We start from the raw sequence: 115,343 nt of genomic DNA on the forward strand, positions 1-115,343 counted from the left end.
GTATGTACGTATTATTATTCCTATATTTATAGTACATCTTATAATTTGATTTGTCAATGCTATTTTTTTTGAAAAGTGGGGAAAGGAGATATTCGAGGGGAGATAAGACTTATACGATTATATTTGTTTTCTCATTTTAACGGACAGAGGAGAGGTTGAATGAATTCACTGGTTCTCGATTTTCAAGAAATAGATCACACTCAGCTTTGGCTGGTTGGTGGAAAAGGGCTGCACTTAGGGTTACTATCCAAATTGGAAGGGATTCATGTGCCTGAAGGATTTTGTGTCACAACGGTCGGATACCAAACAGCGATCAAACAGAATAAAATGGTTCATGCTTTGTTGGATCAGCTGTCTGAGCTTAAGGTAGAGGATCGAGAACGTGTTAATGAAATCCGTAAGGAGATTCAACAGGTCATCTTGGAAGCAGCCATTCCTTCCGATGTTGTGAAAGCAGTCGACCAATCTCTCTCTCGCTTTGGTGAGGATCAAGCCTATGCGGTGCGCTCAAGTGCAACTGCTGAAGACTTACCCCATGCTTCTTTTGCTGGTCAACAGGACACGTATTTAAATATTATCGGCACTGAAGCCATCTTGGAGCATATTCGTAAATGCTGGGCTTCTCTATTTACAGAACGCGCGGTAATTTACCGGATGCAGAATGGATTTGACCACAGGCAGGTATATTTATCTGTTGTGGTTCAAAAAATGGTGTTCCCACAGGCATCAGGGATATTATTTACTGCGGATCCGATCACTTGCAATCGGAAATTGATCTCAATCGATGCGAGTTTCGGCCTTGGAGAGGCGCTTGTTTCCGGCCTCGTGTCTGCTGATGGTTACCAAGTTAAGGATGGGGAAATCGTCAGCAAGCGAATTGAAACCAAAAAAGTAGCGATTTATGGGCGGAAGGAAGGCGGAACAGAGACCAAGCAGCTCCAGCTTGAGCAGCAAAAGATGCAAACACTTACGGATCAACAGATTTTACAACTCGCACGTTTGGGTAGACAGCTCGAAGAACATTTCGGATGCCCCCAAGACATCGAATGGTGTATGGACGATGATACATTTTACATGGTTCAGAGCCGGCCCATCACCACTTTGTTTCCGATTCCTGAAGCACAAGATGAGGAAAATCACGTGTATGTATCTGTTGGTCATCAGCAAATGATGACAGATCCAATCAAACCATTGGGAATGTCCATCTGGAAGTTAACGGGCAACCCCTTCATGTTTAAAATGGGGGGTGGAAGGCTGTTTGTCGATATTACAAAGGGTCTGTCTACCTCGGCGGGCAGGCAGAATTTGCTGGGTGTCTTGGGACACTCCGACCCGCTCATAAAAGATGCACTAATGACCATTATAGAGCGGGGAGATTTTATTCCATTGGACCCGACTGACAAAAGCGAACAGGGACCTATAAAAAGCCATCAGGGCATGTCTCCTGCGGATATATTAGAAGAGGCAGGAAGCGATCCAGCCATTGTTGCTGCTTTGATACGGAGTAGCGCGACATCGGTATCTGCGTTGAAACATACGATGCAAACGAAAGCAGGATTGGACGTATTTGATTGCATTCTGGAAGATATGCAGCAGCGGAAGAAGCGTTCTTCTGACTCGAAAAATTTGAGTGTGATCATGGCCGCTTTTCACGCATCCGCATGGATCAATGAAAAGATGGATGACTGGTTAGGTGAGAAAAACGCAGCAGACACACTGTCCTTGTCTGTACCTCATAACATTACTTCAGAGATGGGTATGCAGCTGCTGGATGTTGCCGATGTGATTCGTCCCTATCCGGTAATCATTGAGTACTTACAACAAGTAAGAGATGATCATTTTATGGATAAACTGGTTCAATTCGAAGGCGGCCAGCAAGCATATGAAGCTATTTCTGCTTTTCTCGATAAATATGGAATGCGATGTGCCGGGGAGATTGATATTACACGGACTCGATGGAGTGAAAAACCGAGTATTCTGATACCTATGATCCTCAGTAATATCAAGAACCTTGAGCCTGGAGCCAGTAAACGGAAGTTTGAACAAGGACGACAGGAAGCTTTGTCAAAAGAACAGGACATATTAGCTCGTTTGAAGCTATTACCTGACGGCAAACAGAAAGCTAGAGAAACAAAACAAATGATCGACCTGATCCGTAATTTCATCGGTTATCGTGAATATCCGAAATACGACATTGTTAGTCGTTACTTCGTTTATAAGCAGGCTTTGCTAAAGGAAGCGGACCAACTCGTCCAAGCCGATGTTCTTCGTGATAAGGAGGATATATACTATCTTACTTTTGAAGAACTGCAGGAAGCCGTACGCACGATGAAATTGGATTACCAGGTCATTGACAGACGGAAAAATGATTACAAATTGTATGAAAAACTAACTCCGCCACGCGTGATCACGTCTGATGGCGAAATTATTACAGGCAAGTACAGACGCGGGAACGTCCCTGCTGAAGCTGTTGTCGGTCTGGCTGTATCTTCAGGCGTGATCGAAGGGCGGGCGCGTGTCATTCTGAATATGGAGGACGCGGATCTGGAAGATGGAGATATACTTGTGACCACTTTTACCGATCCCAGCTGGACTCCATTGTTTTTATCCATAAAAGGCTTGGTTACGGAGGTTGGTGGACTGATGACTCATGGGGCTGTTATCGCACGTGAATATGGCTTGCCTGCCATTGTTGGAGTGGAGAATGCGACCAAATTGATAAAAGATGGGCAGCGAATTCGTCTACACGGAACTGAAGGATATATCGAATTGCTGACGTAATGGATAAACCCGCGGCATTAGCTGCCATACAGATGCAGCATTGTTGACCAAGAGGCAAGAATACAATCCTGATGAAAGTCGCTATTTTAGCGGCTTTTTTTATTTTATCGAGACAATTTCTAGTCAAGCTCCGTGGGATTACACATTAACAAATATGAATTTAGCTGCTGGAACAGCGAGGGGAAGGTGCAGAGTGCGTTCCTTATTATCTTTTTTTAGCTAGGTATTCGCTATAATACATATCATGATTGTGTTAGGTATTAACTTATATAGGGCGTATAAATGAAGGGACAGGAATATCGTTCGGTTTTATTGTGCATTTTTCCGAAATAAGGTTACATATATTGACGTTCAATAGGACTAAAACTATCATAATATTCAATTAAGAATTCATTCATTCTTAATTTAGTAGGTATCCCTAAGAAGAGATGGAGTGGTGACGTATATGACTAAAGGAAAGGAGAGGGAAATCTACCGGGACATCAAACTGGCGATCACACAGCACAAGCTACTGCCGAACTCCCAACTGGTGGAGGATGCACTGGCCGAAGCTTTTGAGGTCAGCCGCACACCAATCCGAAACGTGCTGAGAAGGCTCGAAATGGAGAAGTTGGTCACGGTTATACCTTATCGGGGAGCTTTTGTCTCTTGTCCTAGTGTTGATGAAGCGAGAGAAGTTTTTGAAATGCGTAGGGTTATCGAAACCTCCATGGTCCGAAAGTTATGTGCAACCGTGAAGCCGGAGCAGTTAGTCCCTATCGAGACGCTGATCCGGGAGGAGCATCAGGCTAGCCATGAAGGCGATATTGTTGGGGCATTGGATGTCACGGTTGATATACATCTTAAGCTCGCAGAACTATCGGATAACTATTACTACTATCATTTTCTCGAGGAGTTGATCTCCCTCACCTCTGTCATCATTGCCTTATATGGGACGGATCAGAGCTTCTGCCATGATCATGTAGACTTGCTAGCAGCGATTCAGCAGCAAGATGGTGAGCAGTCAGCTCGCATTATGACAGAGCATCTCTGGCAAATCGAACGATCGTTAAATTTCACAGAAACGGCGCCCAATGTCCTGAATTTTAAAGAGATCTTTCAGAAGTGATTTTTTTTGGATAGGATTGTATCCAATTTTGGATTCTATATTACCCGAAAATGCATCCAAAGGAGTGGGGAGATTTGAACAAACGGTCATTCATGCTGGGGTTAATGGTGGTGGCATCGTCTGTGCTTAGTGCTTGTGGCAGTGGAGAGAACGAGGAATCAGCAGCTGAAAGTGGCAATACCATTACGATATCGCTCATGCACAGGTATCAGGAATCCAATATCGGCAAAAGTCCGGAAGATACCGCAGTACTTGATGGACTGAAGCGGTTCAGGGAGGATTATCCGGATATCGAGATCATAGAGGAGCAGCTTCAGAACGAGGATTATTCCATTAAGGCTCAGGCACTGGCAGCGGCTGACGATATGCCTGACGTATTCATCGTACCCGGCTCATGGATGACCAATTTTGTGGACAACGAAATCGTACTCCCGTTGGACAAGGAATTGGACAAGCGCCCTGAATGGCGAGACGGTTACCGTGCTGGAACACTGGATGCCGGAACGCGTGAAGGTCAAATTTACGGGATACCCATTGCAGCGGGGCCTACACATCTGATCTATTATAATGCTGATCTGTTCGCAAGCATTGGCTACGACCAGTTTCCAGAGAGCTGGCCTGATCTGATGGATGCCGGAGACAAACTGGCCGAAAAAGGCATTAACCTGTTCTCATACGGAGACAAGTCCAAAGGATACGCCATGTCCAGCTGGATCAGTGCATTGACTGATCGGATCAACGGCCCGGAATGGACGGAGTCCATTTTGAACGGCGATGGTGCCAAATTTACCGATGAAGGTTTCATACAGGGAATTAGCATCATGAGTGAGCTGGCGAAAGCCGGTTATCTGAATAAGGACCTGAATTCTGTCGACAACGACACCATGGTTAACTATTACTTTGAAGGACGATCGGCTGCCTTTGTCAGCGGAATCTGGTCAGCAATGAATATCGTGAACAATGCTCCGGATGAGATTAAGGCGAGTACACGAGTTGCCGTCTTTCCGGGCGTCGAGAACGGACTTGGCAATCCACTCAGTTCTTCTGGAGGCGCCGGTGTCTATTATAGCGTTAACTCTGGGGTAGAAGCCGGAGAAAAGTTAGACGCCATCATGACGATGCTAGAATATATGACCGGTTCGGATAGCGCCAAGCTTATGGCAGAAGTCGGAGGATTCCCGGCCTATGATCCCGGAGACTTCGATACTGGTAAACTGCATCCGGTAGCCCTGGCTGCTTACGAGGCCAGCGCGGCAGCTGACGCAACTAAAATCTTTGACCTCTGGTTTGATGCTTCGATCGTAGAAGTGCTAAATACGGGCATTCAAGGTGTAATGGCTGGTTCCAGAACACCCGAGCAGCTGGCTGAGGAAACTCAACAAGCCTATGAGACTTTTTTAAATCAACCCTAACTTATTATTGAAGGAGTGAGAACATGGGCAAGGCGCTGCGACCGAAAGGCTGGGTGCTTGTGGCATATCTGCTTCCGGGTCTTCTTATCTATTCATTTGTCGTGCTGGTTCCCATACTTGCTGCTCTTCGAGACAGCTTCTACTCCTGGACAGGAGGTCCCAAAAAAACGTATATCGGCACGGGAAACTACAAGGAAATTCTTCAGGATGATGTGTTCTGGCATTCATTTCTGAACAATGTACTGATGACAGCTTATGGCTTGATTGGACAAGTAGGTTTCGGTTTTGTTTTTGCTCTGCTGCTGATGTCCAAGATGGTAAAACTAAAAGGGCTGCATCGGACAATGAGCTATTTCCCCTCTACACTTGCCCCCGTAATTATCGCTTTTCTATGGATGCTGGTCTACAACTATAACTACGGTTTACTCAATGCCGGACTAACCAAACTTGGCTTGGGAGCATTGGTGCAATCCTGGCTGGATCTGACAGGCCCAATCGTTCTGCTGGCCTCCATACCTCTGTCTTGGCAAAACATCGGGTTCTTCACACTTCTGATGCTCGCAGGGCTATCGACAATCAATAAAGAAGTTCTTGAGGTTGCAGAACTGGATGGAGCAACAGGAGTTCGCAAAGCCTGGTATATCATCATTCCTTTGGCCAAACCTACCCTTGTCGTTGCTTCACTGCTCTGTATTGCCAACAATATGCGCGGATTCGAGCATATCTACGCACTGACCGGGGGCGGTCCGGGCAACTCTTCCTCGGTGATGGCGTTATATGCGTATGAAACGTCTTTCCTGCGTTTCCGGTATGGATACGGTTCTGCGCTCGCCATTGCCATCATTACGCTAACCATGCTTATGATCCTGCTCTCCACACTTATACTCCAGCGCCGCAATCACTCCAAGGGAGGTGCGTAAAAATGGAGTTACAACTGGAACTACAATCGCAGCGCAGTCCCCGTCGGTTCCTTCCCAATCCAGCCAAGCTCGCAGTGAACGCCTTGTTGCTGCTCTTTACCGCGAGCTGTATCATACCGCTGCTCTGGATCGGTTATTCATCATTGAAAACACAAGCAGAATTTGCCAACAATATTCTTAGTCTGCCAAGTGCACCGCAGTTTAGTAATTATTGGGAAGCGATTAAGCTGACGAATATGCTGCAGCTATCGTGGAACAGTGCGAGGGTCACCTTCCTGTCCGTCATTGGCATTACGGCAATTGCATATGTAACAGGCTATATTACGGCCCGGCTGGACTTCAAGGGGAAGAGAGCAATGATCTTTTATTACCTTTTCGGTATGCTGGTACCCATTCACGCTCTACTTGTTCCCATCTACCTTTTATTTAAAAATTGGGGGCTGGCAGATCAATGGTATACGCTCATCATCCCGTATATTGCCTTTAATCTGTCTTTACCCATCATGTTGGTCAGCAGCTATGTGATGGGCATTCCAAGAGAAATTGAGGAAGCAGCAGCAATCGATGGTCTTAGCTTCAGTGGAACCATGTACCGTATTATCCTGCCGATAGCCATACCTGTACTGACAACGGTCGCAATTCTACAATTTTTCTCCTGTTGGAATGAGTTTTCATTTGCTCTTGTCCTGCTGAATGATGAGTCGCTGCGTACGGTTCCACTCGGGATGTCCTATTTTAAGTCCCAGCATAGCACCAACTATCCACAGCTTATGGCCGGAATGATATTATCGATGCTGCCTGTTACGATTATATATTTTGTATTCAGTTCACGGATTATTGCCGGCGTTATGGCGGGAGCTATTAAGGGATAATCGCTAAAAATTCATCGTTCACGGAGGGATTACTATGCTTACTTTTGATTCCAATCAAGAACAACCACAGAAGCGGACACCAGATCGTACGAAATGGAATGAATCCTTTTATCGGAGGTCAATGGAACTGCCAGATGAGCTTCTGATTGGTGCCATCGATAGTCATGTACATGCAGGGCCAGTGTTGAACTCTAACCCTGGGCATCTGGACCCGATTCAGGTAGCACAAGAAGCCGCAGCTGCAGGCATGAGGAGTATAGTGTACTATGATGTATTCGGCTGGGCTTCAGGGATGGCCTGGGTAGTGAACCGTCATGTACCGGGCATTCACACGTATGGGGGTTATTTGATGAATTCCTGCCATGGCGGTATGAATCCGCGTTCCGTAAAAACCGCACTGCATATGGAAGAGGGCTGCCGCTTCATCAGCTTCGGATCACATTGTACACGCCATTCAGCTGAGCGTGAGTCCACACTGATCGATGGGAAGCTTGTTCCGTTTAAGGATGCCTATCCGAAATTCGTGGAGAAAGAGCTGTCTGTGGCGACGTCAATACCGCTGGAAGGTCCTGTTCCAGAAGCGCTGGATGAGATCTTAAGCATGGTGGCAGAACATCCGGAGGTCTATCTGAATACGGGTCATGTATCTGTGCCGGAAGCGCTCCGTCTGCTGGACCTTGCAGAACAATACGGCATAGCGAAGGTGTTAATCGCTCATCCCGTCCGCGGACAAATGACAATCGAAGAGCAAAAATCTGCTGCCGCCAGGGGTGCTTTTCTAGAGGCATGCCTTGTGGATTGGCTGTATCCTGATGTCCCCCGAACCCATTACTATGTGGAACGAGAATACATGGATATGGGAGCTGAGCTCGGCAGATTCTCGAATGCGACGAAATGGATGAATACCATCCGTGAAGTGGGAATCGATCAGTTCGTTCTTGGGACGGACTATGGGATTCGTGCGGCCTCAACGCCTGTGCAAGGGATGAGAACAATGATTGCCAGCATGCTCGATTATCAATTCGCTCCGGATGATATTTACCGGATGGTAGCGACAAATCCGGCAAGGCTAATCGGCATGAACACATAGAAGATTGCTGATGTGCTGTTACAACCTTACGTATGGATAAGGAGGAGCAAGCATGAAATCCGCAACATCGTATGATTTGGTCATTACAGGCGGAACAATCGTTACGGAAGTAGCCGTTGAGCGAAAGGATATCGGCATTAGGAATGGATTGATTGCTGAAATCGCAAATAACATTGATCCTTCGGGGGCTCAAATCATTGATGCACATGGATTAACCGTGATGCCTGGCGTTATTGACACTCATGTACATTTTAATGAGCCGGGTCTGGAATCCTGGGAAGGATTCCAGACGGGTTCCGCTGCTCTTGCTGCCGGAGGAGGAACGTGCTTTCTGGATATGCCGCTCAATGCTGTTCCTCCTACAATTACAGTTCGTGCACTTCAGCAAAAAAGAGACCGCGCGGCAGGTAAAACGTATGCGGACTATGGATTTTGGGGTGGACTTATGCCCGGTTACCTTCAAGAGCTGCCGCTGTTGGCTGACGCCGGTGTCATCGGTTTCAAAGCCTTCATGTCTTCTCCGGGGGACAAGGACAAGGACGGATTTCGTCGGTCGGACGACGAAACCCTCAGAGAAGGGATGCGAATGATTGCGGAGACAGGCAAACTGCTGGCACTCCATGCTGAACATGAGCCTACTATTGCAAGACTCACTAATGCGGCCCGCAGTTTGGGGCGGTTCGACCCCGCGAGCTATACAGCTTCACGTCCGATAGAGGCAGAGGTGGAAGCAGTGGAAACAGCGCTGCGTTATGCATCCGAGAGCGGATGCCGATTGCATTTTGTCCACATTAGCAGTGAATCTGCTGCAAAACGAATCCGTGAAGCCCGGCTAGCGGGAGTTGATGTAACCCTGGAGACTTGTCCGCACTATCTATGTCTGACTGACAATGATTTTGCAGTCATGGGTGCTGTAGCGAAGTGTGCACCTCCTTTGCGTGATGCGGAAGAACAGGGGAAGCTATGGGACAGGTTACAGGAAGGCTGGATTGACTTTTTAACTTCGGATCATTCACCCTGCCCAGCAGGCATGAAGACAGGGGATGATATGTTTGAAACGTGGGGCGGCATTGCCGGTGTACAGAGCACGCTCGAATTGATGCTGGATGAAGGATATCTGAAAAGGGGGGTTCCCCTTCCAATGCTGGCGCGTCTGTTGTCTGGTGCCCCAGCCGAACGATTCGGATTAGATCAGGCTAAGGGACGGATTGCAGTGAACTGCGATGCCGACCTTGCCCTGGTTGACCTAAATGATCCCTACACACTTAAAGCATCAGACCTCTATCAGAAGCATCGTCATTCCCCTTACATTGGCCGCAGCTTTGGCTGTAAAGTTAAGATGACACTGCTGCGAGGCCGGATCGCGTATAGTGAAGCATCGCCATTGCTTAACCAAGGTACCGGCAGGGAATTCAGTATCGTCTGCCCGGGAGCAGTGAAATAAGTAGCTAGTCATGCTTGATCTTGAAAAGAGTACGTTCCATTTCAAGGAGGGAAAGCAATGACCGCAAAAGCTGGTAGATTGTCTGCCGTTCAGGAAGATCTTCACCGATTGGTTCAAGATATTCCGCGAGAGCAAATGCAACAATATGTCGACCGGTATATTGGCAGCCTGCTTACAGTAGAAGGCTATGACCCTGAGCTTCTACAGACACTGGAAACGTACGCAATTTGTAATGGCCACATCAATGAAATGTCCTCCAGGTTGTACATTCACCGCAATACAGCAGCTTACCGACTGGAGAAGTTGGAACGGCTCATAGGTATTCCGCTTAAAGAAACCGAAAACCTGTTGCTGCTAAATCTGGTGTTCATGTTCCGCCGTCTGCTTGATGCAGAAAAGGCCAATGCGTCTGCTGATAGCCTTCTTACTTTGGACTATTCAAGCCGTTATCGCACATCATAGTTTTCAACAAAATGAAAGAAATAGAAAGAGAAAAGGGCGACTCTAACCGTTTTGAACAGCGGAGATCAGAGTCGTCTTTTTTGGCATTCATTGAATTGAATCCCTGGATTTCAAATTCAGAATATGATTATTCATCAATAATTCTTAAGGATATGTCATTGTATCAAGCACGAAGAAACCTTACTTTTAAATAACGATGGAAACGCTAACAAGGCAGAAAGAGTGGTGTTTTAGTATGCGCTAACTGTAATTTTACCTTGCAATGTAATGACAAATTCAGGTTTGGAAGGTTGTAGATCCTTGGCGTTACATGAGGATAGATTAGTATTTCCTTTTTATTCGATTGCCACTTGAGAATCTAAATTCATTCTTCGGGTTACGACACCAGTCGCTCGCCTAAGTATAAAAAGGAGGATATATATGAGAAAATTTGCAATCATTCTGCTTATCGGAATATTCGTGACAGTGATCACCGCCTGCTCGGCAAACAGTGATCAGGCAGGGGAAAATTCATCGGGTAATGGAGAAATTTCCGGTGACCTTACCGTATTTGGGTGGGGCGGCGGCGAGGAGCTCCAGTCTCGAAAGGAAGCAACTAAAATTTTCAAAAAATTTTATCCAAAAGTGAAGGTACATGAAGTTTGGCTCCCGGCAGATAACATTGATGTCAAGCTGGATGCAGCTCTGGCTGCTGGGAATGCCGGTGATGTGATCATGATGTCTCCAGACTGGAAAGGGCTGAGATCCAAATGGTTCGAAGATTTAAACCCCTATATTGAGAAGGATCAACTGGACCTCGAGGCATTGTTAACACAGGGGGTTGATGGGGGATATGTCGATGCGGACGGAAAACGCGAAGGCATGCCAACAACCGCTTCGGATTTTATGATTGCTTATAATAAAGACATTTTTGACAAGGCAGGGATCCCGTACCCAACGAACGACTGGACTTGGGATGATTTTTCGGCAACAGCCAAACAGGTCTCTTCGGGTGAAGGTGCCAACCGGGTCTATGGTATTGTGTCTCACTGGATCTTGCAAAGTTTTGCGCCTTTTATATACGGCGGGATGCCATATAACGAAGATTGGAGCAAACAGACTCTGGATGATCCCAATACGCTGAAGGGGTACCAGTTGTTCGGAGACCTGGTGAATGCAAAAGCAATGCCGGATGATGCGGCTGCCAAGAGCATGCCTATGGACCAAATGTTCGCTGCAGGCAGAGCTGCGATGTATCCGCTGGGTGTGTTTGAAGCTTCTACAATTGCCAAAAATATCGGTTCCAATTTTCAATGGGGTATCGTGATGCCTCCAAAAGATCCATCTGGTAAAACCGTCAACATTAAATTCCAGACAGGCTTCGCCATGAACAAGGATTCCAAAAATAAAGAAGCTGCGTGGGCTTATATTAAAACCGTCTCTCTGAATAAAGAGGTCGGAGATCTGTACAGTAAGGTAAACCTTCCTGCGGCCAAAGAATCGGCGGATAGTACGTTTGCCAACTTGAAAATTGAAGGCACAGATATCTCCATGGTGGATTTCGTAACAGGGTTGCAGGATGCCATAACTTTCCCGTGGGGTGGCTCCATTGCAAAGGCGGGGGACCTCTATGAGCAAACCTGGCAGCAGGTCACCGTTCAAGGAAAAACCGCAGAGGAAGCGGCGAAAGCCTATACATCCCAAATTCAGTCCGCTCTCGACTCCATTCATCAAAGTAAATAAACGAATAATGAACACCCGGTTACAACGAGGGGGGGAGTGATCTTCCCCCTTCTATCCTAATCCGGTCTCAATAGGAGGCAGCTTTGGAGGCGAAAGAATGAAGGCGCGAAACAACCGCATTGAAAACAGGGAGGAGAAACAATTCTTCCTTTTTATCTCGCCATGGCTTTTAGGTTTTCTAATATTCACCTTATATCCAATGGGTTATTCTATCTTTTTGGTTTTCACCGATATGGATATGACCGGCTCAGGCCAATTTGTCGGCTTAGATAATATCGTCAGGGCCTTTACACAGGATCCACTTTTTTACCGTTCTTTGTTAAATACATTATATTTTGTGTTGGTTTCTGTTCCGGCTAGTTTACTCCTGTCGTTTCTGATTGCTCTTCTGCTCAATCAAAAAATAAAGGGAGTTGGTTTTTTCAGAACCAGCTTCTATATCCCGTATATCACATCGGGGGTTGCGGTTACCTTGCTATGGGGCTGGATTTTTAATGCCCAGTTTGGCTTTATCAATTATTTCCTTTCTCTGTTCGGTATTACCGGTCCTAACTGGTTAAGCGATACGAAATGGGCCATGCCGGCGATTATTATTATGGGGATCTGGACCATCGGGAATTCCATCATCATTACACTGGCGGGGCTGCAGGATATTCCGGAAGCCTTATATGAGAGCGCTGAGATTGATGGAGCGAGCAGTTTCGTTAAAATTACGCAGATTACCCTGCCCCTGATCACGCCAACGCTTTATTTTAATCTGGTTATGGGGATCATTGGTGGTTTCCAGATCTTTATGCAGCCTTACATTCTGACCGAGGGTGGCCCCAGCTACTCCACCTACACGTACATGATGCATATTTATAACAGCGGATTTAAATACAACGAAATGGGTTATGCGTCAACGCTGGCCTGGTTATTGTTCGTCGTTATTATGATCATCACGCTCATCGTAAACCGGACTTCCCGACACTGGGTTTATTACGATAACTAAAATTGGGGAGGTGCAACCATGGAGGCTTATTATAAAAGTAAAAAAAACAGCGCCCGGATTAAAGTCAGCCTGAGTTATGTGATATTGACGATTATTGCAGTCGTGTTTATTTTTCCGTTTATATGGATGCTTTCAACCGCATTTAAAATCCCTTCGGAAGCCTATACGCTGCCTCCCAAAATCATCCCGGAAACGTTCACTTGGGATAACTTCATTCAGGGCTGGCAATATGCGGATTTCACCCGTTATACATGGAATACCTTAATCGTAACAGGACTTGCGACGATTGGAACGGTTCTTTCCGCTTCATTTGTAGCCTATGGCTTTGCACGGTTTAAATCTCGATACAGCGGATTGTTATTTACGATCGTGCTTGCGACCATGATGCTTCCCAGTCAGGTAACTCTCGTTCCTACGTATCTCTTGTTCACCAAACTTGGTTGGCTCGATACCTTGATGCCTCTTATTGTTCCATCCTTTTTTGGGGGAGGCGCGTTTAACATTTTCCTGCTGCGACAATTCTTCAAAACAATTCCGAAAGATTTGGATGAAGCCGCATATATCGACGGTGCCAATGCATTCCAGATTTATTATAAAATACTGCTGCCCGCAATCAAACCGGCTTTGATTACGGTCGGTCTCATGTCGATTACCTTTCACTGGAATGATTACATGTCTCCGCTGATCTATTTGAACAGCGATCAGAATTTCACACTCGCTATCGGTTTGCAGTTCTTCCAGAATTCTTTTGGCTCCTCGCAAATACAGATGCTGATGGCTGTTTCTTTAATTACCGTTATTCCTGTGCTAATCCTCTTCTTCATCGGACAGAGATATTTTATTCAGGGGATTACCATGACCGGAATCAAAGGATGACCTTTTCGGAATCTGCTTGGCCGGGAGTGAAGTTACTCGCGCGTTTGTGGAATTTCTTGGGTGATGAAGCGGTCATTTGTTTGAATTGTCTGCAAAAATGCTCCACATTGCGGTAACCGCACCGGTCTGCAATCTCCGCAACCGTATACTGATCATGCCTGAGATATTCTTTGGCTAGGCGAATCCGGCTGTGAATAACATCATCCATACACGAGAGGCCAAACAATTTTTTGTAAATCAACTGCAGGTATCCCGGACTGATGCTAATAATTTTAGCCATTTCCGATATGGTCCAGGGGTGGCTTGGATTGTTATGGATGGCCGCACGCAGCTTTAAAAGGTTGTAGTGCTGAGGACTAATTTCGCCTTGGAAGTAAGACTCCAGCAGCTTGTTGAACAGGGTTCGGAGCAGACAATCAATGGAGGATTCTCTGTAGTCCTTATTGAATGAATTCTCTACGACGAGCAGCTGGAACAGCTTGTGGCAATATTCAGGATCATCCAAAGGAAAAGGCTTGCCATAGGGAAGCGAGGTTTCGGTTACGTAAGCTTCATTGCTTTCAAAGCGGATCCAGTCATTAATATAATTCCCTGCGGAAGCTCGGTAGTAAATTTTTTGATGGGGCTCGAAAAGAACAGCACAATGAGGAGGGTATTCCTTGAGTTTTCCTTCTACCCAGAACTGAGCGGGAGTCTGTGTAATGACCAAAAGCCAGCAGGGATGTCCTTGGGGAATATCAAAAACAAAATTGCTATGATGTGCTGCGTCATATTCAACGTAAAATATATTTGTCATTGATTTTCACCTATATCATGTAAGTTTGTCAGACGGGCTATTTTTCTATTATACCGAATTCGTTTTTGATTCATATTGCTTAATTACTTTGAAGAGGAGTGTAGATTTTATGAAAAAACAGGGGTTAAATCCATATCTTCCATCCTGGGAGTACGTCCCTGATGGTGAACCTTATGTATTTGAGGATAGAGTTTATGTGTACGGTTCGCATGACCGGTTTAACGGACATGTCTTTTGTCTAAACGACTACGTATGTTGGTCCGCGCCTGTGGACGACCTCGGAAATTGGCGCAATGAAGGTGTAATCTACCATAAGTCAGATGATCCGCTTAATCCGGACGGCAGTATGTGCCTTTACGCCCCAGACGTTACGGTTGGTCCTGACGGACGATATTATCTTTATTATGTGCTGGATAAAGTGCCGGTTGTTTCTGTGGCTGTATGCGATACACCAGCAGGCAAATATGAATTCTACGGATACGTGAAATATTCGGATGGCACCAGGCTGGGGGAAAGGGAAGGGGACGAGCCCCAATTCGATCCAGGCGTGCTGACCGAAGGAGAGCGTACGTATCTTTATACCGGATTTTGTGCGCCAGGAGACCGATCGAGACACGGAGCGATGGCAACGGTGCTTGGTCCTGACATGCTGACGATTGTGGATGAGCCCGTATTCATAGCGCCGAGTCAGCCATACAGCGAAGGCAGCGGATTCGAAGGACATGAATTTTTCGAAGCTCCTTCCATCCGGAAAAGAGGGGATACCTACTACTTGGTTTACTCCTCCATTGTCATGCATGAATTATGTTATGCGATCAGCAAATTTCCTAACAAAGGGTTTGAATATCAGGGTGTAATCATAAGCAACTGCGATCTACATATTGACTCCTATAAACCAGCTGACAAGCCAATGTATTATGGTGGGAACAATCACGGCAGCATCGTTGAGATCCATGGAGACTGGTACATTTTCTATCACCGTCATACCAATGGGGATGCATTCAACCGTCAGGGCTGCATTGAACGTATTTCTTTTGACGAGCATGGAATGATATCTCAGGTAGAAATGACGTCCTGCGGCGTGAATGGGGGCCCGCTTGAAGGAAAAGGGGAATATCCCGCATACCTTGCATGTAATCTTTTTGCAAAAGATGATCAAATGTATACCGGCGGTTTTGGAGGAGGTGCTTGGCTGGACAGCCGCTTTCCGAAGATTACCCAGGATGGGCGAGACGGTGATGAAGAGGTCGGATATATTGCCAATATGGTGGATTCAGCCACAGCAGGTTTTAAATATTTCAATTGTGATGGGCTTCGCCAGGTCACGGTAAAGGTCCGGGGATATTGCAATGGAGAATTTGAGATTAAAACCGCATGGGACGGTCCTGTACTGGGAACGATTCCGGTACATTTTACAAATGAATGGAAAAAATACACGGCTGACATTACCGTTCCAGACGGCAGGCAGGCTTTGTATTTGACTTACAGGGGAGCAGGAGGCGCAAGCCTGGCTTCTTTTACATTAGAATAACGGCTACACAGATTGAAACACTATTAAGACAAAGTAAAGCAGCTGCTGGTAACCCGGCAGCTGCTTATTTCATGTGGAAAAGTATTTCAATCACCGAGATGCTCCGCTGCAGCAGTCCGCTGGGAATGGATGCGAAATTCGCTTGGCGTGATGCCCGTCCATCGCTTGAACTGACGGCTGAAATGCGCATTGGTCTTGTATCCAAGCATCATCGCAATATGGTCAATGTTCAGGTCTGTTTGTTTTAACAGCCGCTGGGCTTCGTTCAGAAGGGTTTCTGATAAAAACTTGCGCGGGGCTGTACCATATACCTCCCGAAAGATCCGGTTGATCTGTGAAGGGCTAATGTTCAGCGACCTCGCAATGTCTTGGATCCAGGTTCGTTCGCTCTCCCGAACGTCACCATGAAGATGGATATATCTTACGGAGTCCTCAATGTGCTCGGCAATTTGGTGGGCGATGGTTTCTTTTCTCGATAAGGTAACGGATGCGTTCTGAGATAATTGGCCAACCAGGGAGCCGAGAAGTTCGAATACGGCGGCATGGACCTTCATCTGTTTGGAGGAAGACAACGGCATGGATAAGTGTTCTGTGGCCAGATCATACAAGGTACACAGTGAAGAGGACAGTCCTGAAGCCAGGCTCGAATCTGCCGGATAATAAATGTCCTTGCAGCGGTTGAGTTCTCTGCAGAAGGAGGTATCGTGTACGCTGAAATGAACGGAAAAGTACGTGAAACCCTGCGGTCCGGCACCTGTGCAGGAGTGAGTCATACCCGGACGGATAAACAGAAGGTCTCCAATGGATTGACTGTACGACTGACCGTTGACCACCATGTTCATCTCGCCGTCCAACATCCAGTGAATTTCATACATGGAATGCTCATGAGACGGATACGTCCAGTTGGAATCTACTTGTCTTGCATGCAGTCCGAGCAATTGAAAAGACATGCGAACATCGGGCAGACGGCCTAAATATACGGCTTCTGAAAGTTTGGTCACAGCTACCTCCTCGTAACGCTCTGTATTCCAAATACGAATAGATTTATTTTAACAGAAAAATAATGCGTGAAAAGGGTAAGTTGTCGGAGTGATAAGTACATCGTCATGAAACATTGCTGGTGCTATGGTAATGTTATCAACCCGGTAGGGAGATAGGGGGCAAGCTGGAATGAGAATTATTCGATTTTTGGATGGACAACAGAAGTGGTTGGCAGCCGTTACGGATGATGAACAAGCGTATCGTTTGCCGCAAGCAGATTTTATGACTTTAATCTATCAGGCGAGGGAGAAGGGCGTTACTCCGGTTCAATGGATTGAAAGCGCTCTTAAACCCGTAAACAAGCTGACCGATGATTGGACTTCTCTGCACCTGATCACACCAGTGGATGCACCGGAAGTGTGGGCAGCAGGTGTGACATATCAGCGGAGCCGGGAAGCGCGGAATTATGAAGCTACGGATGGAAAGTTGGATGCGGAAACTTTTTACGATAAGGTCTATGACGCAGAGAGACCGGAGATCTTCTTTAAATCCACAGCAGCGCGTACTGTCGGGCCAAATGAGGCTGTCACGCTGCGCAGCGATTCTACTTGGCAGATCCCGGAGCCTGAGCTGGGATTGGTGCTTGCCGCGGATGGCAGCATTGTGGGATACATCGCCGGAAACGACATGAGCTGCCGCGATATCGAGGGGGAGAACCCGTTGTATCTGCCACAAGCCAAAATATGGCGCAATTCCTGTTCCATAGGTCCAGCTATTCGATTAGCGGAAACGGTCAAGAATCCCTATGAATTCAGTATTGTTTGCCAGATCTATCGGGATGAATCAATGGTTGTGAAAAGTGAAGCGAGTACGAGTGAATTAAACCGCAAGCTGGATGAACTGGTTTCCTTTTTGGCAAGGGATAACGATGTGTATGACGGTACGGTACTTTTGACAGGCACCAGCATCGTGCCTCCGAATGAGTTCACCCTTGAACCAGGAGACCGCATTGAAATATCCATAAGTGATATCGGGACACTGATCAATCCTGTCATTTCAAACTAGTTTAGAAGGAGGATGAATGCGATGAGCGCATTTCAGTTAGAGCAGACCTATAACAATTTTATTAACGGGGAATGGGTAAAACCAACGTCTGGATTGACGGAACCGAGCATTAATCCGGCGAATCGAAAAGAAATCGTGGGTTATGTGCCAGCCTCGGGTGTAGAGGACCTGAACCATGCAGTCGCAGCGGCAAAAGAAGCTGTGAAGGCCTGGCGGAACTTAACGGGTGCGGAACGGGGGAATTATCTTTTTCAAGCTGCTAATGTGCTGGAGCGCCGGGCCGACGAGGTGGCGGAAGCCATGACCAGAGAAATGGGGAAGACATTCCCGGAAGCCAAGGGAGAAACGATGCGCGGCGTCGCCATTTTGAGATATTACGCAGGGGAAGGCATGCGAAAAACGGGTGATGTGATTCCCTCCACAGATCGGGAGGCACTAATGTTCACGACCCGTGTGCCGCTGGGCGTTGTAGGTGTAATTGCACCTTGGAACTTCCCGGTGGCTATTCCCATCTGGAAAACGGCACCGGCTCTGATCTATGGCAACACCGTTGTATTGAAGCCAGCTCAGGAAACGGCGGTTACAGCAGCCAAGGTTTTGGAATGCTTCGAGGAAGCCGGCATCCCGGCTGGTGTTCTCAATCTCGTGAGCGGAAAAGGCTCGGTAATCGGCTCTGCACTTGCTGAGCATCCTGATGTAAACGGAATAACATTTACTGGTTCCAATGAAGTCGGAAAGCGGGTCGGCGCCGCAGCACTTGCTCGTGGAGCCAAGTATCAGCTTGAAATGGGTGGCAAAAACCCGATTATCATCGCGGCAGACGCTGATTTGGACTTGGCTGTTGAGGCCACTATCAGCGGCGGCTTGAAATCAACTGGCCAAAAATGCACAGCCACCAGCAAGGTCATTATTGAACGAAAAGTATATGATGCCTTTAAAGAAAAACTGCTGTCGCAAATCCAGGAAATCCGTCTGGGTGACGGGATGTCTTCCGGAAGCTGGATGGGTCCATGTGCGAGTGAAGGCCAGCTGAATACCGTGCTTGGTTACATTCAAAAAGGACAGGATGAAGGTGCCGTACTGCTCGCCGGAGGAAAAAGACCGGACAATCCTGAGCTCGCAGAAGGATTTTATGTACAGCCAACCGTATTTGAAGGTGTCGAATCGCACATGACCATTGCCCGAGAAGAAATATTCGGCCCGGTCCTGGCCTTGATTCCTGTGGATTCCTTGGAAGAGGCCATCGCGTCGGCTAATGACAGCGATTATGGTTTGAGTGCTTCAATCTATACACAAAATGTCGGGGCCATGCTGTCCTTCATCCGGGATATGGATGCCGGACTCGTAAGAATTAATGCGGAAACTGCCGGCGTAGAACTGCAGGCACCGTTCGGTGGAATGAAGATGTCAAGCTCGCATTCCAGAGAACAGGGGCAAGCGGCCATCGAGTTTTTTACGGCGATCAAAACAGTCTTTGTGAAGTCATAAACTGCGGGAGGCTACCATGTACGAACAGATTATGTCGATTATGGGGGAGAAGGAGTCAAGCAGCTATGATATTATAGCGCATGCTCCAGGGGCAACAGGACGTCTGCCTTTAACCGATGATTTGCTGCGGAATGCTCCAAGCGGCGACTTGTTCGGCATGTCCCAGAATGTCGGAATGGGCTGGAAGCCTGGAGAATTGAACGGAAAACAGTTTCTGATTCTGAGTACGCAGGGCGGTATCCGTAATGAAGATGGCAGTCCCGCAGCTCTTGGCTACCATACGGGACACTGGGAAGTCGGTTTGCTGATGAAAGCTGCCGCAGAAGAAATATCGAGCCACGGAGGAATCCCGTTTGCTGGCTATGTCAGCGACCCTTGCGACGGCAGGTCTCAAGGAACAACCGGCATGTTCGACTCACTGCCGTACCGGAACGATGCCGCGATGGTATTCCGCAGATTGATTCGATCCCTGCCCACGCGAAAAGGCGTGCTCGGCGTTGCAACTTGTGATAAGGGATTGCCCGCCATGATGCTTGCACTTGCAGGCATGCCTCAGCTGCCAGGAGTTATTGTTCCCGGCGGCGTTACGCTTCCGCCTACGGATGGGGAGGATGCAGGTAAAATTCAAACCATAGGTGCAAGGTACGCAAATGGGGAGCTCTCTCTTGAAATGGCATCGGAGCTAGGGTGCAGGGCCTGCGCTACACCGGGCGGCGGCTGTCAGTTTCTAGGGACCGCGGCAACCGCCCAGGTGGTAGCAGAGGCAATGGGCATGACGGTGCCGCATGCCGCTCTGGCACCTTCAGGGCAGCCCATCTGGTTCGAGATGGCGCGCCAATCTTCGCGTGCACTGATCAACATGGAGTCCCAAGGGATCAAGATGGCAGACATTGTTACAGATGCGTCCATTCGCAATGCCATGGTCGTTCATGCCGCGTTCGGTGGATCTACCAACCTGCTTCTTCACATCCCGGCTGCTGCTCATGCAGCGGGTTTAACTGTGCCAACGGTACAGGACTGGATACAGGTGAACAAGAACGTACCAAGACTGGTTAGTGCTCTGCCGAATGGACCGATCTTCCATCCGACCATACGGGTTTTTCAGGCCGGAGGTGTTCCTGAGGTTATGCTTCACCTTAGACAGCTTGGCCTGCTGGATGAATCTGTACTTACAGTAACAGGTGCGTCACTGGGTGAAGTGCTGGATTGGTGGGAATCGTCGGAACGTCGTCATCTTATACGCAAGCAATTGGAAGAGAAGGACGGGATCGATCCGGACAGTGTGATCATGAGCTTGGAGCACTCGCAGCGTCTTGGGATTTCTTCGACCGTGACCTTTCCCACCGGGAATATCGCGCCAGAAGGCTCTGTCATCAAATCCACATCCATTGATCCTGATGTGCTGGATGAACATGGCGTGTATCGGCATCGTGGCCGGGCAAAGGTGTTTACAACTGAACGTGAGGCAATCCGTGCCATTAAGACTGGCGGGGTTCTGGCTGGCGACGTTGTTGTACTGCTCGGTCGTGGACCTTCAGGAACCGGGATGGAGGAAACGTATCAGCTTACCTCTGCGCTCAAGCATTTGTCTTTTGGGAAATATGTATCGCTCATCACCGATGCCCGCTTCTCGGGAGTTTCAACTGGAGCATGTATTGGCCATGTTGGGCCCGAGGCACTGGCAGGAGGGCCCATTGGCAAACTCCGAAACGGCGACTTGATTGACATCGTTGTGGATCGGAGCAAGCTGGAGGGCAGCGTGAATCTCATTGGAGAAGGAGATACGGAGTTTTCGCCGGAAGAAGGAGCTTTCATTCTGGCTCAAAGGACCTTTCATCCAGATATGCGTCCTGATGAAAATTTGCCGGATGATACCAGGCTTTGGGCTGCGCTGCAAGCTGTAAGCGGCGGAACATGGAGAGGAAATATATATGATGTAGACCGGATCATAACTGCACTGGAAGCCGGAAAAAAAGCGCTGGCATGGTGATGCATTCTTATCATTTGTTGTATCTGCCATTATTTTAATACCGGAGGTTGCTTCTATAATGAATATGATTACCAACCCCATTCTTCCCGGTTTCCATCCCGATCCGTCCATATGCAGGGCGGGGGAAGATTATTATATCGCCACTTCCACCTTCGAATGGTTCCCGGGTGTACGAATTCACCATTCCCGGGACCTGGTTCATTGGCGGCCGATAACTTCTCCGCTGACCCGCAGCACTCAGCTGAACATGGAAGGAAACATCAATTCCGGAGGGGTATGGGCGCCATGCCTTAGCTTTGACAATGGTGTATTTTACCTAATCTACACAGATGTCAAAAGCCGTGTAGGGGCTTTCAAAGATACTCACAATTACCTTGTGACCGCAGCAGATATCGAAGGGCCATGGTCCGAACCGGTTTTTCTGAACAGCAGCGGTTTCGATCCTTCCTTGTTTCACGATGAAGATGGTCGCAAGTGGCTGGTTAACATGATCTGGGATCATCGGAAGGGCAAAAACCGGTTTGCAGGCATCGTGCTGCAGGAATACTCTGTTCAAGACCAAAAGCTGATCGGACCTGCCGTTAATATTTTTAAGGGAACAGAACTGGGGCTGACAGAAGCGCCTCATCTATATAAATACAAAGACTATTATTACTTGATTACGGCTGAAGGCGGTACGGGTTATGAACATGCCGTTACGGTTGCCCGCTCTCGTTCCCTGCAAGGTCCTTATGAGGTGGACCCTGCTAATCCAATTCTCACTTCATACGGCAGACCGGATTTAGATCTGCAAAAGGCTGGTCACGGCAGTCTGGTCGAAACTCACACGGGTGAATGGTATATGGCCCATCTGGTCGGAAGGCCAGTTCAGGAGAAATTTTGCATCCTTGGACGTGAGACTGCTCTTCAACCGTGCACATGGAGCGATGAAGGCTGGCTGAAGCTTTCAAACGGTGGTCGGCATCCGGAGGTTTCGGTGCCTGCACCGAAAATCTCATCGGTTCCATTTGAACCGGTACCGGAACTGGACCATTTCGATCAATCAGAGCTCCGGAACGATTGGAATACCCTTCGTATCCCACCCGATCCATCTTGGCTCAGCTTGACGGAACGTCCGGGTTACTTGCGCTTGCGCGGGATGGAGTCCATGAGCTCGACACACAGACAAAGCATGGTCGCCCGGAGGCTTCAGGATTTCAGGTGTGAAGCTGAAACTTGCCTGGAATTTGCGCCAGACCATCCACAGCAAATGGCAGGACTAATCCTGTACTACGATACCAAAGACTATCTCTATTTACGGGTCACCTATCATGAAGAGAAGGGAACGTGCTTGGGAATTCTTCAGTCGAGATACGGAATATACGATGAACTGTTGGAGGATATTCCCTTGAAATCAGTGAGTCGGGTTCGGTTGAAGGTGGCGTATGAGTATGACCGTGCCTGCTTTTACTATGCATGTGATGATGACCCATCCTGGTATCCTGCAGGTGGATGGTTGGATGTCACACATTTGTCCGATGAATCTCCGGAATACATCCGATTTACGGGAACTTATATTGGTCTCTGTGTGCAGGATCTTGGCGGTACCCGCCAGCATGCTGATTTTGATTACTTTATGTATAAGAAAACAAACAACGAAACGACATAATTGGACCGATTCAATGCTGAATTAAGACCTTTGTAGTAAACAGTTGGAGAACCAACCTTGAGGTTGTGAAGTGCTTGACAGATGACTCCTAAGTTTTTTAGGGGTCTTTTTTTATAACTTTGACATCTGCCAAGCTGCTGATCTGGTGATTTACTATATCTGCAACTTATGCTGTAAGAAATATCCTATAATTTGTCAGGTTTTAGCTGAATGAATAACATAGTAAGATTTACAAATAAAATCTAGTTTTTGTTTTTGATTTGAAAGGGGTTGGTACGGGAATTTCTATTCGCTGCTGGACAAGTTGATTTTCTTGTATCCGCTTTCAATTTATAATAATTTGAGGAAGGTGAAGATATTGAAATTTAAGATGAATTTAAAAAAATCAGTTCATGTTCTGTTGGCCTGTTTAACAGCCCTGCCTCTAATGTTAACGCCGACACACGTATCAGCAGCAAGTGATGCCAACATTAATTTGTCTTCCGAAAAACAGCTTATCAAGGGGTTTGGAGGCATTAACCACCCAGCCTGGATTGGCGACTTGACGGCAGCTCAGCGTGAAACCGCCTTTGGCAACGGAGCGAACCAGCTGGGTTTTTCCATACTGAGAATCTATGTCGACGAAAATCGAAATAACTGGTACAGGGAGGTGGCTACCGCGAAAAGAGCCATAGAGCAAGGCGCGCTCGTATTCGCTTCTCCCTGGAATCCGCCAAGCGACATGGTCGAAACCTTCAATCGCAACGGGGATACAAACGCCAAACGATTGAGATACGACAAATATGCCGCGTACGCGCAGCATCTGAACGACTTTGTCACTTATATGAAAGATAACGGTGTAAATCTGTATGCCATTTCGGTACAAAATGAGCCGGATTATGCCCATGAATGGACCTGGTGGACACCGCAGGAGATGCTTCGTTTCATGAAGGAGAATGCGGGATCCATTCAGAATACCAAGGTTATGGCACCCGAATCGTTCCAGTATTTGAAAAACATGTCTGACCTGATTCTGAATGATCCTCAGGCACTCGCCAATATGGACATTCTGGGAGCACATACGTACGGGACACAGTTCAAAGATTTCGCATACCCGCTCTTTAAGCAAAAGGGAGCCGGCAAAGAACTGTGGATGACCGAAGTGTATTACCCGAACAGCGATAACAACTCGTCGGACCGTTGGCCTGAGGCGTTGGACGTATCTTACCATATGCATAATGCCATGGTTGAAGGGGATTTCCAGGCTTATGTATGGTGGTACATTCGGAGACAGTATGGCCCAATGAATGAGGATGGAAGCATTAGCAAACGTGGATATAATATGGCCCACTTCTCCAAATTCGTGCGACCAGGCTATTACCGAGTCGATGCAACCAAAAATCCGGATACCAATACTTTCGTTTCAGCCTATAAAGGCGATAATAAGGCAGTCATTGTGGCGATTAATCGCGGCACCTCGGCTGTAAGCCAAAAATTTGTCCTGCAGAATGGTAACGCTTCCACTGTATCCTCTTGGGTTACAGATAGCAGCCGAAACCTGGCAAGCGGAGCACCGATTACGGTGTCAGGTGGAGCCTTTACAGCACAACTGCCCGCCCAAAGCGTAACAACGTTTGTAGCCAACATTACCGGTGGTAGTGTCACTCCAGGCAGCGGAACCACGTACGAGGCGGAAACGGGCACTACACTTACTGATGCCGTTATCGAGACTCTCTACCCGGGATACACTGGTACTGGATACGTGAACTTTAATGCGTATACAGGTTCGGCCATTCAATGGAATGCCATCAATAACACGATAACAGGTACCAAAAACGTGAAATTTCGTTACGCCCAGGAAAGCGGAACGCGTAATCTCGACATTTTCGTTAACGGAACCAAAGTCATCAGCAACGAACCCTTCCCGGCAACAGGCAGCTGGTCGACCTGGAGTGAAAAAACCATTCAGGTCCCCATGAACGCGGGAACCAATACGATTAAAGTGGTCACTACCGGTACAGAAGGGCCAAATATTGATAACATTAATGTCACTGCAGTCCAATAAGTGTACTGTTATGACAATGTAGAGAATAATTAGCCAAGCCCCCATCCCAGGAATCGCTAATCGGTTCCTGGGATGGGGGTTACTCATGATTTTGAAGCTGTGTGCTGACTACCTTACAAGGAGAGTGTAGACTTTGGAAATGAGGAATGAAGAGGGAGAAGTGTTAGCCATTGTAAATATCGATTCATCTCAAGAGGAGAATACCATTGAACGAATTGTTCGCCAATTAAAACCTGGGATAGGAAAAGGGATATATCTAGCCGGTGATAAAAAAATCAGTCAGCAAACAAATTACGGAGCAGTGAAGTGGTCGGGAGGTGTTACAGAGTTAATGGCAAAACTATCTCCATGGGAGCCCGTATTTCCTGCCGATGCTAATGTGATGGATATTCAGGTTTATTATGGATTTGACAATCTGACAGAGGAAGAAATCGATGAAATGGCTATGGAGAGTTCAGAAACTGGCAAAGACGTTGTGAGAGATCTCAAACCAAATGACACGTTCGTTGGTGTAAGTTTATTATATCGTAAAGATGAAACGGTATTTCAATTCCGGATTTTTGGAACGACAAAAAGTCGTATTCAGGTACCTGATCTAGAGAAACAAACGATTGAGAAGTTAACAATTCGTTCGAGCGAAGCCATTTACATCGGAGACAATGAATTACAGAGATTGATTTGGGCAGAGGTAGGACCGACTAGGGGCAAGGCATTACAGTATGAAGTCGTGGCTGAAGATAGCAGCCGTGATTGGCTAATTTCTATTACGGAGTCTTTGAGTTAACGAAGAAAGGAGATCATTAACCCGATTCTAAAACCTCTTATGAAAGCAAGCTAGTATTCCCAAAAAGGGACGGCTGTAGAATAAGTTTATTTTAGAAAACATTATTTATCTGCTGAAAAAAAAGAAAAGGGGATATATTACAAGATGGTGGAGAAACAGAAAATATAGATTTGTAATCATTTGGAGGAATGGTACACCATTATGTTGAATTGATAAAATTGGGCTGTCCTCTAGTATCGAATTGCAATCAGTGCCTTCCGCTGTGTGGCATTAAATTGAAGATTGAAGTTTGCTTGTGATCTAATATTTAATATAAGAAGATATGTTATAAGGTTTTGTCTACGCATTTATAACGGCCATTTAAGGACATTTCAGTTCAACAGATGCTGTTAACGATTAAATTGTAGATGACTCTATACTTAAAAAGCAGGTGAATTTCATGGCATGGGAAAAAGTATTCACGGTACATGTTGCGATAGGGGATACTATGGATCTCTCCAACAATAATGATGGCGACTCCGTAGTCATGATTTCTTTTGGTGGCCATGTCACAGGAAAATATTTCGAAGGTGACATTCTTCCTGGAGGGGTAGATACTCAAATTATTGGCCCGAATGGTGGTCGGCATAGCTTATCTGCAAGATACATGCTTCAAGGTAAGGATTTTACAGGTGAAGCTTGTAAAATGTATATCGAGAATAATGGAATGTTCGATGAGAAACTGGAGAATATATTGTTTCGAACCTCTCCTAAAATCATCACGAACAGCCAAGCACTGTCCTATTTGAACAATGATGAACTAATGGGCGAAGGCATACCTTCGAATACTGGAATAGATATTCATATCTATAGAAACGTATAGCTTAGATGAGCGCCAAACTGAATTTTCGTATATTGTGAAAGGGACGAAGCAGCTTAGAACACTGCTTCGTCCCTTTTTAAAATTTTTTCTTTACCTTAATTGAATTCTGCAGATTTCGAGGCATCTCTATGCGGTATACTATTCACCCCGCACCGAAGGGGCGTACGCCAACACTTCCATCTCAATCAAGTACGGGCCTAATCCGCTGAATACGGTAATACGGGCAGGATAGGGCTCTTTCATCATTCGCTTGTATACTTCGTTGTATTCGGCCTGATCTTCTACTCGCGCCAGATGAGTAGTTGCCTTAACGATATGATCGAGTGTGAGGCCCGCTTCCTGGAGGATAACTTCTATATTGCGAATGCACTGTTCCGTCTGCTCCTTAATGCCGCCAATTGGATCAAGCGTCTGCGGATCAACGCCTACCTGACCTGCGACGTAGACAAAATCTCCTGCGCGGACAGCGTGTGAGAAGGGGAGCGGGAATTGGGGTGCTGCGCTTGTGTGTATGATGGTAGACATCGTAGCGATCATTCCTTTCCTAGTGCGAGTTTAGGCTTGGCGTTGCAAGATGCCATTCCGTAGTTTGCTGATAATGATGAGCGATGGACAACAAACGGTCTTCTCTCATGTGTGGGCCAGAGAGCTGCATGCCGATAGGCAAGTGCTTCCCGGAGGTTGAATCAAATCCGATAGGAACCGTGATGGACGGTAGACCGGTATTGGTAAAGGGTCCGTTAAAGATCGGGCTGCCTGTCTTGTAGCCATAGGGAGCCACATACGGAGTTGATGGCGTTAATAGAACATCGACCTCATCGAAAAGCCTCATCATCTCGCTGCGGAATAACGTTCGGATGCGCTGTGCCTGCAAATAATCAACGGCACTCGTCTGGTAGCCGAGCTCAAGCTGCTCCCGCATCGTAGGGCCGTAACGATCAGCGGCTTCTGCGAAGCGTTCCTGATGAAAGGCGGCAGCTTCTGCCCGCATCACCGTGCGGTGAGCAGCAAAAGTCTCTCCCATATAAGGAGGCAGATCAACCTTCTTCGTGTGCATGCCCATCTTCTCAAGTACAGCTATTGCCGACTCAATGGCTGCCATGATCGCCGGTTCATCCGTGTGAAAAAAGCTGCTTGGCAAACCGATAACCATTCCCGAAATAGGATGCATAAGAGCGCTTGTTAAATCCGGCTTGCCGTGAGGCAGCGTGAAAGGGTCCAGCTCATCTTGTCCGGCTAAGGCTTCAAGAACAATTGCGTTATCTTGTGCCGATCGAGTGAAGGCGCCCACATGGTCAAGGCTCCAACTTGCGGTTATGACACCATTGCGGCTAACTCTGCCATATGTGGGTTTCATACAGGTTAACCCGTTGTAAGATGCAGGTCTAAGCAGGGAACCGAAGGTCTGGGTTCCAAGTGTGAAGGAAGCCATGCCAGCCGCTACTGCAGCGGCGGAGCCAGAGCTGGAACCGCCTGGGGTATGCTCCATATTCCATGGATTGCGAGTTGGTGGCTCTCCCCCCTGAAAGGCATATTCTGTCGTTGTGGTCTTGCCGAGCAAGATAGCGCCAGCCGTCTGTAATTTACCAATCACCGTTGCATTGGTCTCAGGTATGAAGTCTGGATAAGTGCTTGATCCAGCCGTGGTACGTATGCCTGCAGTATGAATAATGTCCTTGGCTCCGTATGGGATGCCATGCAGTGGACCGAGATAATCGCCATTCATCAGCTTGTGTTCCGATTCTTTTGCGGCCTGCAAGGCTTGCTCAGCAGTAATAGTAACAAAGGCTTGCACAGCTGGCTCCACCTCTTCAATCCGTTTCAAATAGGACTGTGTGAGCTCGACAGGAGATATCATCTTGTTCTTAATCAGTTCGGCCGCTTCGGTGATCGACAGCTCGTTAAGTGGTTTCGTAATCATCGCAGAGGCACTCTCCTGTAAGGGGAATTGGGTCCTATTACTTCAGGCAGCTTGAAGCTGCGAATCAGTTTCAAGTCTGCTGTGAAAAGGGCAAGCTCCTCGCTCGTAATAACTCCATTCGCATATTTGGCATCTTCAGTGCGTCGGTGGGTGAGATAGTCGTCCTGATTCAGAGTAATCAACCTTTCTCTCTCTATTTGGTGAAACTTGCATCGATAATATCCTCGTAAGCCAGGTCTTCTTTCAGATTGCCAATGAAGCGCTGCATACCGATCGCAGCCTCAAAGGCTGATTCATTGATATGCCCATCAGCGGGGTATACCTTACTGTCAATCATGCGTTGTACGGCTTGCTCCACGACTTTTTTGTCCAGATTTGGGAATTCCTTTACCGCGACTGACTTAGCGCCCTCAGGATTCGAGTGAATGTAGTCCAATGCTTGCTCTATAGAGGTGACGAAGCGCTGGGTGAGATCTGGATTTTTCTCAATGAAGCTTGTGGTTGTATTCATTGTTGCAAAAGCAAAGTCAGGATAATCCTTCGTGAAATCATGGACGATGTGCAGTCCCTCAGCAATTCCTTGATCAAGCTGAGGCTCATACACGAATGCAATATCGGCTTTGCCGGCTAATACAGCACCAAGTTCGGATCCATTCTGAACCTCCGTGATCGTGACATCCTTGTCGATATCGATGTTATTGTCTTCGAACAGCTTTCGCATTAAGCTGTTGGAACTTGTGGGTGCCAACCCAACAACGATGGTCTTGCCTTTGAATTCCTCTGGCGAGCTCACGGTTACTCCTTCACGCGCAACCGCCCATACGGGAGCGCTGCCCGATAGAAGGACCAGTGAGCGAGCATCTCCGCCTTTCGCGTTAGCAAATGCGACATGCTCAGGACCGTGAAAGGAGAATGCGGACTCGCCTGAGATGACCGAAGACAAGGCGGTTGGCCCACTTCCGGCAGCGCGGATCGAGGATAGCTCAATGCGATTCTGCTCTAGGAATCCTTGATTGTTTGCTACATACAGTGGAAGGTAGAGCAGGTTGTGATACACCTCGGAAACCATAATCGTATCCAACTTGTTATCTTCTTGCCCTCCGCTCGCCATGGCGTCTGTTCCATTCACAGACTTCGCATTGCTTCCACATGCACTGAGTAGTGCAGTCAATAAAAGGGTCATCGTTGATAGAATAGCTATCTTTTTGAAAGTACGCATGGGTCATCAGGCTCCTTTTATGGTGTAAGTTGTTTATACGGATGTGGACTTGCTGCTGTTTTTATTGTCATTCCATGGAAGGAGGCGTGACTCGATATAACTGACACAGGTGTAGAGCAGCATGGCAACGAGCATAAGCATGAACACGCCGACCCACACGGCCGGAAGGTTGAACAGGTTGCCTTCGACAAATACCATATGGCCGAGACCTTTGTCTGAAGAGATGAATTCTCCGCCTACGACAGACACGAGTGCCAAGCCAATATTGATACGGAAGGCGGAGATGATCCATGGCAGAGAGGAGGGGATAATAATTTTGCGGAAAATTTGTGATTTCTTCGCTCCGAAGGATTTCATGAGATTAATCTGGGATTCATCAATTTGGTGAGTCGCCTGATAAGCGGATAACAACGCTACAATAAACGTTGCCACGGAGGCAAGAACAATCTTGGAAAAGATGCCCGAACCGAACCAGATGATAATCATGGGAGCTAGAGCAATCTTCGGGATGCCGTTAAGCGCTACAATGAATGGATCAAGCACCCTGGCGACGGTCTTGGAGTACCACATGAGTAGTCCTGCCAAAGAGCCAAATAGACTTCCCGCCACAAATCCGATAATGGTGGCATTAACCGTGGCTAGAACATCTGTAAAAAGTTGACCTGAGCTGAACATGGTGATAGCGGCATCAAGAATGGCACTCGGCGATCCCATCAGGAAACCGTTTACCAGCTTTAGCTGGACTGCAGCTTCCCATATCACCAGGATGACTGCAACAATAATGAACCGCCATATCATCGTCATCGTCCATTCTTTGGTGAAAGGCGATTGTTTGCGTTTGGTTTTATTTTTCGCAACCCCAGTATGGTCCTTCGTTAGGGGCATTTCAGGTGATGTACTCTTCATTAGCTGATCCTCCCCATTTGAATATCGAGCTCCGACCAGATTGATTCAAAATACTGCTTGAACTTGGGGTCGGAACGGGCTTTTAGTGCTGAACCGTACTGCGAAGCGAGACCGATGTCATACACTTGCTTCACGGTCGTAGGTCTTTTGCTCATGACAGCGATGCGGTCGGAGATGGCAATCGCTTCCTCGATGTCATGAGTGATAAGAACTCCGGTCTTGCCTTCGGATTTCAGGATAGATAAGATTTCGTCTTCCAGAATGAGTCTGGTCTGATAATCCAGTGCGGAGAAGGGCTCATCCAGTAATATAATATCGGGCTGTGTAACGAGAGTACGTATAAGGGCTACACGCTGGCGCATTCCGCCGGACAATGTGGAGGGATAAGCACCGGCGAATGAAGCCAGCCCGTAACGATCCAGATAATCCATGGCAATACCGTCGCGGTCCTTTTTGGGCATGCCTTTCACTTCCAAGCCTAGCGTGACATTGTCCAGAATACTCCTCCAAGGAAGCAGTAGATCTTTTTGCATCATATAGCCGACATGTCCGGTTGTCTGATCGATTTCTTGACCGCAGACGATAACCTTGCCGTTCGTTGGCTTCAGCAGACCCGCAATAATATTGAAAATGGTGCTCTTGCCGCATCCGCTCGGCCCAACGATACTGAAGAACTCCTGCTTCTTAATTTGCATTGAAACCTCAGCCAGTACCTGAATATCTTCTCCGTTTGCATTGACGAATGATTTGGAGACGCTTTGTATTTGAATAGCCATAATGGGCAGCCCCTTTCCTCCAGCGTTGATGAATGATTCTCATTTGTGTTAGTTAATATAACATCGTCGGATGTATTCTTATCATAAAGATTGTCGTTTCAATTGTCATTAGTCATGTTAAACATAAAAATAGAATTAAATTAGTTAAAATGTACAGAGTGTAATCGATAAAATGAGATAAATAAAAATAAACGTGTCATTATAAATGACACGTCATCAATTCAAAATGTATGGGGAGCTTCGTTAGGGGATGGGTTAGCATTCAGCACAGACTCAAGTGCGAAGGCGAGGCGAAAACGCAGACTTTCCATCGGGTCCTTGATGTTCCTGCCCGTCAGTTTCTCACATTTCTCCAGCCTATAGATAACTGTATTACGATGGACAAACAATTCTTTGGCTGTATCGCCGATTTGGCAATGATTCTCATAGAAGGAGGATAAGGTTTTCATAAGTTCACTACGTTCGTTTGAATCCCGTCCGGCGAAGGGTTTGAAGGTTTCTTGATGAAACTGGAGAATCTCATCGTAAGGAATCATGCGCAGCAACCGGCTTATATCCATGGTTTGATAGGAATGAACGAAGCGGGTCTTTTTCATCTGATAGCCGGATTGGAGTGCCTTAACTGCCTCTTTATAGGAAAGTCCGATATCCAATACGTTTGTATAGGGATTGCCTATTCCGAATGAAACGCTGAGCTGCGAATCCGTATACAGATTACTCGCTAATTTCTCAAGCTGCTGGACGACCGTTTGTTCATCCCAAGACGATTCACCCAAAAAGACGAGAATGCCGAACTGATCGTTCTTCGTGAACATGACGAAGGTAAGATTCAGTCTGGCGAACGCCTGTTTAATCAGCTCATAATAAGCGTCTCGTTCCGAGATGTATCGCTCTTCCTTAATAGGAGCTAGGTTCGGATTAGGCCTGGCCGCTAGAGATTCGTCCATCTTGGCAAGGATGAGAACCGAACTCTCTTGTGCCTTCAGTCCATATTTTTTGCCGCGATGGAGCGCCTCTTGTTCAGAACGAAAGAAACCCTGAATGAGATCGGAGAAATATTCATTCTTGTACCGGCGTGAACGCTCCTTGACCGCCTGTTTCTTGGTTAATTCCAGACCGATGACATTAACGGCTTGCTCTAACGCCAGACTGGAGAGCTTCGAGGTTGCAGGGCTGTCGTACATCGCAATCAAATAGCCCTCGTGTCGGTCGGTGAAGATGGGATGCAGCTCGGTATGCCTATATTTATCGGCAGTAAGCAGGCAGATCGAGGATGCAATCTGGAAGGAAGGGTACTCATGTATAAATGTCAGTATAGGCGCAGCGAGAGAATAGGGATCTATATGTTGTGCATGATGGGAGATTGCCGTAATCTGCTTCTTTGAGTCCAGCAGCAATACAGGTGAAGATAGCAGCTGGGACAACGTATCGACAATAGATGGAATGCCTTTTCCTTGCATAACCATCGTGGAGAATTGCTTGTGAATAGACAAGGCGTAGTGGAGCTCATCAGTTTTGTTCTGAAGGATGGAGCTGATCGAATGCTGGAATATTTCACCGAGTGTATTGTCGATCTCAGACAGTTCGATAATCGGGAACCCCAGCTTGTCGGCTGTCTCGAGCAGTTGCGGAGATAATTCAAAAGAGAAGCGTTGTGTCTTGATCGCAAGTGCCGCACATCCAATCGCATGCATATCCGCAATGAATGCAAGATGAGCATCGGGGCGGTCTTTCAGTATATAGCCGTTCGTAAGCAGCATATCTCCTGGTTTCAGGAATTGTACAATGTCCGGTGCATCCATAATATTAATGGATTGTACCAAGCGATTGAGGCCGTGATGCCCGGCGATAACCTTTGCTTTGGATAGAATGGGGATAGTTAATAAATGCTGCAGATCCATCTTCAACCCACTCGCTTTCGTAATGGTAATGTTATAAAAGCTAACACATAATTGGGTGGTCGTAAAGAAAAAAATAGGTCATCAAAACTTATACTTGACTCTGAAGTACAATGGTGGGTATTCTTTCCATACGTCAGTGATTAGGGGAATGGACCATGTTCATTTTAGAATTAAAACAATATCATTATCATGAAGAGCGTTAGTCCATTCCTTAAAAAATGGGGATGGGTTAACGCTATATGCGCTTCCCATCCTGCGATATACAATGCGCAGGACTTAGGTCTGGCGCGTTTTTTTATTTTGTTATAACAGAAATGGAGGAGTGTACATGGCAATCATGACGGATTCAAAAGGCAACATTCTTTTGGAATTTAATCCTATTGAGTATGATAAGCTCATTACAATGAAGCTGGATGCTCCACTAACCCATGCTCTAATTGTGGTGAAGTGCCAAGGGAAGTTCCTCCTTATGCATAATAAGTGGAGAAACAACTGGGAACTGCCAGGAGGTATGATTGAATCCGGTGAGAACGCTGAGCAATGTGTCATTCGAGAATTGTTTGAGGAAACCAATCAACCTATGGACACGGCTGAATTTAAAGGGTTAATGAAGTTTAAACTTCAGCCAAGTTTCCATGGACCTGAACGGACAGAATATGGGGCTCTGTTTATGGGAGAACTGTGCGAACTTCATGATTTTGTTGAAAACGATGAAGCTTCTTCAATTATTCTTTGGGATGGTACAGCGGAGATAGGTGACATCGCAGAAATAGATAGGAAGTTAATTGAGTTAGTGTGATACATGATTAAGCTAACTCAAATGATTGCATAAAAAAGCAAGGAGACAGCCGATCGAGCTGATCGGCTCTTTTCGTTATGGCTTAGGCCGGTTGAGTGCGTGAAACGTGAGAAACAAAATACCGCCACACAATGCAATAACGTTTAAAACGAACCAACAGGTTGGAGATAGCAGGGACTTTTCAGTGAATGATGCCGGTCTTACGTAGGAATTTAAGGATTTGTACCCAAAAGCAGAAGTTGTACCTTCACCTTGTGCAAATGATAGGTGTATCATTAACAAAACAGTTTTGTAAACGCTTACGAAAGAAGGGGGTACATATGCAGCGCTTATGGTCCAAATTCTCGCCTTTGTTTCGCAGATTTATGATTTCGTATCTTATTGTTCTCATGATTCCTCAAATTGCCGGATATGCCTCCTATCGAACATCCATTGAAGCAGCGAGGACCAGCTCGATTGAGAACAGCCTCAAATCGCTCAACCTGAGCAAGGAAATTATTGAACGAAATCTGATGCTGGTTGAGGATTTCACGAGACAACTGGCCATTAACCAGGATTTAAACCGTTTAATAGCTGATCCCAAGCCGCATGACGTTAATAATGTCTATGGTTTGAGCCGCATGCAGCGCAGCCTGTCCATGTACAGCAGTACGAATGATTATTTGTCTCATTTCTTCATCTATATCCCTAACTATAATGTCATTATTACGCCTACGACGGTTTACTACCGACCTGAACATTATTTTGCTGCCAACCGCCTGGAAGGCATCACGTTTGCAGAGTGGAAAGAGAACGTATTAAAAAAGCCGCATTTAAATGAAATCATTCCCCTACAAAATTATAAGAAGGAGATTCGAAGTGATGTGTTTGCGAACGCTCCAGCTATCACGTTTCTTCAGTCGCTTCCTTTAAACAGCTTCAACAAGCCGCAGGCTACCATTGGCGTCATGATTGATGAGAATCAGATGGCGAGTTTGACTCAACCTATTGTGGAGCAATATGGGGGGTGGACATTGGTGACAGATTCGAGTGGGGAGATTATTTTTTCGCGTGGTATAGATGAAGCCGAGGCGGAAAACTTGAAAGGTATGCCTGCTAACAAGAACGATGAAGTGATGCCAATGGACGACGGGCGGCTACTCATTTCCATTCACTCCAATCAAAATGGCTGGAATTACATGGCTGGCATCCCCGAAGGTGCGCTTATGGTCAAGGCCGATCAGATCAAGCAGGTTACCTTAACCTTTACGCTAGCAACACTTGGTATTGGATTATTGATTGGGCTAATGCTGGCTTACCGACACAGCGCACCGATTCACCGGCTTCTGTCGGTCTTCCGGGAACAGGATATAGGGCTGCCTGGAAAGACAAGCAACGAATATGATTTTTTGGCAAGCAATATCACCAGCCTAATTACCAATAACCATGTACTTAAAAATGCATTAAATGAACAGATTCCCATGTTACGGGATGGATTTATCAAACGTCTGCTGACAGGTGAGTTTTACACCATCCCCGAGTTGGAGGCGCTCTCTTCCCAGACCGATATACCTCTTCATACGAGCCGGGGAGTTGTAGGAATTGTGAAGGTAGACGGTTATGGAAGTCCCGATAGTGAAGAAATTATTCAAGAACTAAGCGTCGCGAGGCTTATCGTGCGTGAAGCTTTGACGACATGGAATTCAGATATCTTGATAACCGACTGGGGAACAGACCAGATTGCTTTTGTACAACCGCTTAGTGTTGAACCCTCGGATTTAGCCATGCACACAACGGTTTCCGAACTGAGCAAACAGATGGATGCAGTTTACCGGGAATACCGGGTATCGACCACTGTGGGAATGGGTGCTTCTTATGAGGTGTGGAATGATGTTGGCCGTTCGTTTAACGAGGCCAGGCAAGCAATGGAATATGCCATTCATATGGGAACAGAGCATCTGGTGAGATTCGAGGACACCGTCAAGGAAACCGAATTGTATTACTATCCGATGGAGTCCGAACAGCGTCTGCTCAATACGCTGAAGGCGGGTGAAATGGAAGAATCGGATCGGGTTCTGGATCAGTTGTTCCACCGCAATTTTACCGAGCGGGAGCTGTCTTATGACATGACACAGCAGTTCGTTGTGGAATTGAAGGGAACATTTCTGAAGTTGGAACCCAAAATCATGCTGGACGAAGCACTTGTCGATGAGTTTAAGAATCGGATTGCCGCTATTCAGGTAACGGACAGTGTTACCGTACTCCGGGACAAGTTTCATCAACTGGCGAAAGACGTCTGCCTGGACATACAACGCAAAAAATCCAATATGCATGCTGAAATTATCAACGAAACGATGGCTTTCATTCAGGAACGTTATGCGGATGCAACCTTAACGGTATATCGCATTGCAGAACAAATGGGTAAACCGGAAAAATATATCTCGCAATTATTCAAAGAGTATACCGGAGAGAACCTTTCCGACTATGTGGAGAAGGTACGAATTAACAAAGCTGCTGAACTGCTCCGTGAGACTGAGCGTACGATCGATGAGATTGCTCTAACTACCGGTTACAACAGCGCACATTCGTTCCGGAGAGCCTTCAAGCGAGTCCTTGGGGTCTTGCCTAGTTCATTTCGCCAGATAGAGAACAAAATGGAATGAAGCTGGCACAATCATGATTATCAAATCAAGCAGAAACATCAAAAAAATCATTACGAAAATAAAGCCATATCAGGCTTCTCAGCCTTTTTGTCCTTGGATCGTACCTCATCGAGTAAAGTGTACCTTTACGTGGCTAAGAGATCCCTCTTATGATTACGAACAAGAAAGCGCTATCAAAAAAGGGCCTTATTCATATAGGCTACCTCATGGGGGGATGACTCTGAGAACAACAATCTCGAATGGCAAAACGGTAGTAAAACAAGGCAGGCGGTCTGCAGTGAAGCTGGCCTTGTCCAGAAGCTGGAGGAGGCACTGGCAGCTCTATCTGTTGATGATTCCTCCTGTCGCGTATTTCATTATTTTCAAGTATGTGCCTATGGTTAATGCAGTGCTCGCTTTCAAGGATTACAACGTAATTAAGGGAATCTGGGGAAGTCCGTGGGTGGGCACCAAATATTTTGAGCTACTTTTCCAAAACCCGGCGTTCGCTACCCTGATCAAAAACACACTGTATATTTCGTTTTACAGTTTGGTCGTGGGTTTTCCAGTCCCGATACTTCTAGCACTGGCGTTGAACGAAGTCAAGAACGCGAAATTCAAAAAAACGGTACAGATGGTTACTTATGCACCTTACTTTATTTCAACCGTTGTCATGGTATCCATTATCATGCTTTTCCTATCGCCGCGGCTGGGCATTGTGAACACCATCGCAGGAGCGCTTGGTTTCGAAGCGGTCAATTTCCTTGGAGAGCCTGGGCTGTTTCGTTCGATCTACGTATTTTCGGATGTCTGGCAGAGCATGGGATATTCCGCAGTCATCTATTTGGCAGCACTTGCAGGTATTGATCCTTCATTGTACGAGGCAGCCAAGGTTGATGGAGCTAACCGATTTCAGAAAATGGTGAACATCGATCTGCCCGGCCTGCTGCCGGCGGCAGTCATTATCCTGATTCTGAGCGTTGGCAATATTATGGCCGTCGGATTTGAAAAAATTTATTTGCTGCAAAATCCATTGAACTTATCCGCTTCCGAGATTATCTCCACCTATGTGTACAAAATGGGTTTGCTGAATGCCAATTACAGCTTTGCTACCGCAGTTGGCCTCTTTAATTCGCTTATTAACCTGATTCTGTTGTTAACGGTCAATGCTGCTGCCAAGCGTCTGTCCAATACAAGCTTATGGTAAAGCGGCAAAAGGAAAGGGGGGAATCAGATGAGCAAGTTGCAGTCCCAAGCCGGTTCAGCGGTTAGTCAGAGGAGCACCATCAGAGAATCTTTTGGGGACCGGGTGTTTATAACCATCATCTACCTCATTCTGACGGTTGTCTTGATTGCAGTACTCTATCCACTGATCTATATCGTTAGCTCTTCTCTGAGCAGCCCGGCAGCAGTTACATCCGGGAAAGTCTGGCTGTGGCCCGTTGATATGACACTCGACGGCTATAAGTCTGTATTGCGCAACGATCAGGTTATCATGGGTTACGCCAATTCGTTATTTTATACCACAATAGGAACAATCATTAGTGTAGCGCTGACCATTATGATTGCTTATCCGCTTTCCAAAAAAACCTTTGTTGGGCGCAGCCCTCTCATGATGTTTATTACATTCACCATGCTATTCTCAGGCGGATTAATTCCAACTTACCTGGTGGTAAAATCCATGGGACTGATTGATACCCGCTGGGCTCTGTTGATTCCTAATGCCATCTGGGTGTGGCAGGTGATTATCGCACGTACTTTTTTTCAGAACTCCATCCCGGAAGAGCTGTCCGAGGCAGCAGATATTGACGGCTGCAGTGATATCCGTTTCATTTTCAGCGTCATTTTGCCGCTCGCCAAACCCATCATCGCTGTTTTGTCATTGATGTATGCCGTGGGGCAGTGGAATGCGTATTTTGATGCCCTGATTTATTTAAAAACGCAATCGCTCTATCCGCTTCAGTTGATTCTCCGCAGCATTCTGATTCTGAGTAACAGCACGGGAAATATGGATGTGGGAGAGATGGTGAAACAGCAGCAAATGGCTGAGTTGATGAAGTTCTCACTTATTGTAATGGCCAGCTTGCCGGTACTCGTCATTTATCCGTTTGTGCAGCGATATTTCGTTCAGGGCATGTTGATTGGCTCCGTCAAGGGCTAATTCACTACAATTATTCATAAGGGAGAGGGTCTATTTGAGAAAAACAGGGTCATTCGTACTTGCTTGTATACTGCTGCTGTCTGTAGTACTTGCGGGATGTTCATCCTCTAATGGTGGCAGTGGAGAAGAGGGGAGCGACCCTTCATCGGGGGACAACGTGACCATGAATGTGTTTGCTCATCAAAGTTCAGATACCAACCTTCAAACGAACAAGTTTACAAAAAAGATGGAAGAGAAGTTTAATGTGAAGATCAACTGGACGACGGTTCCTTTTGACGGCGCAGCTGAAAAAAGACAAATATCATTGGCTTCAGGGGACTACCCGGATCTGTATTTGCTCATTCCATGGGTGGACCGTTTTTCTCAAACAGACCTGTTAAAATTTGGCCAGCAAGGTGTTATTGTGCCGCTCAATGATCTAATTGAGCAATACGCACCGAATATCAAAAAGGTACTGGACAGCAGTGAGTATTATAAAGCAATGAATACTGCGCCCGACGGCAATATTTACGGTCTGACGGGCTTGAATGAATGTTTCCACTGCTCATATCCGAACAAAATGTGGATGAATACGAAATGGCTAGAGCAGCTGGGCTTATCCGAGCCTACAACGACGGAAGAATTTAGGGAAGTGCTAAAGGCATTCAAAACCAAGGACCCGAACGGCAATGGCAAAGCGGATGAAGTGCCTCTGAGCGGTTCCATTGAAAACTTCGGCGTGCACATCATTCCCTATTTGATGAACGGGTTTATCTACGACGATGACAGAACCTATCTCATTGCAAAGGATGGCCGGGTTGATACGGTTGCGAACAAACCGGAGTGGAAGGAAGGACTGGCCTATATCAAGTCGCTGTATGATGAAGGTTTGATTGACCCTGGTGCGTTCACGCAAAATGTGGGGGCCTTTAAAAAAATCGGAGATAATGCGGATGCGCAGCTTCTTGGCGCAGGTGCAGCCATGCACCCATCTCTTTTTGTAAATACAGCTGAGGGTGCTCCGTATGGTAAGGATTATAATCCGATTGCTCCTTTGAAAGGGCCGCATGCCAATTATGCGACCTATAACTATCCAATTGACCCTGGAGCATCGTTTGTACTCACCAACAAGGCAAGTGAAGAGACACAGATTGCAGCCATAAAAATGCTGGATTATCTCTATACACAAGAGGGAGCCATGAGTGCATATTTGGGTGAGGAGGGCACCAGCTGGCGCAAGCCGGAAGAAGGCGACGTAGCCCTTAATGATCAGGTAGAGCCGCTCTACAAAGCCATCCCCCTCCCCACAGGGGAGGAGCCTCGTAATGACAGCTGGGGTGCGCTGAGTCAGTATAATCACCACAGAGCATACCGCGATGCCGAAGTACAAGGCAAGGACATCTATGCAGGTGACGGATATGAGCGCCGACTTTATGAGGCAACACTCTTGATGGAAGGCAAAGAGCCCGAGGAAGTTTTTCCGCATTGGGCACTATGGGTGGACCCGGCAAATGCAGACGAAACCAGCATGATGCAGACGAACCTCAAGGATTATATTGACCAGAATGCCCTGCAATTCATCACAGGAGCAAAGAGTCTGGAAAAGGATTGGGACGATTATGTGAAAGGGCTGGAAGGCCTCAACATCAAGCGTTATCTGGAAATTATGCAGGCAGCATATGATTCTTCATCCATTTCCAAGTAAGGAGAATAGGTAGGTATATACCAATACTGGGCGGCAATTTCATCCATTATTATCAAACACGGGCCGGTTCGCATTCTTGCGAATCAGGTCCGTAATCTTTTATGGCAGGCTGCCAATCTTATTGATGTTTATCGAAGAAAATCTCCGAATACATGATCTTTTCGATTCTCATATCATGAAAGAGTATGGATCTGCATGAATACGTTATTTTTATTCTTTGTCGGGATGTTAATATGAGATTAATCTCTTATCATTCATTGAAATTCATAGTGGAGGTTCAGAATGAAAGAATCCAATCGGAAAAATCATCGCATGTGGTACAGCAAACCAGCAGAGATATGGAATGAGGCCTTGCCAATCGGGAACGGTCGGCTTGGGGCAATGATATTTGGAGGCGTAGCGGAGGAACGTTTGAAGTTAAATGAAGACTCGATGTGGTATGGGGGGCCCCGGGATCGGAATAACGAAGATGCACTGCCCAATCTGCCCCATATCCGCAAGTTAATCATGGAAGGGAAACTCCAAGAGGCTGAAGAGATGGCCAGCATGACGATGGCCGGGCTTCCTGAAGCCCAGAGACATTATGTGCCACTTGGTGAGCTGCAGTTATCATTCGGCAATCATGATGGTCCTGTTGAGGACTATGTACGTGAGCTGGATTTGAACCGGGGCATCTCCAAGGTTAGCTATAACGTTAAGGGTGTCCGTTATACTCGTGAGCTGTTTGCCAGCCATCCGGATCAAGCCATCATCATCCGAATCTCAACAGACAAGAAGAATGCCTTGTCCATGAAAGCCCGATTCAATCGTCAGAATTGGAGATACCTGGAGAAAACCAAGAAGTGGGAGCAGAATGGACTCATTATGCGTGGTGAATGCGGTGGTAAAGACGGCAGTTCCTTCGCAGCTGTGTTGAAAGCGATACCAGACGGAGGTGCCTGTCAGCTCCTTGGCGAGTATTTGCTGGTGAAGGACGCGAGCTCGGTCACGCTGCTGCTTGCTGCGGAAACGACTTTCCGCCAGGAAGATCCGGAATTATACAATACACTTCGTTTAGAAGAGCTCAGCCGGATTCCTTATGAAACACTGCTTGTACGGCATACATCGGATTATGATGAACTGTTCAGCAGGGTTTCGTTGAACCTGTCCAAACGTTCTGATCGTCATGATGGTCCGACGGATGAGAGATTACAACAGTTCCAAAGGGGAGAAGAAGACCCCGAATTGATCGAAACCTATTTTCAGTTTGGTCGTTATTTGCTGATATCCTCAAGCCGGCCAGGTTCCCTGCCTGCTAATCTTCAAGGCATATGGAATGACAGTTTCACTCCACCTTGGGACAGCAAATTTACGATCAACATTAATGCCCAGATGAACTACTGGCTCGCCGAAAACTGCAATCTAGCCGAGTGCCATGAGCCATTGTTCGATCTGATTGAGCGAATGCGGGAGCCTGGCCGAATTACGGCACGAAAGATGTATGACTGCCGTGGATTTACCGCACATCATAATACGGACATTTGGGCAGACACGGCCCCTCAGGATACCTACCTGCCAGCTTCCTTCTGGCCGCTGGGTGCTGCGTGGTTATGCCTGCATTTATGGGAGCATTATCGCTATAGTCAGAATATCATTTTTCTGGCAGAAGCATACGAAACGATGAAGGAATCGGCCCAATTTCTCCTTGATTATCTGATTGAGGATGCAGATGGCCGTCTGATTACCTGTCCATCCGTCTCTCCAGAGAACAGTTACAGACTGCCAAATGGTGAGGTTGGGGTGCTATGCGCTGGCGCTTCGATGGATTTTCAGATCATTGAGGCTCTGTTCACTGCATGCATTCAAAGTGCCGAGTTGATCGGAAGGGACCATACCTTCAGGGAAGAACTTGCTGCTGCTCTGAAGCGAATTCCCAAGACTCAAATCGGCAAATACGGACAAATCCAGGAATGGATGGAGGATTACGAAGAGGTGGAACCGGGGCACCGGCACATCTCACATCTATTTGGTTTGTACCCTGGAGAAAGCTTCACTCCAGAACACACGCCGGAACTTGCAAAAGCCGCACGTACAACGCTCGAACGCAGATTGGAGAATGGTGGGGGGCATACCGGATGGAGCCGGGCCTGGATCATTCACTTCTGGGCAAGACTTCAGGATGGGCAGAAGGCTTATGAAAATGTAAGAGCTCTCCTGGAGCACTCCACGTTGCCCAATCTTTTTGACAATCATCCTCCGTTTCAGATTGACGGCAACTTCGGGGGATCCTCTGGAATTGCTGAGATGTTATTGCAGAGCCACACCGATGTGATCAAGCTTCTGCCTGCCTTACCAGACAACTGGTGTGAAGGGAGTGTGGAGGGGCTCAGGGCCCGAGGCGGATATACCATTGGATTTTCTTGGGCGAAAGCGGAAATTACTGAAGTCACCGTAAAAAGTACAATTGCTGGACTTTGTCAGTTGGAAGGTCCTGGCCTTAAGCCGATTTCTTTCAACGCAGAAGCTGACGGAACATATACGTTTACACCGACATCGTCTGAAATGTTGTCACAAACCCAATGATCGGATTAATAAATTGATCTGCTTCAGAAGAAGCAGAATATCCAGCTCATCGTGCAGCGGATGAACGGTAAGCGTGATCTGTAGAAAGAGTCAGAGTGTGTTTTTGTGAGATTTATTCTAATGTGACAGTAGCACAAAAAAAAGAGGCAGTCCACAGCGATGGTATTCGCGGGGCTGCCTCGTTTTGTTATAGGTTACAGGTTGTAGTCAATGCCTTCGCCAGCGCCTGTGCGGGCGTTAATGTATACGTGAGTAACGCCTTCACCTTCATTACCAATACAAATTGCATCGCCCGTTGACTAAATCTCTACGCCAATATTGACGAAAAATACATTAGAGGTGTTCAGAATATGTTGAGACTGGTATGTTAACTTCGTCTTAAGCGCAACTGAACCTGAGGATCAAATCAATAGGAATATAGGGGATAGTAGATAAGATGGAGAGAAGGATAAGAAATTCCGTAAAGGCCTTAATCATTGAAGACAGAAAAATGTTAGCAATTAAGATAGACGATGATGGCGATGCTTTTTATACACTGCCTGGTGGAAGTCAAAGTGCGGGGGAGACATTAACTGAGGCATTGAAGCGTGAAGTCGCAGAAGAAATCGGAGTAGAGATTATTCCTAATTCATTGGAATTTGTCATTGAAGGCGTATATGGTGAGGCATTTCACCGTGTGGATTTTGTGTTTTTAAGCGAATATAAAGGATTAACGGACCATTTACTTCTCCAAGGTGACAGACATCACGTCCGTTATGAATGGCTTGATATCGATAATCTGATCGGGCAACCATTGTATCCTTCCAAATTGCGAAAGCAAATTCAGCTTTTATTCAATGGAGAAAAAACCGAGATGTACTTAGGAAATGAGGAACCAGGTTATCCTAGTCTGTAGACTGAGATTATCGTATCTAACATGGTTTATTTATAAGAAAAGCATCCAATGGCGCCATTCGGCGAGAGATATCGTAAAGGGCAAGCTTTTGGCTTGAAATTAATAAAAGAAGGAGCCGCATGAAATCATGCTCGCTCCTTCTTTTAATATTCTATGGGTTCGGTACGATGAAGGAAACTGTAGTTCCTTCACCAGGTTTACTTTGAATCGTTAAGCCTTGTCCATACATTTTTTTGAGCCGTCGATCGGTATTCGTTAATCCCACACCAGAGGTCCCCGCTTTTTTATTACGATCTAATAGGGAGGACAGCTTGGTTTTATCCATACCCACTCCGTTATCATGTATGATGAATTGGATGTAATCCGCTTCTTTTCTAGCAGATAGAGTTAGCTTGCCGCCACTGGTACGGTTCAATATTCCGTGTCGGATGGCATTTTCTACGATAGGTTGAATCGTAAGTGGAGGAAGCTTAGCCTCCAACGGATCAGGCAGATTCCACTCTATTTCCAATCGCTCTCCAAATCGTTCCTTTTCGATATACAAGTAAGCTCGCAGTAAATCAAGTTCATGGGACAGAGGGACCTGGCGCTCTAAGTTCCTTGAATTAAAGCTTCCCTTTAAGTAATCACCGAAGGCTTCGAGCAGCGTAATCATGCGGTCTGGATCTAATAGACTAAGCGAAGCAATGGAATTGATTGTATTAAACAAAAAGTGAGGCTGAATCTGAGCTTGGAGCCACGCAGCTTCCATACGTAATTGCTCGTCTACAGACTGTTTAAAATGGATTAAAGCGCGAATTCTTGACTGAAGCTCTAACATATCAACCGGTTTTGTTAAATAATCATTAGCACCCGCAAGAAACCCGGTATGAATATCTTCTGGTCTGATTCTAGCCGTCAATAGCAGTATAGGCAGCTCGAAAATGGTAAACTTCTTTCGTATCATTTCAGTCAGGGTATATCCGGACATTTCCGGCATCATCACATCGGTTACGACCAGATCCCACTGTTGTTTATGGTTAATTTGTCTAAGGGCCTCTTCAGCACTGTTTACAGCGGTAACCTCATAGTTTTCCAGCTCCAGCAATGATTTTATAACCTTCAGATTGATGGCATCGTCATCCACTACAAGAATAGACCCCTTGATATGATCCACCTTGTATTTATTCTCTGAAGAAACAGCTGCTTCCATCGCTGCATCCATCACGTCGGATCCCAGGTGATTGAAATGAAACTCTATTTCTTCACCGTTCTGTACACCCTTAACAGCCGGTACGGCGCCTGCCAGAGGCAAGGAAAATGTGAAGACGGATCCTTGTCCAATCTTAGACGTCAGCTCTAGTGTTCCGCCATGAAGTTCTACTAAATTTTTGCTTATGCTAAGTCCCAGCCCTAAGCCGCTGCCTGGAGAAGTTATGCTGGAATCCGCTTGTTCATATGGGGAGAATATGCGCTGCTGCAGTTCTTCGTCAATTCCAATACCCGTATCTATAATATGAACATAAACAGCTTCATTCAGGATCTCCGCACGAAGAGAAACACAGCCTTCCTTGGTATATTTCAATGCATTGTGCACTAAGTTGAACATTATTTGGGTAAGCCGGTTTTCGTCAGCTGCTACGTTAGGTAATGTATCAGGAATCTCGTTCTGCAGTTTCACGTTCTTATCTACCGTCATATAGTTCAGCATATGGACTACCCCCTTGGCCACTGCTGGTAAAGAGACACTTGTTGGTTCTAGCGTAACCCGGCTATCCTTCAGTAGGGTAATATCAATCAAGTCATCAAGCAGATGTGACATGCGTTGGCCAACTTTGGTAATTAGCATCAAATCTTCTTGATCAGATATATCGAGCTTACTGCTCCTCCGAATGATGATGGATTGAGCCATATTAATGATGGCATGGAGCGGATTGCGAAGCTCGTGTGACGTATTCGCGAGAAATTCATCTTTTTGTTTGTCCACTTTCTTGAGCGCTTCCGCTTGTTTCTCGGCACGTATTGCTGTTTTGGTGAAACGTACAAACCAAAAGGATGCAAACACAACAAAGGCTACAATCAGGTCAATCGGGTAATAAGGCAGGTCTTTATTAAACCATGACTTGAAAAATCCGCTGAATACCATATTAAACGATACGGCAATACCCGCAAGTAATATCGAAGTGGCTGCTTCTTTACCAGTTCTCACGGCCTGTCTTGAAATAATAGGTACGAGTAAGATCGCTGTGAGCATAAAAATACCTAGAATCTTAGAGGTATAATCCAGCCAACTGATCGGAAAGAAAAGTGTAATGGATACATAGGTGTAAAAGATAATAGAAAAGATAAAAATCAGTCTTTTAAAGCTGTGTACTTTTAGCAGGTGCTTTGTACATAACACTAGACAAAATGAAAGAGCGGAGTATCCAATAATTCTCATACGTATCGCCCATTCAAAATTAATCGGTAACCACTGAAGCAGCATTTTGTCATCGTCTATTAACGTAACGATCAAGGCAAATAAAATAATTCCGGCAAAATAAAGAAGCTCTTTCTGTCGCTGCCCTACGAAAAGAAGAATAACGATATATAACATATGAAGCAGCAGAATTATACCGACTAATAATTGCATATTTTCGCTAAAATGTTTTTCATTCAGGACAGCAGAAGGAGTTCCAAATTTAATGGATTGAATGATACCACCTTTGTTATGATAGTGAAAATTACTGACATGAATGACGATATCCATGGTGGACTGCTCCACGGTAAAGTTATCTGTATAGGGTACAACCTTAGAGATCGTTCCAACCGGGTTGTCATCAGGATGGCCTGATTCGTATAGTAGGCTTCCATTAACATATAAGCGATAAGCAGTCTTGATTTCAGGAATATGAATGCCATAAGACGCATTAGATGTAGGCAAAAGTACACGAAGTCGATAAGTTCCGAAATTGGATTCTGGACTCGTATCATTAAAAGTACCGGGAACCTCTGTCAAATGAGCAGAATGTGATGTATGACTAAAGGATGTGCTTGGATGAATGAAGGTACCCGGGGTAAAGTTCCATTGCCCGTTCAGTGTGATCGTCTGTTGATCTGTAAATTTCCAGTGGGACAGATCAAGTTCTCCCTGGGCTGCATGTGGCTGATTAGGAGGGGAGAACTCCGTATACCAGAAAAACCTTACTCCAATTAAAGTTGCTAAGTAAATGAGGATGAGCCAAGCCATCCTGTGTCTGGATATGAATTTCTTAATAGGTGCGAAAGTTGGCAACATGAACAATCCTTTGTCATACGTTATAGTGGGCTAGTAAATAGGCCTCTCTTTTTGCTATACATTTAAAATGCGGATTAAGAGGGCAGTTGTTTCTCTTGCCATTCCTTAAACCATAGTTGAATATCGTTCCCTGGGAGAATATCGTATTCTTCTTTTAGTCGTGTCGTGAGTTCTTGAAAAGTTTCTATCGTTTTTTGTGGCTCGTTCAATTTGTCATACAGCTTCATTAAAGCAAACGAAGACTTTTCCTCTATTGAATAGAGGCGGTGAATTTGCAAGTATGTAGTCAACGCATCGCCAAATCTCTGCTGAGCTTCATACCAACTGCCAACACTTAGAGCTGTGTTTAGCCATAATTGTTTAAGCCTATGCCTTTCTGCCTCTGCCCACCAATAATCGTATTCCTGCAAATATTCACCCGTATAGCTGTTTAACTTCTCCAGATGAAGCTCCAGGTTGTCCTCTGAGATATCGATTGTCTGCATAGAGTCTTCCCACAGTGATACGTCCAAAATAATATGGTTCAGCTCTAATATATATCCTTCATTTGCACTCTTAATCTGAAATCTCTTGCCATATGCAGTAAGAGTTTTGCGGATATGATAAATGGTTGTATACAACTGTGAGTAGGCCTTGTTCACATCTGTATTGCTCCATAATAAATCAACGATAAACGATTTACGAACAAGCTGTCCCCTATGCTGAAGCAGGTACAGGAAAAGCTCCTGCGCTCGGAAGGTTCTCCATTGCATTAACGTAAATTGTCCAGGCGATTGTGGCTCCTCAATCATGACTTGTTTGAACATGGTCATCCTGAGAGGTTGATGGGGATCAGGGGTATCCAATTTGGCGGTACTCTTGCCCAATATCCGATTCATTGTTTTGGACAACCGGTCAAAGCGGACCGGCTTCACAATGTAATCTATGGCGTTTAATTCGAAGGCGTCCACAGCGTATTCCTGGTAGGCTGTAACAAATACCACCATCAGGTCAGGGTCATACTCCAACAAGCGTTCCGCCAGTTCAATACCATTGATCTCAGGTAACTCTATATCAATAAAGGCGATATCCACTTTGGCATGTTTAACGATATCCAGGGCATCGTATGGGTTTGTAAATTTACCGATAATATCAAGGCTGAAGTTTTCCATCTTCAGTAGTTGAAGCTCCAAATAAGACAACGCTAAAACTTCATCGTCAATAAGAATAGCTTTCATTTAAAAATATACTCCTTATTAGCGTTTATTTAGTTATATCGATTTTAACATGGATGTTGAAAAATGGAATAAAAACTCGAATGATGTAGCAAAGCTAGTCGTATATCTTGAGTGTCTTGCTTATGAATCGTTATGAGCAGCTTGAAAGTGAACCGGCGAGGAAAGTTCAATCTCTCTTGAATGAATAACGGAATGATCTCCAACGGCAAAAAAATTGATGATATCCTGCAAACGTTCGCTTAGTTTGGTTTCCCTTGTGACTGGCGGAACTGCATCCTCCATTTTGTATAAAGCAACCGTCGGTTTTGTCCATTGTTTTTGTCAAGCTGTCGAGACTACAATGTTATTGATAATGATTATCATAAATACGGATGTTACATAAGCCAGCTGGAGGAGGACATCAATTGACTGAGCAGCTTGAATTATACGATGTGACAATTATTGGCGGTGGTCCTGCGGGAATGTATACTGCTTTTTATAGTGGAATGCGTGATTTAAAGACAAAGCTAATCGAAGCGAAAGACGAGCTGGGCGGGCGAATGCTTATTTATCCCGAGAAGATGATCTGGGATGTTGGAGGGGTTACGCCGATCTTATGCGAGAAATTAATCGCCCAATTGGCGGAGCAGGCGAGGACGTTCGACCCGACCCTTGTATTCGGCCAGCACATTGTCGGGTTGGAGAAACAAGCGGATTCGACGTACATCCTGGAGGCGGCAACGGGGGAGAAGCACTGGACACGTACGGTCATTCTGGCCATTGGCCGCGGTATTCTGCGAATGGCGAAGCTGGAGCTGGAAGGGGCTGAGCGCTATGAGGTATCCAATCTGCACTATACGGTGCAAGAACTGGAGCCTTTTAGAGGAAAACGGGTCCTTATTTCGGGAGGGGGAAATTCCGCTGTCGATTGGGCCAACGAGCTGATTTCCATCGCTGCTCAGGTCACTGTCGTGCATAGACGCGACCACTTCGGTGGGCATGAAAAAAACGTTGTTCGAATGAGGGAGTCTTCTGCCGATGTGCTTACGCCATATGAAGTTACGCAGTTATACAGCGGCAACGGAAAGTCGATTGAACGGGTGACCATTAACCACATCGAATCAGGGGATTCACGTGAGCTAGAAGTAGATGAGGTTATCGTCAACCACGGACTGAAGTCCGATTTCACAGGGATCAAGGATTGGGGACTGGATATGGATGACTGGAACATATTTGTCAGCCCGAAACTGGAGACGAACTTGCCGGGTATCTTCGGGGCTGGTGACTTCGCCAATTACGAAAGCAAGCTCAACCTGATTGCAGGGGCATTTACGGATGCCGCCTTAGCACTTAACAGCGCCAAACTTTATATCGATCCCGAGGCGCCTAAAATGGCTTATGTATCGTCACATAACGAGAGGTTTAAGGAACGGAACAAAGCGCTTGGCGTGTCCAGTGAATAGCAGGGTCTGCTATGAGTAGACGGACAGTTACCTTCAGAGCCGTTGTGAAACTGCAGATCCTGAGCAATTGAGGAAGCTTGTCCGAATATTAATTCGTATACTGGTGGACTACAAGTAAATCAGAATTAAGCTCCTACGTTCTGTTGATGATGATGGTGATGAGGATGTAATACGGTTCAATTGATGGTAAATAAGCCGCTGATCAGCGGCTTTTTTCTTTTTAATAGATGTCTTCTATTGATTTTGTTATATACTGTCTGATACTTTTATTCAGAAATGTTGTTACCGAGGAACACTGCAGAAGATGGAGGAGCATTAGAAATATGAAAATTCTAGTATTGGGTGCAACTGGACGAGTCGGCAGTCAGATCACTGCCTATGCACTTAAGGATCAGCATCATGTAACTGTATTGGTTCGTCATCCTGAAAAATGCCAGGTTCATGATGAACATTTAACAATCATTCAAGGGGATGTGTTGAACCAAGAGGATATTATGCGTGCTATCCGTGGTGCCGATGTCGTTATTAGTGCACTGAACACAGATGGAACCAATACACTATCCGAAAGTATGCCGTTAATCATTGAAGCAATGCGGGAAGAAGGGTTAAATCGAATCATTACTGTAGGGACAGCGGGTATTCTGCAAAGCAGATTCAAACCAAATATTCTACGATATCAATCCAGTGAATCGAGGCGTAAATCCACCCGTGCTGCGGAGGAACATCACCGAGTGTACTCGCTGCTTCAAGAATCAACATTGGAATGGACGATCGTGTGTCCTACGTACTTACCGGATGGGGAACATTTAGGTGTATACCGTGTAGAGCGTGATGTTCTGCCTGAAGGTGGTACGGAGATATCCGTGAGTGATACAGCAGAATTCACCTATAAGCAAGTTAAAGATGACTCTTATATCAGATATCGTGTAGGTATTTCATATTAGGTACTGTCGAGGGACAAAACATATATCCTATTAGAGTCGCTATTACCTTAGCGGCTCTTTCCTTACTTCAAGGTGGAGATTAGAAATAGAAATGAAATTTGACTCAGAAAATAGTCACAAGCTTGGCTTGTCCAGAATGAACATGATTGGTGTCGGGCTTAAAGTGATTCGCGGGATAATGAAGAAAAACCCTGGAGGAATTGATGCAACTTCACTTTAAAGATGTATCTAATCAATTTTTAGCCGAAAAAAGTATCCATGAAAACGGAGGAACCAGTTCAGCCCTTTGTTTCGCTAGGCACATTCCCTGTATGTAGTCATATACTGACTTCATAATATTTGTAAAGGGATGGTGCAAATTGTATTACTACCACACACCAGCACATCAATATGGTGGATACACAATTGGACATAATCCATATTATTATCCAGCTTATACAGAAAGAAACAATCATTCACTAGACCAAGGATCTCAAATGGGTATGGAAAATACAGGGCAGCAAGTGATGCTTCTAAAGGATTATGGGAAGAGACCTTTGGTGGTCGATATCGAAAAAGTAACTAAGCTTAATAATAATTTTCGTACAGCTTTATGGACGGGGGAACACTTCCAAGTAACTCTTATGAACATAAATGTAGGTGAAGATATCGGATTAGAAGTTCATCCGAATACGGATCAGTTTATACGGATTGAAGAAGGTCAAGGACTGGTTCAAATGGGGAATCGTAAAGAGAATCTCGATTTTGTTGTGAATGCCTTCGAAGACTATGCGATCATGATACCTGCTGGCAAGTGGCATAACATAACAAACACAGGTAACAAACCACTTAAAGTGTATGTAATTTACGCTCCACCGGAACATCCATTTGGCACCGTCCATCCAACAAAAGCTGATGCCTTAGCTTCAGAATAACACACTATTTAATTGTTATATAAACTTATTAGAGACCGCTCTATTGAATAGAGCGGTTATTTTATTACTTACATTTGTACAATCAAGTTTAAGAATATAATCCATCAACTACCGACTTTCGTTAATTGTATAAAAAGGGGGGGCGGCATTACATTTAATGGTATAACACAAAGGAGGATCTCGATATGAGTACAAAAGATTCATCAGCCGTTTCTAATCAGGTGCGGGTATGGGAGGAACAGGTTGAAATTCCCACTTACGGGACGGGCAAACCTGACAAAAATCCCATGTTTCTGGAGAAGCGCGTGTACCAGGGGAGTTCCGGACGAGTCTACCCGCATCCAGTCATCGATAAAATCCTGGATGAAAAAGAATCCAAATCCTACTGCATGGCCATTCTTGAAAACGAATACATTCGCGTCGAAATTATGCCTGAAATCGGCGGACGGATCTACCGCGCATTAGATAAAACAAACAACTATGATTTCGTGTATTACAATCGTGTTATTAAACCGGCTCTCGTTGGGCTTGCTGGCCCATGGATCTCAGGAGGTATCGAATTTAACTGGCCGCAGCATCATCGACCGAATACGTTTGGACCTGTACAGCACACGGCAACGGAGAATGAGGACGGCAGCGCAACCGTATGGGTTAGTGAGATTGATCGCATGTACGGCACAAAAGTAACTACGGGTTTCACATTGCATCCAGGTAAGGCTTATATTGAAATTAAGGCGCAAATGTATAACCGGACCTCCGAGCCGCAAACCTTTTTGTGGTGGGCCAACCCGGCCGTGGCTGTCAATGATCATACACAGACCGTATTTCCACCTGATGTCACAGCAGTCTTTGATCACGGAAAAAGGGATGTATCCAAATTCCCGATTGCTACAGGAACTTATTACAAAATGGATTATTCCGAAGGCGTCGATATCTCCAGGTATAAAAATATCCCGGTCCCGACTTCTTATATGGCCTACAAATCAGAATATGACTTTGTAGGCGGTTATGACCATAGCGTGCAAGCCGGATTGCTGCATGTAGCCAACCACCATATCTCCCCAGGCAAGAAGCAGTGGACGTGGGGCAACGGTGAGTTCGGCCAAGCCTGGGACCGAAGTCTGACGGATGAAGACGGACCTTATATCGAATTGATGACTGGCGTATTCACCGATAATCAACCCGATTTCACCTGGCTCCAGCCGTACGAAGAAAAGTCGTTTACCCAATATTTCATGCCGTACAAAAACATTGGAGTCGTCAAAAATGCTTCCGTGGACGCGGCAGTGAATTTAGAAGTAGAGGAACAGCTCCGAGTGGCGACGGTTATGGCTTACGCTACATCGGTCTTTGAAGGAGCAACCATAACATTGAAGGGAAGTAAGCGTACGTATGTCAATGATACTGTTACACTTTCGCCCGAGTCGACTTACAAAACAATCATTACGTTGGACGATGAAGATCAACCGCATGACTTACTTGTCACAGTGCGAGATGCCAAGCAAAAGCTGCTCATCAGCTACAAGCCGGCAAAACCATCCATTGAACAGATACCGGATGCCGCCAAACCGCTTCCTCTCCCAGAAGAACTGAAGAGTACAGAACAGTTGTATCTTGCCGGTCTTCATTTGGAGCAGTACAGGCACGCTACGTTTGAACCGGAAAGCTATTACCAAGAAGGATTGAGAAGAGATGCTTCTGACATTCGTCTTAACATTGCTTATGGTACACTACTGCTTCGCAGAGGGGTTTTGGAGAAAGCGGAAACGCATTTCCGTAAGGCAATTGAGTCATTGACCTGGCGAAATCCCAATCCGTACGACAGTGAAGCTTACTATCAACTTGGCTTGACGCTCCGACTCCAAGAACGAAATGAAGAGGCTTTTAAAGCCTTTTATAAAGCAGTGTGGTCTGCAGCATATCAGGATAGTGGCTACTACGCATTAAGCCAAATTGCTACCGAGCAGGGCGCATATATAGAAGCACTGGATTTGGTAGAACGTGCATTGATTCGCAATACAAGAAACTACAAATCAAGGCTAGTAAAAACGGCGCTGCTTCGCAAGTTAGGTCGTTATGAGGAAGCTATTAGGTTTGCAGACGAAACGCTGACAATGGACATTGCGGATTTTGGTGCCCGATATGAGAAATTCATGAATCTCGAAGCCATGGGTAAAAGCGAAGATGCTCATCTAATGAAATCGGAACTCCGCCGGTTGTTGAGAGATGACGCGCATAATTACTTGAATCTAGCTTGGGATTATGTAGGAAGCGGCTTCTATGAGGAAGCTTCACGTCTACTAGAAGAAGTTTCATCCCATCAGGGTGGATCGGCGTATCCTATGGCTCATTACACACTTGCCTATGTCTATGACAAGATGGGACTCATTGAGAAAGCAGAACATGAACGTCACCTTGGAGGCACTGCTGCCCCGGATTACTGTTTCCCGAACAGCCTGTTTGATCTAAGTGTATTGCTTCATACAATCCATAAAAATCCATCAGACAGTAAGGCCCATTATTATTTAGGAAACCTCTATTACGATAAAAAACGAGCGGAAGAGGCCATAAAGCACTGGGAGATTTCCATTGGCCTTGTACATCAATTCGCCACGGCTCATCGCAATCTTGCGCTGGCCTATTATAACAAGCGCCATGATGCAGAGGCTTCACTGCAATCTCTTAACCGAGCTTTTGAATGTGATCCAAACGATGCCCGGGTGTTCTACGAACTCGATCAGTTGTATAAAAAAACGGGCGTCTCTGCACAGGAACGTTTATCGAAGCTTCAGAAACATATGCACCTGGTCGAGCAACGCGACGATCTTTATCTGGAATATATTACACTGCTGAACACGCAAGGCAACCATCATGAAGCACTGTCTTTATTATTAAGTCGCCGCTTTCATCCTTGGGAAGGCGGAGAGGGAAAAGCAACGGGACAATATACACTAGCTCTCGTTGAGCTTGCCAAGCAGGAGAATTCACGTCAATCCTATCAAGAAGCCATTTTGCTGCTTCAACGGGCGCTTCAATATCCGGAGAATCTGGGTGAGGGCAAGCTTGAAGGCGCGCAAGAGAACAATATTCACTATGAGCTGGGCATGGCCTATCAGGGACTTGGACAGCTAGAAGAGGCTGTGTATCATTGGAAACTCGCATCAGAAGGGTTGGAGGAACCAGCGAGTGCGATGTATTACAATGATCAGCCACCGGAGATGATATTCTATCAAGGCCTTGCATGGAATCAATTGAACCATTCGAAGGAAGCGAAGCGCCGATTTAACAAGCTGATCGACTACGCAGAACGACATCTGTTTGATGATGTGAAAATCGACTATTTTGCTGTCTCCTTACCTGATTTTCTGGTATTTGAGGATGATCTGAATAAGCGGAATCAAACCCACTGCTTGTTTATGCTTGGCCTTGGATTACTAGGTCTTGGGAACAAAGAAGAGGCCAAAAAACGATTTAATGAAGCGCTACTGCTGGAGCCTAACCACCAGGGAGCTCGAATTCACTTGGAATTATGTTAAGCATATAGGGATAAAACTCATGGGCAGCAGAGTTAAACTCAAGGAAATCCGGGACAATCCGTTCCGGATTTTACTTGTTTCCAGGAAACTTGGAGTGATTGTGGTTGTGAATTCATTTACTTACTGTGTGTAAATCTGGTTCATATCTGGTATAATAAAAATAATAATCAGGAAATACAATGAAAATATAGGTAAAATATAAAAAAAGATGAAGAGGATAGGTGGAACGGCCCATGGCGAAAATAGATCGTCATACTTTTCAGACCAGAACCAGACATATGTCTGCCGACCTGAAGCAAAAAATTAACTCCGGCTCTTACAGCCCGGGAGAATTTCTGCCTTCTGAGTTGGCACTAACAGAACAGTACAATTTAAGTAAAAATTCCGTGAGATACGTACTGGATGAGCTTGTACAGGAGGGATTGATCGTTAAAATCCCCAGGGTGGGCACGCAGGTGGCAAAGCCTGCTTCGAGGGAAACCATTCGTTTTGGTGTATATCCCTCACTTTATAAAGAAGCAGGGATGGAGGAACTCATTAAGCGATTCCACGAGAAACACCCACATATTCATGTGGAGACCATTGAGCTTCCTTATATGAATTCAGACAATATCGCCAATCTTGTCAAATTAGGGATTGTCGATGCGTTAACCATCAACTTACAGGATATGTACCAATTCCAAGAAAAAAAGTACCTTGATTTGTTGGTCGACCAGGATCGAGACGATACAATATATCCTTTTCTTACAACTTATTTTGAGAAGGAATCGGGTGTTTTGGCAGCACAGCCTTTCATCTATTCACCTGTTATTCTGTGTTACAACAAGGAGCATCTGAGAGAGAAGAGACTGGGGGAACCCAATAGCAGCTGGAGCTGGGATGAACTGGCGGCGCTGCTCAGAGAACTTAAGGCGCCTCATCGCTACAGTATCGCTTTTCAGTTATTTTCCATGAACCGGTGGCCAATTTTTTGGATGCAAAACGAGGACGATCTATCTTCGACGGATTCCAGTCCAGCTCAGAACGGAACTAGCTTTCCTACAGAAGGATTAAGATGGCTGAGGGATCTTGTTACGGAGGAAGGCATATTTCCGCTTGCCTTGGCCCAAGGTGAATTTGAAGCCGAGAAGTTGTTTAAGGAGCAGAAGATATCCGTCATGCTAACCACATATTACATGCTGAATGAGCTAAAAAATGCGGACTTTTCCTTTGATATTGCACAGTTACCACATTTTAAGAATGATAGGACACTTCTTCTGTCAACGGCCATTGCTCTCAGTGCAGAATCGAGCCAAAAGGACACGGCAGCCTGTTTTGTGAATTATCTTAATTCAGATGAGGCACAGACCTATATTAGGCAGCAGACCTACAGTCTACCTGCAAGCAGATATATAACCGAAACATGCGCAGTGGAGCTTAAAAACAAACCGTCCAGGTTGGAGCTCCACCGTGACTATAGTTCGAAATACATGACATATCGGGATCTGTCGATTTCCATGCAAACTCAGATTCGTTTCGGAGAAAGCCTGAAGCAGTACATGTCTTATTTAATGGATGAAGAGGGACTCGCTGAAGTGTTGCTTCCGTCTGAAAGTCTCAAGTTATAAAAAAACGAATAGAAGCTTTAAAAAGGCACTGCCATCAGGTAGTGTTTTTTTATTTTATATGAACTACAAAAGAACCAGTTGACAGAAAACGTGCCGTATGCTAATTTCTTATTGAAAATAAGAACCACATATGATCCAACTATGAAAGTTAACAGGGAGAGGTGACCGTATTCGGATGAAGACCGTGGCTGAATTGGAAGCAAAGCTTTCGGAGGCATCAGATCGGCTAATCAATGACTTACATAAAGTGGACGGGGACCTTCTTATCTTGGGCGCAGGCGGGAAGATGGGCCCAAGTCTTGCGAGATTGGCAGCACAAGCCATCAGAGCGGGAGGAATGAACAAGAAGGTGACTGCTGTATCCCGGTTTCAGGATCAGGAGGTGAAGAACGATCTTGAAAGCGCTGGAGTGAAGACGATTTCCTGTAATCTTCTAGACGATCACGAGTTCATGCAGCTGCCTGCAGCGGACAACATCATATATATGGCTGGCAACAAGTTTGGTACAACGGGCAGAGAGTATTATACATGGGCAATGAATACGTATTTGCCGGGAAGAGTGGCAGAAAAGTATAAAGATTCGCGTATCGTCGTTTTTTCTTCCGGGAACGTGTATCCCTTTTCCCCGGTGGCTCTCGGCGGAGTAGATGAATCAGTACCCCCGGAACCTCTCGGTGAATATGCACAATCCACTCTGGGGAGAGAGCAAATGTTTGAATACTTCTCTCATACGTATGGCACGCCGATGCTGCTGTACCGCTTGAACTATGCCATTGATTTACGCTATGGGGTGCTGCTCGAAATTGCCCAAAAGGTCCATGAAGGCAAGTCAATATCACTTACGATGGGGCATGCCAATGTGATATGGCAGGGAGATGCCAATGAGATTGCCTTAAGGAGCCTGCTGAAGTGCCAAAGTCCACCCGAAATTTTAAATGTGACTGGACCTGAAACCATGTCCGTACGCTGGGCAGCACAGCAGTTTGCCATTAGGTTTGGTCTTACCGCATCGTTTGAGGGAAGTGAATCCGAAACGGCTCTGCTCAGCAATGCAGCTAAGGCGTTTCGCGAATTCGGTTATCCGAGAGTAGGCTTGCTGGAAATGATTGATTTCATTGCTGAATGGGTTGAATCCGGCGGACCTACGTGGAACAAACCAACCCACTTTTCGGAGAGGAAGGGGAGGTTCTGAATGGACAATAAACAAGCTTCACTTACACCGGAACAGGCAGCTGCATTCCATGAAGGGTTGGTCATCCCCGCTCATCCGCTTGCTTTAAATGAAAGCACAGAGCTGGATGAAGTCTATCAGCGGGTGCTGACAAAATACTACATCGCATCAGGAGCTGGCGGAATTGCAGTTGGTGTGCATTCCACCCAATTTGAGATTCGGGATCCCAAGGTTAACCTCTATGAACGGGTACTTCGCTTGGCCGCAGAGGAAACGGAGCAAGCTCGCCTGCAAAGGCCCTTCATCAAGGTGGCGGGCGTTTGCGGGGATAGTGAACAGGCGAAGGAAGAAGCCCAGATTAGTAAAGCCCTCGGATATGATGCGGTGCTGCTGAGTATGGGTGGACTTCATGATTGGAGTGAGCAGGACCTACTTCGGCATACGGAAAAGATAGCTGAATTGATGCCGGTCATCGGATTTTATCTTCAGCCTTCTGTTGGTGGCCGCTGGCTAAGCTTCGATTTTTGGCAGGCTTTTGCTGAAATTGATAATGTCATCGCCATCAAAATAGCTCCTTTTAACCGATATCAAACGATTGATGTTGTCCGAGCGGTTTGCTGCTCGAGCCGCCGCAATGAGATTGCATTGTACACAGGGAACGATGACAACATTCTGATGGATCTACTTACAACTTTTCGGTTCGAAACGGAAGAAGGTACCATGGAAAAAGAAATCGTTGGCGGGCTGCTGGGTCACTTCGCTGTCTGGACACATCAAGCGGTCCAGCTGCTGGAAGAAGTGAAGCGTCTCCGCAAGCCCAAGGGATCACCGTTGTCACGGGACTTGCTCACACGAAACGTGGAGATTACAGATGCCAATGCCGCTTTTTTTGATCCTGCCCATCAGTTTGCTGGCTGTATATCGGGGATACACGAGGTTCTTCGAAGGCAGGGTCTCATGAGAGGAATTTGGTGCTTGAATCCGCAGGAGACCTTATCCGACGGGCAAAAAGAGGAAATCGATCGTGTACACCGCCAGTATCCTCACCTGAATGATGATGATTTTGTGAAGCAGCATCTGGATGAGTGGCTCAGGGTTGCTTCGCTTTCCCACACATGAATATCGGAATCATTGGACTTGACAGCTCTCATGCCCTGGCATTCACCCGTATTCTTCACGAAAGTCAGGAGACTCTTTTTGCAGATGTGACAGTGACGACTGCATATGCGGGCGGATCTCCGGATTTTCCAATCAGTATCACCCGTGTTAACACGTTTGCTGGCCGGATGACGAAAGAATACGGAGTGAGACTGATGCCCACGATGCAGCAAGTTGCAGAAAATACCGATGCCATCCTTATCTTGAGTGCCGACGGAAGGATACATCTGAATCAGTTCAAGGCGATCTGTTCTTACCGGAAACCCGTGTTTATCGATAAACCTTTTGCTTTGTCTTCAGCAGACGCAGGTGAAATCATCAGACTTGCAGAAGAGTTTCAAATCCCGTTAATGAGTGCTTCAAGCTTGCGTTATGCCGAAGCCCTGCCTGAATGCACAAGAGGAGACATCTTGGGGGCGGACGTGTACGGCCCGATGCACATCGAATCTACGCAGGGACATTATTTTTGGTACGGCATCCATTCGGCAGAACTACTCTTTCAAGTCATGGGCCCTGGATGCAGGGAAGTGACCGCCTTCTCTACCGATCATGGTGATCTCATTACCGGAACCTGGAAAGAGGGAAGGATGGGAACGATCCGCGGAATTCGAAATAGCCCAGAGAACTTTGGAATAACGCTGCACACCAGAAACGCTAACCAGCATGTCCCGCTTGAACCGAGCTACAAAGAGCTCCTGAAGTCGGTCATGAATTGGCTCAAAAACGGCGTGTGCACCGTGCATCCTTCCGAAACGCTGGAAGTCATCCGGTTTTTGGAGTGCGCAGAGCAAAGTCGTCTACAAAAATGCACCATTCTCATGGAAATGTGATCAAACCTTATACGTGCTTGACTCCTTGCTCTAGTGAATCAGATCCACCTATCTGAAGGAGGAATGTTTGATGAAGCTGAAAAAGAGGATTTCAATACTACTTGCGATCACACTGTTGACCTCAATCCTTGCCGCATGCAGCAGCGGTACAGACAAAGGCGGTTCGACGACCGCCCTACCGCCCCAGGAACCCGGACAGTACGGTGATACAGGGGGGCTTACTTTGCCTCTTGTTGATGAGCCGACGACCATCACGTACATGCTGCCAAGCAATGCAAAAGACCTGGGCCCGAGCAAACTGGTCGTCCAGGAGCTTGAAAAACGGACCGGTATTAAAGTGAACTTCCAAACGTATTCCCCACAAACCTACCAGGATAAATTAAAAGTCATTGTGGCATCCGGTAAGCTGCCGGACATTTTTACAGGGCTAAAACCGGCCGAACTCAAGAAAATCGGCAAACAAAACGGTGTGGTTGCCATCAATGAATACGCAGATCAGCTCCCTAACTTCAAAAAGCTATATATAGAAGAAAACGACTGGGTCATCAAATCTTTCGGCGATGAAGCCGGCAATATATATACCTGGCCTATATACAATCTCAATCGCAAAGTAAATCACGGATTCATGTTCAGGAAGGATATCTTTGATGAGCTTGGTATCAAGGAATGGACGAACACGAACGAGTTTTATGAAGCTCTGAAAAAAGTAAAAAAAGCTTATCCCGATTCTTACCCCTATGCATCCAAGAGCTTGGCTAATATCTTCAGAGATTGGGCCTTCGGCTGGGGACTCGGCAATACGGATCAGTACCCTGCCTATTACGATGAAAAAGACGGCACATGGAAGTACGCCGCAGTACAGCAAGAGCATAAGGACATGCTTGATTTCATGAAGAAATTGTACAATGAAAAACTGCTTGATCCCGAATTTTTGACAGATACTCAGGATTCCTGGACGACCAAGATGACGACAGACAAATCGTTTGTCACGTTTGACTGGATTGGACGCCTGGATCTCTTTTACAACCAGATCAAAGAGCAAAATCCAGACTATGACCTCAGGTATGCCAATCCCGTGGGACCGACCGGCAATATTAGAACACTGCCCGAGGTTTCAGATTTCAGCGTTGCTGTTGCCAAGAACAAAAATACAGAAGCTTCACTTAAACTGCTCGATTATCTGACCAGCCCATCCGGGAGCGAGTTAATGACGATCGGAGTGGAAACGGTGAACTTCGAATGGGGCGAGGACGGATATCCGGTGTACCCGGAACTAAAGGATCTTCCCCTTGTGGATATAACCGTGCTCGAGGATCGTTATGCCATGTGGCTCGAAGGAGCTTACCTAAGACCGGACCATCGAAGCATCTATTATCGTTTCTCGGAGAAAGAGCAGGAGGCACAGGATAAAATCGTGAATGAGGATCGCTTCGAGCCCCTTGATCCGATACTTAATTTTACGGACGACGAAACCTCCAAGATTGCCGAGCTGCAGACATCACTGCAAAAATCAGCTGAAGAATTCAACTCCAAATATATTCTTGACGCCGGCTACGGAGATGCCGAGTGGGAGAATTTCAGAGGTCAGATCAGTAAAGGCGGTGTGGAGGAACTGATGGCAATCTATAATGAAGCTCAAAAAAGATATGACGAATCCAAATAAATGAGCTTAAGACATGATTGAACTGGAGGAGGCGATGCCTGGAACGTTTCCTCCTTAGGGAAAATGGTATTGGAGGCGATAATCTTATGGCAGACATCGGCACGGAACATTCGGCAGCTTACCATAAAGAAGTGCCAAAGAAGAGCTTCAGAGGCCGGCTTAAACAGACGTGGAATCATATTAAGCGCGACAGGCAGCTGCTTCTGCTGTTTCTTCCTTGCATCCTATTTTATGTCATCTTTCGTTACGGGCCCCTATATGGATTGATTATTGCCTTCAAAGACTACAGTGTGTTTACAGGAGTGCTTGGCAGTGAATGGGTGGGACTGGAGCATTTCATCACGTTCTTTACGAACCAGGATTTTTGGCTGCTTTTCCGGAACACGCTGCTCTTGGGATTATATACGCTTATTTTCGGCTTTCCCTTTCCCATCATGCTCGCCCTTCTGCTGAACGAAGTCAGAACCAAATGGTTTAAGAAATCGGTTCAAACCTTCAGTTATTTGCCGGCCTTTTTGTCCGTGGTCATTATCAGCAGCATGATTATCGATTTTCTCTCCCCAAACCATGGTATTTTGAATCAAATGCTGGCTGCACTTGGTTTTGAGAAAAAATACTTTCTCGTAGATCCGGGCTGGTTCCGTCCGATCTATATCATTTCGGAAATATGGGCGAACGCAGGGTATGAATCCATCATTTATCTGGCAGCCATTGCGGGGATCAGTCCTACGCTTTATGAAGCGGCCAAGGTGGACGGTGCCAGTCGTTTCCATACGATCCGTCATATTACGCTTCCTGGATTGTTTCCCACGATGCTTATCATGTTCATCTTGAAAACCGGCTCCATGATTCGCGTCGGTTATGAGAAAGTGCTGCTGCTCTATAATCCGATGACCTATGACGTTGCAGACGTATTTTCAACGTATGTATACCGCAAAGGACTGCTTGAATCCAATTACAGTTATGCAGCCGCAGTAGGACTATTCGAAGCGCTCGTTGCAATGGTGATGCTGCTGTCCGCCAATGCGATCAGCAAACGGCTGGGAGGGAATGGCTTATGGTAGGTGAGCGCAAAATATCGGTTTTTGGTGTCTTGAATTCGCTGATCCTCTGTCTTGTTGCTGTAGCGACACTCTATCCCATTGTGTATATTACGGCCGTTTCTTTAAGTGATACAGCAGCGGTCGTTCAAGGTAAGGTGTTTCTTTTTCCGAAAGGGCTGAACCTTGAGGCTTATGTCGAGGTGCTTAAAAATGACACGATTCCAAGAGCCTACCTGAATTCTATTTTTTATACGGCATTCGGTACGTTTGTGAATTTACTCTTTACGGCTGTAGCCGCATATCCTTTGTCGCAAAAAGGATTTTTCGGACGCAAGTTTTTTATGATGGCCATTGTCCTCACCATGTTTTTGAATCCCGGTATTATTCCCACTTATGTGGTCGTGCAGCAGCTGGGGTTAACAGATTCGGTTTGGGCACTCGTACTTCCCAATGCCATCTGGACAATGGAACTGATCATTCTTAAAAGCTTTTACGAAAACATGTCTTCCCAGATACGCGAAGCGGCCCTGATCGACGGAGCTTCCGAATACCGGATTCTGTTCAACATTGTCATTCCCTTATCCAAGCCTGCGCTTGCTTCCATCGGACTTTTTTATTTCATGGGCCACTGGAACAGCTTTTTCCTACCGCTGATTTACTTGAACGATCCGGATAAATATCCTTTGCAGGTCGTGCTGCGGGATATGTTAATCTACAGCGCAGAAAACGACGCGGGACTTGTGGATCGTTCGGCCCTTGCCCCACAGTCTATTAAAAATGCAACCATCGTACTTTCTATGATCCCCGTTCTGCTCATCTATCCGTTTGCTCAGAAGTATTTCGCTAAAGGGGTGATGCTCGGTTCGGAAAAAGGCTAAATCGATTGAAGGAGGAGCCGTATCTAATGAAAATCGTTGCTGCGAAGGAAGGAAAGGTCACGATACTGGAAGCGGATATACCCGAACTGAACAAACGACATGTGCAAGTGAGGACCGAATATTCCGGCATTAGTCCGGGTACGGAAATGAGTGCGATTAAAAGATCAGGCGTATCCCCGGTATACCTTGGTTATAGCGCTGTTGGGATTGTGGAAAAAACGGGAAGTGAAGTCAGAGATATTCTACCGGGAGACCGAGTGGCTTGTTATGGTGTGCCTTATGTAAGACATGCAGAAATCATTTCGGTACCGACCAATCTGATAACCAAAGTACCCCAACATGTCAAACCAGAGGAGGCCGCATTTACCGGGCTCGGAGCCATCGCCATACATGCGCTTCGTACCGCTGACGTGAGATTCGGCGACAAGGTGCTTGTCGTTGGACTGGGTATTCTCGGTAATCTTGTGGCCCAAATCGCCACTGCTGGTGCATGTCACACGGCTGCATACGATCTGAGCAAAGCACGGGTTCAGCTGCTTCAGGAGCAGATGGGCATTCAAGCAGGCTTTTCAACTGAAGAGGAAGTGGAGCGTTTTGTGATGAACGAAACGGGAGGTTTAGGATTTGATTCCATCCTCTTATGTGCTGGCGGGCCTGGTGAAGTGCTGATCAACAAGTCACTTGAGTGGCTTCGTGACCGGGGAAAAGTCGTGATCGTTGGTGATTTGTCCATGGAGTTTTCAAGAGATTTGATGTTTCGCAAAGAAGCTCAGGTCCTTATCTCCAGAGCAGGCGGGCCTGGAAGGTACGATCTGCAGTACGAGCAGCACAATCAGGATTATCCCATCGGTTTCGTGCGGTGGACGGAAGGAAGAAATATGGACGAATACGTCAGGCTGCTTGCTGATAAGCGAATTACGGTAAGTCCTGCCATCACGCATATGTTCGCCTTGGATGAAGCATCTGAAGCTTATGAAAATTATCAATCCGATTCGGCTCAAGGGGCACTTGCCACGTTGATCAAGTATTTTTAATGCATGAAGAAGGGGAGATGTGTGATGAAAAAGCCTTTTTTCAACCTGATCACCATGTTCATGAGTTGTTTACTTGTTATTGTGATGTTTCCCGTGCAGTCTGCTCCTGCCCAAGCAGAGGAGTCCAGGCTTACTCAAAAAAACTTCGGCGACCCCGAAGAACTGCTTGTTCCCAACAATTACACGGTAGCTGTCTTTAACGGAACTGTAGGCTATGAGGATGGAAAACCAGTCATGTATGCCACGAGTAAAGGCAAGCCCGGCTTCCTGAATGTGATTGACCTCGAAGAGTACAAACTGCTTCGGACGGTTTCACTTGGGCCATCGGAAAGCTCCTGGGCGCATACCGTTGCGCCGAACGGTACGCTTTATGTGGCTGCCGAAGGATCGGGTGCACGATTATGGGAGTATTCGCCAGTCACCCATCAGGCTGTTCAAGTGGCTCAATTCGAAGGACAGTCTGTCTCTAATAGTATCACGACGGATGAACAGGGTAGAGTGTACGTGGGGACTTATCCGGGCGGCAAGGTTTGGCAGTATGATCCTGTGACCGAGCAAGTGAGGGATTATGGCCGTGTGATCGGTGCGCTTGATCAGGAGTATGTCCGCTCCATTGCTTACCAGGGGGGATATATTTATGCCGGTACAGCCCATGAACAGATCGTGCGTGTGGATTTGGCTACAGGTGAAAAAACGAATATTGCAGCTTCGCTTGCCGTCAAAAATGATACAGTATACGATTTGAGTACAATCGATAACCGTTATTTGTTCGCGCGTTATACGGATGGAAGTGGTGTACCGGGTGAGGGTTATATCTACGATACTACAACAGGATCCTGGCTTGATGTGGAGCTCCAGCAGGTAACCGGTCTTCACGCAGCTGACTCTGTGGATGGAAAGCTGTATTATATGTCCGAGAAAAAACTGAAAACCTTTGACCTGGCGACACGTCAGGTAGAGGAAACCGGCATGACCTATGAGAGTGGGTTCAGAGGGGCGGATTGGGTCGAGTTTCAGAACAATCCCGAGCTGCCGGGAAAAACGCTCGTTACGGTACGATATGACGGCGGAGTTGCCATGCTCAATATCGATACCCAAAAAGTCATCGTACAGCCACCAATTATTCCGGGATTGCCGGGAGTTGTTAATCGTCTCCAAAGTGTATCTGATACACAGCTGATAACAACCGGTTCACAAGCTAGATCTTCTTTGGTTGATTTAGAGAGCATGACGACAAAACCGTTCAGCATTGGTCAAGCGGACAGTGTATACCCGATTGGAAATAAAGTCTATATGGGAGTCTACCCGGAAGGTGGCTTGTACGTTTACGATCTCAATCAGGAACCAGGAAGCACAAATCCGCAGCGTCTCGCTGTACTTGGGAACGATCAGGAACGTCTTGTGCATATGTCTGAAGGGGACGGTAAACTGTTTATTTCGACCATTTCAGGATACGGGACGCTGGGAGGATCGCTTACAGTTCATGATACTGCTACAGGTGAAACCAAAGTCCATCGAAACGTGGTTCAGAATCAGAGCGTGCTTAGTACCGCTTATGTAGACGGGAAGGTTTTTGGATCTACAACCATTAGGGGAGGACTGGGCTCCACGCCGAGCGAGCAGGAGGCCAAAATTTTTGTGTGGGATGTTCAAAATGAGCAAAAAATAACGGAGTTTACGCTGGATATTCCCGAGCTTGTCGATCCGATTTTCATTGGGGACCTGTCTCTCGGGCCGGATGGATTGATCTGGGGAGCATCCTACGAATATATATTTGCAATCGATCCGGATACGTACCAACTTGTAAAATATATGAAGATTTATCCGAAGCTCTATTATACCCAGTGGCATCATCATCCGATGCGCTGGTCGGAAGACGGACTTTTGTATGTCCTGTTTAACAACAAGCTGACAGTGATTGATCCGGAAACACTGGATTTCAGAACATTAACGGATGCTTCTAGATTTGATCTTGGCATGGATGGGGACCTGTATTTCACAGATCTCGCAACCAATACGGTTTTGTATCGAATCCAAATTGATGGAGAGATTGTGGCCGAACCGCCAGGGATTCCTTTGCCGGTAAACAATGCCGGGTTGGAGCAGCCAGGAGAGAACGGAAAGCTGCCCGGCTGGACTTCATTGTTTGCAACAAGTGGGGATGTTAAATTTGAGCGTAGCAGCAACAAGAGTTATGCAGGTGATTACAGCCTGAAAACAACGGATCTTATTCGTACTGCATCCGTTGCAGTGCAGAGCGATCCAATCGCATTAGTGCCTGGAGAGGACTATACCGCAAGTACTCAAATATATATTGAGTCAGGCCAGCCTGGTTTCATGTTCCGATTTTATAACGCAGAAGGGCAGAGCTTGTCTACTTTGGAAACGCATCTGGATGAATCGCGACTTCACCAATGGCAAAAAGTAACTCTCCGCGGTACGGCACCGGAAGGAGCGGCTTATGCCAGACTAATTGCGGTAACCAGCCGCTATAATATCTCCACAGCCTACTATGACGATTTTTCCGTAACGGTTAAAGATAATACGGCTCCCTTGACTGAAGCTGCGCTTAATCCGCAGGCAAATGAGCAGGGTTGGCACCATGAAGATGTTTCGATTACGCTAAACTCGGAAGGAGCAAGCTCCATCATTTTCGAAACTACGGGGGCTGAGGAAATCAACCAGCGTGAGACTGAAGGCGGTACTACTGAGTTTACCGTAAGCGAAGAAGGGGTGACGGCCGTAACTTATTGGTCTATATCGGCTTATGGTGTGCCCGGGGCACCCTCTACTACCGAAGTTAAGATTGACAAAACGGCTCCTATCATCGAATTTTCAGGAAAATCCGTCTACGAGCTGGATGAGGAAGTTCGGATCGAATGCTCCGCTCAGGATGCATTATCAGGTATAGCTAAAAGTGATTGTGATGCTGTGCTTGCAGATCGCCCTGCCTATTTGAATGGTGTTGGGGAGCATTTGGTCTATGCTTCCGCCCATGATATCGCTGGGAACACGACAAATTCTTCTTTTTCTTATGAGGTGATCCTTACCTATAAAGGTATGGCAGGACTTATCGACAAGTTCCTCGCTAATGATCAAGAGCTGGCTGATCGATTGAAGGAACAATTGACCAAAGTAGAACGAGCCAATGAATCAGGTAATGAGGGAGGAAAAAAAGGCGCAATCAACGGATTTATCCATCAAGTGCAAGCCAAGATTGGCAAGGGATTAGCTCAAGAACATGCGGAAATTTTGATACAGCTCGTGTCACAAATTTAATTTTATTTGAATGAAGAGCTTTTCTGGGCCTGATCTCGATCATGCTTGAATATGTAATAATTAGAATAGTAAAGCAGAGGATAGTTAATTTGTTAATTGAAAAAGGACGTTGTCATAGCGCATGACAGCGTCTTTTTTGTCCTAATAATAAGGTGAAGTATAGAATTAAGAGTGAGTTAATATAGGAGATCATCCACTACAATGGATAATAATATCAAACAAAGTCGTTTGACTTTCATTTTACTATATCGTATTATTCTAATATAACGATACAGGAGGGTTAACTTTGGATAAACTCGGTTTTAACGATAGCGGTGATTTGAAGCAGTTTGAGGAACCTGCTAACTTACTGAAGGCCCTTTCCCATCCTATACGCCTGTGCATTGTGCGCGGGTTGATGCGTAAAAAGAAATGTAATGTTTCCTATATGCAGGAGTGTCTGGATCTACCGCAATCAACCGTTTCCCAGCACTTACAGAAGCTGCGTAGTGCAGGAATTGTTGATACGGAGCGAAATGGCCTAGAAGTGAATTATATACTTGCAAACCGACGTATTGAACAGATTATAACTGTTTTATTTGGAGAGGATGAATGTTAATCATGAGTAAGAAAGTGGTCATTGTTGGTGGAGTAGCGGGTGGTGCGTCAGCAGCTGCCCGCCTACGCCGGCTGGATGAACATGCGGAAATAGTCATATTTGAAAAGGGTCCCTACATTTCATTCGCCAACTGCGGCTTACCTTATTATATAGGCGGAACGATTGCTGAGCGTAACCGTTTGTTAGTACAAACACCTAAAGGAATGGCAGATCGCTTTCGAATTGATGTACGTACACAGAGTGAGGTCATATCCATCACCCCCCAGCATCAAACGATTCTAGTGAACAGCGAGGAGCGCGGTCAATACGAAGAAACCTATGACGAGTTAATTCTGTCTCCCGGTGCACGTCCGATGGTCCCCGATGTGCCGGGTATAGATAATCCATTCATTTATACAGTGCGCAGCATTCCAGACATTGATCGAATCAAAGATGCAATAAGTGCATCTAACAACGAATCATCAATCGTTATTGGTGGTGGATTTATCGGTGTTGAAATGGCAGAAAATTTGAGGGAAGCCGGACTACATGTAACGCTGGTCGAGGGTAACGAACAAATGCTAACTCCATTTGATCCTGAACTCGCAGCTGCACTGGCACAAGAAATGGAGCAGCATGGTGTTAATTTGCAGTTTTCCAAGCGTGTTAAGGGTTTTCGTTCACTGGAGCATGGAATCGGGGTCGAGCTTGCAGATGGTCACGTTTTAAAAGGAGATCTTGTGATTCTCGCGATTGGTGTGACCCCAGAAACCTCATTTCTGCAAAGCAGTGGTATTTCCTTGGGGACACGTGGACATATCATTGTTAATGAGGCCATGGAAACCAATATACCGCATATATATGCGGTTGGTGATGCAATTGAGGTCAGTGATTACATCCATGGAACCAAGACAGCGATTCCGCTTGCAGGTCCTGCCAACAAGCAAGGACGTATTGCTGCGGATCGGATTGCTGGCATAAATTCTACCTACAAAGGAACACAAGGGACTTCTATTATTAAAGTGTTTGGACTGACTGGAGCAACAACGGGCAGCAATGAAAAGATATTAAAACGTCTTAACGTGGATTATCATACGGTGATTGTTCATCCTGCTTCTCATGCATCGTATTATCCAGGATCAAGTGCAATTACTCTAAAATTGCTGTTTTCACCTGAAGGAAGAATCCTGGGTGCACAGGCAGTCGGATTTGAAGGAGTGGATAAACGCATTGATGATATTGCCGTTGCTATTCATTTTGGGGGTCATATAAGCGACTTGACTGAACTTGAACTGAGTTATGCACCGCCCTATTCATCAGCAAAAGATCCGGTTAATATGGCTGGGTATGCAGCAGAGAATATTATCGCCGGACGTGTCAAAACATTCACCTATGATCAGCTTTCTGTGCGCCAGCCGGAGCAAACCATACTACTAGATGTACGTAGCGAGCTGGAGCATCGTAATGGCCATATTCCAGGGTCATTAAACATCCCAGTGGATGAGCTTCGTGAGAGATTGCATGAGTTAAATGTCTCTAAAGAAATCTGGGTATACTGCCAAGTAGGTTTACGGGGGTATACTGCAACACAAATTTTGCGTCAGCACGGTTTCACCGTTAAAAATTTGAGTGGTGGATTCAAAACGTATCGCCAAGCGCAATTTAAACCAGCTCCGTATACTGGTCAAAAACATGAGCTTACAGATGATCAAAATCATAGCAATCATGTTTCTCATCTAAAGCAAAATACATTACATCAGGCTGATCAACTTTCTTCTCAGCCGTTGCGTATCGATGAAGAATTGGATGTTTGCGGATTGAGCTGCCCTGGTCCGTTAATACAAGTAAAGCAGAAGATGGATCAACTATCCGATGGAGAAACGCTGCGGGTAAAAGCTTCTGATCCAGGGTTTTACGAAGATGTAAAGGCATGGGCAGCAATGTCTGGTGCAGCACTCATACAGTTGGAACGTGGTAAGAACGGTATTATTGAAGCAGTACTAACCAAGCAGACAGAGCCGGTCAGATCATCCGTTTCGGAAGCTCAGAATGTTGAACCTGCCAGTACGATGGTTGTCTTCAGTGGCGACCTGGATAAAGCAATAGCCTCTCTTATTATTGCTAATGGCGCAGCTGCAAGCGGGCGCAAAGTAACCATGTTTTATACATTCTGGGGACTAAATATTATTCGCAAGCATCAGCCGGAACGGGTATCCAAAAACATGATAGGCCGTATGTTTGATCTTATGCTGCCACGTGGTAGTCACAAGTTAGGCTTGTCCAAAATGAATATGATTGGTGTTGGTCCTAAAGTTATTCGCGGCATTATGAAGAAAAACAACGTTGCCTCTCTGGAGGAATTGATTCAAACTGCTTTAGCACAAGGTGTGGAAATGGTTGCTTGTCAAATGTCTATGGATCTGATGGGTATCCAGCGAGAAGAGATCATGGATCAGGTTACTATTGGTGGGGTAGGTTACTATCTGGGTCAGGCTGACAAATCAAACCATAACCTGTTTATATAGAAGGGATATGCACTTTATATTAATTAAATCAATCATGAAGAAGTCTCTAATCGACCTTGAGGGTTTGTTCCCTCATGGTCTTTCTTTGTTATAAGACATGCTTCTGAAAGTTGAGTATGACCATCCCTCCGCTGAATATAAATATTTACCTCTTGCATAAAGAACATGTGTTCGGTTTATAATATATACAAACATACGTTCTTAAGTACAGGAGTGATTTCAGTGTTGACTAAGCAGCGAACCATTATGCTCATTGATATGCAGAGCTTTTATGCTTCAGTCGAAAAGGCGAAAATGCCTCAATACAAAAATAGACCACTCGCCGTTGCAGGCGATCCAGCAAGACGCTCTGGAATTATTCTTGCTGCTTGTCCATTAGCCAAAGCGAAGGGTGTATCCACCGCAGAACCACTCTGGCAGTCGCTTCAGAAGTGCCCTGAACTAATCATTGTTAGACCTCATATGCAAGAATACATTGAAGTATCCACTCAAATCATGTCCATTATTGAGGAGTTTACCGATCTGGTTGAGCCGTACAGTATAGACGAATTATTCGCTGATTTTACAGGGTCTATGCATCTGTTTGGTAATGATCCTGTCGATCTAGCCAAGCAAATTCAAGATAAGATCTATAATGAAACAGGGGTTTACGCAAGAGCGGGCATTGGTGAAAACAAAATCATTAGTAAATTGTGCTGCGATATGATCGCTAAAAAGGTCAAAGGGGGCATTTTCCACTTAAAGAAAGAAGAATTACACCTCCACATTGGAGATAAGCCCATCCGCGATATGTGGGGGATTGGCTCAAGAATGGAAAAACATCTGTGGAAGATGGGTATCCGAACGATTAGAGACTTGGCGAATACACCTCTTACCCAACTCAAGAGTAAATGGGGCGTGAATGGAGAAGTGATCTGGCGCATCGCCAATGGGCTCGATAACTCTCCGGTAACCGTCAACACACACAGTACACAAAAGGATATTGGCAACGGGATGACCTTGCCTAGAGATTACACAGAGGCTTGGGAGATCGAAGTGGTCATCCTCGATATCTGTACTGAAGTATGCCGAAGAGCTCGTAAAAAAGGACTGATGGGGAGTGTCATTTCCGTGAGTGTGTCTGGAGCAGATTTCGACCATCCAACAGGCTTTCACAGGCAGGTAAAACTGTCTGATCCAACAAACATAACCGTTGATGTGTGCAAGATCGCCAAACGCATATTTCATCAACACTGGGATGGGCAACCGGTGCGCCGTGTAGGCGTATCCCTTTCTCAATTATCCGACGCGGATACATATCAACTATCCTTCTTTGATGATCAGGAGCACAAACGGGCTATTGATCAGGTGATGGACGACATTAAGGATCGATTTGGCGACATTGCCATACTTCGAGCAAGCTCCATTACAGCTGCTGGTCAAGCAATAGATAGAGCATCTAAAATTGGGGGGCACTACAAATGAGCAAAAAACTTGAGGCCAATGGATTATGGGAATCGAGCCGTATGATGCTTCCACAACATAAAGAGCGAATCATACAGCATCGTACTCAAATTCATGTTCAAGCCAAACCGCTAATTCATGAAGATGAGTGGGAGATCATTGCTCAAAATGTAGATATGTCGCTCAACTATACTTTACAAGCCACCATTGAAGTGTTTAATGAGTCGGGCAATCGATATATACACGGAATCGTTACTTCAGTCAGTACCGTTGGAAAGAAAATCAAAATTGAAATGGACAATGGATTTGAATGGGTCGATTTTGATCAATTGGTCACGGTCAAACTTGAAGAAGGAGGCGTGTACGGTGAAACAGACTTCTGAGGAACTTGCACTCGTGAAGAGGCTGGTAGAGCTTCCCTATCTGTTAAGTGCTCTGGAGGTAGATAAGCATAAAATATACGCTTCAAACTTTAAGATGAAATCGGTGTATGTTGATTACTTAGACGGTACCCAAAAGAAAATTGCCTTAGAGATGTACAAATCGAAACAAAGCTTAAAGGAGCACCATATTAAAATCATTGATGAACAGAGATCCGAGCTAAGTCTAACGGTAAATTATTCGGTGAGAGGTTACATTCATAAAATGACATTATTATGGAGTAAAGTGAAAGTGGATGTTACCTTAATGCTTACGGAGCATATGAACGTTGATATTACTGAATTGTCCAAATAACACTAGAGTTAGAGCAGAAGGCGGTATATAACTGCAAAGGATGGACCATAATGCAGTTATAACCATTGTTTTCTTCTCCCGAATGGGTAAACCGACCTTTGAAATTTGAGGGTCGGTATTTTTGTCTGCATTTTTGAATGCCGAATCCAATCATTTCTTCAACATCCTGAAACTTTTCAACAAAATGTGACCAAATGCCGTCCTTAAGAGTGTTAGAGGTATAAAGGAGGGCTGAACAACCATGCGGCGATCCGTGCCCCAACCGGGCGATCATGTGATGGACATATATGAGACTTATGCCGATACTCTGTTCCGAATAGCCATGGTACACCTTGGTAGACGAGAGGACGCGGAGGAAGCTACTCAGGATACCTTCATCAAGCTAATGGAAAAAGCCCCTGCGTTCAACGATGCGGAGCATCAGAAAGCATGGTTGATCCGAGTCATCACCAATCACTGCAAATCCTTATTAGGTAGAGGCTGGCGCAAACGGGAGGTCAATCTGGAGGGAGCAGAATTTCTAACCACAGATGACCCTGAAGATCGGGTGCTCATCGAACTCGTGCTGTCATTGCCCGTCAAGTATAGAGCGGTGGATCAGATGAAAACAAATGACCAAATGAGAAAACGCATGGAGAACATCTCCAATGTGCGGCACCATAAACAAAAACGCCAACGCAGGCCTCTTTACATTGCAGCGAGTGTTGTCATTGCTGCCAGCATCGGACTGGCTGTTCCGAGCTTATGGCAGCAGTGGAACGGTTCGACACAACCGGGGACACAAATGGCATCGAACGTTACATATGACCCGGTAGTGATTCCGAAGACGGAACTCCCCAATTCAAATAGCAGCGGTCCAAAGGCAAATATGCTTCAACTGGTTGTATACCAGGGGCATGTCTATACGCAGTCCCCGACATCGCTTAACGGTGAGGATGCGCTGGCATTGCGCGGAGAAAAACTGGGTACTACAACGGGTGGCATTCATGAGTTGAGTAGTCAGGATGAATATAAAGAGCTGGCTTCCAACATTGGTGAAGCGGATATCTATATGGTAGATGGCTACGATAAGGACTTCCGAATCATGTCAACCACTGAAATGGATGGTCAGGTGCAAGAAACGACAATGCTCTGTACTCCGTAGAAACGAACGATGGAAATAAGGCCAAGATCAATAGTTATTCAGCAGCGGACAAAAAAACCATTCCCATTGACGATACCTCTTGAGGCGTAGTATTATTTTACCAATTTAGCTCTGTGGGAGGAATCGGATGTCTACGATTAAGGCCATTGTACTGGACCTGGACGGAACTTTGCTCAGAAGTGATAAATCGATATCTCCCAGAAATGTTCAGGCTGTTAAACGATGTTTTGATTCGGGAATACATATTATCGTTGCCACGGCAAGGCCGCCTAGAGCGGCAAATCAATTTGTGAAGCAGTTTCCTTTTGTAGATTACATGATTTATTACAATGGCGCTTTAGTTATATGCAAATCCAAACAAAATGAGCTCCATATTCCTATCCCTTTGGAGATCAATCAACAGATTAATACATTCATCGAGTTAAACATGCCTCAATCCATAATCTCATACGAGGTTAATGATTCATGGTACACAAGTAGGCCAGTTCTGGACTCGCAATGCGCTCAATTCGGTATCCGTCCGAATGATCTGAAACCTCAGGTTGTTGACCAACACTATATAGACTCTCTATCCCCAACCAAAATATTAGTTTTAGGTTGTAACACATGGAAGGATCTTAGCGAGCAATTTGGTGATCATGTGAATGTCATCGCAACGGATGGGGGAGCATTAATCCAAATCATGCATAAAACAGCTTCAAAGGAAAAAGCCTTGGAATGGGTGTTAAGTGAAATTGGGGTAAATTCAGAAAATGTGATGGTGTTTGGGGATGATTTTAACGATGTAGGCCTATTCCATCTGTCCGGATTTCCTGTAGCCATGGGGAACGCAATCAATGAACTGAAAAAATGCGCAGTTTACATAACCGATTCAAATGATAAAGATGGTGTGGCTAATGCCATTGGAAAATTTGTGATATAACCCACTACAGTGAAGCAATTGACAAGCTGGAAACGTCAGCCTTGATACAACTTCTCTATATGTGTGAATGAGTTGCAGAAGAACAACAGGTAGGTGTGAAAAGCAAATGGTGCCCGAGCAATCAATGGTCTCGGTATGGTCCTATGGCAGGGCGCACTTGCTTATAAACTTTTTACTGGGGAAGACATGCCAATTGCAGAGGTTAAAGAAATCGTATTTGGTAAAGAAGTATAAAAAGAGATCAGGGTAAGTCATTATTTCGTAGACCAATTGTCTAGGAACAAGAAGATGGTCCCATCGAAGCCGCTATTATTAGCGGCTTTTTTGTTTTTAAGAAACTTCGTTTAGGTCCCATGCAGTGGGTAAGAAGCGTGTAAAAGCGTGTACCTTTTGCCGAAATGGAAAAGAACGTTAGGTCATTGCTAACCAGACCTCATCGAAATGTTTCATTGACTATCCAAAAAGAGAAGAGTACATTTGGTTTTATGCTAAAAGGAGAACTAAATGTAGGAAAGAGGATCGTGCTATGCGTTTTATGCGAAGACTAAATGACATCAGACTTAAAAGTAAGCTGTCCTTGATATTTATAACGGTGGCTGTACTTCCGCTTTTAATAAGTGGTATCTATCTAACAAGCAAGTTGAGGGAAGTCATGATCCTGAACGCCTTTGAGCAAGCAACGAATAACGTAGAACGTGTCCAAAAAAGAACCGAGGAGGTCATCAATGTTGCCATAGATATTTCCTATCAACTCTCCAATGATAACCGGATGAAGTCCATAGTAAGCCGAAGCTATGAAAGCTATAACGAAATTATTCAAACCTATCGTCAATACACGGACATTCGAGATTATATGCGGCTGTATAAAGAGATTAAGTCAATCCGGTTATACACGGACAATCCAACCATGCTTAATAACTGGGAATTTATGCAGCCAGATGACCGAACAAAAGAGTCTGATTGGTTCAAGTCTGCCTTAAGTCAAAAGGGGCTGGCTGGTTGGGGCTATATTGAGGATGAACGTGATCAAAAAAATTACCTGAGCCTCGTTCGAAAAATCAATCTGGATGATCTGAAAAATGAGAGTGTTTTGGTTATTAACGTGAATTCCGATTTGCTGAATTCGATTCTATCTCAGGAGACATTTTCCACAATGATTGTGGATGATAACAACCATATTGTTGCGGCCAATCGGCCAGATCTTTACGGTAAGAACCTCGCTTCTGTACACGGGGGGAGCAACATGATGTCTCAAACCCAGGGCAGCTACGAAGCTGTCATGGATGGAAAGAAATCCAAGGTGGTCATAGCCAATGTAACTCCTCAAAACAGCTGGAATGGATTTCGCATTATTTCCGTTTTTACGGTATCGGACATTCTGCAAGATGCAAACGCTATCATACGTTTAGCCACTTTGGTGATAGGTGGATGTCTAATCATTGCAATAGTGCTTGTTTATATTTCCGCATCCTTTATAGCAAGGAGATTGCTCCGACTCAGTAAACATATGTCCCGAGTAGGCACGGTATCCTGGGATACATACCTGGACCTCGACGGAAAAGATGAGATTGGACAACTATCTCGGCAATTCAATGATCTGGTTCACCGGATCAGTGAACTGATGTTTGAAGTGGAAGAAAGCAATCAGCAGAAACAGTTATTATTACAAAAACAAAATGATATCAAATTCAAGATGCTGGCAAGTCAGGTGAATCCCCACTTTCTGTTTAATACACTTGAATCCATCCGAATGGAAGCTCATCTTCGCGGGGAAGAGGGGCTGGCCCAAGCCGTATGGCAGCTAAGCATGTTGCTCCGAAACAGTTTGGAGGTCGGAAGCCGTCAGATTCCGTTATCGGATGAGTTGAATATGGTACGTTGTTACTTGGAACTACAAAAATTTCGATATGAAGACCGGCTTCAATACAGTATGGAAATCGATCCGAAAACCGAACAGATAGAAATCCCACCGCTGATCATTCAACCTTTGGTTGAAAATTCGATCGTCCACGGGCTAGATCGCAAAGAGGGCCCAACGCTAATCACTATTCGGACTAAGTTTGATGATCAGGATATGCTTTTGATCGAAATCCACGATGATGGCGCAGGTATTTCACCCATGAAAATGAGCCAGCTAGAAAAACAGTTAACGGGCTCCGATGAGTCAGGGGATCGTATTGGTCTTCGTAACGTAAATGACCGATTGGAACTCACCTACGGTACAGCTTCAAGGCTCACCATCAATAGCATAGAGAAGAAAGGCACCTGTATCACATTTTGCATACCGAAGGAGGGTCGAACTTAATGTTTTCAGTGATCATTGTTGATGATGAACCCAAACTACGGTTGGGGTTGCAAACGTTAATACCTTGGAAGGAATTGGGGTTCGAAGTGATTGGAACAGCAGCTGGTGGGAATGAAGCCCTTCGTATATTTGAAAAAACGATTCCTGATGTATTGTTGGTGGATATCCGTATGCCGGGAATGGACGGACTTGAACTCCTTCAGCAAATCCGCCACCGCGGCTGGCCCAGTCATGTCATTATTCTCAGTGGTTACGCGGATTTTGAGTATGCACGCCAGGCCCTTCAATTCGGCGTCGATGCTTATCTGTTGAAACCGGTGAACAAGGAAGAACTGTCGGCATCTCTCCAAAAGATTCACGAACAGCTCTCGAAGGTGCACGAAAAAAGCCTGTTACAACAAACAAATACGCCAGAATGGATACTTTACTCATTACTAACCGGTAAACATGCGTTAGATGATTCCCTTCTGAGTGAATGGTCAAACTCATTTGAAGTGAAATGGACAACCTATCAAATTGTTTTAATTGCCTTCTCTGCCCTAGACCAAGAAGAAAGCGAACAAATTCAGAATTTCAAGGATGTGGTGAGCAGAACCTATGCTTCCGGACGTCAAGGAGTCGTATTATATTTCGCTCCATACATCGTTCTGCTGCTTGGCAGCTCTCCTGTAAGCGAAGCAGGGTGGAGTGAACTCTATAAGAACCTTCAACTCTTATCCGGAGAGCTTCGATTCGAAATGGACGTAGCGTTGGGTCAGCCTGTTCGGTCACTAGATGACATCATTCATTCTTTCAAAACGGCACGATCTCTTTTGGAACATAGTTTCTTTTACGATAGGGGAAGGCTCCTGACCGAGGAAACACCAGAATCTTATCGACAGGAAACGGATCAACATTCAGGATCTTCCCTATCCAGTAAAGAAGAAGAGGCCTTCAGGCTCCATTACCTGGTCGATGTTGGACATGCAAGTGCGATCTCTTCTTTTTTAAACGAAATAGCATGGCAGCAAGTAGCTGCTCAAGCAGAGGAAAAGCATATTCGTGACCGCTTCTTCTACCTGGCCAATGAAACGGTTCGAAAAGTCCATCCACGTGTCTGGTCTATGAGTGGTTATCCAGGCGAGCCGGCCCAATTTCTTGCTGAAGTATATCATTCCCGTTATATGCGGGATCTCGTTGACCGAATATCAGTTGTCATGGAGAGGCTGGCTCAATGTGCAGATTATAACAGCAAGGACAATGAAATGAAGCGATTGCTGGATTATATAGATCGCCACTATGGGGATAACCTAAAATTGGAAATGCTTGCCGTCTTGTTTAACTACAGCAGCTCCTATCTGGGTCAACTTTTCAAAAGTTATACAGGAGAATATTTTAACGCATATCTTGACCGGATACGGATCCAAAAAGCGAAGGAATTACTGGCTCAGGATATGAAGGTTTATGAAGTCGCTGAAAGGGTAGGATATTCAAACGTCAATTATTTTTATAGTAAATTTAAAAAGCTGGAAGGAATATCACCTTCCTTTTATCAGAAAAAAGAATGAGCAAAACTCCTCTACTAATGGAATTAACGAATAGTAGGGGAGTTTTCTGTTTTTCGTATGGAAATGAAATGAGGGTTTCTGAAAACATAAATGATTTTAGAATGAAAGGATCTGAAATTTGTGATATGTCCTGGATGTCCCTGTGCCAATATAGTGGATACGAAAGGAGGGAATACAATCATTTGAAAGCGATAACAGAAATGCCATGAACAGAGGGGAGGCAATAAAATGAAGGGAAAATCAGGTTCACCTATTAGATATTCAACATCATATAAAACCTGTTTTATGTTTGGTTCGGCCATTTTCGTTCTGTATATTCTCATGTTGAGTTTTACTCATTCCAGGGTGGAAGCCGCTATTACGGTACCGGGATTTGTTGTTGAAACCCATACTACTTCCGATCAAAATCAGGCCATAATTGCCACATTCAAAGATGCTTCAATCGAAGGGTACGGGATTAGGAAGCGCGATGAGACAGCAGCCAAAGCGGAGGACGATCTCTACGATGGCACAGGTTATATCTCTTATTTTTTTGAAGAGGATGAAAAGGCCACAGCTCAGAAGGGAAGCGCTACATTCCAGGTTAAAGCACCGGAAAATGGGCTTTATGAGTTAAGTTTGGGATACTACATCCCAGAAGGAAATGGGGATAAAGCGACTTCCATCCAAGTAAATGGTTCGGGAGCCGGGGAGCTGACGCTCAGTGCGCCAAAGCCAGGGACGGTTCGAGCAGAAAAAAAGATGACAAAGGTGCTTCTGAACAGCGGTAACAACTCCATTCAAATATTAAGGGGGTGGGGGTACTATGGCATTGAATATATCAAGCTTGAACGTGTAGAACCCCGCATAACCACGCAAAAAACAAAGATGGATCCCTTAAGCAATTCCAAAGCATCCCCGCAAGCCAAAGCATTAATGAAATTTATGACCAACCAGTATGGAAAAAAGATTATATCAGGGCAGCAAACCCTAGAGGACGCAGCGTGGATCTACCAGCAGACAGGTAAGTACCCTGCACTGGTTTCCAGTGATTTAATGGATTATTCTCCATCCCGTGTGGAAAACGGAAGCACCTCGAATGAGGTAGAAAAAATGATGGAGTGGTACAAGCGTGGAGGCATTGTCTCCTTAAGCTGGCACTGGAATGCGCCGAAAGGGATCGGCGGCAATGAACCAGGCCACGAGTGGTGGCGGGGGTTTAATACAGAATTCACTACCTTTGATGTAGAATATGCTCTCAATCATCCGGAATCGGAAGATTACAAGCTTTTAATCCGGGATATTGATGCGATCGCTGCTCAATTGAAACGGCTGCAGGAACACCATATTCCCGTACTTTGGAGACCGCTGCATGAAGCGGAGGGCGGCTGGTTTTGGTGGGGAGCCAAAGGTCCTGAACCTGCCAAAAAATTGTATAGATTAATGTACGAACGATTGACGGAGAAGCATGAGTTAAACAATCTCATTTGGGTTTGGAACTCTGTTAAGGAGGAGTGGTACCCGGGAGATGATGTGGTGGATATGGTAAGTGTCGACATTTATAATCCACCCGGTGATCACAGCCCGAACATTGCCAAGTACGACGAGCTCTTGTTTCTGAGCAAGCATAAGAAACTTGTGGCACTTGCCGAAAATGGGCCGATTCCCGATCCTGATCTGCTGCAGACGTACGGTGCACATTGGAGCTATTTCAATACATGGACTGGCGATGTTCTGCGTGATGGAAAAACGAATACAAAGGAACATTTGAAAAAAGTCTACAATCATGACAACGTGATCACATTGGATGAACTTTCCAAGGGATTGTACGGCAGTCCGAGATGGAAATAACATCCATTTTATTATGGAGCAGGAACAAACCAGTTTAACAGGAGTGAATAGTATAATGGCCATTTATATTGACGAGTCACAGCATATTTTTCATCTGCAATCCCGTGTAACCAGTTATGTTATTCAGATCATAGACGGTTTTCCATTATTGGTATATTGGGGTCAACGGTTGTCTGAGAAAGGGAATTTAGAGAATCTTGTACCGAGGTTGGAGAAAAAGGAACCTGATTCAATGCCTCAGGAGTATCCGCAATATGGAGCAGGTGATTTCAGATCGCCTGCCTATCAGGTTCAGCTTGCAGACGGAAGCCGAATCACAGAGCTTCGCTACAAAGGCTATTCCACAGGAGCCGGTAAACCGGGAATTGAAGGTTTGCCTTATGTGTACACGGAGTCGGATCATGAAGCAGATACCTTGGAGCTGGAATTGGAGGATGCATATTCAGGATTGACCGTTTTACTACAATATAGCATCTTCATGGATGGGGCTATTACCAGATCTGCCTCATTTAAGAACAATGGTCAGAGTACCGTTAGACTTTTACGTGCGCTTAGCGCCAATGTCGATTTATACGGTAAGAGCAATTATGAGCTATTATACCTTGCGGGACACTGGGCACGAGAAGCACAGCTTCAGCGCAGGCCGCTGGGCCCAGGAGGTACAAGCCTTGGGAGTAGACGCGGAATGAGCAGTCATCAGCACAATCCTTTTGCGGCTGTGGTTAGCCCGGGTGCCGATGAGGAGCATGGTGAAGTTTTTGCAGTGAATTTGGTGTATAGCGGTAATTTTCATGCTGAAGCAGAAGTCGATGCTTTTGGAGTCGTTCGTTTGGGCATCGGGTTGAATCCATTTGATTTTTGTTGGATGCTGGCTCCCGGGGAATCCTTCCAAACCCCTGAGGCTGTCTTGGTATATTCAAATGAAGGGATCGGAGGCATGTCCCGAATCTATCACCGACTCTATCGGAACCGTTTATGCCGCGGAGTGCATAGGGATAAGGAGCGCCCGATCCTTGTGAATAATTGGGAGGCTACTTATTTTAATTTTACCGCAGATAAGATTGAAGCCATTGCCGAAACTGGCTCTCAACTAGGGATTGAACTGTTGGTGCTTGATGATGGTTGGTTTGGCAAACGTGACAGCGACAACAGCTCTCTCGGGGACTGGGTTGAAGATCGTCGAAAGCTTCCTAACGGTTTGCGTGACTTGGCTGAACGAATTGAACGTCAAGGCCTGCAATTCGGTTTATGGTTTGAACCTGAAATGATCTCACCCGACAGTGAACTGTATCGAAAACACCCGGACTGGTGTCTGCACGCAGAAGGCCGCAGGCGGACGGAAGCGCGATGGCAATTGGTGCTGGACCTTTCACGGCCGGAGGTCCGTGATTATCTGTACAATGCACTGGCTGATATCTTTGCCAATGTACCTGTTTCCTACGTGAAATGGGACATGAACCGCCCATTGACCGAGATCTGCTCTGCAGCGGCTTTACCCGAAAATCAACAGGAGATTGCACATCGGTATGTACTTGGACTCTATGAACTTATAAATAAATTGACTACTGCATTTCCGCAAATTTTGTTTGAGAGCTGTTCCAGCGGCGGAGGTCGGTTTGATCCCGGAATGCTCTATTACATGCCACAAACGTGGACAAGTGATAACACGGATGCCGTAGAACGGCTGAAAATCCAATACGGAACCAGCCTGGTATATCCCGTTAGTACCATCGGCGCTCATATTTCTGCCGTTCCGAACCATCAAGTACACCGTGAAACCTCCCTTAAATTCAGAGGAGACGTCGCAATGTCGGGGAATTTTGGCTATGAACTTGATTTGACCCAGTTCACCGATGCTGAGAAAATCCAGGTGAAGGAACAGGTTGCCATGTATAAGGAACATCGATCCCTCATACAAAAGGGTGATTTATTTAGACTTCGAAGTCCATTTCAAGGCAATGAAACCTCCTGGATGTTTGTTTCGGAAGATCGATGTGAAGCGATCGTATTTTATTTTCAAGTGTTAGCCAAGCCCAATCCTGCTACGGATGTTCTTCAGCTCAGAGGCTTAGATCATTCGTATATGTATGAGGTGAATGGAGAGAGTGGACACGTGGGATTATTCCACGGGGACCGTTTAATGCAAGCAGGATTGATTATCCCGCCTCTTACAGGAGATTACACCAGTGTGTGGTTTAAATTAAAGCTGCTCATTGAGAAAATCAAGTAAATATATAATTTTTTAATTAATAAAATTCAATGTCCTAAAAAGTCCTCTGCTTTGTTTAACGCAGAGGACTTTTATATATCACTTTATGAAAAAAATAATGAATTTGCTGAAAAGAGTATAGATTTTTGAATGAAATTGTAATGGATCTCTGATATGTTGCCAAAATTGTAATCGCTTTATGATGAGAGAAGAAAGGGGGGGATGAAATGAAAGCGATAACACAAGAGAAAAGGTTTCGTATGCATCAACAAAAAAAATCACAAAAGTGGAAAGTGTTCAAGAATCAAAAGTACTTGTACATGATGTCATTTCCATTTGTGATTTGGGTGTTTATTTTTCAGTATTTGCCTTTATGGGGCTGGACGATGGCATTTCAAAACTACAGACCGGGCAAAGGGTTTTTCGATCAGAAATGGGTTGGATTCGATCATTTTCAGGCACTTTTTCAGGATGAACACTTCTATCTGGTGTTAAGAAATACGCTGGCCATGAGCCTTATGGGACTGGTTGCAGGATTCGTGTTTCCAGTACTGTTCGCCGTGATTCTGAATGAGGTACGGGTTCAGTTTATGAAGCGTTTCGTACAAACGGTTTCTTACCTGCCTCACTTTGTGTCTTGGGTCGTGGCCGCCGGAATCGTCATTAAAATGCTGTCAACCGACGGAGGCGCAATAAACGATTTGCTCTTGGGGCTGAATTTGATAGACCAACCGATACAATTCATGGCCAAGGGGAATTTGTTCTGGGGAATAGTGACCGGAGCGGATGTTTGGAAGGAGACGGGTTGGAACGCCATTATCTATTTGGCGGCCATTTCGGGAATTGGACCTGAACTGTATGAGGCAGCGAGAGTCGACGGAGCCAGTCGATTAAGACAAATATGGCATATTACACTCCCGGGCATCAGACCAACCATTATCGTACTGTTTATTATGTCGATTGGCCATCTCGTTGGAATCGGATTTGAAAAACAATTTTTGCTTGGCAATCACATGGTCAGTGATTATTCCGAAGTATTGGATCTGTATGCGTTGAATTATGGTTTATCCATGGGGAGATATTCCTTCGGTACCGCTATAAGTATCTTCAACTCGGTAATTAGCGTGATTTTGCTGTTCGTCGTGAATGGCCTCTTCAAAAAATTCGCTAACGAGAGCATTATGTAAGAGGAGGAACAGACATGGAAGCATCCCAGCAGACACCTTCTTCTGTCAAACGCAAACGACCGAAGATTGGCGCAAAATCTCCCCAAGACTTGATATTCGACATCTTTGTTTATGTATTCATAGGAATTGTCACTATTGCGACTCTTTATCCTTTTTTGAATGTACTTGCTATTTCGTTCAACGACTCCGTGGATACGGTTCGGGGTGGAATCTCTATTTTTCCTAGACAATTCACTCTGGAAAATTATAAGCTCATCTTTAGTTATGAAGGGTTGATCACCGGCTTTAAAATATCGATTCTTCGAACGCTTATAGGGACACTCGCTGGTCTTGTAAGCGGATCAATGGTTGCTTACACACTGGCTCGGAGAGAATTTCAGGGAAGACGCTTTGTTTCCGTATTTCTGGCGATTACCATGTATGTGTCCGGCGGGTTGATTCCTGGTTTTATCCTTATTAAGAATCTGGATCTGATTAATACATTCGCGGTGTATATTTTGCCCGGACTCGTAAGCGCCTTCAATATATTTATCATCCGTTCGTTTATTGATGGTATCCCTTATGCGCTGCAAGAATCAGCCAAGCTTGATGGGGCTAATGATTTCACCATTTACTGGCGTGTCATACTCCCGCTTACCAAGCCTGCACTTGCAACCGTAGCCCTGTTCCTTGCTGTGGGGCAATGGAATTCTTGGTTTGATACGTACCTTTATAATGGGTCTAATGATTCCCTGACAACATTGCAGTATGAGCTTATGAAAGTGCTTCAAAGTACAACTACGAATTCAAACAATATACGCGGGGAAAACATGTCCCAATTGATGTCCCAGGTGTCTCCTGACGCTGTGAAAATGGCGATTACCATCATCGCAACCGTGCCTATTCTCATTGTTTATCCTTTCTTGCAGAAGTACTTTGTTAAAGGCATGACGCTGGGTGCTGTTAAAAGCTAATGAGACACTGAAACGTCAATGACTTTGTATTCAAGCGATATGTTATTGGCCTCTTCACCTTAAATAATCTGAATCATGGGGAGTGTTTGTTTTGAAAAAGCGAACCCGAAAAACAACGGCAGCCATACTTTCAGCGGGTCTGTTACTTAGTCAACTCGCAGCCTGCAGTGGAAGCAGTGGAGGGGAATCAGCCGCTGGAAACGGATCGGATCCGATCACGCTTACTTACTTTTCAGAGGATGGGAGTCCTAACTGGAACAATATGAAGGACCGCATAGGAAAAGTCATTACAGAGAAAACAGGCGTCGTATTGGATGCTGAATTCGCAGTGGGCGACCCTGTGCAAAAGGTATCGATCATGGCTGCCACCGGGGAAGTCCCCGATCTTATAGCTGCAAAGGCTGATCTGGGCAAGCTCGTGGATGTAGGAGCAGTCCTTGACCTAACTGACTTAATTGATGAACATGCGCCCAATATTAAAAAAATGCTTGGCGATAAAATCGTCCGTGCCAAGTACAGTTTAGAGGATCAGGCCATCTATGCGATTCCAACCTGGTCTGCCATCGAAGAACGAAAGTTCAAAGCCGACGGTGGTTTCCAGCTGCAGCACCGTGTGGTGAAGGAAGCCGGCTATCCCGAAATCCGTACAGTAAAAGACTATGAAAAGGTCATTACAGACTATTTGGCTAAACACCCAACAGATGAAAACGGCAACAAAAATATCGGACTCACCATTAATGCGGATGACTGGCATATGTATCAGGTGACGAACATGGGATTCTTTACGACAGGCGCGCCGGATGATGGTGAATACTATGTGGACCAAGAAACATTCGATGTAACCTATCATTTCCGTCGTCCGGAGGAGAGAGAATACTTCCGCTGGTTGAACCATATGAATGATATCGGTTTACTGGATAAGGAAAGCTTTGTGCAAAAGACGGATCAGTTCAAATCAAAAGTGTCATCCGGTCGTGTGCTTGGTCTGATCGACCCTGCATGGGATTATGGCGATGCTCAACAAGCACTGAAAGCTGCGGGCAAATTTGACCAGACTTATGGTCATTATCCAGTAACGTTGTCTGAGGAGTATAAGGATACAAATTTCTGGTCCGCTGGTTTTGATGGGGGATATGGAATAGCGATTTCCAGTGAATGCAAAGATCCGGTAGCTGCCATCAAATTCTTGGATTACCTCGCTTCAGAAGAAGGTCAGATTCTAATGAACTGGGGGATCGAGGGACAAGACTATGTTGTCGAGAACGGAAAAAGAATTGTACCAAAGGAAGTTCAAGAAAAGATGGACCGTGAAGGTAGCGCCTACATGAAGGAATCCGGTCTTGGCCTGTATTGGAACCTTTCGGTTCATTATGGGGATGGCATTGAGGACTCAACAGGCAATTACTTTACGAAAACGAACAGTGATCTTCTGACAGCGACCTATAGTGGACCCGAAAAAGAAGCCCTGGCTGCTTACAAAGTCGAGCACTGGAGAGATCTATTCCCGAAAGAAGAGGAGTTTCCTGAAAGGAAGGCCGGTGCGGTATACAATATTGCACTGCCAAGTGATAGTCAGGCAACAATTCTAATGGCCAAAATGAAGGATATCACTTGGAAACGAATTCCTGAGGCAGTTATGGCCAAACCGGAAAATTTCGATAAAGTCTGGGATGAGTACATGGCAGAATTGGAAAAAGCAGGAGTAGAAGAGATGGAAGAGGCTTTTGGTCAGTATGTGAAAGATCGCGTTAAACTATGGAGTGGCCAATAACCCTTCCATGATCAGAAAGGCAGGCAAAGATGAAAACGATACCTTGCAATCCTAATGCATCGGAAGAAGTACGGTCAGTGCTCAACTATTTGAGCGAGATTCAAGGAAAGGGCATCATTACAGGACAGCATACACAAACCATGGCGCAAGAGGAATTGAACTACGTTAATCAGGTTACAGGGAAATGGCCTGCGCTATGCGGATTTGAGCTCCTCGGTTATTCTCCAAACATCAATTATGACGATAGTGGTGAAGAGTGTTTGCTGGAAGTTGCTGAAAATCAGGATACACTGCAAAAGGCCTGGGAGTGGACGGAGAAAAAAAGAGGACTGCTTACATTTACATGGCATTGGTTTTCTCCTCTTGGTGGACGGGACAAAAGTTTTTATACAGAACATACAGATTATGATGTGAGAAAAGCCATTGTAGAGGGGACCCAAGAACACAAAGCCTTGTTGTCCGACATGGACCATATGGCCGATATTCTCCGGGAATTTCGTGATAAACGCATCCCTATCTTGTGGAGGCCCTTTCATGAAGCGGAAGGCACCTGGTTTTGGTGGGGGAGTCAAGGTCCGGCTATCGCGAAAGAGTTGTACCGTATCATGTATAAGCGATATACGTATGATCATGGTTTGAATCATTTGATTTGGGTTTGGAATTCACCTTTAGTTGAAGGTTATGTCGGAGATGACGTGGTTGACATTATTTCCAGGGATATGTATCCCCCGGCCCATCAACATACCGATTTACGTGAGGAGTATGAGGAACTGATTGGCGTCACATGCACCCCCAAATTGGCTGCCATCGGGGAGATTGGACCCATACCGAGCATCAGAAACTTATCCGAGTCGCGTATTCCATGGTTATGGTTTATGACGTGGTCCCGTGATTTTGGGCAGACGGAGAAGTTTACGACCAATAATGAGTTACGCAGCGCATATCATTGTGACTATGCCATTACACTGGATAAACTGCCAAAGCTTTATTGATATTGCTAGGCAAGAAAATTTTCATGAATAGCCGCTATATTAGCGGCTTTTTTCAGTTATCGTAGTAAAGTTAGTCCAGCTTAGGGGTTCTATAGTGGGATAGATGGCAAACTATTTTCATCAGCCAAGATGAAATAGCTTTAAAAATACATATCCGATGAGGGAAAGAACGATGGAGCCAATAAAGCCGGCTGCAAAAGCTTTTAGGCCCAATCGCCGAAACGTAACTGTATCTACACTTAGGCCCAGACCAGCCATGGCCATAGCAATCAGCATATAAGCCGCAAGAATGATTAGATTCGTCAAACCTGAAGGAATAACCTGCAGCGTATTCAGAGCACTCATCATGAGGAATCCGAAGATAAACCAAGGGATCGGGAGGGATTTCAGGCTTCTTTTATTCAACTTGCTGTTTCCGGAGTTTTTGGAGCGATCCAAGCGATCCGTCCAGAATCCAATCAAGATAGCGACCGGCACAAGCATGGCTACACGCGTTAATTTAACAATAACAGCCAGGTCAACAGCATCTGGGCCCACAGGTTCTGCAGCTGCAATCACATGTGCGATTTCGTGCAATGTAGCTCCTGAAAACACGCCGTATTCGGATGCAGACAAGTGTAGAAATGGATATAGAAGGGTGTAAACCATCGTAAAGATTGTTCCCAGAATAGCTACAGTAGCTGCACCGATGGCGGTTTCTTCGTCTCTGGCTTTGATCTGAGGTGCAATGGCTACAACTGCTGCAGCTCCGCATATCGCTGTTCCACATGCAGTTAATAACCCTAAACGTCTCTCCACGTTGAAGAATTTTGCAATGCCGTACACAACAAAAATGGTTATGGTAATGTTCAGAAAGGCAATCAAGGCAACCTTGGGCCCCGCATGAAGAATATCCTTCAAATTCAGCCGCATGCCAAGCAAAATGATTCCATATCGAAGAAGCTTTTTAGCTGAAAAGGAAATTCCGCTCACCATATGATCAGGTACATTCCTGACCGCTCTCCAGATCATGCCGAACAAAATAGCAAGTACAAGCTGGCCCATGATGTGCAAAAAAGGTAAGCTGGCTGCATATTTGGCAGCAAGGGCAAGCATTAGAGTAAGCCCAATTCCCAGCACAAACCCTTGTTTATTCTTTTTTTCTTGCAGCAAGACAGAAGTTGAATTCATGGATATCACGTCCGATTTCTTTATTTCTTGTTCACTTGTAACTATAATTAGTTATGATTGAAAAGAGAAATACCGGAATGAAATGCTGATCATAACGAATCATAATGATTGAAATGATATTTGGGGCTAAATACTATCAGGGAGATGCATTATATGATCGTGGAAAGCTTGAAAGTGTACATAACTGTAGTGGAACAGCGCAATTTTTCTAGAGCGGCAGAACTATTGCATTTATCGCAACCCGGTGTTAGCTTACACATTCGTAAATTAGAAAAGGAATTTGATGTAAAGTTAATGCATCGTTCGCCCAAATGGGTGAAACTGACGGAGGCTGGGGAGCTGCTATATGTACGTGCCAAGGAAATGGTGAATCTATACGAGTCGGCGAAATTGGATATTGCCAGATTACAGGATAATGTTAGCGGCTCATTGCAGATTGGGGCTAGTTTTACGATTGGAGAATATGTTTTACCTCGCCTGTTTTCGTCATTTGCCAGGCAATACCCTGAAGTGGCCATGGAAGTATTCATCGGAAATTCATCTCAAGTTGTTGAAGCTATTCGAAGTAATCATATGGATTTTGGTTTGATTGAAGAGGACATTGAGGCCCAAGATCTGAACGTGACACCATTCATGAAGGACGAATTGATTATTGTGGCAGCGGAAGGATATCCTCTTCACACTTCGGTGAATGCGGATCTGGAACAATTGCAAGATCAAGTGTGGATACTTCGCGAGATGGGTTCAGGAACCAGATCGTCTAGTGATCGATTTCTGGCTCAGACGGGACTCCGGGTAAACCGTTCATACGTGTTCAACAGCAGTCAGGGCGTCAAAGAAGCGGTGTTCTCTGGATTAGGCATCGCCATGTTGTCCCGCTGGGTTGTAAAAAGGGAGTTATCCGCTGGCATGTTGAAGGAAATCACCATTCCAGATATCCACATCGAACGAAACTTTTCCTTAGTTCGCCGGATAGGTCATATTCCTACCCGAGCAAACGAGGTTTTCGCGGAAAGACTGCTGAAACTGGATGGTCATTTTATCTGATCTAAATCATTAACAGGGTAACTCCCTATATTAGGCAGCATTTGGTGAGGAGCCGAACCAAGTAACGACAGGCGAGATAACGTAAAGAGCCGTGCATACTTGCATGGCTCTTCATTGTCTGATTCATGTAAAAGTATAAATGTTACACAACGGGCTCACTCTGCTTTTTGAAATAGTGTTCAATGACCATTTCAAGAACAGGCCCAGGCTCTGCACGCTGTAACTGGGACGTATCACCGAATTCCATGCGGTAAGGCTGCTCGGTACTGCTTGGAATCCAATAGGGCAAGGGTTTGCCCGTGGAATCCAGACCATTGGGATCACCTGTCGCGATAAAATTGGACAGATAATTACACATCTGGCGTGCCAAGTCATAATGTTTACCGACAAAAGGCCGCCAGCATTTGGCGAGCGTTTCGAAGAAAAACCACAGATCAACGGAATGGAACGTGCCTGGCTGATCCCAGCCCGGAATCTCCGCGTCGAAATTATAATAATAGAGCGGTGTCTCGGAAGGATGACCACTATTGGAGCGGATCACAAGTTGAATCGCATGCTCAATCATGCGGATCAATGCCTGCTGCAATACATGATCGAGATCTTCAGTATCGGCTCCACAGCGCTGCAAAAAGGCGGGAGCATCCTCGCCAAACAGTTCAGTCGCCATTTGCTTCAGTTCCTCCATACTGCTTACCGCAGGCTGGGTCCAAAACTCGGAAGAGGTATGCCCAAGCATAACGGGAACGAGTTCGCGCTTATGCTGCATGAAACGAATGAACGGATCATCCGTACAGAACTGATCATCGATGACTGTTCCCCAGAAGCTTTGATATTCCAGGATTTTATCCCGCAACGTGACGGCGTCCAGCTGTCTGGCTTCATCTAAACTGGATACGCCCAGAAAACGGAAAAAATCAACGCCCTTCTGCTCGGCATCCCGCAGTGTGCCGCGGACAGATGGTACGCGCACATTGGGATACAGTTCGGTCGCAATTCCACTCATGATGACAGCTCGCTGGAACAGGCCTTTGTTCTGCGGGGAAGTCATCTGACTTAGCACACTGCCACCGCCTGCAGATTGTCCACCAATGGTTATCTGATCCGGATCACCGCCGAAGGCAGCGATGTTACGCTTCACCCAGGCCGTACCTGCCTGTTGATCCAGATGTCCAAAGTTCGCAGGTGCTTGTGGTGATTCAGCGCTAATCTCGGGGTGGCACAGGAAACCAAACGCATTCAGACGGTAATTGACGGTAACCACGACAATGCCTCTGCGGGCAATGCGCTCACCATCAAATTCCATTTCAGCAGTATGACCCACCTGAAGCCCACCACCAAAATACCAGACAAACACAGGCAGCTTCTCATCCGTTCGTTTGGCAGGTGTCCACACATTCAAATATAGACAATCCTCACTCATCGGCAGATCGGGATCAACAGACCACTCTCGTGTATAGATGTTATTATCGTCAATGACGGTCGGGGCCTGCATCGAGGTGGGGGCAAAATCAAAAGCTTGCAGCACCCCATCCCAATCGGATGCAGGTTGTGGTGCACGCCAGCGGTTTTGGCCTACCGGTGGGGCGGCAAATGGAATACCTTTAAAGCTGGTAACACGTGGGTCTGCGGCAGGCAGTCCCTGAACTTGGCCATTTTCTACCTGAACGATTCTAAGCAACACAACATTCTCCTCTCTGAATTGAGCATTTTTATTCATGTCGATCCAAGATGTTTGTGGTTGCGCTTACATATATCTGTTGGGTTATGAGACCACTATCTCGATCATAAGCAACTTGAAAGGTAGTTTCTAGCTTCAAAATAAATCAAAAACTCCACAAAATCATATATAATGACTGGTATCAAGAAGGGAGGAGCCGGATGTGGACTCATTATGGACAGACGGGAGCAGGGCGAGTCAGGTTTATTTTATAAGCGGCGCCCATAAACCCGTCAATCTTCACCAGTGGGGACCGGGCGTGCGTGACGTTTATGCGCTGCATTATATCATGCAAGGGCAGGGTACACTGGAAACCGGGGGCCAGCAATTTCGGCTGGGTGCCGGAGAGAGCTTTATTATTTTTCCGCAAAAAGAAATCTATTACTACCCCGATCCGGCCGACCCTTGGGAATACGTATGGATGGAGTTCGACGGACGAGACGCAGGACGACTTATAGAGTTGACACAGTTTTCGGTCCAGCATCCCGTACTGCCAGCTGCGCCGGAAACCTTGGAACCCTGGTTTCACCTGGCCTGGAATGCAGGGGCATCCCCCAGTGAAGTGTTAAGGGCGGATGCACGTTTACACCTGTTATTATCCTATTACATGGAGTACTTCCCACGCGTGACGCAGGAGGAAGCCAGAGATTATGTGTGGCTGTCGAGGACCTATATTGAGCAGAACTACTGGAAATCGACCTTGACGGTTGCGGAGATTGTACAGGCCGTGAATCTGGAGCGAAGCTACCTGTTCCGCAGGTTCAAAGAAGCTACAGGCGAATCCATCTCGGCGTATATCACAGCATGCCGTATCCGGCGCGCCTGTGAGCTGCTGAAGTCTTCCAGATTGTCGATTCAATCCATAGCCTATTCGGTTGGTTATAATGATCCGCTTTATTTTTCGAGAGTATTCAAAAAGGCAACATCGTATACACCATCAGCCTACATGCTGTTACATCAGAAACAAGCAGAACATTAAGGGAATACAGCCGGTACACTAACGCATAGACAGATTACATATTGCTTTTATCGAAAAAGCGCACAGTTCCCGGATTCACGGAAGTAACGAATCAGCTTCTCAATCGGATCCCGCCCGCAATTCAGCTTCACACCGAGACAGTCGATACAGAGGAATTGCTGAGCTGTGCGAGAGACCAGTTTGATATATATACCCACATCATCCGACGAGAGCGGAACCTGGCAAGTGGTGCACAGCCGGCTCTGTGCCATTTATTTCACCAATTTGGCTCGCACGACGAGACAATCATGGGCCCCAACCACCGGTGCATAACGCTCGCGGAATACACCCAGCTCCTTGTGTTCCCAGCAATCGTAGAGTGATAGGGAATAACCCGCAGCGTAAGGCAGCCCCATATCCCAGAATTGAAGGGACAGCTCGCGTTGACTGTCACTCAGGTTGAAGAATCCGATGGCAAGATCGCCGTCTGTCAGCACCTTCACCAGCATGAATACATCATCTGTATGGAACCATTGAGGCTCGGGTTTGATGCGATAGGCTCCGCGTGCCTCCGCATCCTGGTTGATGGCAAGCAGGTCCGGGTTCAACAAAATATCCTTGGTGGCCTGATTGGCTTTGCGGACATCACATCCAATCATGAGTGGTGATCCCATCATGGACCAGAGCGAGAAGTGGGTCTTGTACTCCGTGTCGTTACAGCCGCCAATGGTTCCAATAAAGTCATTGTTGCTTCCGCCGTACATACCTACGATGAGCATGTCCATATCATTATGGCAGAAGGAGCCGGTGTAGCTTTGTTTGCCGAGCTGAGACAGAGCCAGGTCCTTAACCGATTGCCAGTTGTCGCGAATGTCACCGGTGGAGCGATACATATGAGCCCCTGACTCACGAATCCACTCATACACGTTGTCCTCTCCCCAGTTGCAGGCAGAGAACAGGATATCCCGCCCGCAGTTTTTGAGTGCAAGGCTCATGCGCTTGTATAACAGTTCACCTGAGATATGGCGCGGCTTGAAACAGTAGTCATATTTTAAATAATCCACGCCCCACTCGGCGAATAACGCAGCATCCTGGAATTCATGCTCGAAGCTGCCTGGATAACCTGCACAAGTATGGGTACCAACGCAGGAATACATGCCAAATTTCAGACCTTTGTCGTGGATATAATCTGCAAGCGCCTTCATTCCACTCGGAAATTTAGCGGGGTCTGGGACCAGATTGCCATCTGCATTTCGTTCCTTCAGACTCCAGCAATCATCAATGACGATGTACTCGTATCCGGCGTCCAGATAACCCTCCGTTACAAACACATCGGCAACATCCCGAATCAACTGCTCATTGATGTCCCACGTGAAGGTATTCCATGAATTCCATCCTAGTGCAGGGGCAAACCCCATTAACGAATGATTGCTCATTATCTCGCTTCCTTCCTTATCCTGGTTTCATAAGTTATGAATAGCGTAAATACAATTCATATTTCAAAATAACTACAATGAACTTAAACGATAAATGTGAATTCAGCCATAGCTTGAGGTTGCTTCCATATGGACTGATGTTGTCCAGTAGGCTTGAATGAAGCAAATGCTAAGTACATTCATTTAATGAAATTTGTTGAACCATAAGAAACTGGAGTATAATGACCTTTGCGGATAGCCTTTAGAAGGAATTCCTTGTTTGGTAAAAAAACATATATAGAGTGGTTATAATTGCATTTGCAAAGATTGGACCCAACTATACATCACGATCATTCCTTGAAAGGGGACATCTGTTTTGGATGAGCAATTTTTAGATCTACTTGCTGAGAAATATGATACGGAAGAAAAAATCATAACAGAGATTATCAACCTTGAAGCGATCTCCAATCTTCCGAAGGGAACCGAGCATTTTGTCAGTGATTTGCACGGCGAGTTCCAGGCTTTTCAGCATGTACTACGAAACGGTTCAGGTACCGTGAAAGAGAAAATCAAAGAATTATTTCGTGAGATTTGGACAGAGCAGGAAATTAATGATTTTGCGGCGTTAGTATATTATCCGGAAGAAAAAATAAAGCTGGTTATAGGGGACCTGAGCAATAAACAGGCTTTGAACCAGTGGTACAGACAAACGATTGAAAACATGCTTAAGCTTGTCTCTTATGCCTCTTCCAAATATACACGCTCCAAATTGCGGAAAGCTCTGCCGAAACAGTACGTATATATTATAGAAGAGCTTCTATACAAGACGGATACAACCAACAATAAGGATCCTTATTACGAGGAAATATATCGGCAGATTATATCCTTGGGTCAGGCGGACAATCTCATTATCGGCCTTGCTTATACGACCCAGCGTCTGGTGGTTGACCACCTTCATGTGGTTGGCGATATTTATGACCGTGGGCCAGACCCCGATAAAATTATGGATACGTTAATCAACTACCATTCTGTAGACATTCAGTGGGGAAACCATGATGTGCTCTGGATCGGCGCCTATGCAGGTTCTCTGGTCTGCCTTGCGAATATTATCCGGATCTGCGCGAGATACGACAATCTGGACATCATCGAAGATGTATACGGAATCAATCTTCGCCCACTGTTAAACCTGGCGGAGAAATACTATGAAGATAATCCACCTTTCAGACCTAAGCTGCAGGGCGGCCATAATGTATCGGAGCAGGAAATTCTGCAGATCACCAAGATTCACCAAGCCATTGCCATGATTCAATTTAAGCTTGAAATCCCGATTATCAAAAGACGCCCAGACTTTAATATGTCTGAAAGACTTCTGCTGGAGCAGATCGATTACGACAACAATGAAATCAACATCTGCGGAAAAACGTACCAGCTGGAAAACACCTGTTTTGCAACCGTAGATCCGCAGAACCCTGAACAATTGCTGGAGGAAGAACGCCAGGTGATGGAGAAGCTGTTGTTCTCCGTTCAGCATTCCGAGAAGCTGGCCAGGCATATGAATTTCCTTATGAAAAAGGGCAGCCTTTATTTAAAATACAATGGGAATTTGTTAATCCACGGCTGTATTCCTTTGGATGAAGAAGGAAATATGGAAGAAATGCAGATTGAACACAAGACGTATGCGGGTCGCCAGCTGCTCGATGTTTTTGAGGATAACTTACGTTACGCCTTTGCGCATCCGGAAGAGACAGATGATCTGGCGACGGATATGGTATGGTACATCTGGACAGGGGAATGTTCCTCACTCTTTGGCAAGAGGGAAATGACCACTTTTGAACGGTACTTTATCCAAGATAAGGATGCGCATAAGGAGAGAAAGAACCCATACTACCATTTACGTGAAAAGGAAGAGATCTGTCGAAAGATCCTGCAGGAGTTTGGTTTGAATCCGGATCATGGACATATCATTAACGGACACACGCCAGTGAAAGAAATTCGTGGAGAGAGCCCTGTAAAAGCAAATGGAAAAATGGTCGTCATTGACGGTGGTTTTTCCAAAGCTTATCAATCCACAACGGGCATCGCGGGATATACCTTGCTGTATAATTCCTTCGGCATGCAGCTCGTCGCCCATCAGAAATTTAATTCAAAAGAAGATGTGCTCTGTAACGGAACGGATGTATTATCTATAAAAAGACTGGTGGACAAAGAACTGGCGCGGAAACTGGTGAGAGAAACCAATATCGGGGAGAAGCTGCTGCAGAAAATCTCCAATTTAACGGATTTACTGGAATATCGCTCTATGAAATGAACTATTGCTAAACGTACTCACACGGATCCAACCGTTTGAATGCAAAATTGAAGTAGACGCTCGTATTGGGCAGGGAAGTCATCATACCCTACCTGTGCGAGCTTTTCTTTTTTATAGATCGATCTGATTTCAATACGAACTGCTGCGACATTCTATGTCGTACCATGACCTCTATAATAACGGTGAACACACAAACTACATCGAAAAGAGGTTCACACCATTGGCAAAAACCAAAAGAGGACGCGTCTTGTGGAGTATTCCTTCCAGGGGGCGGGGAACATGTCCGGTATGCAGCAGCACACGTATAAAACTGTTGTATTCGCAAACGAAAACAGATGGGACAAGTCTGAAAGTATGCAAGAAATGTTCCAAAGCTGTGCAATCCAGAGTGGATAGAGCAACCGTATAACGTAGCAGGCCTGTTCTTCGGAGCGGGCCATTCGTTTGGTATAATGGGTTTACGTTTAGCACAATGTGGAATCAATGGGGGCCTGTAAAATGAGTAATATGCATCGGATTCACTGGTTTGACGAGCAGATTCGAAGCGGACGTTTTCCGAACAGCAGCTGTCTTGCCCGTGAATTTGAAATATCCCGGCGTCAGGCACAGCGCGATATTGAATATATGGCGATTTCATTACGTGCCCCTTTACTATATCTTGCGAAATATAGAGGGTATTGTTATGAGGACCAGACCTATCGTTTACCCCATTTATATATGACAGAAGAAGAACAGAGCGTCCTTAAGTATTTGGCTCATCGTTATCGGCATTTTAATCACGAACAATCTGATGTGGTAAAGCGTGTGGCGCATCTGTTAGAGCGATTTACGGCTGAAGAGCAACAGATATTGAGCCGACCACTACCCACATTCGCTGCATCGCCGAAGCTTCTTCAGCATTTTGAATTATTATCCCATGCCATAACAGAATCACTTAAAGTACATATGTATTACAGAGACTTTTCCGGAGAAAGGCAGTTTTCTTGGTGCCCATTGAAGATCATCTCCCAGTACAATGCTGATTACGTTATTGGCTATGAAACGGATCCTGTACAGCAAAGTGCCCTACGTCTGGAGGGTATCGTTCATGTCCGATTGACGGATGAAACATTCGAGTGTAAATCAGACAAGCAGCTCAGTGGATGGGAAGAACCCTTACCTGTTCGAAAACCATTTGTAGCTGAGATTCGTCTGAAAGAAGTACAGCAAACAGAGCAGTGGCAGGGGTACCCCATTCGGGACAAACAGGATCAGATCCACGCTATTGAATTTTATGACACAGAGGCTTTCATGCAGCAATTATTTATAAGTGACTGGGAGGAATTAATATCTCCCGGGTGGCTAAGACGCAGGATGCAGAGCCATGCAGACGCAATACTTAACAGACTTCACAATTCAAATCATGCTCAAGTGAAGTAAAGACCATGGAGGGAGATCTTATCTTGGCCGAAGTACAGTTAAACAACCTGGTCGTAAAGCGAGAGTCTAAATCATTTGTGGATAGTCTGCATGCTATATTGACCCATACAGGTCAGTTTCAAGGTGCAAAGCATTTGCTCTCCGGGTATACGGGAATGGCTTTTAAACTTTCGGTGCATCGCAGGCTTCTTCCCATGTCGATAACGGCGTATGGACAATGGGGAGAAGCACACCGCCCCGGAATTGACAACCTGGGAATATTCACAATCTGGGATGGAGGTCGTACACGCCATTCTACATTCGATTATTATCAGCTAGATGCAGTGCAATGGGTAAAGCGAAGTCTGGACGAGGGAAAAGGAGTAATCTATTGGATTCCGGAGTTCGGGGTTATCCATGGATATGATGACGAAGATTGTATCTTTTATTTACAAGATGGGTCGAGTAAGGAGCCTCAGATTTTGCTATATGACAATTTCGGGCTAAACTTCACAGGTTTCTGGTATTGTCAGATCTTTGGTGAGCAGATTCCAATACCCAAACAGGATATGTTGTTGGAATCCTTACGACTTGCTATCGAGGATTGGGATATCCCTTATCGACTATTACCAGATCAAAACATCGCTTCTGGCCGATTGGCATATGACGTATGGGTGCAAGCTCTACGAAGTGGAGATTATGATCCATCAGGGGCAACTTATCTTTTAGAATCTTATTGTCAGTCTCGAAATGAAATTCGAATGTACCTGCAGGATATGCAAGGAATATGGGATGAGCTGGACCAAGCTTATTCATGTTATGACCAGCTTGGAACGTTAATTCACCAGATGAGGGGATTCATGATTCAGCAGGAGGACAAATGGACTCTGGAGCTGGATGCAGCGGAAAAACTGGCACAAGTTCTAATGGAAGCGAAAGGACTAGAAGAGCAAGCGGTCCATTTTTTTCGCATGATATCCGTAAATTTCCCTGATCGTAAGCGCTCTACTGTACCACGATGGGGAGCACACTCAGCAAGATAGACAGAGGGAGGAAGGATAATGGCAAAACAAGTTTATCTGGACCTGATTCAAGCCAAACAAGCCCAGTATTCTAAGGATCCAAACATTATAAGTAGCAGCATGGGCTCCTATGCAGATGTGATGCACCGCATTTTAATACATAAGAAGTGGACAGAATTCCCGCGTCACATGATTGCGGGTATGACAGCAACTGTATTTCGATTGGTCGTAGATCGGCGTCTGACCGAAGAATCCATCTCAGCCTACAACTGGATGGCAGAAAACTTTGTAGCTGCTGATTTTATTGGAGTAACGGCCAGTCAGTCAGCAGGGTTTTCATTTGCAGCGACGTTTCCTTTGTATCAAAAACAGGCATTGGTGGACATTAAGACATCCATTGATCGGGGTGTGGGGGCCATAGTATGGCATGACCAATTTGTTATTGCTGCCGGGTATGATGATGTGGAGCAAGTTTTGCTCATCTGTAACTGCGAAGGACATGACGTTACTCGTTTGCCTTACGATTCTTTTGGGCGAAATAGTACGCCTTATTGGTATTATCAGGTGCTTGAATCCTGTAGAGCGGTAGATGTATGGGAGGTCTGCAAGGAATCGTTGATTCAGGCCGTCTACAAATGGGAAATCCATGATTACATGCTGCCACCTCAAGATTACGCCTGCGGATCTGCTGCATATTCTGTCATTGCTTCAGCACTGGAAACAAGCGTTTATGATCCGAAGCAAGCTGCTGCAGTCCTCCGATATTATTGCAAATCAAGAGAGAATATTGCCTCCTATGTTGCAGGTCTTGGATACCTCTCTGAACAGATGGTTCAGGTCATAAAAGAATATACATCCTTGTCGGATCTTTATTTGGAGATCATTGGTTGGGTTGATCAGTCCAATTTATGGGATGTAAAAGAACCGGGGTGTGTTCAGTCTGTAATAGCGCTTCTCCATCAAGCGAGAGAAACGGAACAACGTGCCATTGATGCCATTAAGCAGGCCTTTCCCGAAACCATCGGCAATCGTTTTAAAGATGTTGGACTGAGATAGCTGTGTCATCATGCTGTGAATAAAAACCGAACCGAGCTCATTGAAGCTTGGGAGGTTTTTTTGCGTTTATCTGGGATCGTAGGTAATTGAATATGGAGGCTTTTTTTTAGTTATCAGTAACAAGAAATTTTGATCCTGAGCTTGGTCTGAAATTGACAAAAGTACATATAACAAGTAATATTTATATAAAGAATCTTAAAACTGAGATATATAAAATGGAGTGAGAAGCAATGAATAATTTCCGATATCAAGCATGTCTTCATTTCATTCAAATGTCAAAAATGATTCAGGACCAATTTCGGAGCGAGTTAAAGAAAGCAGACCTCAATTTCACGGAACTTTCCGTGTTAGTATCGCTTGAACATGAAGAGAAACAATCAATTCAACAAATTTCTCAACATGTTTCTTTGACTAGTGGTGCTTTGACGTATATCTTGGATAAATTGGAGAACAAAAAGCTGCTAGCTCGGATCCCTTGTCATTCGGATCGTCGAGTGATATTCGTACAACTATCGGATAAAGGCAGACACTTAATAGATTGTATACTTCCCAATCTGTATAATTTGGCTGATACTCAGTTCAATTCAATAACGATGGATGACGCTGATAAACTTGAAAAGTTGGTAACGAATATGGGGACCGTCAGTTAATACATCCAGCATATGGCTGAGATCGGTTTGGAACTTGCAGGGTGAAAACTTGTGGGATATACAACCTGAACCTCGAAACACAACAAGGTTATGTGGATGTAGAATGCTTCAATTACGAGTCCTGAAATAGTCTGCTTTTGCATCGGATGGTTAAGAAAAACAAAGAATGTTGATCTTTCAGATCAACATTCTTTTTGCACATAACAGTATGGTTTACAGATCAATTTTCCAGTTTCCCATCATCTTGGCGACTTCCGGATCGTGATACGATAAGAAAAGACTCTTCCGCGTATCAAGGGCCGTAATTTGTTCAATATCCTCGGTACTGAGCTCAAAATCGAAGATGTTGAAGTTTTCGACGATCCGCTCTTTTTTTACTGATTTCGGAATGACAACGATTCCACGCTGGACAAGCCAACGCAGCACGACCTGTGCGACAGACTTCCTGTGTTTTGCAGCAATGGATGTCAGCACTTCGTTGCCAAACATGTTATTAAGCCCTTCAGCGAATGGAGCCCACGACTGATGTTGAACTCCTTGTTCTTTCATAAAGGTGGCACTCTCGGTTTGATGATAGAACGGGTGAGTTTCGACCTGGTTAACAGCTGGCACGATCTCATTATGCACGATAAGGTCCATCAGTCGGTCGGGCAGGAAGTTGCTAACACCGATCGCCCTGATTTTACCTTCATGGTACAGTTCTTCCATGGCACGCCAAGCACCGTAGTAATCGCCGAACGGCTGGTGTATAAGATATAAATCGAGATAATCCAACTGCAGCTTATTTAAGGATTTGTTAAAAGCGAGCTTAGCGCTCTCATAACTGGCATCCTAGACCCAGAGCTTGGTCGTGATGAACAGCTCTTCACGAGGCACGCCACTGCGCTTGATCGCACGTCCGACCGCTTCCTCATTTAGATAACCGGATGCAGTGTCGATCAACCGATAACCAGCCATCAGCGCTTCATATACTGCATTCTCACATTCTTCAGCATCCGGAACTTGGTAAACACCAAAGCCGATAATCGGCATTTTTACCCCATTGTTTAATGTTACGGTTTGCATCGTAATTCCTCCTAATATTTAAATATCATGCAATGGCCCTAGATTTGAATTTGGGCCCCTCAACAGGGTTTACCTTCATGGTCGAGTTGCATTACAATGAGCCTATCACCTTCGTGTTACACGAAGGCAAGCATACTCTGGAATTTATATTTTTCAAGGAGGTCTTCTCATGCATACCGTTAAAGAGGCCGCGCAGATCACAGGACTCACCGAGCACGCTATTCGCTTTTATACAGATAAAGGCTTGGTTCCAAGTGTAAAGCGCAATCAGAATAATATTCGAATGTTTGACGAAGAATCAATCAACTGGTTACATGGCATCAAATGTCTCAAACAATCCGGAATGCCGATTGATATTATTAAAATGTATGTTGATTACTGTCTCGAAGGAGATTCAACTATCCCACAACGGTACACACTTATGATGGAGCATCGAGAAGCAGCTCTTGCTAAGTTTGAAGAAGCCAAACAGCACTTAGCACATTTGGAAGAAAAGACCACTTTATATCAAGCCATAATGGAGAACCGTTCCCTAGACACAACCAATCCCGCTAACTGGGATCGAATTAAACATATGCATGGAGACGTATTTTACGCATCCTCTGCTGGTGATCTACTATGAACAAAAACGCAGGTCAACGTGCAAGTGCGGAATCAAGTATAGACGCAAACATGAACGCCATTCTTAGCCAGTATGCTTTTAGCGAGCAGTCATCAGCCCATGAGTTGATAGAGTTTACGTTAAAATCACTGCGGATTTGATACCACTCGCTGGCTTCAAAGTTGTAAAATCCCGCAAAGCACTCGAGATGAAAACACAGGAATTGTTGATATCGTCATAGAAGAAAATGCTAAGATGCCAAAAAGAATCCTCAGCCCTTATTTTTACTATCGTTATGGTACAGAAGAACAATTTGAACAGGCGAGACAGCGATACGTTGCCAATCTAAGCGAAGCGCAGAAAAAGCAATATGATGATGCCGTCATGAAGTTCCAAGCGGATGGATGCAGTCCAATCAGGCTCGGAGAAGATTGGGCATATTTGTCGGTGGCCAAGGCGGAGGGGCGTGAAATATGAGTGTTTCTTCTCTCATTCTAGCCATATAGTTGTGCTGGAAGAGTCCAAATAACGGAGTTATAGTCTACAACTTTATTTTCCGTGCCTAATATTTTGTTTATCTAAACCTAGAAATAAATAACTTTACAATCATTTACAGTAGGTTATAATACAATCAACAAATGAGTTACTTCACAAGAAAAGCGCGAAATATTGTAATTCTTTTTCGCAATCATGTAGTCACCCTCGACTCGTCCATTTTGAGTTGCTTAATACATAATAGATACCGGAGGTATGATTATGGTCAAGAAGAAAATGTCCACAACTCTCAGCGCAGCTTTAATCGTTTCTATGCTTGCTGCTGGCGTGATCGTCGCGATCCAAGGTACCACAACGTTAGAGGTAGCGAAGACAGCAGGGGATAAAAAGGTTGAAGTTATTAAATGAATAAGCTAGGTGCGGCTCTAGTAGTCAATTAGGGAGTATTCGAAGCACCTGATGCGAAATTCAAGCGGAATCAAAAGACACCAGAGTGGCATCAGCTCAAGATAAAAGTGAACAAGTATAATGAAAATATCAACCTCAGCTCGGTAAACCTGCTGAGGTTTTTCTTTATTGGGTGGAACAGAGTGCGACGACAATTGCCCTTTTTTAAATTTGCCTCTCAGGCGACATCAAGTGCCTAAACATAAGTCCCAGCTTTAAGAGCAGCAGATGATCGGTATTCTTCAAATCCAGATTCAGCAGCCCCGAAATTTTCTCCAGCCTGTACAGCACGGTGTTGCGATGGATATATAGCTCACGTGCCGTTTCATTCACTTGCCCGTTGTTGGCGAAATAGGCTTCAAGTGTATGCATCATCTCGCTGGTGTATTCCTCTTCTTTGTTCAGCAGTGGACGGAATAAATAAGAGCAATACCGGAGCATAACCTCCTGTGGAATATGCTTAAAGAGATAAATAAACTCCAGGTCAGCAAACATGACAATCGGTTCGCTCAAACCAAGCTCTGTACTGATTCTCTCAGCCTCCCCGCACTCCCGGAAGCCGTCAATGAACTCCTTCATGCCCGTTCTCACTTTACTGATAAAACATGTCCTTGTTCCGTGGTCCCATGAATGCATCAAATCCGCATACAAACGTACCGAATTCTCATACTTCCTTCGATCCTTGGCCTCTTCTTCTAGAAGGGGGAAGAGTGAATATATGCGGTTCATCACATAAAAATGATGGGATTCCAAGGAGGACGTTTTGGGATGGTCCTGAAGTCTGTTCTGGATCTCCCTCAGTTTGCGCCTCTGACTTTCATGGTCCCAAGCATCCGCTCTTGTGGAAGATACCATGCATACGTAGGGCGTGCTCCAAAATGTGTTTCCCAATCCTTCGGCAAATTCGAGCACCGTTTTCAGAGAGGCGTTCCCTTTTAAGTAACGTTCCATGGCCATGCCAAGACGACTGCCTGCCGCAGCAGCCTCCTGATTCTGAATGACCTCCAGATGATAGGAAAGAATAACGGCAGCTTGGTGAAAAATGCCCTCCATTTCATGTGCTTCCAGCAGATTTTCAGTTTGTATCAGCAAGTAACCGTATGACTTTCCGTTTTTCAGCAGGGGGACCCGATACAACAGGTTGCTCGCCGACTTGTAAAACCGATTGTCCTGATTCCAGGGCCAATCGCTCAACAGCTCCATATCGGAACAGCGTGTCATATTATACAAGGTCTGTCCGTCAGAGGTAACGATGGCTAAAGGAACCCCTAAAATGCTTGTGATACTTTGAAAATAATTGGTGTACTCATCCGCCTGCATCGCAAAATCAACCAGCTTCTTCTGTGTTTCAAGCAATTCATTCAGCCGGCGGGTATCCCGTTGGAACTCGGATTGGTAGAGAGCGGTGATCTGCTCGGAGAAGGTAAACTCAAAAGGCAGCTCAATTAGGGGCAAGCCCAGCCGATCGGCTTCCAACAGGGCTATCTCTGGTATTTCCGCCCAGTATCGACCAAGCTTGATGCCAAGCCCGGAGGCCCCTCGTTCATTCAGCTTTTGCAGCAAATTAACAAATTCCTCAGGTGAATCCCTAATCGCATAAGCTGTAGTCAACAAGAGCTCTCCTTCTTTCATCCAGTTGATCACATCCGGCGCATCCATCAAATTGATGGAGCTAATCGTTCGAGAAATTCCTTTTTTACCAGCTGCCAACTTCCCTTCCGATAACGGGTATACCGCCAACGCATCTTCTATAGTTAAATGCATGTCAATCCATCCTCCTAAACGATACATATCTGAATCAGGTACCGGACACCACGTAACTTTTTAAGCAATTATATAGGGTCTTGTCGAATTCCTGCAATCCCTTTTGTTATATACATGTCATATAAAGTGACCAAAAACATAGATTATTCTGTTTTTGAACCAACGTAAAGCGTATACCATTAGATAAAAAACCAAAATTGTGTCAGGAATATTTACACGAATATTTTTTGGCTATATGATAGGACACAACTTCAAAGAGAAGAGGGGATTCAGATGCAGCTCACCCAAAATCAACAGGCAGCGGCCCATAAGGACAGTCGTTCCATGCTTGTAATCGATGATGTCGGCAAAATCTACCCCAATGGCACTGTAGCTGTGCAGCATGCGAATCTGCATGTGGGGGAAGGAGAATTTCTATGTTTTGTCGGTCCTTCCGGTTGCGGGAAATCTACCATTTTCAATATGATTGCCGGTTTGACGGAACCGACCTCCGGTCATCTGACCGTGCTGGGTACTTCCCCAAAGGAAGCACGTAAACAGAATGAAATTGCCTTTGTATTTCAGGAGCATACCCTGCTCCCGTGGGCCAAGCTGATTGATAATGTCACCATGCCTCTTACTTTGCGTGGTGTATCCAAAAAGGAGCGAATTACCGAAGGGGAACGGGTACTAGAGCTGGTAGGCCTGAAGGATTATATGAAGGTGCTGCCCCGTGAGTTGTCAGGCGGAATGAAGATGAGAGTATCTATTGCACGAGCGTTGATATCCCGTCCCAAGTTGCTGTTAATGGACGAACCGTTTGGCGCCCTTGATGAAATTACCAGGCAGACGCTGCAGAATGAACTGCTAAATATTTGGGAACAGGACAAGAAGATGTCGGTTCTGTTCATTACGCATAACGTGTTCGAAAGTGTATTCCTATCAACAAAAGTCGTAGTGATGACGCCTCGTCCCGGTAAAATTTCGGATTTCATTGATATTCCGTTTGCCTATCCGAGGGATGATGAATTCCGGACCCAGCCTGAATTCGGTGAATATGTACGCAGCGTGTCCAATGTACTGAATCATTGATAGCCAGAAATGAGAGGAGAGGGAAGCAACATGGAAGAGATGGTAGCTAATTCAGCCGTTGAAACGACACCAGGTATCCGAGCTTCCGGGAAGGACAATGCCCGCAGCCATCATCCGGCAGAAGAGAGCCCAGTCATTGGACTGCTGAAAAAAATTCTGCCGCCAATCGTCGTGTTTGTCCTGTTTATCGGTGGATGGGAATTAATCGTGCGGATACTCGGAATGCCCCCATATATCTTGCCCAAGCCATCCGATATTGCCGCAGCCGCTGCTGAGAACAGCGCAAATCTGATTACGTCCGTAAGCACAACCATTATTGAGGCGTTGATCGGTTTTACGATCAGTGTCGTGCTCGGTATTTCATTGGCCATTCTACTGGCCTTGTCCAAAACGGTAGAAAAAAGCGTATATCCCTACGCTATTATTCTCCAGACTATTCCGGTCGTTGCGGTAGCGCCAATCATAGTGATCTGGTTCGGAGCGGGAATAAATGCGATTGTAATTATCTCATTCTTAATTAGCTTTTTCCCGATTTTATCGAATACGCTGATCGGATTGAACTCAACGGATCAGAACATGAAGAATTTATTCTATTTGTATAATGCAAGCAAGCTGCAAACCATTTGGAGGCTTAGATTTCCGGCGGCACTCCCGTACATTATGGCAGGGCTGAAAATTTCATGCTCCAGTTCGGTTGTCGGAGCGATCGTGGGTGAATACATTGCAGGCATTGGTGGCGGACAAGGCGGACTCGGGTACGGGATTACCGTTGCGGCAACCCGCCTGCAAACTCCTTACCTGTTCGCCTGCGGTTTAGCTGCATCCGCCCTAGGAATCGCATTTTTCCTGATCATCAACATGGTGTCGAACAAACTTTTGAAGTCCTGGCATGAATCAGCAATGAAATGATACCAGAACCGGGGGAGGGATCCAACATGTCCAAACATCATATGAACTTTCGTTACAAGAAATGGCTGCTGTCTGCTGCTTCTTTGATCCTACTGCTTCTGAGCGCATGCTCCAATTCCTCCGCTCTAGAATCCGCCGCCCCGGCGGGTGGGGAAGCCGGAACCGATTTGAAGCAGGTGAAACTGATCGAGGGCTGGTACGCCAAAGGGGAAGATGGAGGCTACTTTGCGGCATTGCAGCAGAACTATTATAAGGACAAGGGGATCGACATGACGATTCAGCCAGGAGGCCCCGAGGTGTCAACCATGCAGCTTGTCGCTGCAGGCAAAGCTCAGTTCGGCATCTCTTATGCGGATGAAATTTTGAAGGCGCGGGAACAGGGAATCCCTGTCGTCGGTATCCTTGCCGGTTTTCAAAGCACACCGCAGGTTCTGATGTACCACAAGGGGGAGAACATTCAGGATTTCACAGACCTGAACGGCAAAACCGTATACATCGGTACAGCGGTACCTTACTGGGAATATATCAAGAGTCAATACAATCTGACAGATGTAAAAGAAATGAAGTATAACGGACAGCTTGTCAATTTTATCAATGACTCCAGTTCGCTCAATCAGGGTTACATCACGAATGAGCCTTACGCACTTTCTCAGCAGGGGGTTGAGGTGGACTATCTAAAAATTGCCGATTCCGGTTATGCGAATTATGCAGACGTTCTTTTTACGACGGAAGATTATCTCAAAGAGCACCCTGATGTCGTTGAAGCTGTGGTGCAGGCAAGTCAGAAAGGTTGGAGCTATTATCTAGACAACTATGAAAAGGTAAATCCGTTTATTCAAACCTACAATCCGGATATGACGGTAGAAGCAATGAATTACGAGGCAGTGCAGGAAAAACCCTTTATTCTGAACAAGGAATCAGAGGCAAATGGTATTGGTTACATGACAAAGGAACGCTGGAGCACCCTGCAGGATCAGATGATCAAGGGCGGAGGGTTAACGAAGGCACTAGATGTTACCCAGGCGTTTACAACGGAGTATCTGAGGAAGCCATAACCTGAATCCAAAGTAATTTAAAGCTTCAAAACAGAAATTTCAGAAAAAATGAGGGGACTTAATATGTTCAAACTTGGAAATCGAAAGAGCTATTGGCAAGTGTCCGAAACGCTGGTGGATCTAAGGCGAACGCAAAAGTACGGCAAGTCAGTAACCCTCCCTGCACAGCCGCAGGAAGTCATATTTGATCTCGAGCATACGGCACTTATTGTCATCGATATGCAGAATGATTTCTGTACACCGGGTGGATGGCTGGATTCCATTGGGGTCGATACCTCTCCGCTCCTAAACCCGGTCAGCCGGCTGAACCGACTGATGCCCGAGCTGCGCAAAGCGGGAGTGCCTGTTATTTGGGTGAACTGGGGCAACCGGGAAGACCGAATGAACGTGCCGCCATCCGTGCTCCATGTGTACAATTCGGATGGTCGGGGCAACGGTATCGGGGACCCGCTGCCGGGGAACGGCTCCAAGGTGCTGGAGAAAGGCAGTTGGGGAACGGCAATTGTCGATGGTCTGGATTCGTCCCCCGATGATATCTATGTGGATAAATATCGCATGAGCGGGTTTTGGGATACACCACTGGACAGTATTCTACGCAATCTTAATATTCAAACGGTGTTGTTTGCCGGGGTAAATCTCGATCAGTGTGTCATGCATACACTGCAGGACGCGGCTTGTCTCGGATATGACGGCATACTTCTGGAGGATTGCTCGGCAACAAGCTCCCCAGATTTCTGCATAGAAGCGACATTGTACAATATCAAGCAATGTTATGGCTTCGTTACGGATTCCACTTGGTTGGTACAAGAGCTGAACGGGGGAGCGACTCCTATAGAGAGAAACACCTCGGAAGAGCTGGCATCGTTAGAAGGCTGAGCGGAAGGATGGGATGATGCAATGAAGGACCTATGGAACGCCATTGTCAACCAGGTGATCGTTGAACCGACAGGACAGGGTAGGTTGAACGGACTCAGCTTTATGGTCAAGGATGTGTTTGCCGTACGTGACATTACTAATGGCGCGGGTAATCCTTGTTGGCTCCAGACGCATGAGCCGGCGAAGGAACACGCGGAAACGCTCAACCTGCTATTGCAGCAAGGAGCAAGGCTAACGGGCATGACGCATACGGATGAGCTGATGTTCAGCTTGAATGGGGAAAATGTCCATTATGGAACACCAGTGAATCCGAGGGCTCCCGATCGTATCCCTGGAGGTTCATCTAGCGGATCGGCGGTTGCTGTCGCCGCTGGGCTTGCTGACTTCTCCCTTGGAACGGATACGGGAGGATCGGTACGTGTGCCATCTTCGTATTGTGGAATTTATGGAATGCGTCCATCGCATGGCATGGTCTCCGAGAAAGGCGTTATCCCACTCGCTCCCAGCTTCGACACCGTCGGCTGGATGGCACGCGATCTCGAGACACTGTGCCGGGTAGGTGAAGTACTTTTGCCGCAGACAGACCCGGGTACAGGCTTCAGCCGGGTGCTCATCGGTGAGGATGCGTGGGAGCTTGCTGACACGGAGAGCAAAGAGGCGCTTACCCCTTACCTGAAGTTGCTGTGCGGCATGGCTGCGAGCCATGAAACGGTTCGCATCGCCCCGCAGGGTCTACCTGAATGGATGACCATGTTCAGGACGATCCAGGGTTATGAAATATGGCAGGAGCACGGGGCGTGGATTGAACGTGAGCAGCCGACCTTCGGACCAGATACGGCGGGGCGATTCTCCTGGGCAGGCACCGTTGAACGTGCCGATCAGAAGAAGGCAGCCAAACGGCGGGTTGAGGTGTGCAAGCACATGTCTGACCTGCTCCGAACGGATACGGTGCTTGTAATTCCGACGACGACTGGAACGGCCCCGAAGCTGGGCTTGGGCGGGCCTTTAATTGAAGAACGAAGAGTGAATACGATGCGATTAACCTGCATTTCCGGCTTGTCGGGTCTTCCGCAGCTTACGATTCCAGCTGCGGATGTACTGGGCCGCCCGGTCGGTATTTCAATCATTGCCGGTCCGGGACAGGATCAACGTCTGCTAGAATGGGCCACATCCGTTCTTTCAGTAGTGAATTCAGAAGTAAAAGGATAAGAGCATCATTCGATATATGGACATGAAGCTACGCTTAAAACAATAAAGCTGCAGGAGAAAGGGTGTCAGTTATGTTTCAACGATATGAAGGAACAGCTTGGGAGGAACGATTTTTGCCCCGTCTGACAAGCAAACAGGTCAAAGAACTGCCGAAGGATAAGGCGCTGGTTATTCTCCCAGTCGGAGCTGTGGAGCAGCATGGCCCCCATCTGCCCGTATATACGGACACTTTGATTGGGGAAGCGACATTATCACAAACGCTGGAGCGGGTGCGGACGGATAAGGAGATCTGGCTGCTGCCTCCGGTCTCGTATGGCAAAAGCAATGAACATATCGGACTTCCGGGCACCATTTCCTTATCTGCGAGCACACTGCATGCCATCATGCTGGACATTGCAGAAAGTCTGAAGGCCAGTGGTTTTCGCAAGTTACTGTTGTTTAATACCCATGGCGGCAACGTGGATTTGCTGAATACGGTATCCCGAGAAATACGGATCAGAACGGGGATGATGGTTTTCTATCTCAGTCCCAGCAGTCTGAATGTGGCGGAGGATCTCCTCACTTCCGAGGAACTGGAATTCGGTATTCATGGTGGCGATTATGAGACTTCTCTTGTAATGTCCATCAAACCGGACTGGGTGAAGGAGGAGTTCCTCGTCAAAGAGCTTCCTGATATGTCCTCATACCGCTTTCTTACATTAGAAGGGAAAATTCGTTTCGCCTGGAAGATGGCTGATATCTCTGCTACCGGCATTGCTGGTGATGCTACGACGGCCACGCCTGAGAAAGGCAGGATTATTCAGGAACGAATCTCAACGATTTTGTCGGAGGCGCTGGAGGAACTGTGTGATTTCGAGATCACCGATGTCCGCGGGACTGAGCCGGTTCAGCAGCCAGCAGGAAGCACCCTGTGAAGCTCGTCAGTCTGAAACACGGCGATGGTGAACAGGCCGCGATTGAACATGGCAAACGATTCTTTCTTCTGGAGGAGATCAACAAGGCGGAAGGAAGCACATGGGGCACCTCCGTTATGGAGATCTTGCAGCAAGGCCAGCTAGGGGAGCTTGTCCAGTGGTATCAGAAGCACGGGGACAGAACAGTTTCATCGATCCCTTTCATACCTTCAGAGGGAGCCGTACCTGCTCCTCTCTTCCGTAACCCTCGTAAAATATGGGGAATTGGCATGAATTATGTGCAAAAAGCGATCGATCTCGCATCGACTCCTCCAGAGCGTGAGCCAGTCTGCTTCATGAAGCCGGACTCAAGCCTGATCGGGCCGGAAGAGTATATCCTGCTGACGGCTCAGGATGTGAATGTGACATCAGAAGCAGAGCTTGGCATTATCATCGGCCGAACCTGCAAAAATGTGCCGGAAGAACGTGCGCAGGAGGTCATTGCCGGTTTTGCCGCAACGCTGGATATGACTAACCAGGACATTCACGCACGGAACCCCAGATTTCTGCAGCGATCCAAGGTATTCGATACATTTTTCAGTCTTGGACCACAACTATTAACACCTGATGAAATAAGTGATCTGCAGAGCCTCGTTGTTGAAACTGTGTTGAATAATGAGGTTATTCATAGCAATACGGTGTCACACATGATGTATCATCCATGGTTCATTGTCTCGTATTTTTCACAGATGATGACTCTCTATCCGGGTGATGTGATCATGACAGGCACACCCGGGTCCGTCCGGATTCAGCAAGGAGATGTGGCCGAGTGTAGAATCAGTGGCTTTATGACGCTTCGAAATCCGGTAGGGGAAGTCGTATAAATCATCAGTAATTTTCCTTGGGGAGTGGTAATGAGATGAACAAGTACAGACAAAAGGGAACTGTCGTTTTACTCGCAGCAATATTTTCCTTATCCACATTGCTGGCGGCTTGCGGGAATCAGCCAACTGCTGAGAATGCCTCTGCTACAGGGGGAAGCGAGGAACTCACGGCAATTACACAGGTGACGAACTGGTTTGCACAAGCAGAGCACGGGGGTCTGTATGCGGCAAAGGAACAAGGATATTACAATGAGGCTGGTCTCGATATGACCATCCAGGCAGGTGGACCGCAGGTGTCTCCAACACAGATCGTGGCTTCCGGCAAGGCGCAGTTCGGACTGGCAACAGCGGATCAATTGCTGGTCGCTCGTGAAGAAGGAATCCCTCTTGTAGCGATTGCGACGATATTCCAGAAAAGCCCGCAGGGACTTATGGTTCATGCCAATCAGAACATGTCCTCCCTGGCCGATTTGAACAACCGCTCCGTATACGTGGGGACAGGCTCGGTGTTCTGGGATTTTGTGAAGAGTAAATACCAATTGGGTAACGTGAAGGAATTGGCTTATACCGGTTCTCTTGCTCCTTTTGTGGCCGATGAAACGGTTGCCATTCAGGGATATGTAACCAGTGAGCCGTACGAGATGAAGCAGCAGAATGTGGACATTAATTTCCTGCTACTGGCAGATGCCGGTTATAACCCGTATTCCAATGTGCTGTTCACCACGGAGCAGTACATACAGGATCATCCTGATATTGTGCGTGGTTATGTCGAGGCTTCGATGAAGGGCTGGGACTATTACAAGACCAATTATGATACCGTGAATGACGTCATTTTAAAGGAAAACCCTGATTTTACGAAAGAAAAGCTGAACTATGCCGCTGAAACACTTATCCCGTTCGTATACGAAGGTGATGCGGTGAAACACGGTGTTGGTTACATGACAGAGGAACGCTGGACGGAGCTCGGAAAGCAGTTAAAGGAGATTGGGGCATTGAAAGAGGAGCCCGATGTCAGCAAAGTATTTACGGATGAGTTCTTGCCGAATTCCTAAGAGATTCCTTTGGGAGATCAGTTATACAACATACGGGAGGGGAACCGAATGAATGAACATTGGATAGCCGTATTGAAAGAACGCATGGACCCGGAATTGCTGCAGTGGGAGGAGGCAGCACTTGCCAAATATTCGATGGATTATCATCACTTCTCTCCTGTGCTGGCCAGTCAGCTGCAGGGTAAGGTCGCCGAGTGTATTGCCAGTCCGCGCACCGAGGAGGAGCTTGACGATCTGCTCTCCATTGCAGCAGAGCTGGGAGTTCCGCTGACGATCAGGGGGAACGGCACCGGCAACTATGGCCAATGCGTTCCGGTCACAGGCGGAATCGTTCTGAATCTGGCCAAATACAACAAGGTGCTCGAAATGGGAGAAGGCACGATGCGGATCCAGGCCGGGGCCAGACTCGGCAAAATGGAATCCAATGCCCGCAAGGCGGGTTATGAGCTGCGTACGATGCCTTCCACCTTTCAATCCGCGACGATCGGCGGTTTTTTATGCGGCGGTTTTGGCGGCATCGGTTCGATCAGCTGGGGTACGATCTGGGATGGGCTGGTACGTTCTCTAAAGATCAAGACCGTTGAGGTTCATCCCCGTACCATTGAGCTCCAGGGAGACGAGGTGCTGCCTTACCTGCATACTTACGGTACAATCGGCATTTTGTCCGAAGTGGAAATCAATCTGGCTCCCCGAGTTGAATGGATGCAATGGGCAGTAACCTTTGACCGTTTTGAACAGGCTTTTCGCTTCGGGCAGTCGGTAGCTGAGGACACTTCCTTGGTGAAACGGCTAATCTCCATCCATGAATGGCCGGTACCATCCTATTTTCTCCCGCTTGATCTCCCCGCTGATCATGCTGTCGCATTACTGGAAGTGGATACAGCCAACGAACTCCAGCTTGAACGTATCCTATCGGAATATGGGGGTCACTTGGCTATGAAGGTCTCTGCCGAACAGTATCACAAAGGTGTAGGGGTGTCCGATTTCACATGGAATCATACAACATTGTGGGCGCGCAAGGCAGACCCTGGCTTGACCTACCTGCAGCTAAATTTTGAACCATCCAGTGCCCTTGAGCAAATCTCATCAATGAAAAAGGAATATCCGGAAGTGATGAATCATATCGAGTTTGCCCGGCAAAACGGAAATTTGCTAATCTCCGGCCTGCCGCTGGTCCCTTTCACAACGGAGGAAAACCTGAATCAGCTGATGGAATGTTACGAGAAAAACCGGGTTAGAGTCAATAATCCGCATACATGGGATTTGAAGGAAGGCGGGCGTTCATACGCCCATGATCGTTTGTGGGAAATCAAACACCGCAACGACCCGAAGGGAATTTTGAATCAGGAGAAATTAAAGCGTTCGGCAGTTAGCGGTATCTGATCAACGGGTGACGGAAGAATGGCGCAACCTGCAGCAGTTAACGTGCCAAGCGGATTTTAATAGTCAATCCGTATCTACAGCAAAGGAGCGAGTTGCATGAAATTTGGAAATGTAGTCATCCGCCGGAAGGTCCCTTGCACGATGCGTGACGGCATAACGTTGTATTCAGATATATACCTGCCGGACGAGACGGGAGAATATCCTGTGCTGCTGATGCGCCAGCCCTACGGACGGTCGATTGCTTCTACCGTTACGCATGCCCACCCCGTCTGGTATGCAAGTAAGGGATATATTGTGGTAGTCCAGGATGTCAGAGGGCGGGGAGAGTCGGAAGGCGAATTTAATCCGTTTGTTCAGGAATCAGAGGACGGATTTGATACCATCGAATGGGCAGCCGGTCTATGCGGCTCGACCGGGAAAGTAGGCATGTACGGTTTTTCTTATCAAGGCTTAACACAATGGGCAGCGGCTTCC

93 protein-coding genes and 2 pseudogenes (1 of these 95 running past the window's edge) are annotated in these 115,343 nt (G+C 46.0%); 77 read left to right on the forward strand and 18 right to left on the reverse strand.

What is annotated here, in order from left to right:
* Positions 1 to 159 precede the first annotated feature (159 nt).
* The 11 genes from ppsA (at position 160) to AC3WQ3_RS20670 (ending at position 13,678) form a co-directional block, all read left to right on the forward strand.
* Positions 160 to 2,781 (forward strand): phosphoenolpyruvate synthase, encoded by a 2,622-nt coding sequence (ppsA, locus tag AC3WQ3_RS20620; RefSeq protein ID WP_336781728.1) that lies wholly within the window; start codon positions 160 to 162, stop codon positions 2,779 to 2,781.
* A gap of 445 nt (positions 2,782 to 3,226) precedes the next feature.
* A complete protein-coding gene (locus tag AC3WQ3_RS20625) occupies positions 3,227 to 3,889 on the forward strand; it encodes a GntR family transcriptional regulator (RefSeq protein WP_336781727.1) in 663 nt (220 codons plus the stop codon).
* A 74-nt stretch (positions 3,890 to 3,963) separates the two neighbouring features.
* Positions 3,964 to 5,301: an ABC transporter substrate-binding protein gene (locus AC3WQ3_RS20630; protein WP_336781726.1), complete on the forward strand. Its 1,338-nt coding sequence runs from the start codon at positions 3,964 to 3,966 to the stop codon at positions 5,299 to 5,301.
* A 23-nt stretch (positions 5,302 to 5,324) separates the two neighbouring features.
* Entirely contained in the window at positions 5,325 to 6,221 is an 897-nt protein-coding gene (locus AC3WQ3_RS20635; RefSeq protein ID WP_336781725.1) for a carbohydrate ABC transporter permease, read from the forward strand.
* 2 nt (positions 6,222 to 6,223) lie between these two features.
* Positions 6,224 to 7,093, forward strand: a complete 870-nt coding sequence (locus tag AC3WQ3_RS20640; protein WP_336781724.1) for a carbohydrate ABC transporter permease — start codon at positions 6,224 to 6,226, stop codon at positions 7,091 to 7,093.
* 34 nt (positions 7,094 to 7,127) lie between these two features.
* Complete coding sequence (locus AC3WQ3_RS20645) at positions 7,128 to 8,183, forward strand: DUF6282 family protein (RefSeq protein WP_127536977.1); 1,056 nt, start codon at positions 7,128 to 7,130, stop codon at positions 8,181 to 8,183.
* 52 nt (positions 8,184 to 8,235) lie between these two features.
* The gene (gene allB, locus AC3WQ3_RS20650) at positions 8,236 to 9,627 is read left to right on the forward strand and encodes an allantoinase AllB (RefSeq protein WP_336781723.1); all 1,392 of its coding nucleotides are present in this window, start codon (positions 8,236 to 8,238) and stop codon (positions 9,625 to 9,627) included.
* 57 nt (positions 9,628 to 9,684) lie between these two features.
* The gene (locus AC3WQ3_RS20655; RefSeq protein WP_336781722.1) at positions 9,685 to 10,089 is read left to right on the forward strand and encodes a PucR family transcriptional regulator; all 405 of its coding nucleotides are present in this window, start codon (positions 9,685 to 9,687) and stop codon (positions 10,087 to 10,089) included.
* Positions 10,090 to 10,509: 420 nt separating this feature from the next.
* Positions 10,510 to 11,811, forward strand: coding sequence for an ABC transporter substrate-binding protein (locus AC3WQ3_RS20660; RefSeq protein ID WP_492473347.1), 1,302 nt, complete (start codon positions 10,510 to 10,512; stop codon positions 11,809 to 11,811).
* Positions 11,812 to 12,127: 316 nt separating this feature from the next.
* A complete protein-coding gene (locus AC3WQ3_RS20665) occupies positions 12,128 to 12,802 on the forward strand; it encodes a carbohydrate ABC transporter permease (protein ID WP_492473348.1) in 675 nt (224 codons plus the stop codon).
* Positions 12,803 to 12,820: 18 nt separating this feature from the next.
* Positions 12,821 to 13,678 carry a carbohydrate ABC transporter permease gene (locus AC3WQ3_RS20670; RefSeq protein ID WP_492473349.1) on the forward strand — a complete coding sequence of 286 codons (858 nt, stop codon included), beginning with the start codon at positions 12,821 to 12,823 and terminating at the stop codon, positions 13,676 to 13,678.
* Here AC3WQ3_RS20670 and AC3WQ3_RS20675 read toward each other — a convergent pair.
* Positions 13,668 to 14,474: a helix-turn-helix transcriptional regulator gene (locus AC3WQ3_RS20675; protein ID WP_492473350.1), complete on the reverse strand. Its 807-nt coding sequence runs from the start codon at positions 14,472 to 14,474 to the stop codon at positions 13,668 to 13,670. The genes AC3WQ3_RS20670 and AC3WQ3_RS20675 overlap by 11 nt on opposite strands.
* 109 nt (positions 14,475 to 14,583) lie before the next feature.
* Between AC3WQ3_RS20675 and AC3WQ3_RS20680 the strand changes: the two genes are divergently transcribed.
* The gene (locus AC3WQ3_RS20680; protein WP_492473351.1) at positions 14,584 to 16,005 is read left to right on the forward strand and encodes a family 43 glycosylhydrolase; all 1,422 of its coding nucleotides are present in this window, start codon (positions 14,584 to 14,586) and stop codon (positions 16,003 to 16,005) included.
* Positions 16,006 to 16,091: 86 nt separating this feature from the next.
* Here the strand turns inward: AC3WQ3_RS20680 and AC3WQ3_RS20685 are convergent, their stop codons facing one another.
* On the reverse strand, positions 16,092 to 17,006 hold the full coding sequence (locus tag AC3WQ3_RS20685; RefSeq protein WP_154894070.1) for a helix-turn-helix domain-containing protein: 915 nt from the start codon (positions 17,004 to 17,006) through the stop codon (positions 16,092 to 16,094).
* 169 nt (positions 17,007 to 17,175) lie between these two features.
* On the opposite strand from AC3WQ3_RS20685, the gene AC3WQ3_RS20690 reads away from it, so the two are divergent.
* The 7 genes from AC3WQ3_RS20690 (at position 17,176) to AC3WQ3_RS20720 (ending at position 26,867) form a co-directional block, all read left to right on the forward strand.
* Complete coding sequence (locus tag AC3WQ3_RS20690; RefSeq protein WP_492473352.1) at positions 17,176 to 18,051, forward strand: fumarylacetoacetate hydrolase family protein; 876 nt, start codon at positions 17,176 to 17,178, stop codon at positions 18,049 to 18,051.
* Positions 18,052 to 18,072: 21 nt separating this feature from the next.
* Positions 18,073 to 19,539 carry an alpha-ketoglutaric semialdehyde dehydrogenase GucD gene (gene gucD, locus AC3WQ3_RS20695; protein ID WP_492473353.1) on the forward strand — a complete coding sequence of 489 codons (1,467 nt, stop codon included), beginning with the start codon at positions 18,073 to 18,075 and terminating at the stop codon, positions 19,537 to 19,539.
* A 16-nt stretch (positions 19,540 to 19,555) separates the two neighbouring features.
* Positions 19,556 to 21,529 (forward strand): YjhG/YagF family D-xylonate dehydratase, encoded by a 1,974-nt coding sequence (locus tag AC3WQ3_RS20700; RefSeq protein ID WP_492473354.1) that lies wholly within the window; start codon positions 19,556 to 19,558, stop codon positions 21,527 to 21,529.
* Positions 21,530 to 21,587: 58 nt separating this feature from the next.
* Complete coding sequence (locus AC3WQ3_RS20705; protein WP_492473355.1) at positions 21,588 to 23,177, forward strand: glycoside hydrolase family 43 protein; 1,590 nt, start codon at positions 21,588 to 21,590, stop codon at positions 23,175 to 23,177.
* A 370-nt stretch (positions 23,178 to 23,547) separates the two neighbouring features.
* Positions 23,548 to 25,221 (forward strand): glucuronoarabinoxylan endo-1,4-beta-xylanase XynC, encoded by a 1,674-nt coding sequence (gene xynC, locus AC3WQ3_RS20710; RefSeq protein WP_492473356.1) that lies wholly within the window; start codon positions 23,548 to 23,550, stop codon positions 25,219 to 25,221.
* Between the two features lie 133 nt (positions 25,222 to 25,354).
* Entirely contained in the window at positions 25,355 to 26,005 is a 651-nt protein-coding gene (locus tag AC3WQ3_RS20715; RefSeq protein ID WP_492473358.1) for a hypothetical protein, read from the forward strand.
* Positions 26,006 to 26,444: 439 nt separating this feature from the next.
* Positions 26,445 to 26,867, forward strand: a complete 423-nt coding sequence (locus AC3WQ3_RS20720) for a DUF3237 family protein (RefSeq protein ID WP_492473359.1) — start codon at positions 26,445 to 26,447, stop codon at positions 26,865 to 26,867.
* Positions 26,868 to 27,005: 138 nt separating this feature from the next.
* Here the strand turns inward: AC3WQ3_RS20720 and AC3WQ3_RS20725 are convergent, their stop codons facing one another.
* The 7 genes from AC3WQ3_RS20725 to AC3WQ3_RS20755 all read right to left on the reverse strand — a co-directional run bounded on the left by AC3WQ3_RS20725 (position 27,006) and on the right by AC3WQ3_RS20755 (position 33,590).
* Entirely contained in the window at positions 27,006 to 27,392 is a 387-nt protein-coding gene (locus tag AC3WQ3_RS20725; RefSeq protein ID WP_154894077.1) for a RidA family protein, read from the reverse strand.
* 19 nt (positions 27,393 to 27,411) lie between these two features.
* Positions 27,412 to 28,788, reverse strand: a complete 1,377-nt coding sequence (locus tag AC3WQ3_RS20730) for an amidase (RefSeq protein ID WP_492473361.1) — start codon at positions 28,786 to 28,788, stop codon at positions 27,412 to 27,414.
* Complete coding sequence (locus AC3WQ3_RS20735; protein WP_336781709.1) at positions 28,785 to 28,970, reverse strand: hypothetical protein; 186 nt, start codon at positions 28,968 to 28,970, stop codon at positions 28,785 to 28,787. Before AC3WQ3_RS20735 ends, AC3WQ3_RS20730 begins: the two co-directional genes overlap by 4 nt.
* 11 nt (positions 28,971 to 28,981) lie before the next feature.
* Positions 28,982 to 30,007 (reverse strand): ABC transporter substrate-binding protein, encoded by a 1,026-nt coding sequence (locus tag AC3WQ3_RS20740; RefSeq protein ID WP_492473362.1) that lies wholly within the window; start codon positions 30,005 to 30,007, stop codon positions 28,982 to 28,984.
* Positions 30,008 to 30,040: 33 nt separating this feature from the next.
* Positions 30,041 to 30,913 (reverse strand): ABC transporter permease, encoded by an 873-nt coding sequence (locus tag AC3WQ3_RS20745; RefSeq protein WP_492473364.1) that lies wholly within the window; start codon positions 30,911 to 30,913, stop codon positions 30,041 to 30,043.
* Positions 30,913 to 31,689: an ABC transporter ATP-binding protein gene (locus AC3WQ3_RS20750; RefSeq protein ID WP_127536996.1), complete on the reverse strand. Its 777-nt coding sequence runs from the start codon at positions 31,687 to 31,689 to the stop codon at positions 30,913 to 30,915. The genes AC3WQ3_RS20745 and AC3WQ3_RS20750 overlap by 1 nt, the downstream gene beginning before the upstream one ends.
* Before the next feature lie 221 nt (positions 31,690 to 31,910).
* Positions 31,911 to 33,590, reverse strand: coding sequence for a PucR family transcriptional regulator (locus AC3WQ3_RS20755; RefSeq protein WP_492473366.1), 1,680 nt, complete (start codon positions 33,588 to 33,590; stop codon positions 31,911 to 31,913).
* A gap of 328 nt (positions 33,591 to 33,918) precedes the next feature.
* Between AC3WQ3_RS20755 and AC3WQ3_RS20760 the strand changes: the two genes are divergently transcribed.
* The 7 genes from AC3WQ3_RS20760 to AC3WQ3_RS20790 all read left to right on the forward strand — a co-directional run bounded on the left by AC3WQ3_RS20760 (position 33,919) and on the right by AC3WQ3_RS20790 (position 44,312).
* Complete coding sequence (locus AC3WQ3_RS20760; RefSeq protein ID WP_492473367.1) at positions 33,919 to 34,389, forward strand: NUDIX domain-containing protein; 471 nt, start codon at positions 33,919 to 33,921, stop codon at positions 34,387 to 34,389.
* Between the two features lie 320 nt (positions 34,390 to 34,709).
* Positions 34,710 to 37,031, forward strand: coding sequence for a helix-turn-helix domain-containing protein (locus AC3WQ3_RS20765; RefSeq protein ID WP_336781703.1), 2,322 nt, complete (start codon positions 34,710 to 34,712; stop codon positions 37,029 to 37,031).
* Between the two features lie 331 nt (positions 37,032 to 37,362).
* On the forward strand, positions 37,363 to 38,217 hold the full coding sequence (locus tag AC3WQ3_RS20770) for an ABC transporter permease (RefSeq protein WP_419720033.1): 855 nt from the start codon (positions 37,363 to 37,365) through the stop codon (positions 38,215 to 38,217).
* Between the two features lie 27 nt (positions 38,218 to 38,244).
* The gene (locus AC3WQ3_RS20775; protein WP_336781701.1) at positions 38,245 to 39,171 is read left to right on the forward strand and encodes a carbohydrate ABC transporter permease; all 927 of its coding nucleotides are present in this window, start codon (positions 38,245 to 38,247) and stop codon (positions 39,169 to 39,171) included.
* 34 nt (positions 39,172 to 39,205) lie between these two features.
* A complete protein-coding gene (locus tag AC3WQ3_RS20780; protein WP_492473368.1) occupies positions 39,206 to 40,855 on the forward strand; it encodes an ABC transporter substrate-binding protein in 1,650 nt (549 codons plus the stop codon).
* A gap of 282 nt (positions 40,856 to 41,137) precedes the next feature.
* Positions 41,138 to 43,417, forward strand: a complete 2,280-nt coding sequence (locus AC3WQ3_RS20785) for a glycoside hydrolase family 95 protein (RefSeq protein WP_492473369.1) — start codon at positions 41,138 to 41,140, stop codon at positions 43,415 to 43,417.
* Between the two features lie 436 nt (positions 43,418 to 43,853).
* Positions 43,854 to 44,312, forward strand: coding sequence for an NUDIX domain-containing protein (locus AC3WQ3_RS20790; protein ID WP_492473370.1), 459 nt, complete (start codon positions 43,854 to 43,856; stop codon positions 44,310 to 44,312).
* Between the two features lie 151 nt (positions 44,313 to 44,463).
* On the opposite strand, the gene AC3WQ3_RS20795 is transcribed toward AC3WQ3_RS20790, so the two are convergent.
* From AC3WQ3_RS20795 to AC3WQ3_RS20805, 3 genes are all read right to left on the reverse strand, one after another.
* Positions 44,464 to 47,520 carry a hybrid sensor histidine kinase/response regulator gene (locus AC3WQ3_RS20795; RefSeq protein ID WP_492473371.1) on the reverse strand — a complete coding sequence of 1,019 codons (3,057 nt, stop codon included), beginning with the start codon at positions 47,518 to 47,520 and terminating at the stop codon, positions 44,464 to 44,466.
* Positions 47,521 to 47,642: 122 nt separating this feature from the next.
* Complete coding sequence (locus AC3WQ3_RS20800; RefSeq protein ID WP_492473372.1) at positions 47,643 to 48,785, reverse strand: response regulator; 1,143 nt, start codon at positions 48,783 to 48,785, stop codon at positions 47,643 to 47,645.
* A gap of 120 nt (positions 48,786 to 48,905) precedes the next feature.
* The gene (locus AC3WQ3_RS20805) at positions 48,906 to 49,067 is read right to left on the reverse strand and encodes a hypothetical protein (protein ID WP_492473373.1); all 162 of its coding nucleotides are present in this window, start codon (positions 49,065 to 49,067) and stop codon (positions 48,906 to 48,908) included.
* A gap of 122 nt (positions 49,068 to 49,189) precedes the next feature.
* Between AC3WQ3_RS20805 and AC3WQ3_RS20810 the strand changes: the two genes are divergently transcribed.
* The 30 genes and pseudogenes from AC3WQ3_RS20810 to AC3WQ3_RS20955 all read left to right on the forward strand — a co-directional run bounded on the left by AC3WQ3_RS20810 (position 49,190) and on the right by AC3WQ3_RS20955 (position 88,424).
* Positions 49,190 to 50,227, forward strand: coding sequence for an NAD(P)/FAD-dependent oxidoreductase (locus AC3WQ3_RS20810; RefSeq protein ID WP_336781695.1), 1,038 nt, complete (start codon positions 49,190 to 49,192; stop codon positions 50,225 to 50,227).
* Positions 50,228 to 50,550: 323 nt separating this feature from the next.
* Positions 50,551 to 51,171 carry an NAD(P)-dependent oxidoreductase gene (locus AC3WQ3_RS20815; RefSeq protein WP_492473374.1) on the forward strand — a complete coding sequence of 207 codons (621 nt, stop codon included), beginning with the start codon at positions 50,551 to 50,553 and terminating at the stop codon, positions 51,169 to 51,171.
* 91 nt (positions 51,172 to 51,262) lie between these two features.
* Positions 51,263 to 51,391, forward strand: a complete 129-nt coding sequence (locus tag AC3WQ3_RS20820; RefSeq protein WP_336781693.1) for a hypothetical protein — start codon at positions 51,263 to 51,265, stop codon at positions 51,389 to 51,391.
* Between the two features lie 139 nt (positions 51,392 to 51,530).
* Positions 51,531 to 52,085, forward strand: a complete 555-nt coding sequence (locus tag AC3WQ3_RS20825; protein ID WP_492473376.1) for a cupin domain-containing protein — start codon at positions 51,531 to 51,533, stop codon at positions 52,083 to 52,085.
* A gap of 185 nt (positions 52,086 to 52,270) precedes the next feature.
* A complete protein-coding gene (locus AC3WQ3_RS20830; RefSeq protein ID WP_492473377.1) occupies positions 52,271 to 55,621 on the forward strand; it encodes a DUF5107 domain-containing protein in 3,351 nt (1,116 codons plus the stop codon).
* Positions 55,622 to 55,854: 233 nt separating this feature from the next.
* Positions 55,855 to 57,228, forward strand: coding sequence for an ABC transporter substrate-binding protein (locus AC3WQ3_RS20835; protein WP_492473378.1), 1,374 nt, complete (start codon positions 55,855 to 55,857; stop codon positions 57,226 to 57,228).
* Between the two features lie 175 nt (positions 57,229 to 57,403).
* A complete protein-coding gene (locus AC3WQ3_RS20840; protein ID WP_492473379.1) occupies positions 57,404 to 58,420 on the forward strand; it encodes an NAD-dependent epimerase/dehydratase family protein in 1,017 nt (338 codons plus the stop codon).
* Positions 58,421 to 59,518 carry a dihydrodipicolinate synthase family protein gene (locus AC3WQ3_RS20845; RefSeq protein WP_492473380.1) on the forward strand — a complete coding sequence of 366 codons (1,098 nt, stop codon included), beginning with the start codon at positions 58,421 to 58,423 and terminating at the stop codon, positions 59,516 to 59,518. It abuts the gene before it with no gap.
* The gene (locus AC3WQ3_RS20850) at positions 59,515 to 60,387 is read left to right on the forward strand and encodes a Gfo/Idh/MocA family oxidoreductase (RefSeq protein WP_492473381.1); all 873 of its coding nucleotides are present in this window, start codon (positions 59,515 to 59,517) and stop codon (positions 60,385 to 60,387) included. Before AC3WQ3_RS20845 ends, AC3WQ3_RS20850 begins: the two co-directional genes overlap by 4 nt.
* 70 nt (positions 60,388 to 60,457) lie before the next feature.
* Entirely contained in the window at positions 60,458 to 62,050 is a 1,593-nt protein-coding gene (locus AC3WQ3_RS20855) for an extracellular solute-binding protein (RefSeq protein WP_492473382.1), read from the forward strand.
* An 86-nt stretch (positions 62,051 to 62,136) separates the two neighbouring features.
* Positions 62,137 to 63,114, forward strand: a complete 978-nt coding sequence (locus AC3WQ3_RS20860; protein ID WP_492473383.1) for an ABC transporter permease — start codon at positions 62,137 to 62,139, stop codon at positions 63,112 to 63,114.
* A complete protein-coding gene (locus tag AC3WQ3_RS20865) occupies positions 63,108 to 63,971 on the forward strand; it encodes a carbohydrate ABC transporter permease (protein WP_127537015.1) in 864 nt (287 codons plus the stop codon). Before AC3WQ3_RS20860 ends, AC3WQ3_RS20865 begins: the two co-directional genes overlap by 7 nt.
* 26 nt (positions 63,972 to 63,997) lie before the next feature.
* Positions 63,998 to 65,005: a zinc-dependent alcohol dehydrogenase gene (locus AC3WQ3_RS20870; protein ID WP_127537016.1), complete on the forward strand. Its 1,008-nt coding sequence runs from the start codon at positions 63,998 to 64,000 to the stop codon at positions 65,003 to 65,005.
* A 24-nt stretch (positions 65,006 to 65,029) separates the two neighbouring features.
* A complete protein-coding gene (locus AC3WQ3_RS20875) occupies positions 65,030 to 68,284 on the forward strand; it encodes an NHL repeat-containing protein (protein ID WP_492473384.1) in 3,255 nt (1,084 codons plus the stop codon).
* A gap of 286 nt (positions 68,285 to 68,570) precedes the next feature.
* Positions 68,571 to 68,882, forward strand: coding sequence for an ArsR/SmtB family transcription factor (locus AC3WQ3_RS20880; protein WP_492473385.1), 312 nt, complete (start codon positions 68,571 to 68,573; stop codon positions 68,880 to 68,882).
* A gap of 2 nt (positions 68,883 to 68,884) precedes the next feature.
* The gene (locus tag AC3WQ3_RS20885) at positions 68,885 to 71,386 is read left to right on the forward strand and encodes an FAD-dependent oxidoreductase (protein WP_492473386.1); all 2,502 of its coding nucleotides are present in this window, start codon (positions 68,885 to 68,887) and stop codon (positions 71,384 to 71,386) included.
* Positions 71,387 to 71,632: 246 nt separating this feature from the next.
* Entirely contained in the window at positions 71,633 to 72,850 is a 1,218-nt protein-coding gene (locus AC3WQ3_RS20890; RefSeq protein ID WP_492473437.1) for a DNA polymerase IV, read from the forward strand.
* On the forward strand, positions 72,847 to 73,212 hold the full coding sequence (locus tag AC3WQ3_RS20895; RefSeq protein ID WP_402876608.1) for a YolD-like family protein: 366 nt from the start codon (positions 72,847 to 72,849) through the stop codon (positions 73,210 to 73,212). Before AC3WQ3_RS20890 ends, AC3WQ3_RS20895 begins: the two co-directional genes overlap by 4 nt.
* Positions 73,196 to 73,564, forward strand: coding sequence for a YhjD family protein (locus AC3WQ3_RS20900; protein WP_492473388.1), 369 nt, complete (start codon positions 73,196 to 73,198; stop codon positions 73,562 to 73,564). Before AC3WQ3_RS20895 ends, AC3WQ3_RS20900 begins: the two co-directional genes overlap by 17 nt.
* Before the next feature lie 241 nt (positions 73,565 to 73,805).
* Positions 73,806 to 74,708 carry an RNA polymerase sigma factor gene (locus AC3WQ3_RS20905; RefSeq protein WP_492473389.1) on the forward strand — a complete coding sequence of 301 codons (903 nt, stop codon included), beginning with the start codon at positions 73,806 to 73,808 and terminating at the stop codon, positions 74,706 to 74,708.
* Positions 74,709 to 74,835: 127 nt separating this feature from the next.
* The gene (locus AC3WQ3_RS20910; protein WP_492473390.1) at positions 74,836 to 75,630 is read left to right on the forward strand and encodes a Cof-type HAD-IIB family hydrolase; all 795 of its coding nucleotides are present in this window, start codon (positions 74,836 to 74,838) and stop codon (positions 75,628 to 75,630) included.
* Between the two features lie 108 nt (positions 75,631 to 75,738).
* A pseudogene (locus tag AC3WQ3_RS20915) lies at positions 75,739 to 75,864 on the forward strand (quinate/shikimate dehydrogenase); the annotation flags it as partial.
* A gap of 292 nt (positions 75,865 to 76,156) precedes the next feature.
* Positions 76,157 to 77,935 (forward strand): sensor histidine kinase, encoded by a 1,779-nt coding sequence (locus tag AC3WQ3_RS20920; RefSeq protein ID WP_492473391.1) that lies wholly within the window; start codon positions 76,157 to 76,159, stop codon positions 77,933 to 77,935.
* Complete coding sequence (locus tag AC3WQ3_RS20925) at positions 77,935 to 79,482, forward strand: response regulator (protein WP_492473392.1); 1,548 nt, start codon at positions 77,935 to 77,937, stop codon at positions 79,480 to 79,482. The genes AC3WQ3_RS20920 and AC3WQ3_RS20925 overlap by 1 nt, the downstream gene beginning before the upstream one ends.
* A 321-nt stretch (positions 79,483 to 79,803) precedes the next feature.
* Positions 79,804 to 81,312, forward strand: coding sequence for a glycosyl hydrolase (locus AC3WQ3_RS20930; RefSeq protein ID WP_492473393.1), 1,509 nt, complete (start codon positions 79,804 to 79,806; stop codon positions 81,310 to 81,312).
* A 55-nt stretch (positions 81,313 to 81,367) separates the two neighbouring features.
* On the forward strand, positions 81,368 to 83,542 hold the full coding sequence (locus AC3WQ3_RS20935; protein WP_492473394.1) for an alpha-galactosidase: 2,175 nt from the start codon (positions 81,368 to 81,370) through the stop codon (positions 83,540 to 83,542).
* A 206-nt stretch (positions 83,543 to 83,748) separates the two neighbouring features.
* Positions 83,749 to 84,708, forward strand: coding sequence for an ABC transporter permease (locus AC3WQ3_RS20940; RefSeq protein WP_336781675.1), 960 nt, complete (start codon positions 83,749 to 83,751; stop codon positions 84,706 to 84,708).
* Between the two features lie 14 nt (positions 84,709 to 84,722).
* A complete protein-coding gene (locus AC3WQ3_RS20945; protein ID WP_492473395.1) occupies positions 84,723 to 85,661 on the forward strand; it encodes a carbohydrate ABC transporter permease in 939 nt (312 codons plus the stop codon).
* Positions 85,662 to 85,752: 91 nt separating this feature from the next.
* Positions 85,753 to 87,432, forward strand: a complete 1,680-nt coding sequence (locus tag AC3WQ3_RS20950) for an ABC transporter substrate-binding protein (protein ID WP_492473396.1) — start codon at positions 85,753 to 85,755, stop codon at positions 87,430 to 87,432.
* A 29-nt stretch (positions 87,433 to 87,461) separates the two neighbouring features.
* Entirely contained in the window at positions 87,462 to 88,424 is a 963-nt protein-coding gene (locus AC3WQ3_RS20955) for a glycosyl hydrolase (RefSeq protein WP_492473398.1), read from the forward strand.
* Positions 88,425 to 88,544: 120 nt separating this feature from the next.
* Here the strand turns inward: AC3WQ3_RS20955 and AC3WQ3_RS20960 are convergent, their stop codons facing one another.
* The gene (locus tag AC3WQ3_RS20960) at positions 88,545 to 89,594 is read right to left on the reverse strand and encodes a YeiH family protein (protein WP_492473400.1); all 1,050 of its coding nucleotides are present in this window, start codon (positions 89,592 to 89,594) and stop codon (positions 88,545 to 88,547) included.
* A gap of 153 nt (positions 89,595 to 89,747) precedes the next feature.
* On the opposite strand from AC3WQ3_RS20960, the gene AC3WQ3_RS20965 reads away from it, so the two are divergent.
* Entirely contained in the window at positions 89,748 to 90,641 is an 894-nt protein-coding gene (locus tag AC3WQ3_RS20965) for a LysR substrate-binding domain-containing protein (RefSeq protein WP_492473401.1), read from the forward strand.
* A 142-nt stretch (positions 90,642 to 90,783) separates the two neighbouring features.
* Here AC3WQ3_RS20965 and AC3WQ3_RS20970 read toward each other — a convergent pair whose 3' ends face one another.
* Positions 90,784 to 92,319 (reverse strand): carboxylesterase/lipase family protein, encoded by a 1,536-nt coding sequence (locus AC3WQ3_RS20970; protein WP_492473402.1) that lies wholly within the window; start codon positions 92,317 to 92,319, stop codon positions 90,784 to 90,786.
* A gap of 202 nt (positions 92,320 to 92,521) precedes the next feature.
* Between AC3WQ3_RS20970 and AC3WQ3_RS20975 the strand changes: the two genes are divergently transcribed.
* Positions 92,522 to 93,337, forward strand: coding sequence for a helix-turn-helix transcriptional regulator (locus AC3WQ3_RS20975; protein ID WP_492473403.1), 816 nt, complete (start codon positions 92,522 to 92,524; stop codon positions 93,335 to 93,337).
* Positions 93,338 to 93,384: 47 nt separating this feature from the next.
* On the opposite strand, the gene AC3WQ3_RS20980 is transcribed toward AC3WQ3_RS20975, so the two are convergent.
* Both AC3WQ3_RS20980 and AC3WQ3_RS20985 read right to left on the reverse strand, forming a co-directional pair.
* Positions 93,385 to 93,588: a hypothetical protein gene (locus tag AC3WQ3_RS20980; protein WP_095286840.1), complete on the reverse strand. Its 204-nt coding sequence runs from the start codon at positions 93,586 to 93,588 to the stop codon at positions 93,385 to 93,387.
* Positions 93,589 to 94,752, reverse strand: a complete 1,164-nt coding sequence (locus AC3WQ3_RS20985) for a glycoside hydrolase family 27 protein (RefSeq protein ID WP_336781666.1) — start codon at positions 94,750 to 94,752, stop codon at positions 93,589 to 93,591.
* Between the two features lie 355 nt (positions 94,753 to 95,107).
* Between AC3WQ3_RS20985 and AC3WQ3_RS20990 the strand changes: the two genes are divergently transcribed.
* From AC3WQ3_RS20990 to AC3WQ3_RS21015, 6 genes are all read left to right on the forward strand, one after another.
* Positions 95,108 to 97,039, forward strand: a complete 1,932-nt coding sequence (locus tag AC3WQ3_RS20990; protein WP_492473404.1) for a fructose-1,6-bisphosphatase — start codon at positions 95,108 to 95,110, stop codon at positions 97,037 to 97,039.
* Between the two features lie 220 nt (positions 97,040 to 97,259).
* Positions 97,260 to 97,448: a hypothetical protein gene (locus AC3WQ3_RS20995; protein ID WP_154894122.1), complete on the forward strand. Its 189-nt coding sequence runs from the start codon at positions 97,260 to 97,262 to the stop codon at positions 97,446 to 97,448.
* Between the two features lie 89 nt (positions 97,449 to 97,537).
* The gene (locus AC3WQ3_RS21000) at positions 97,538 to 98,458 is read left to right on the forward strand and encodes a helix-turn-helix transcriptional regulator (protein ID WP_492473405.1); all 921 of its coding nucleotides are present in this window, start codon (positions 97,538 to 97,540) and stop codon (positions 98,456 to 98,458) included.
* A gap of 23 nt (positions 98,459 to 98,481) precedes the next feature.
* The gene (locus AC3WQ3_RS21005; protein ID WP_492473406.1) at positions 98,482 to 99,480 is read left to right on the forward strand and encodes a cysteine peptidase family C39 domain-containing protein; all 999 of its coding nucleotides are present in this window, start codon (positions 98,482 to 98,484) and stop codon (positions 99,478 to 99,480) included.
* An 18-nt stretch (positions 99,481 to 99,498) separates the two neighbouring features.
* A complete protein-coding gene (locus tag AC3WQ3_RS21010; protein ID WP_492473407.1) occupies positions 99,499 to 100,515 on the forward strand; it encodes a hypothetical protein in 1,017 nt (338 codons plus the stop codon).
* A gap of 281 nt (positions 100,516 to 100,796) precedes the next feature.
* On the forward strand, positions 100,797 to 101,165 hold the full coding sequence (locus tag AC3WQ3_RS21015; RefSeq protein WP_492473438.1) for a MarR family winged helix-turn-helix transcriptional regulator: 369 nt from the start codon (positions 100,797 to 100,799) through the stop codon (positions 101,163 to 101,165).
* Between the two features lie 213 nt (positions 101,166 to 101,378).
* Here the strand turns inward: AC3WQ3_RS21015 and AC3WQ3_RS21020 are convergent.
* Positions 101,379 to 102,230, reverse strand: a pseudogene (locus AC3WQ3_RS21020) (aldo/keto reductase).
* Between the two features lie 169 nt (positions 102,231 to 102,399).
* Here AC3WQ3_RS21020 and AC3WQ3_RS21025 point away from each other — a divergent pair.
* The 3 genes from AC3WQ3_RS21025 (at position 102,400) to AC3WQ3_RS21035 (ending at position 103,734) form a co-directional block, all read left to right on the forward strand.
* Positions 102,400 to 102,852 (forward strand): MerR family transcriptional regulator, encoded by a 453-nt coding sequence (locus AC3WQ3_RS21025; RefSeq protein WP_154894128.1) that lies wholly within the window; start codon positions 102,400 to 102,402, stop codon positions 102,850 to 102,852.
* 234 nt (positions 102,853 to 103,086) lie between these two features.
* Complete coding sequence (locus AC3WQ3_RS21030; protein ID WP_336781660.1) at positions 103,087 to 103,308, forward strand: hypothetical protein; 222 nt, start codon at positions 103,087 to 103,089, stop codon at positions 103,306 to 103,308.
* Between the two features lie 279 nt (positions 103,309 to 103,587).
* Entirely contained in the window at positions 103,588 to 103,734 is a 147-nt protein-coding gene (locus AC3WQ3_RS21035) for a hypothetical protein (protein ID WP_164764185.1), read from the forward strand.
* 204 nt (positions 103,735 to 103,938) lie between these two features.
* Here the strand turns inward: AC3WQ3_RS21035 and AC3WQ3_RS21040 are convergent, their stop codons facing one another.
* Positions 103,939 to 105,537, reverse strand: a complete 1,599-nt coding sequence (locus tag AC3WQ3_RS21040) for a PucR family transcriptional regulator (protein WP_492473408.1) — start codon at positions 105,535 to 105,537, stop codon at positions 103,939 to 103,941.
* 273 nt (positions 105,538 to 105,810) lie between these two features.
* Here AC3WQ3_RS21040 and AC3WQ3_RS21045 point away from each other — a divergent pair, with 273 nt between their 5' ends.
* The 10 genes from AC3WQ3_RS21045 to AC3WQ3_RS21090 form a co-directional block, all read left to right on the forward strand.
* On the forward strand, positions 105,811 to 106,608 hold the full coding sequence (locus tag AC3WQ3_RS21045) for an ABC transporter ATP-binding protein (protein ID WP_336781658.1): 798 nt from the start codon (positions 105,811 to 105,813) through the stop codon (positions 106,606 to 106,608).
* Between the two features lie 30 nt (positions 106,609 to 106,638).
* The gene (locus AC3WQ3_RS21050) at positions 106,639 to 107,517 is read left to right on the forward strand and encodes an ABC transporter permease (RefSeq protein ID WP_336781657.1); all 879 of its coding nucleotides are present in this window, start codon (positions 106,639 to 106,641) and stop codon (positions 107,515 to 107,517) included.
* 26 nt (positions 107,518 to 107,543) lie between these two features.
* Positions 107,544 to 108,572: an ABC transporter substrate-binding protein gene (locus tag AC3WQ3_RS21055; RefSeq protein WP_492473409.1), complete on the forward strand. Its 1,029-nt coding sequence runs from the start codon at positions 107,544 to 107,546 to the stop codon at positions 108,570 to 108,572.
* A gap of 63 nt (positions 108,573 to 108,635) precedes the next feature.
* Complete coding sequence (locus AC3WQ3_RS21060; protein WP_492473410.1) at positions 108,636 to 109,448, forward strand: cysteine hydrolase family protein; 813 nt, start codon at positions 108,636 to 108,638, stop codon at positions 109,446 to 109,448.
* Between the two features lie 21 nt (positions 109,449 to 109,469).
* Positions 109,470 to 110,657, forward strand: coding sequence for an amidase (locus AC3WQ3_RS21065; RefSeq protein WP_492473412.1), 1,188 nt, complete (start codon positions 109,470 to 109,472; stop codon positions 110,655 to 110,657).
* 71 nt (positions 110,658 to 110,728) lie between these two features.
* Positions 110,729 to 111,571: a creatininase family protein gene (locus AC3WQ3_RS21070; RefSeq protein WP_336781653.1), complete on the forward strand. Its 843-nt coding sequence runs from the start codon at positions 110,729 to 110,731 to the stop codon at positions 111,569 to 111,571.
* Positions 111,568 to 112,434 carry a fumarylacetoacetate hydrolase family protein gene (locus AC3WQ3_RS21075; protein ID WP_492473413.1) on the forward strand — a complete coding sequence of 289 codons (867 nt, stop codon included), beginning with the start codon at positions 111,568 to 111,570 and terminating at the stop codon, positions 112,432 to 112,434. Before AC3WQ3_RS21070 ends, AC3WQ3_RS21075 begins: the two co-directional genes overlap by 4 nt.
* A 35-nt stretch (positions 112,435 to 112,469) precedes the next feature.
* Complete coding sequence (locus AC3WQ3_RS21080) at positions 112,470 to 113,486, forward strand: ABC transporter substrate-binding protein (RefSeq protein WP_492473414.1); 1,017 nt, start codon at positions 112,470 to 112,472, stop codon at positions 113,484 to 113,486.
* Between the two features lie 48 nt (positions 113,487 to 113,534).
* Positions 113,535 to 114,869, forward strand: a complete 1,335-nt coding sequence (locus AC3WQ3_RS21085) for an FAD-binding oxidoreductase (RefSeq protein ID WP_492473415.1) — start codon at positions 113,535 to 113,537, stop codon at positions 114,867 to 114,869.
* Positions 114,870 to 114,965: 96 nt separating this feature from the next.
* Positions 114,966 to 115,343, forward strand: partial view of a CocE/NonD family hydrolase gene (locus AC3WQ3_RS21090; protein WP_492473416.1) — the beginning only. Its footprint extends 1,305 nt past the window's final position; 378 of the gene's 1,683 nt are visible here — the first part of the coding sequence; it begins with the start codon at positions 114,966 to 114,968; its stop codon lies beyond the right edge, outside the window.

This window comes from Paenibacillus sp. FW104-T2 (assembly GCF_058789975.1).

Coding starts and splice junctions, on each gene's coding strand:
- ppsA (WP_336781728.1), top strand. CDS start 160: ATGAATTCACTGGTTCTCGATTTTCAAGAAATAGATCACACTCAGCTT.
- AC3WQ3_RS20625 (WP_336781727.1), top strand. CDS start 3,227: ATGACTAAAGGAAAGGAGAGGGAAATCTACCGGGACATCAAACTGGCG.
- AC3WQ3_RS20635 (WP_336781725.1), top strand. CDS start 5,325: ATGGGCAAGGCGCTGCGACCGAAAGGCTGGGTGCTTGTGGCATATCTG.
- AC3WQ3_RS20640 (WP_336781724.1), top strand. CDS start 6,224: ATGGAGTTACAACTGGAACTACAATCGCAGCGCAGTCCCCGTCGGTTC.
- AC3WQ3_RS20645 (WP_127536977.1), top strand. CDS start 7,128: ATGCTTACTTTTGATTCCAATCAAGAACAACCACAGAAGCGGACACCA.
- allB (WP_336781723.1), top strand. CDS start 8,236: ATGAAATCCGCAACATCGTATGATTTGGTCATTACAGGCGGAACAATC.
- AC3WQ3_RS20655 (WP_336781722.1), top strand. CDS start 9,685: ATGACCGCAAAAGCTGGTAGATTGTCTGCCGTTCAGGAAGATCTTCAC.
- AC3WQ3_RS20660 (WP_492473347.1), top strand. CDS start 10,510: ATGAGAAAATTTGCAATCATTCTGCTTATCGGAATATTCGTGACAGTG.
- AC3WQ3_RS20670 (WP_492473349.1), top strand. CDS start 12,821: ATGGAGGCTTATTATAAAAGTAAAAAAAACAGCGCCCGGATTAAAGTC.
- AC3WQ3_RS20675 (WP_492473350.1), bottom strand. CDS start 14,474: ATGACAAATATATTTTACGTTGAATATGACGCAGCACATCATAGCAAT.
- AC3WQ3_RS20680 (WP_492473351.1), top strand. CDS start 14,584: ATGAAAAAACAGGGGTTAAATCCATATCTTCCATCCTGGGAGTACGTC.
- AC3WQ3_RS20690 (WP_492473352.1), top strand. CDS start 17,176: ATGAGAATTATTCGATTTTTGGATGGACAACAGAAGTGGTTGGCAGCC.
- gucD (WP_492473353.1), top strand. CDS start 18,073: ATGAGCGCATTTCAGTTAGAGCAGACCTATAACAATTTTATTAACGGG.
- AC3WQ3_RS20700 (WP_492473354.1), top strand. CDS start 19,556: ATGTACGAACAGATTATGTCGATTATGGGGGAGAAGGAGTCAAGCAGC.
- AC3WQ3_RS20705 (WP_492473355.1), top strand. CDS start 21,588: ATGAATATGATTACCAACCCCATTCTTCCCGGTTTCCATCCCGATCCG.
- xynC (WP_492473356.1), top strand. CDS start 23,548: ATGAATTTAAAAAAATCAGTTCATGTTCTGTTGGCCTGTTTAACAGCC.
- AC3WQ3_RS20720 (WP_492473359.1), top strand. CDS start 26,445: ATGGCATGGGAAAAAGTATTCACGGTACATGTTGCGATAGGGGATACT.
- AC3WQ3_RS20725 (WP_154894077.1), bottom strand. CDS start 27,392: ATGTCTACCATCATACACACAAGCGCAGCACCCCAATTCCCGCTCCCC.
- AC3WQ3_RS20730 (WP_492473361.1), bottom strand. CDS start 28,788: ATGATTACGAAACCACTTAACGAGCTGTCGATCACCGAAGCGGCCGAA.
- AC3WQ3_RS20740 (WP_492473362.1), bottom strand. CDS start 30,007: ATGCGTACTTTCAAAAAGATAGCTATTCTATCAACGATGACCCTTTTA.
- AC3WQ3_RS20745 (WP_492473364.1), bottom strand. CDS start 30,913: ATGAAGAGTACATCACCTGAAATGCCCCTAACGAAGGACCATACTGGG.
- AC3WQ3_RS20750 (WP_127536996.1), bottom strand. CDS start 31,689: ATGGCTATTCAAATACAAAGCGTCTCCAAATCATTCGTCAATGCAAAC.
- AC3WQ3_RS20755 (WP_492473366.1), bottom strand. CDS start 33,590: ATGGATCTGCAGCATTTATTAACTATCCCCATTCTATCCAAAGCAAAG.
- AC3WQ3_RS20760 (WP_492473367.1), top strand. CDS start 33,919: ATGGCAATCATGACGGATTCAAAAGGCAACATTCTTTTGGAATTTAAT.
- AC3WQ3_RS20765 (WP_336781703.1), top strand. CDS start 34,710: ATGCAGCGCTTATGGTCCAAATTCTCGCCTTTGTTTCGCAGATTTATG.
- AC3WQ3_RS20770 (WP_419720033.1), top strand. CDS start 37,363: ATGATTCCTCCTGTCGCGTATTTCATTATTTTCAAGTATGTGCCTATG.
- AC3WQ3_RS20775 (WP_336781701.1), top strand. CDS start 38,245: ATGAGCAAGTTGCAGTCCCAAGCCGGTTCAGCGGTTAGTCAGAGGAGC.
- AC3WQ3_RS20785 (WP_492473369.1), top strand. CDS start 41,138: ATGAAAGAATCCAATCGGAAAAATCATCGCATGTGGTACAGCAAACCA.
- AC3WQ3_RS20790 (WP_492473370.1), top strand. CDS start 43,854: ATGGAGAGAAGGATAAGAAATTCCGTAAAGGCCTTAATCATTGAAGAC.
- AC3WQ3_RS20795 (WP_492473371.1), bottom strand. CDS start 47,520: ATGGCTTGGCTCATCCTCATTTACTTAGCAACTTTAATTGGAGTAAGG.
- AC3WQ3_RS20800 (WP_492473372.1), bottom strand. CDS start 48,785: ATGAAAGCTATTCTTATTGACGATGAAGTTTTAGCGTTGTCTTATTTG.
- AC3WQ3_RS20805 (WP_492473373.1), bottom strand. CDS start 49,067: ATGGAGGATGCAGTTCCGCCAGTCACAAGGGAAACCAAACTAAGCGAA.
- AC3WQ3_RS20815 (WP_492473374.1), top strand. CDS start 50,551: ATGAAAATTCTAGTATTGGGTGCAACTGGACGAGTCGGCAGTCAGATC.
- AC3WQ3_RS20820 (WP_336781693.1), top strand. CDS start 51,263: ATGAAATTTGACTCAGAAAATAGTCACAAGCTTGGCTTGTCCAGAATG.
- AC3WQ3_RS20830 (WP_492473377.1), top strand. CDS start 52,271: ATGAGTACAAAAGATTCATCAGCCGTTTCTAATCAGGTGCGGGTATGG.
- AC3WQ3_RS20835 (WP_492473378.1), top strand. CDS start 55,855: ATGGCGAAAATAGATCGTCATACTTTTCAGACCAGAACCAGACATATG.
- AC3WQ3_RS20840 (WP_492473379.1), top strand. CDS start 57,404: ATGAAGACCGTGGCTGAATTGGAAGCAAAGCTTTCGGAGGCATCAGAT.
- AC3WQ3_RS20845 (WP_492473380.1), top strand. CDS start 58,421: ATGGACAATAAACAAGCTTCACTTACACCGGAACAGGCAGCTGCATTC.
- AC3WQ3_RS20850 (WP_492473381.1), top strand. CDS start 59,515: ATGAATATCGGAATCATTGGACTTGACAGCTCTCATGCCCTGGCATTC.
- AC3WQ3_RS20855 (WP_492473382.1), top strand. CDS start 60,458: ATGAAGCTGAAAAAGAGGATTTCAATACTACTTGCGATCACACTGTTG.
- AC3WQ3_RS20860 (WP_492473383.1), top strand. CDS start 62,137: ATGGCAGACATCGGCACGGAACATTCGGCAGCTTACCATAAAGAAGTG.
- AC3WQ3_RS20865 (WP_127537015.1), top strand. CDS start 63,108: ATGGTAGGTGAGCGCAAAATATCGGTTTTTGGTGTCTTGAATTCGCTG.
- AC3WQ3_RS20870 (WP_127537016.1), top strand. CDS start 63,998: ATGAAAATCGTTGCTGCGAAGGAAGGAAAGGTCACGATACTGGAAGCG.
- AC3WQ3_RS20875 (WP_492473384.1), top strand. CDS start 65,030: ATGAAAAAGCCTTTTTTCAACCTGATCACCATGTTCATGAGTTGTTTA.
- AC3WQ3_RS20885 (WP_492473386.1), top strand. CDS start 68,885: ATGAGTAAGAAAGTGGTCATTGTTGGTGGAGTAGCGGGTGGTGCGTCA.
- AC3WQ3_RS20890 (WP_492473437.1), top strand. CDS start 71,633: ATGCTCATTGATATGCAGAGCTTTTATGCTTCAGTCGAAAAGGCGAAA.
- AC3WQ3_RS20895 (WP_402876608.1), top strand. CDS start 72,847: ATGAGCAAAAAACTTGAGGCCAATGGATTATGGGAATCGAGCCGTATG.
- AC3WQ3_RS20905 (WP_492473389.1), top strand. CDS start 73,806: ATGCGGCGATCCGTGCCCCAACCGGGCGATCATGTGATGGACATATAT.
- AC3WQ3_RS20910 (WP_492473390.1), top strand. CDS start 74,836: ATGTCTACGATTAAGGCCATTGTACTGGACCTGGACGGAACTTTGCTC.
- AC3WQ3_RS20920 (WP_492473391.1), top strand. CDS start 76,157: ATGCGTTTTATGCGAAGACTAAATGACATCAGACTTAAAAGTAAGCTG.
- AC3WQ3_RS20925 (WP_492473392.1), top strand. CDS start 77,935: ATGTTTTCAGTGATCATTGTTGATGATGAACCCAAACTACGGTTGGGG.
- AC3WQ3_RS20930 (WP_492473393.1), top strand. CDS start 79,804: ATGTTGAGTTTTACTCATTCCAGGGTGGAAGCCGCTATTACGGTACCG.
- AC3WQ3_RS20935 (WP_492473394.1), top strand. CDS start 81,368: ATGGCCATTTATATTGACGAGTCACAGCATATTTTTCATCTGCAATCC.
- AC3WQ3_RS20940 (WP_336781675.1), top strand. CDS start 83,749: ATGAAAGCGATAACACAAGAGAAAAGGTTTCGTATGCATCAACAAAAA.
- AC3WQ3_RS20945 (WP_492473395.1), top strand. CDS start 84,723: ATGGAAGCATCCCAGCAGACACCTTCTTCTGTCAAACGCAAACGACCG.
- AC3WQ3_RS20955 (WP_492473398.1), top strand. CDS start 87,462: ATGAAAACGATACCTTGCAATCCTAATGCATCGGAAGAAGTACGGTCA.
- AC3WQ3_RS20960 (WP_492473400.1), bottom strand. CDS start 89,594: ATGAATTCAACTTCTGTCTTGCTGCAAGAAAAAAAGAATAAACAAGGG.
- AC3WQ3_RS20965 (WP_492473401.1), top strand. CDS start 89,748: ATGATCGTGGAAAGCTTGAAAGTGTACATAACTGTAGTGGAACAGCGC.
- AC3WQ3_RS20980 (WP_095286840.1), bottom strand. CDS start 93,588: ATGGCACAGAGCCGGCTGTGCACCACTTGCCAGGTTCCGCTCTCGTCG.
- AC3WQ3_RS20985 (WP_336781666.1), bottom strand. CDS start 94,752: ATGAGCAATCATTCGTTAATGGGGTTTGCCCCTGCACTAGGATGGAAT.
- AC3WQ3_RS21000 (WP_492473405.1), top strand. CDS start 97,538: ATGAGTAATATGCATCGGATTCACTGGTTTGACGAGCAGATTCGAAGC.
- AC3WQ3_RS21010 (WP_492473407.1), top strand. CDS start 99,499: ATGGCAAAACAAGTTTATCTGGACCTGATTCAAGCCAAACAAGCCCAG.
- AC3WQ3_RS21015 (WP_492473438.1), top strand. CDS start 100,797: ATGATTCAGGACCAATTTCGGAGCGAGTTAAAGAAAGCAGACCTCAAT.
- AC3WQ3_RS21025 (WP_154894128.1), top strand. CDS start 102,400: ATGCATACCGTTAAAGAGGCCGCGCAGATCACAGGACTCACCGAGCAC.
- AC3WQ3_RS21030 (WP_336781660.1), top strand. CDS start 103,087: ATGCCAAAAAGAATCCTCAGCCCTTATTTTTACTATCGTTATGGTACA.
- AC3WQ3_RS21035 (WP_164764185.1), top strand. CDS start 103,588: ATGGTCAAGAAGAAAATGTCCACAACTCTCAGCGCAGCTTTAATCGTT.
- AC3WQ3_RS21040 (WP_492473408.1), bottom strand. CDS start 105,537: ATGCATTTAACTATAGAAGATGCGTTGGCGGTATACCCGTTATCGGAA.
- AC3WQ3_RS21045 (WP_336781658.1), top strand. CDS start 105,811: ATGCAGCTCACCCAAAATCAACAGGCAGCGGCCCATAAGGACAGTCGT.
- AC3WQ3_RS21050 (WP_336781657.1), top strand. CDS start 106,639: ATGGAAGAGATGGTAGCTAATTCAGCCGTTGAAACGACACCAGGTATC.
- AC3WQ3_RS21055 (WP_492473409.1), top strand. CDS start 107,544: ATGTCCAAACATCATATGAACTTTCGTTACAAGAAATGGCTGCTGTCT.
- AC3WQ3_RS21060 (WP_492473410.1), top strand. CDS start 108,636: ATGTTCAAACTTGGAAATCGAAAGAGCTATTGGCAAGTGTCCGAAACG.
- AC3WQ3_RS21065 (WP_492473412.1), top strand. CDS start 109,470: ATGAAGGACCTATGGAACGCCATTGTCAACCAGGTGATCGTTGAACCG.
- AC3WQ3_RS21070 (WP_336781653.1), top strand. CDS start 110,729: ATGTTTCAACGATATGAAGGAACAGCTTGGGAGGAACGATTTTTGCCC.
- AC3WQ3_RS21080 (WP_492473414.1), top strand. CDS start 112,470: ATGAACAAGTACAGACAAAAGGGAACTGTCGTTTTACTCGCAGCAATA.
- AC3WQ3_RS21085 (WP_492473415.1), top strand. CDS start 113,535: ATGAATGAACATTGGATAGCCGTATTGAAAGAACGCATGGACCCGGAA.